Origin of the sequence: Bacillus sp. CH140a_4T (genome assembly GCF_008923725.1) — a bacterium.
Classification (GTDB): Bacteria; Bacillota; Bacilli; order Bacillales; family Bacillaceae_G; genus Bacillus_A.
The window spans coordinates 1-115343 of record NZ_WBPF01000006.1 but is presented as its reverse complement, the minus strand read 5'-3'; the positions used below and the strand labels follow the sequence as shown (position 1 = coordinate 115343).

The window sequence follows — 115343 nt, the reverse complement described above, 5'->3', positions numbered from 1 at the left end:
GCTGTTGAGCATTATATTATGAGTCGTTATCAAATGTATTGGCAAGTATATTTCCACCCGGTAACGCGCAGTGCCGAAGTTATTTTAACGAAGATTTTACACCGTGCAAAATCATTGCACGAGAAGTATTATACATTTAAAAATCATCCGGTTCATTTCTATTCTTTATTTGAAGAAGAAGTAACAGTAGAGGATTATTTAAAGTTAGACGAGAACGTTATGTATTATTACTTCCAAGTATGGCAAGACGAAGAAGATCCAATTTTAAGTGACTTATGCCGCCGTTTTATGAATCGAAACCTATTTAAATACGTAGAGTTTACAGATAAGCACGGTTTAGATAATTGGGTGGAATTAAGTAGCTTATTCAAAAAGATTGGACTTGATCCAGAATACTATTTAGTAGTTGATTCAACATCAGATTTACCGTACGACTTTTACCGTGCTGGCGAAGAAGAAGAGCGTCTGCCAATCTTACTTCTTATGCCAAATGGAGAGCTTAGAGAGCTTTCACGTGAATCGGATATTGTTGAGGCGATTACTGGTAAGAAGAGAAGGGATCAAAAATTATTCTATCCGCATGATTTAATCTATGAAGATGGAAGAAAAGGAAAATATAAAGAGAGAATCATCGAGTTACTAGAAGGAAAAAAATAAGAAGCAGCTAAGGGCTGCTTCTTATGAAAGAACTTGAAATTATTTGTCGCTTAAGCGTTTGCCGCCAACTGCATAATGGTTTTTAGACATTTCTTCGATGAAAACAACGATGTTTTCTTCAGGAGCACCAGTTGTTTCGCTTACTGCTGCTGTTACTTTCTCAGCAAGAGCTTTCTTTTGTTCCTCTGTGCGTCCCTCTAGCATTTTCACTGTTACGTATGGCATATATAATCGCTCCTTTTATGTAAGTTACACTCTTATTATAGCGGATTATGGGGAAGAACAATCGAAAAAACAAATATTTTCTTTTTTGGACATATTGAAGAGGAGTTGGAGTATGGATCAGTTATTTAGATATCCATTGCAAGAAATCCCATTGGTAGCAATGGCGATTATTATTGCATTATCAGTGCATGAATTTGCGCATGCATATGTTGCATATAAATTTGGAGACGATACAGCAAAGAGACAAGGTCGCTTAACTTTATCGCCGATGGCACACTTAGATCCTATCGGGATGATTGCTGTATTAATTCTTGGTTTCGGTTGGGCAAGACCAGTACCAGTTAACCCGTATAACTTTAAAAGACCTCGTCTTGCAGGGATATTAGTTTCAATTGCAGGCCCGATTAGTAACTTAATTTTAAGTGCAATTGGTTTAATTATTTTGTATAGCTTAGCAGTATTTGGGGTATTCGATGCGATTCCAGTTGCAGTAGCTCAAACATTAGGGAAGTTTTTCGAGCTCTTTATTATGTTAAATATTGTTTTACTTGTATTTAACTTATTACCAATCCCGCCCCTTGATGGATATCGAGTTGTGGAAGATTTAGCACCAGCAAATATTCGTGCGAAAATGACGCAGTATGAAAAATATGGAGCAATCGCTTTATTAATTCTTGTTATTACACCGCTTAGCAATTACACGATTCAACCTATTTTTCAGGTAGTTATTCCGCGTGTGTTTTTATTTTTAGACAGTATCATTGCACCTATTTTTAGGCTTATATAATTAGTTAGTAAGTGAGGAGGAAGTTACATATGACAGAGAAGAAGAAAAAAATCGGCTTTAATATCGTAAAAAATGATTCAACAGATGGACATGGTGGGTTTGGCGTTGGGGCATTAAGTCTAGAAAATATTTCACCTGTATTTGTCGATGTACTAGAGAAAACAGCATTCGTTGATATCGGTGCGATGCATGCGCGTAGTACAGTAGAAAAAGGTATTAAGTTTTTAACAAATAAAGATGAAGTTCCAAACGGAAAACCATTTTGGCTTGTGTGGGTAACCATTGAAAGAACTGCGACAGGTGCTTATTATGCAGGTGTAACAGCTTGTGAAATGACAGTTGACCGTGAAATTCGCCGCGGATATAAATCACTTCCAGAGCACGTAAACAAAATGGATAAATCAATGAAGCGTCACATTATGGTTGACCATATGGATGAATCATCTAAAAAGGTACTTGGTACGTTCTTGAAAGAACATAATGAAGCGATATGGAACGAATCTAGTGAAGAGTTGCGCCGTGCATTATTAAGTGAATAAAAAATAGCTGACGGATGCCCGTCAGCTATTTTTTTTACCAAGGAAGGTATTTTTTCCACCAACTTGTTTTTTTCTTTTCTTCAGTTGTCTTTTCAAATTCTTCTTTATCATCAACATGATCCATACAATATTCAGTTGGTTCTGTACCTTTTGCGAAATACATTTTAACTGAAATTGGACAGTTCTTTGTAGCGATTTTTCCGTTTTCAGGGTTAATATCGACGGCAACGACGTCACTTGGTTGTTTAAACCCTTTTTTAGGTTGTCCATCTAAGCCTTTTTCCATCGTATCGGTCCATATTCTTTTTGCATATCCTTGTTCTGCTACATTTGAAATCGATTTAGGTTGATCATATCCAACCCATACACCAGTTACGATTTGCGGGGTAAATCCAATCATCCAACTATCCGTTTCAGTAGAACCAGACTTTCCGGCATATGTTCTTGATAGCTTTGATAACATCGATTGACCAGTTACAGCAGCATAACTGCTTAGTTTTTTATTAAACATACCGGTCATCATTTCTTCCATCACAAACGCTTTGCTCTTATCAAGAATTTGCTTACTCTCCAAATGAGCATCGTATAACATATTTCCTTCATGGTCCATAATGCGGCGAATAAACATTGGTTTTACTTCTTTTCCGCCGTTTGCGAACATGCTATAAGCGTTAACCATTTCAATTGGTTTTACAGGTGATGTGCCGAGAGCAAGAGACGGAACATCTTTTAATGCGGTAGTAATACCGAATTGCTTCGCTGTTTTTGTAAGAATATCTTCGCCTAAAAATAAGTTGGTCTTCACGGCATATACGTTATCTGAGACCGCAAGAGCTTGCGCCATTGTTACAAAATCGTCTGCATAATAGTCTTTATAATTTTTCGGTTTATACTTTGAAACACCGTCACCTAAAGTGAACACAGTATATTCGCTTTTTAAGCGCGTAGCAGGGGTGAACCCGCGTTCTAATGCCGCATAATACAGGAATGGCTTAAACGTAGATCCAGGCTGGCGAGCGGCTTGTGTAGCCCTGTTAAATTGACTTGTATTATAATCAGTTCCACCAACAAGGGCAGCTACTTCACCTGTTTTTGGATTCATAGAGACGAGCGCAGTTTGTATGTTTGTTGTGTCAGGTATGTGATCTTTTACAGCTTGTTCTGCGACCGATTGTAATTTAGGGTCTAGCGTTGTATAAATACGCAAACCACCTTTTTGTAAGGCTTGTTCATCTAGTCCAATATCACGAAGAAGAGAAGCTTGTACAGCATCTTGGAAATAAGGCGCGACCTCTGCCACTTTTTTCGTATCTAATGAGGCGAAAGTTAGTAGCTCTTTTTTTGCTGAAGTTGCTTGTTTCTTCGTAATATAACCTTGTTCTACCATTTCATCTAATATGAGAGATTGTCGTCCTTTTGCACGATCCTCTTTTAAAAAGGGAGAGTAGACACTAGGTCCTTTCGGGATACCCGCAAGCATACTAGCTTCCGCTAATGTTAATTCTTTTGCTGTTTTATCAAAATATAGACGGGACGCAGATTCGATTCCGTAAGCACCGTGTCCGTAATAAATTGTATTTAAATATCCTTCTAAAATATGATTTTTATTATAATTCACTTCAAGGCGGATTGTGTACATTGCTTCTAATAGTTTACGTTTCCACGTTTTATCATGATCTAAGTATAGGTTACGAGCATACTGTTGTGTAATCGTACTAGCACCTTGAACTTTTGCCATCGCTTTTAAATCGGCAACGATAGCACCAGCAATACGTTTCATATCAAAGCCGTGATGTTTGTAGAATCGTTGATCTTCGATAGATAGTGTTGCCTCTTTTACATAAGGAGAAATTTCATTGAGAGATACATTGTAACGTTTTTGCATTTCATTACTTTGTCCGATAACAGTGTCATCATTAGCGTAAAAGACACTTGTTTGCGGTACAGCAACAGGAGGAGGTCCCATAATTTTTGCAACTATAATAATAACAAAAAAGGAAAAAACGAAAAAAAGAACAGAAGAAAACATTACGGTGAAGAAAAGACGTTTATATTTTTTAAGTTTCGGATTCATAGTTTGATCCATCTTTTTCAGCCCCTCATTCATACAAACATTATTGTATTAGTATTGAGGGTTTTCGGTTATTTTAAACAATGAAATTTTGAAAACAAAAAGCTCCTTCCGTTAAGAAAGGAGCTCAAAGGCACGTGCTGGCCAATCGGTAATAATGACATCTACGCCATAATCAATCATAGTTTGTAAATCTTTGTATTCGTTAATTGTATAAGGGCGGAAAACGTACCCTTGTTTTTGCGCTAGTTGAACAAATTCCTTTGTAAGTAGTTGAAAGTTTGGATGTAAACCAGTTGCTTCTCTAGTTTTTGCTTCGGCGATAGGATCAGCAAGTGGTGTGTCATATAAAATTGCTCTTGGGATTTCAGGAGCTATTTCTGCTAATAATGAAACAGAGTCGTGGTTAAATGATGAGAATACAATTTGATTCGATAGATGATATTCACGAACGAGAGCAACAGCCTTTTCTTCAATAGTTGGATAGTGGATAACATCTGTTTTTAACTCGATGTTGAGCTGCAAATTTGTTGTAGATAACCAAATGAATACTTCGCGTAACGTTGGAATTTTTGCTTCATGGAAAGAAGGGTCTTTATAGCTACCAGCATCTAAAGCTTGTAATTCTTCTACCGTTTTTTCAGAAACGAGACCTATGCCATTTGTTGTACGATCCACTGTTTCGTCATGGATTACGACAAGTTCACCGTCTTTTGATAGATGAACATCAAGTTCAATCCCATGAGCGCCAATGCGTTCAGCTTCTTGGAAGGCAATCATCGTATTTTCTGGATGTGTTCCTTTTACCCCGCGGTGGGCGAAAATGAGTGGTTTATTCATGCGAAAATCTCCTTATCATCTCTTTTCTTTCATTATGAAACTGCTTTTGGAAAAATACAATTGAATAGGAAAAACATTTACAAAAGTCTAACAGTTGCACAAAAGTTAACGTTAACGTAAGATGTAATAATCCGATGAAGGGAGGAATAAACATGTATAAAATTGATGAAGTTACAAAGCAAGTTGGTTTAACAAAACGTACACTTCGTTATTATGAGGAAATTGGTTTAATTCATCCCCCTGAACGTAGTGAGGGGAACATTCGTCTGTATACAGACGAGGATATCGCTAGAATTAAAAGGATTGTAGAGGCGAAAGAAGTGTTAGGGATTACGCTTCAAGAAATGCAACATTTCTTATCGTTAAAAGAAAGAATGGAGCAAAGAAGAAATAGCGAGAATCCTCGTGACCGCGAAGTGATTCAAGAAATTAAAGAGATGCTTGAAAAACAAGTGCAAACGCTAGACGAGAAAATGGAACAAATGCAGCGTGTAAAGGCAGAACTTGAAGATAGCTTACATCGTGCAGTGACATTTTTGGAGAGTACAAAAGGAGAATGATCAAAATGGAGAGCAAACAAAAATTAGGGAGATTGATTACGGTGGTGGCTACCTTCCTTGCCTTTTCAGGTATAGGGGTAGTCGACCCAATCTTGCCAAGCATTGCTGAACAAATCGGTGCATCGCATTGGCAAGTAGAGATGTTATTTACAGCATATATTTTAACGATGGCCATTATGATGTTACCAGCTGGAATATTCGCATCAAGATTTGGTGATAAACGAATGATGACAATCGGTCTTGCGATTGTGACTGTATTTGCGTTTATATGTGGTATATCGCAAACGATTGCCCAATTATCTCTTTTCCGCGCAGGGTGGGGATTAGGAAATGCAATGTTCTTCGCAACGGCGATGACACTTTTAATAGCATTAAGTAAAGAAGTTCATGAAGCAGTAGGATTGTATGAAGCGGCTATCGGTTTAGGGATGGCAGGCGGACCGTTATTAGGCGGGATATTAGGTGGACATTCTTGGCGATACCCATTTTTTGCGACGAGTATTTTAATTTTCTTAGCATTTATTTTAGTTTTCTTTTTTGTAAAAGAACCGGAGCGAAAAGTGAAGCGTAAAGCGGCAGGTGTAGGAGAATTACTTAACCTAGTGAAGTATAAACCGTTTATGCAAGGTGCAATTTCAGGAATGTTATACTACTACGGATTTTTTGTTGTGTTAGCATATTCACCACTTATTATGCATTTATCTGCTATTCAATTAGGATTTGTATTTTGTGGATGGGGATTAGCGTTAGCTTACGGTTCTGCAATTTTAGCTCATAAGCTAGAAGGGAAATATGAACCGAAAACATTGTTGAAAGGTAGTTTACTCGTATTTGCGCTGTTCTTAATCGCACTATTCTTTGTGAAAGTTATGTGGTTACAAATTGTATTAATTGTTCTATCAGGATTAGCATCAGGGTTAAATAATGCATTATTTACAAGTTATGTAATGGATATTTCACCTTATGAAAGATCTGTTACATCAGGTGTTTATAACTTCGTTCGTTGGTTAGGCGGCGCGATTGCCCCCATCTTATCAGGAATCATCGGCCACACTGTTTCACAGCAAAGTCCGTTTTTAGTCGGTGGAATTGTTGTGTTAGTCGGTTGCGTAATGATTTTAATTCCGATTCGAAAACCGGTAGAAGTAGAGAGAAAAGCCCTTTCTTAAGAAAGGGTTTTCTTTCCTATTACAGGGCAATCCCTTTTCTGATATATGTTAGAACCCTCTGACTAAAATATATTTTCGGTATTTTTGTACTTTTAACTATACTTTTTGGATGTTTTGTTTTATTTTTGTTAGGGGACATTAATGATGTCCCTATTATAAATTTGCATTGAAAGGCGTGATTGTACGATGGAACTATGGTTCACTGAAAAACAAACAAAACATTTTGGGATTACGGCGCGTATTAACCGCACATTACATACGGAGCAAACAGAATTCCAAAAACTTGATATGGTTGAAACGGAAGAGTTCGGAAACATGCTTATTTTAGATGGCATGGTTATGACAACAGAAAAAGATGAGTTCGTTTATCATGAAATGGTAGCGCACGTACCTTTATTTACACATCCAAACCCTGAAAACGTATTAGTTGTAGGTGGTGGCGATGGCGGTGTTATTCGTGAAGTGTTAAAACACCCAAGCGTAAAGAAAGCAACTCTTGTTGAAATCGATGGAAAAGTAATTGAGTACTCTAAACAATACTTACCATCAATTGCAGGCGCATTAGATAATGAGCGTGTAGAAGTAAAAGTAGGAGACGGTTTCCTACACATCGCAGAAAGCGAAAATGAATATGACGTAATTATGGTAGATTCTACTGAGCCAGTAGGACCAGCAGTAAACTTATTTACAAAAGGCTTCTACGCTGGAATCTCTAAAGCGTTAAAAGAAGACGGTATTTTCGTTGCACAAACGGACAACCCTTGGTTCACACCAGAACTAATTACAACTGTGTTTAAAGACGTAAAAGAAATCTTCCCAATTACTCGTTTATACACAGCGAACATTCCAACTTATCCAAGTGGTCTTTGGACGTTCACAATTGGATCTAAAAAACATGATCCATTAGAAGTAAGTGAAGAGCGTTTCCACGAAATCGAAACGAAATACTACACAAAAGAATTACACAATGCAGCATTCGCATTACCGAAATTTGTTGGCGATTTAATTAAGTAAGAGAATCGAATTGTAACAAATAAAGTGTAAATAGCTCATTTAAGGTGTTTGTCCAGAAGACTTGAACATGCTAGCTATTTACACTTCTGTAAAGAAAATCGTCTTCTTGTTATGAAACAGAAGACCCCGGTAAATCGAGAAAGAGGAGCCATTTGCTCCAAATTTGAGAAATATGAAAGGTTGGGATACCTTAAGTTCCACATAAGGAGGAAAAGAATATGCGTTTTGATGAAGCTTATTCAGGTAAAGTATTTATTAAAAGTCATCCAAGTTTTGAAGAGTCAAAGGTAGTTATTTATGGGATGCCTATGGATTGGACAGTAAGTTACCGTCCAGGATCTCGCTTTGGCCCTGCACGTATTCGTGAAGTATCAATCGGTCTTGAAGAATATAGCCCATATTTAGATCGTGAACTAGAAGAGGTAAAATATTTTGATGCGGGCGATATCCCATTACCATTTGGAAACGCACAACGCAGCTTAGACATGATTGAAGAGTATGTATCAAAACTTTTAGATGCCGATAAGTTTCCACTAGGGCTCGGCGGTGAGCACTTAGTGTCTTGGCCAATTTTTAAGGCAATGGCAAAAAAATATCCGGATTTAGCAATCATCCACATGGATGCTCATACTGATTTACGTGAATCGTATGAAGGGGAGCCTTTATCCCACTCTACACCTATTCGTAAAGTGTGTGATTTAATTGGTCCGGAAAACGTATATTCTTTCGGTATTCGTTCTGGAATGAAGGAAGAATTCGAATGGGCGAAAGAAGTAGGTATGAACTTATATAAATTTGACGTACTAGAACCGTTGAAAGAAGTATTACCGAAACTTGCAGGACGCCCAGTCTATGTCACAATTGACATTGACGTATTAGACCCAGCTCACGCTCCAGGAACAGGAACGTTAGAAGCTGGAGGTATCACATCTAAAGAATTATTAGATTCCATCGTAGCAATTGCAAATTCAAATATAAATGTAGTTGGAGCAGACCTAGTAGAAGTAGCTCCTGTCTACGACCATAGTGATCAAACACCAGTCGCAGCAAGCAAATTCGTGCGGGAAATGCTGCTCGGTTGGGTGAAGTAAAAGCGGAAGCGGCTCGTTTAGAATGTGAGGGGGATGGAGCTTTAGACGTAGAGGCGTTTTTTGCCTCGAAGGAAGAAGCGAAGCCACCGATCATTCTAGCCGTTGTAGCTAGATAAAATAAGAGCCTCCTATATGAATAGGGGCTCTTGTTTTGTCGATATGTGTCGGTAAGTCGATATATTTAAAAAAATCGCTGATATAATTCGAGTTACGGTCGATATATTTGAAAAATCACCGATATAATTCGAGTTGCGCTGATATATTCGAAAAATCGCCGATATTATTTCATTTAACGTCACGCAACATAAAAAAGAGCTATTCTCAAACGATGAGAATAGCTCTTTTTCTTATGCAACTTTCTCTTCTGAAGTAATGCCGCGAATTTCATCAGCAGAACGGATTGGATATTTGCGGAATATAATTGATCCGATATATCCAACAATCGTGGTAACGATTCCACATAATACAGCAGCAATTGTTACTTTTACAACGTCATTAAATCCGAATAAGACAAGAAGTCCTGGGATTGGTGATGCTGTTCCTGGTGCATTATTCACGAGTTGGAACAGAGATGTAATAATACCAGCAAGTGCACCGCCAACGAAGTTTGTCGCATAAATTGGAATTGGATTTGCTGAAACAACATCGGCTTGTGTTAAAGGCTCGATTGCTACAGCGATTGTGTCTTTCTTTGAGCAAATTTTTAGTCGCTTAAAGAAAATAAAGTTCATCGGGGCTGAGGCTGCTACGGCAAGACTACCAATTGCCATTGGTAAACCTGTTAATCCAAGCATTGCAGTTAGTGCCATAGAACTTAATGGAGAGGTAGAAATAACTGTTATTAATCCACCAAGCATAATACCCATAATGATAGGACTTTCTGTAGTTGCAACTGAAATCATAGAGCCGATTTTACCGAGTGTTGCGTTCACGAGCGGATCCATAAGCATTGCCATTCCACGTGAGATTGGTGCAGCAATAAATAAAATTGCTAAAAACTCTACACCAGCCGGTAATTTCTTTTCGAGAAATTTCACGACGAAAGCGCAAACGTATCCAGCGAAAAATCCTGGTAAAATACCGAATCCACTAGTAGCGATACCGATTAAAACAGCATATACGGGTGAAACGCCGATTGCTAGTGCGACTAAAATTGCCGCCGCGACACCGCTCATACTACCAGAAGCTTCTCCTACTGATTGTAAAAAGTCATTATGAAACATTTCTCCACCGATATAACGGTGAAATGCTTCAATAAGAAAACTTGCGATTGCTGCATTAGCTAAAGCACCCATTGCTTTCATGCCGTAAGGAGCACGGTAACTAAAAAGTGTAAATAGACAAAGTACAACAAGTAATAGTGCTAAACCTTGCAAGATAGCCATTTGAAAACTGTCTCCTTTGATTTTTGTAATAAAAATTCGTATCATTCAATAATAATATAAAAGTTTGTTAAACGGAAAATTTTTTTGATGGGAATGTGCTATAAAGGGAAAAACTCTTACAATAATGTAAGGAAAGTGTAAGGCGTTTCGATAGAGTATAGTATGTTGTTTTTCGTATAATACATGTATAGACATAAGGTTAGTGAAAAAGAAGTGCAAACAGGAGGCGCATTTATGAAATTGGTAATTAAAGTTTTAGCTGTGTTCGCCATTATTTTAGGAGGAACAGCATATTATTTAAATACGAAAACAGAAGGTGTACATGCTTTTGTAGACAACTTCTTTTCAAATAAAGAAATACAAGATTATTATGCGGTTATAGATAAAGGTGAGAAAAAAGACGGTGAATACTTGTATACATTTAAAGGGTATACAGAAGACGGAAATTTACAAGTTGTGAAAAGAATGATGAACCGTGAATTACATACGGGGGCATTTATAAAAATATATGCAAAAGGTATGCAAGGAAAAGGATGGGCTGAAATCTCAAAAGAATCAATTCCGCAAAAAGCTTTGGAAAAAATAGAAAAACCATAAAAGGAGCGACTCATTCGCTCCTTTTTTAGTGTGTTAAAATGGTGATGGATGTCTTTTCTTTGTTAGAAATGATTTTTACACGTCCACCAATCGGGAAAGTGAAAATAGGGGTTGTATGCCCGAAACTTGCGTTTGCAATGATAGGGATATGTGCAAGTTCAGGTTTTGAAGCGATCATTTCTTGAATGTCTTCTATTGTACATTCTGCACCTTTTTGCATTCTTCCGATAACAATGCCTTTTACATGTTCAAAGTCAGGTTGCTGCATAAGAGAATGCAAATAACGATCAAAAGTTTTAAGGGTAGCTTTTCCAGTTAAACTATCCTCCTCGAGAAATAATATTTTACCCTGTAAGTTTGGCATATATGGTGTACCTTGTAGTAAATTCAATGTGCTCATATTACCGCCGATAATCTCTCCAGTTGCTTCGCCCTCATGAATCGAAACATAACCTCCATTTTTAATAAATTCTCGATTTTCCTGATCGATATACCAAGAATCATCGCTCCACGTTTCAGATGGAAGGACTTCAATAGGCTCATTAGAAGTTAAGCATTTTAAAAAGTAATCAGTCGTATATTCGAGACCTTTCTCCATTCCAAATGAAGAGAAATGGGGTCCTGAATATGTAACAAGTCCTGTTTTTGTGTAAATTGCATTATTTAACGCGGTAATATCAGAATAGCCACAGAAAAATTTCGGGTTTTCTCGAATTAAATCGTAATCCAGATGTTTCAATAAACCATTAGAGTTGTATCCGCCAAGTGTTGTCAAAACGGCTTTTATATTCGGGTCTCTAAATGCCTCGTGGAGGTCTTGAACACGTGAAGAAATAGAAGAGGAAGCAAATCGATCTATCTCATCAGCATATGTTGAGAATGTAACTTGAAAGCCCATGTCGGTTAATCTTTTTATAGCAAGCTCTTGGTTCATATTTGAGATGATACTTAAACTACAAGATGGTGAAATAACTCTAATTTCATCACCTTTTTTCAATTTTGTTGGTAGCACATAACTCACCTCTTTAAATGAAAGAATATTTAGATTTAAAAAATATTTTATCATATGAAATAAAGTGAAAGTGAATTATTTTTTGAAATGGAGTTTTCCTGATTTTTCAGCAGACAGACAGAGGTTTTTTTTGATATGATAGGAAAAGTGATTTATTATAAGTAGTATTTAATATCTATAACATTTGAAAGGTGTGCAAGACGTGGAGAAACAACTTGCAGGCTTGCCGGTACACGTTCATTTCGTAACAGAAATCCGTGAAGGGGCGAGGAAGGAAACCGTTGCTTTTGAAGCAAATGGTCAATACTATGTAAAAGGTCAAGGTACATACGTAACATTCCAAGAGCCGAATGAACAGGGCGAAGTGAAAACAATTATTAAAATTCAAGGTGAACAAGTTCTCATTATGCGTTCAGGTGCTGTTTCAATGCGTCAAACGCATGTGAAAGGTGAATGGACAACTGGTACGTATACGAGTGAACTTGGTACGTTTGCATTGCAAACGAAAACTGATAACGTTCTTTTTAAATGGTCGGATGAAAAGAAAAAAGGACAACTCTTCTTAACGTACGCATTGCTTCTAAGTGAACAAGAAGCTGGCAGATATACAATTACACTTAATTTGAAGGAGGCAAAATAATGAATTCTTTAGAACAAGTAAAAGGATTAATTAAAGAAGAAATTCAAGCTGCTGTATTAAAGGCAGAATTAGCGACAGAAGAACAGATTCCAAACGTTGTATTAGAATCTCCAAAAGATAAAACAAACGGTGACTTCTCTACAAATATGGCAATGCAACTTGCACGCGTTGCGAAAAAAGCACCTCGTATGATTGCAGAAGAATTAGTTGCAAACTTTGATAAAGCAAAAGCTTCTATTGAAAAAATTGAAATCGCAGGTCCTGGTTTCATTAACTTCTATATGGATAATAGCTACTTAACAGACTTAATCCCAACAATCGTTAACGCTGGCGAAGCTTACGGTGAAACGAATACTGGTAAAGGTGAAAAAGTACAAATTGAGTTCGTATCTGCGAATCCAACAGGTGACCTTCACTTAGGACATGCACGTGGTGCGGCAGTGGGTGACACGTTATGTAACGTATTAGCAAAAGCAGGATACGATGTATCTCGTGAGTACTACATCAATGACGCTGGTAACCAAATTCATAACTTAGCTCTTTCTGTTGAAGCTCGTTACATGCAAGCTTTAGGTCTAGAGAAAGAAATGCCAGAAGACGGATACCATGGTGCGGACATCATTGGAATCGGTAAGCTTTTAGCTGAAGAATTTGGTGATCGTTATGCAAAAGCTGATGCAGAAGAAAGCTATGAGTTCTATCGTTCATACGGTTTAAAATATGAGCTAGCAAAACTTCAAAAAGACTTAGAAAGTTTCCGTGTTAAATTCGATGTATGGTTCTCAGAAACATCATTATACAAAAACGGAAAAATTGATGCTGCACTTGCAGTATTAAAAGAGCGTGATGAGATCTTTGAAGAAGGCGGCGCAACTTGGTTCCGTTCTATGACTTACGGTGACGACAAAAACCGTGTATTAATTAAAAACGACGGTTCTTACACATACTTAACGCCAGATATCGCTTACCACCGTGATAAATTAGAGCGTGGTTTCGATAAGTTAATCAACATTTGGGGTGCTGACCACCACGGCTACATTCCTCGTATGAAAGCTGCTATTCAAGCACTTGGTTACGATAAAGAAACACTTGAAGTAGAAATCATCCAAATGGTACAACTGTACCAAAATGGTGAAAAAATGAAGATGAGTAAGCGTACAGGTAAGGCAGTTACACTTCGTGAGCTTATGGAAGAAGTAGGCGTGGACGCAATGCGTTACTTCTTCGCAATGCGTAGCGGTGATTCTCATTTAGACTTTGATATGGACTTAGCTGTATCAAAATCTAACGAAAACCCAGTATACTATGCACAATATGCTCATGCTCGCGTATGCAGTATTCTTCGTCAAGGTGAAGAGTTAGGATTAGCTACAGGCGGAGAAGTGAACTACAAACTTGTTACTTCTGAGAAAGAAGTAGAATTACTGAAAAAACTTGGTGAATTCCCGGCAGTAGTTGCGGATGCAGCGCAAAAACGTCTGCCACACCGCATTACAAGTTATGCATTTGAATTAGCAGCAGCATTACACAGCTTCTACAATGCAGAAAAAGTATTAAATCAAGACAACTTAGAATTAAGTAAAGCTCGCTACGAGTTAATGAAAGCAGTACGCACTACACTTCAAAATGCATTAGCAATCGTAGGAGTATCTGCACCAGAAAAAATGTAATTAAGAAAAGTGGAGCCGATTTTTCGCTTTCAGTAAAAGGCAATCACACGATGTTGTGATTGCCTTTTTATATGGAGATAATAAAAAAATAAAATTTTATCAAACAAAAGGAGAATTTGCGTCGTCTTATATAAATGACAGGAGGTTTATGATGGAAGAAAAAGTAGAAGAATTAATTGATATATATAAGTAAATATATTCCTTATGCTATAAATTAGCGAAGACGAAAGAAGATGCAGAAGATATTTTTCAAGAGACTTGGATAAAAGAGTTAAAGGAAATTTGTGAATCGAAAAAAGGTACTTTCAAAGCTACATTGAACGCAAATAAAAAATATGTATTAAATATAAGTGGCTTAATGGTGAAAGATGGATTTGTGAAAGTGAATTGGGAAGCAAAATAAAGGGCCTTGAGAAAGGCCCTTTATTTTATTGGATTGTATACGTAACGGAAAAGCTAACAGGACTATAGTAAACGAAAGGTGCATGAAATTGAACGTACATATTTCCATCTGTTTTTGCAGTGAAAATCCTGCCGTATCCATCAGAATAACGTCCAATAAGTTTATGATCTGAGTCATAGACACTGTAACTAGGAGTTTTGCTATTAGGTTGAATTGTTAACTCTTGTCCCTTTTGAAGGAAAACAGGTTCCTGTTCAGAACTACTTCCAGTTTGCAAAGAATAAAATTTTGTAAAGCTTTGTTCTTGAGTGGCAGCAGCGACCTTTGTTTCAGGAATAAACGCGGTAGCACCAGTAATTCCTGCTAAAGTTAACGCACCGGCTAAAATCATTTTTTTCATAGTAGAAAAAGCCTCCTTATTAGTTGTAATCATTTTTGTTACAGTTAATATTGTATATGATAATGAGTAGGAGGAAATATGCTTTTATGCATATATGTATTTTCTCAATAAAAGACCACTGATAAAAATCAGTGATCTTTTAAATAATTAAGCAGCTTTCTGTTCAGTTTGAGTAACAGGTTTTTGAATTGTGTTATAAACACCAATTCCGATAACCTCTAATGCCATTTTCATACGTTCAGGTGAAATGTTCTCAAATACGTTATCTTGAGGTGTGTGATATACCTTCTCGATATGATAGATTAATGGATTCCAGCTATCTACTCCCATCCAAATAAATAGAGCTGCAGGAATACCAACTTCAGCAAATGGCACATGATCACTAGAGCCAAATTTACCTTGCAGTACGAGGTCATTATTTAATTGTTTACCTGCTTGTAAAGCCGCATCTGTTACAAGGTTTGGAGAACCGTTAGGCGTCATAGCATATAAATTTTTTGCTTTATCGTAATTTGTTGCAACCATGTCTGCGTTAAAGACACCTAGAATTCGATCGCGTTCTTTTTGGGGCAGACTATTAACGTAATAATCAGAGCCAAGTAAGCCAGTTTCCTCAGAACCAAAAGCAATAAAACGAATTTCTTTATCAGTTTCTACATTTTGAAAAGCACGAGCTAACTCTAATACTAATCCTGTACCAGAAGCATTATCGTTTGCTCCAGGTGCACCAACAACACTATCATAGTGCGAACTTACAACGACAGCTTTTTCATTACCTGTACTATTTTTTGGTTTCTTTTTAGCGATGACATTTAGTGATGTTAAATTAGATTCATGTCGCGCTTTTAGGGAAAGAAGAGTTGTCCCTTTTTTAGCGATTTCTTCTTTAAATGCATTTCCTTGCGCATAAGCAAGACCAAAGACAGGGATAGATTGCTTTTTCGTTAGGCGGGGATTGAACGTTTGTCCATAATTTCCACGTCCGCCAATTAAACTGTATAAAAGAACACCTTTTGCGCCTTTACTAACAGCATTTTCAACTTGTTTATTATAGTCTGCAACTGTTGTTCCTCTTTCAAATAGAACAATTTTTCCATTTACTTCATTTGGGATATCCTCTAATTTTGTCCCACCTTGAACAAAGATAAGAGGAGCTGTAACAGATTCTGTAGAAATTAGTGCGTTAGGGGCAGCACCAGCTTGCCAATTACGCTTTGTGGATAATGGTGATTCAATAAATCCAACGTATTGATCCGGCACTTGAAATGGTTGATATTCTACTTCATAGCCCATTGATTTCAGTTGCATACCAACGTAGCGAGAAGCCCATTCTTCTGATTTTGTCCCACCAGGGCGAGGCCCAATTGTTTCGGATAAGAAACGGATATGTTCGATGGCGCGGCTTGCATCAACTTGTTTTGTGATAGGTGAATTCTGTGTGATTTCTGACGTGGAATCAGCTTTGGCTTGTCCGATTGGAGCTAAGCTAACAGCGAGTGATACAGCAAGCAAAGAGCTTACTATTTTTTGTTTCAAAGATTTTTTCATTTTGTCCTCTCCTATTCTTCTATTCTCTCTGACTGACAAAAGAAGACGGATAACGACTTCATTTTACCTTTATTTTTATTAGTTTTCAATATTCTGACATTGAGAAATAAAAAAACGATATATGCATATTTGCATATTTTTGATGGAGATATGTATGCTATCATTTTAAATGAAGGTTCGCTTTCCGCTTGGAAAGCTCCTACATTGCATGAATCTAGTGTACCCAAACTTTAGATTATGTGGAGAGAAGGAACCGCTGTAGGGTTTCTTTTCTCATGTTTGAATCATGTGATGATAAATATGTTTCCGCATTTCATACTTATTATCAGTGATATATGTAAGGCATCCATATGAAAATACGAGGCTGTTCAAAGGTTTTCCGTACTTTTGGACAGCCTCACCCCGTTAAAAGGACGATACGCTAGGTATCGTTCTTTTTTGTATAAAAAAACACCCAATCAAATGATCACTTGATTGGGTGTGAAAAACTATTAATAATATTTTTTTCGTTTTGTAGCTAAAATACTTAACAATCCAGCTAGTATAAGTACGATACCTACTGTTTGTGTAGGATCATTTTTGTGACCTGTATTTGGAAGTTCTTTACCCGTATTTCGGCCATCTTGCTGTTTGTTTATCTGTGTTTCAGGGTTTCCTTTTTCTAGTTCTTCGGAAGTTCCGTTACCATGTGTTTCAGGATTCCCTTTTTCTAGTTCTTCAGAAGTTTCTTTCCCTGTTTCCTCTTCTTTATTAGGAGGAGTAATTGGTTTATCATCTCCACCTGATGAAGAATCGATTTTTTTATTTGAAACTGTAATTTGTAGTGGTGTAGCTTGAGCTTTTTCAATTGTAAAGTTTATTGGTGATGCATCTAATTGATAGCCTGTAGGAGCTTTTGTTTCCACTAATTGATAATTACCAGGTTTCAAATCATTTACGATTAATTTACCATGCCCGTCTGTTTGTAAACCTTCTCGTACTACTTTTCCGTCTTGATCTAAAATATTGAAAATGGCACCTTCAAGTGTTCCATGGTGATCCATATCAACTTTAGTTAACTCCATTGAACCTGTTGTTAAACTATTTAAAGCTGTAACAGAAGTAACTTGAGATTGTCCTTTCGTAATTGTGAAAGGAATTGGCTTAGCGCTTAAATCGTATCCAGTAGGAGCTTTCGTTTCAACGAACTGATAGTCTCCCGGACGTAAATCAGAAACAGAAATTTTTCCATCTTTATCAGTAGTTAAATCGGAACGAACATCATTGCCGTTCATATCAACAATTTTAAAGATAGCCCCTTCAAGAGTAGAACCGTCGACGTCATCGACTTTAGTTAATTCGACTGAACCTTTAGTTAAGCTATTCGTAGCAGTAACAGAAGCTGTAGCTGTTTGACTCTTTTCAACAGTAAAGTTGATAGGGTTTTGATTTAAGTCGTAATGAGTAGGAGCTTTCGTTTCAACGAATTGATAGTCTCCAGGACGTAAATCAGAAACAGTAATCTTTCCATCTTTATCAGTAGTTAAATCGGAACGAACATCATTGCCGTTCATATCAACAATTTTAAAGATAGCCCCTTCGAGAGTAGAGTTGTTAACATCATCAATCTTAATCAATTCAACAGCGCCCTTCGTTAAGCTATTTGTAGCGGTAACGGAAGCGATTTTTTCTTGCCCTTTTTTAACTGTGAACTTAATAGGTGTTTCGTTTAAGTCATAATGGTTAGGAGCTTTCGTTTCGATAAACTCATAGTCTCCTGGTGGTAATTCATCCACAACTAAACGGCCGTTTTTATCAGTAATTAAATCAGTACGGACGTCGTGTCCATCCTTATTAACAATTTTAAATACCGCACCCTCAAGTGTTGTGTTTTCTTCAACATCATCGACTTTAATTAACTCCACACTACCTTTCGTTAAGCTGTTCGTAGCTGTAACGAAGACATGTTTTGTTTGACTTCTTTCAATTGTGAACTTAATCGGATCTTCATTTAAGTCATAATGAGTAGGAGCTTTCGTTTCAATAAATTGATAGTCTCCAGGTTGTAAGTCTTTAGCGATGATTTTTCCATCTTTATTAGTAACTAAATTCGTACGAATGTCGTTACCGTTCATATCAGTAATTTTAAATACCGCGCCTTCCAGCGTTTCTTTCGCATCTAAAGAGTCAACTTTCGTTAATTCCACGCCACCTTTAGTTAAGCCATTTTTAGCAGTAACAGAAATGTGAGTTAGCTGGCTTTTCTCGATAGTGAAAGGAATCGGTTTTTTATTTAAATCATAATCTTTCGGAGCTTTCGTTTCAACGAATTGATAATCTCCTGGACGTAAATTAGAAGCAGAAACCTTCCCGTCTTTATCAGTAGTTAAATTCGTGCGAACAATTTTCCCTTTCGCATCAATGATGTTAAATACTGCATCAGAAAGTTTTGTATCTGGATTTATATCATCCACTTTAATTAATTCAACAGCGCCTTCAATTAAGCTGTTAGTAGCAGTGACTTGTAGTTTCTCTGCTTGGCTTTTCTTAATTGTAAATTTAAGCGGTGTACTGTCTAATTTGTAGTGTTCAGGAGCTTTCGTTTCAACAAACTGATAGTCTCCTGGACGTAAATCTGGAACAGAGATTTTTCCATCGGCATCTGTCGTAAGATTAATGTGGACATCTTTTCCATTACTTAAATCAATGATGTTAAATACTGCGCCTTTAAGGGCAGTTCCATCGACGTCATCCAATTTAGAAAGTTCGACCGCACCTTTTGTTAAACCATTTTTAGCAGTAACAGAAATCGGTTCGGCTTGTCCTTTTTCAATCGTGAAAGGAATTGGTTCTTTATTTAAATCGTAGTGTTTCGGAGCCTTTGTCTCGATGAATTGATAATCACCAGGACGTAAGTCAGAAACGCTAATTTTACCTTGTGAATTTGTATTAAGATTCTCGCGAATTACAGTACCCTTCATATCAACAATGTTAAATACTGCGCCTTCAAGTGTAGTACCATCGACGTCGTCTACTTTAATAAGTTCAACGCCGCCTTTTGTTAAACTATTTTTCATAGTAACAGTAGCAATGTTTTTCTGGCTTTTTTCAACTGTAACTACCATTGGCTTTTTGTCTAAATCATAATGTTTCGGAGCCGTTGTTTCGACAAATTGATACGTACCAGGACGTAAGTTTTCAACAATGATTTTTCCTTCACCGTTCGTTTTTAAATCCGTTTTAAGTACTTTACCGTTTTGATCTAGTAAATTAAACACGGCATCAGCAAGTTTTGTTTGATCATTTAAATCATCTACTTTAATTAATTCGATACTACCTTGTTTTAAACTATTTTTAGCGGTTAAAGAGATAGTCTCCTTCTGTCCTTTTTCAATAGTGAAATTGATTGGTGTTTCATCTAAAACGTAATGCTTAGGAGCTTCTGTTTCGATGAATTGGTAATCACCAGGACGTAGGTCGTTAACTTCAATTTTCCCTTTACTATTTGTAACAAGGTCTTTATGAATTACAGTACCCTTCATATCAACAATGTTAAATACTGCGCCTTCAAGTTTAGTACCATCGATGTCATCTACTTTAGAAAGTTCCACTGCACCTTTTGTTAGGGCGTTTTTGGCCGTAACATGAAGCGTTTCAGTTTGGCTTTTCTTAATTGTAAATTCGATCGGTTTTTTATTTAAATCGTAATGTTCAGGAGCTATTGTTTCAACGAATTGATACGTACCAGGACGTAGGTTTTCAACAACAATTTTTCCTTCATCATTTGTTTTTAATCCTTCTTTAACTACTTCTCCGTCTGCATCTAATAAATTAAATACAGCATGAGCGAGCTTCGTATCAGTATCAATATCGTCAATTTTTGTTAATTCCACGCTACCTTTTTTCAAAGTGTTTTTCCCTGTAACGGGAATCTTTGTCGTTTGGTTTCGTTCAATTTTAAATGGAATCGGTGTTTCGTCTAACACATAATGTTCAGGAGCAGCTGTTTCAACAAATTGATAGTCTCCAGGACGTAAGTCAGAAACCGAAATTTCGCCTTTGTCGTCTGTAACAAGGTTTGTGCGAACGTCTTTACCATCCATATCAACAATTTTAAATACTGCATCTTTCAGCATTGTACGATCGATGTCATCTATTTTTGTTAAAATGACGCCACCCTTCGTTAAGCTGTTGGTAGCAGTAACTGTAATATTTTCTTTTTGACTTTTTTCGATAGTGAACGGAATAGGATCTTTCCTTAAGTCATAGTCTTTTGGAGCTTTTACTTCAATAAATTGATAGTCACCCGGGCGTAAATCAGAAGCAGAAACTTTACCATGTTCATCAGTAGTTAACCCTTTACGAACTACCTTTTTAGTATCATGAGCATCAACAATGATAAATTCTGCGCCTTTAAGAGTAGCGCCATCAACGTCATCAACTTTTGTTAAAGTAACGCCACCTGTAAGTAAACTATTTTTTACAGTGACAGGGACTGGTAGATCATCCTTGCTACCTTTTTTAATCGTGAACTTAATAGGTGTTTGATCTAATTTATAATGTTCAGGAGCTGATGTTTCAATAAATTGGTAATCTCCTGGTGCTAAATCAGGAATAACTAGCACTCCGTAATCATCTGTTTTTAAATTTTTCGCAATTTCTTTGCCAGTTGCGTCTTGTAATGTGAACACCGCGCCGGCAAGAGCGATACTACTTTCCACATCATCTTCTTTAATAAGTTTAACTTTTCCTTTCGTTAAACTATTTTTAAATGTAAGTGGAAGAAGTTTTTGTTGTCCTTTTTCGATTGTAAATTCAATAGGTTCTACATTTGCATCGTAATAAGTTGGAGCCTTTGTTTCGATAAGTTTATAGTTACCAGGACGTAAGTCGTCAACAACTAGCATTCCTTTACTATTCGTAACAAGTTCCGTACGAGCATCTTCATTCGTATCTCTATTAACGATTTTAAATACTGCACCTTCAAGTGTTTCCTTTTCATCTGCAGCATTCACCTTTGTTAATTCAATACCGCCTTTTGTTAAGCTGTTTTTAGCAGTAACAGTAATTGGTGAAGTTCCTTGACTTTCTTTAATCGTGAATTCGATAGGCTTTGTATTTTTATCGTAATACTTCGGTGCTGTTACTTCGATAAATTTATAATCGCCAGGGCGTAAGCCAGTAGCGATAGCTTTACCATCTGCACCAGTTTTTACATTTTCGCGAATGACTTTCTTTTCATCATTAGCATCAACAATTTTAAATACAGCACCTGCAAGAACTGTACCGTCGATATCATCAACTTTCGTTAATTCAACATCTCCTGGTTTTAAAGCATTTTCAGCTTTCACAAGTAGAGTTTCTTTCTGACTTCTATCGATTGTAAATTCAATAGGTTCTGCTCGTAAAACGTAATGTTCAGGAGCAGCTGTTTCAATAAATTTATACGTACCAGGACGTAAATTACTAACTTTAAATTTCCCTTTTTTATCGGTAGTTAAGTTAGTGTGAGGGGGAACTTCATTATTATTGGCATCGACAAGTTTGAATACTGCACCTTCTAGCGGCTTTTTCTCGCCAAACTCGTCAACTTTTAATAGTTCCACTTCTCCTGTTTTTAAACTGTTTGTTGCTTTCACGGTAGCAAAAGACTGTTGGCTTTTATCGATTGTAAACTCGATAGGATTTGCATTTAACACATAATCCTTAGGAGCTTCCGTTTCAATAAATTTATACTTGCCAGGCTCTAGGTCTTTAACAGTTAAAATACCATCTGCGCCAGTTTTTACATTTTCGCGAATGACTTTCTTTTCATCATCTGCGTCAACAATTTTAAATACAGCTCCCGCAAGAGTTGTACCATCGATATCATCAGCTTTTGTTAAGGTGACGCCACCTTTGATGAGATGATTCGTCGCAGTAACAGTAACTGCTTTCTTTTGGCTTTTTACAATTGTAAACTCAATTGGTTTTTTATCTATGTCGTAATCTTTAGGTGCTTTTTCTTCGACAAATTGATAATCGCCAGGGCGTAAATCTTTTGCCTCGATTTGTCCTTGATCATTTGTCGTTAATTTTTCGTATCCGCGAATTACATTGTTATGTCGATCGCGTACACTGAACTCCGCACCTGCTAAAGTTTTTCCATCTTTATCGACTTTTGTTAAAATGGCCGATCCTGGAAGTAAACTATTTGTTGCAGTTCGGTTTATTACTCTTGTTTGATCTTCCGCGATTTTAACCTCAATCAGTCGATCATCTAATTTATAATGTTCAGGAGCTTTTGTTTCTTGTAAGTAGTACGTTCCTGGTTTTAAATTATCTACAGTAATTTGACCTTTATCATTTGTTGTTAATTTTTCGTGTTCTGAAATTATTTTTTTGTCTTTATCAAGCAGTGTGAAAACGGCACCTTGCAGTGTTACGTTTTTATTCAGGTCATCAGACTTTGTTAAAACTACTTTACCGACAAATTTCTTATTTGCAAGTGTATATGTTGTAGTCTCTTGTGAACCAAGTTCAACAATTTTTCCCTGTTTTAAATCCCAGCTAATTACATAGCCTTCAGGAGCTTTTGTTTCTTTTAATAAATATTTATCACGCTTTAAGTTATTAAACTTAGCAATACCATCTTTGTCTGTTGTTATTTCGCGGATAACGGTTTTTCCTGTACGATCATATAAAGTAAATTCTGCCCCGGACAATGGTACTTTCTTATTGTCGTTATCTACTTTTATAATTTCCAGGTTTCCGCGCCCTTTAGTAGCAGATCCTCCGCCTGAACCGGAAGACATTCTCACTTCAATCGTTTCAACAGTTTCTGTATTCTTAACTGTTAACTGATTGCCAGCGATTTTTGCTTTATTACTCACTTTTTCTTTATCGTCTGCATTAATAAGTGAGCGATATTCTAAAATATAAGCTCGATCAATTTTCTTCAAGAAAGCAATTTCGAAATGTTGTTTTCCAGTATTATTGTCTGTTGTGATCGTTAACTTATAGTCTGTTCCTTGTTTTAATTCATTTGCTGTATCTTTTGTTAAATTTCCATATGGATCAACAGTTGTAGGATATAAGTGGAATGAATCTGCCACAAGCACCTGATTGTCTGTTGGATCGTCTGTTACAACTGCGTCTGCAATGGTTGACTGGCTTTCGTTAATTGCAATACTCCAATTAATATAGTTGTCGTCTTGCACAGCTTTTTTAGTAACGAAGCTGCCACCTTTATTTACTTGAGCGTCACCTTTAAGAGTATTTACAATTTTAGAGCCATCTTTTAACTCTGCCTCGTTTTTGTAGGTGCCTTGGATAAGTTCACCATCGAGGCTTGTTTTAAAGATAATATAGTAAGGTGAATTAATTGATTGTTTGAAATGAACCTGTAGGGTGTTTTTATTTTTATCTGTAGGTTCTTCAAGTTCATACTGCTCAATTGGTACAGCATCACCAGGTCTTGCATTATCTGGGCTTCCATTTAAAATCATATGGCGCACTTCAATTGATCCTGGTACTAACTTTTGTTTATCTTGTATTACGTCTATAACATATGGATCTTTAATCTCAACATTATTATAATTAAAACCTATTACCCAAGTGATTTCTTTCGTTTGGGCGTTATAAGAACCGTATTTATATCCATTCGCCTTTGTGAAAGTATCAGGATCAAATTCCGCTTCAACTTTATTTGATTGTGGATTGGACCCTGCATCTATCCAAGATAGGTTACCTGTATTTTTAAATGAAGTTTTACCACTTTCTAATTTTGTATAGTCAAAGTCTGTCGTATATTTTACGACTAATGTCTTTGTCATATTAGACTGATATGTACCTATAAGGGTAATTGTGAAACCTTTATCTGTTACATCTAAAACATAATCAGTCCCAGCTTGAAGGGTATAATCTCCGTCTTTAATTTCTAGTTTTTTATCTTTTAATTGTAATCCACCATGGTCAAAGGTATCCGTAATAATCGCGTTGTTTAATGGATAGTTGTTATTATTTACCGTAATTGTCCAGGTTGTTGTTTTGTCTTTATAGTTTGTTTCAGCTTTATTATTAGATTTAATAATATTTTGCTGCTGGAAGCTAGCCTCATTTTCTTTACTTGAGTCATTATCAGCCGTAACTGTATTTTTTACTTTTCCATCTTTTATGACATTATCAGTTGGCTTTGTTTTATAGGTAATTACATAAGCACTATTAATATCCTCATTAAACTGTAAATCGAATCCATTTTTCTTGTTACTTACAGTGTAATTATTAACAGTGTCGCCCGTTACAAGTCTTCCTTTATCATCGTATGAAGCGTTCTTCACAACGATAGAATTTGCATCTAGTTCATGTGTATCGTCAAAAATATCTTTTAAAAGTGCATCTGTTTTTTTGATATTTTTTTGATCACCGTTGTAAGTAATTGTCCATTCAATTGTTTGCGTCTTTGGATCATATTTACTTGTTTTGTTTAAATGTGTACCACGAGAGACCGTTACAGTAGAGCTTGCGTTTTGTTGCTTTTGATTATCACTCGTTATCGTAACGTTATTTTGGAAGCTTTTTACGTTTTCATCAGTAATTTTTGTAGCATATTCAATTTGATACGCTTTATTGATAGAATCTTTAAAAGCAATCTCCAATTTTGAGCCATCTGATGAAATAATCTTGTAATCTGCTGGATCAGCTTCTTTACCACGTGTTGTGTTCCCGTTAACATCAACTTCTAAATAGTAAACTTTAATAGAATCCTTATTTAAACTTGTACCCTGTGGGATGTTATCTTTAAAAACAGCGTTTTTAAGAGTTTCTTTCGTTTTGTTCATCTCTACTGTCCAATTAATTTCATTTGTATTAATTGGTCTATCAGGTAACCCTTTTTTATTCGTAGTTGTTTGTACAGTAGGCTTAAAGTCAACTGTAATAGAAACATCTTTATCTTTAATTGGGAAAGGAATTTCTTGTGTTGTTGTACCTTTAATTTCAGCCTTATTAAATTCTGTCTTTAATTGTAGGTTACCAACAACATCTGGATGTTCTTCAACATAATCGTTGAATGTCATCGTGACTTTTCCATCTTTTGTAACAGTAAAATTACCAATTGGATTGTTTTCACTATCGTATAAAGGACTGTTAATTGTATTGTAAATTTTAAAGTGTTTAGGAAGATCAAAAATATAGTAATCTCCGCTTTTCACATTCATTGATTTTAAAAGTTCCCATGTAAACTCAATATTGGCAGGGGAATCTGTACTTGGACGGTTATCCTCTGTAAATGGTTTTCCGTCTTTGTCCGTTAACTTTACACCCGTTAAAATGTTTGTTGTTATTTGCTTTGGACCTGAATTTGTATTCTCAGCAGGATCGTTTGCTAGCTTTTGTTCTGGGTTGTCAGTAGCAGGTTTAGTTGCTGAATCTTGCTCTGGATTATCAGTAGCAGGTTTAGTTGCTGAATCTTGCTCTGGATTATCAGTAACAGGTTTAGTTGCTGGGTTTTGTTCTGGATTATCAGTAACAGGTTTAGTTGCTGGGTTTTGTTCTGGGTTGTCAGTAGCAGGTTTAGTTGCTGAATCTTGCTCCGGGTTATCAGTAACAGGTTTACCTACTCGATCTTGTACTTGTTTATTAGTATCTTGTTTGGTGCCATCTTCTTTAGAATTTTCTACTTGAATAGGAACTGTTATAGGCTGAACCAGTGTCCCTAAAGGAAAAGCAATTTGAACTGATTTTTCCTCAGTTTTTAAAGTTGGGTTAAACACAGCATCAACTTTAATTTTTCCTTTAGCATCTTTCGAATTTTCTACTTGATCATTAAATATTAGTTTTAATTTATTATCGTTAGCTGTTATAAAATATTGACCAATATTTTTTTGATCTGTTACTAAATCTCCTTGCAAATCTTTAGATACTTTTAATGCAAGTGGTATTTGAATTACTGCTGTATCGTTTGCATGTACAACTTGTTGATCCTTTATTGACCAAGCATATTCTACTTGAATGGTTGATCCTATCTTTATTAAGTTGTTAGGATTTTTTGCTTCATCAATAATGTGATCCGTTGCATCTTTCATCTCAACAGTGTCAAATAATGAAGTTTCCTTTAAAGTCTCAGCTTTTGCCTGATTGTACGGGAAACTAATAAACTGTGAAAATAGTACAAATACAATTAAACATATATTGAAAAGTTTTTTCATTTTGCCTCCTTTGAACATTCATTTGTTCACTGAGGAATATATTCCACATGAACAAATGGAATATAAAAAAAGTTAATTGTTATAAAGTATTTGTTGCTACTATCCCTCCGTTTCTATGTACGTTCTCTGACAGAATAGATGTTTAATCAAAGGCATATATAAAGTAACGTAAAAATCTGGAATATACATAATTCGACAAAATATGTCGAAAGTATGCTGATAAAAGGAACGATATCAGACCTTTATATACAAGAGCATTTTCTTGTGAATGTGTTATGAACTGGATAGTCATAAAGGTAAGTTTTACGATACATGCTAACCAAAGTAATGTATCCCAAGTTAAAAGTTTGTTTTTTGCTTTAAAATTGTGTGGAAAAAATCTGAATAGGGTTGATTTTGGTTAGGTTGAAGACAATATGCACTTTGAAAATATTCATTTATGTAATATGAAATTGAGATAATTGTATCTTAAGAATGTCACTTATTACATTTATGAAAATTAACTTTTTGCCTAGAGAGAGTTGTACAATTTGTGGACCGAAGTTAAGATGGTACAGTTCCTTTTCGGATTTAGTGGAATATAAGTTATTTATAATATTCGACTAAATCATTACTGCGGTCATTTTTGAAGCTGTTTTACATATGAAAAAAGAAGGTATCCCTTTTGATAATAGTGTTATCTTCTCTTGAAGATGATTATGAATAACCTTCGCTAAAGATTATATACTTAAATGATAAAGAGTTCAACAGCGGTTTAACAAATATTTTCCAAAAATTAAAAATGACCGTTTTAGTAGAAAAATTCTAAAAAACGGTCATTTTTAATTTTATATTTCTGTTAAGATTATCGGTTCGCCGCGTGTTACAACAACTGTATGTTCACATTGTGCAACAAGGCTTTTGTCAGGTGTAACGAATGTCCAACCATCGTCACCGCGCTCGATAATATGATCAGCTTTCATAGAAATGAATGGCTCTACAGCGATAACAAGACCATCTTTTAGAAGTGCACTATCCATTGGATCAAAGTAGCTTAAAATGTGATTTGGTGCTTCATGTAAGCTAAGACCAATGCCGTGACCAGTTAAATTTTGAATCACATTGTATCCATTTTTATGTGCAAAGTTTGAAACAGCACGACCAATTTGATTTTGCTTTGAACCAGCTTTCACCTTTTTCATTGCTGCCCAAAATGCATCAACAGCTGCTTGGCAAAGCTTTTCTTTTGCTTCATCTTCTCCAAGTACAAATGAAATACCTGTATCTGCATAATAGCCATCAAGTGCAGCAGATACGTCGACGTTTACTAAGTCGCCGTCTTTTAATACGCGATCTCCTGGAATACCATGAGCAACTTCTTCGTTCACACTAATGCAAGTTACACCAGGGAAATCATATTCTTTTTCAGGTGCAGAGATAGCACCGTGCTCATCTAATACTTTTTTACCGATCAAATCAAGCTCTTTCGTTGTCATACCTGGCTTCGCTTCTTTTTTCATTTCTTCACGTGCAAGCGCAACGATGCGGCCGATTTTTCGTAAGCCTTCTAAATCCTGTTCATTACGAATAATCATGAAAACCACTGTCCTTCCTCGAATATATATCTTATCCGATTGTATCATGTTTATTTTCGTCCTGCTACTCGCTTGCGGTATGTGGGTTGATTCCTCTCATAAGGAATACATGACAATTGTCATATTGATGTTATGACGCATCATACTGTTTCCTAAGTTTTCCAAAACGTACAATGTAAATATAAGAAACAGCGGGGGTGGAGAGATGGAAAAGATTATTGAAGTAAATGGTGTTTCTAAAACATTTAAACATAAAAGTGCAGTAAATAACGTTTCATTTCATGTAAATAAGGGAGAAATCGTAGCACTACTTGGACCAAATGGTGCAGGGAAAACGACGACGATGTCGATGATGCTTGGATTAAAGGATCCGACGGAAGGAAATGTTTCTATATTTGGAAAGAGTCCAAAGCATAGGGACGTTCGTAATAGTTTCGGTGCGATGTTACAAGAAGTAAGTGTCATTGATAGCATTACAGTAGAAGAGGCGATTGAGTTATTCCGTAGTTATTATACGAATCCGGTAGCGAAAGAAACGTTACTACAGTTATCAAATTTAGAATCAGAGCGAAAGCAAAGATGTGAGAAATTATCAGGTGGTCAAAAAAGAAGGTTAAATTTTGCACTCGCACTTGCAGGAAATCCAGATTTGCTATTTTTAGATGAGCCGACAGTTGGAATGGATATTACGTCTCGAAGAATGTTTTGGGAAACAATTCGAAAGTTAGCAAGTGAAGGGAAAACAATTATTTTAACGACGCACTATTTAGAAGAAGCAGATGCCTTGGCGAATCGTATTTTATTATTTGCAAATGGAAAGATTATCGCAGATGGTACACCAGATGAGATGAAGGCGACGATTTCTCGAAAAACAATCAAGTTTTATTCGAAGGAAAATATTCCTGCAAAATTACTAAAAGAGTTACCAAAAGTAACAGAAGTACAATCAAACGAAGGGCACTTCACTTTAACAACTGAAGATACAGATGCAACTTTAAAATCAATTTATCAAAAGAATTTACCTGTAACAGATATTTCAGTGGAACGTGGAAGTCTTGATGAAGCATTTGAACAGTTTGTCGCAAATCAGGAGGAGGGAATCGCATGAGAGCTTTATGGATGCAATGCAAAATAGAAATTTTACGTACGTTTCGTAATAAATTGTTTATCTTTTTCTCATTACTAATGCCGGTTATGTTTTACTATATTTTCACAAATGTTATTCAAGTGCCACAAAACGGAGATGCGTGGAAAGCACATTATTTAATCTCAATGGCGACGTTCAGTATTGTAGGGACGGCACTTTTTAGTTTTGGTGTAAGGATTTCTCAGGAAAAGGGGCACGGGTGGACACATTTGTTGAAAATTACACCGCTGCCAGAGGGGGCATATATAACAGCCAAAATCATCGCTCAAACAGTAGTGAATGCTTTTTCAATCTTAGTTATCTTTATCGCAGGGATATTAATTAATCATGTTGAGTTAACAGTAGGACAATGGATTGGTGCTGGATTATGGTTGTTGTTAGGTGTAACACCATTTTTAGCATTAGGAACAGTAATAGGTTCTATTAAGAAGGCGGATGCAGCAGCAGGTTTAGCAAATATTTTAAATATGAGTCTAGCTGTAATTGGTGGTCTATGGATGCCAATTGAAGTATTCCCGAAAATATTAAGATCTATCGGTGAATGGACACCAACGTACCACTTCGGAAGCGGTGCATGGGATATTGTAGCTGGAAAATCAGTTGGTTGGGAAAATATCGCGGTATTAGGAGGTTATTTCCTTATATTTGTTGTAATATCAATATATATAAGAAAAAGACAGGAAGCGGTATAAATGATAGAGAAGAAGAGGATTGAGATTTTTCCGAAACATATGGGTTTCTTCCCGTATATGTTTCTCGTATATTTATTATTTCCAATTTACCATTTATCGCAGGCGTCAGGGTGGAAGCTTGTAATCGGAAGCGGTATGTTGATAGTTTTCATCATCACATACCGTCAGCTTTATTTTGTGCAGAGGACGTTTGTTTTTTGGGCATGTATTCAAATGGTACTCATTTTTTTATTTGCTTTATTTTACAATCCTTTCATGATATTCTTTGGATTTTTCACGGCAAGTGCGATGGGATTTGCACCAAGTACGAAAGTATTTCGGGTACTACTATGTTTGTTAGTTGTAATGCTTGGAGCGTTTGTATTTGTAAATGTGAATCAACTAACAACTACAAGTTTAGTAAATATCGTTCCAATGTTTATTTTAATGATCCTTACACCATTCGGAATGCGTAATTTTAATCAAAAAAAGGTGTTAAAGAATCAATTAAACGAAGCAAACGAGCAAATTAAAGACTTAGTAAAACGTGAAGAGCGGCAGCGAATTGCAAGAGATCTTCATGATACGTTGGGGCATACACTATCTCTTATTACGTTAAAAAGTCAGCTCGTGGAGAAGTTAATTGTTAAAAATCCGGAGCGCGCAAGTGCGGAAGCAAAGGAAATTACGCAAACATCTCGCACGGCATTAAAGCAGCTAAGGGAATTAATTTCTGATATGCGTATGATTACAGTAGAAGAAGAGATCGAGCAAATAAAAGCGATCCTACAAGCTGCCAATATCGAATTAGAAGTGAAGCAGGAAGCAAGTTCGAGTTCGTTATCACCAATTGAGCAAAACATTGTTGGGATGTGTTTACGCGAGGCTGTTACGAATGTTGTAAAACATAGTAAGGCGACAAAGTGTACAGTTTCTGTATTAGAATCGCAAGGCGAGCTGATTTTGAAAGTAGAAGATAACGGAATCGGTTTAGCAAATCAAAACCAAGATGGAAATGGCATTCGTGGTATGAAGGAGCGCATCGCTCTTATTGATGGGTTTGTTGAACTGGGTACGATCAATCCAGGGACACTATTAATAGTAAAAGTACCAGTTGTTATTCGAACAGGAAAAGATGAGGTGAGGGCATGATTCGAATTATTATTGCAGAAGATCAGCGGATGCTTCGTGGTGCATTAGGGGCCCTACTTGATCTAGAAGATGATATTGAAGTAATTGGGCAAGCTGCGAACGGGGAAGAGGCGCTAAAACTAATTGAATCGCTACAACCTGATGTAAGTATTATGGATATTGAAATGCCAATTCAAAGCGGATTAGATGTTGCGGAAACGTTAAAGAAAGAAAAATCAGCATGTAAGGTAATGATTTTAACAACATTTGCGCGCCCTGGATATTTTGAGAGAGCAATGAAAGCTGGCGTGCACGGATATTTATTAAAAGATAGCCCAAGCGAAGATTTAGCTGCATCGATTCGTAATGTGGTGAAAGGAAAGCGAGAAATCTCTCAAGATTTAATGTTCGGTTTATGGCAGGAGCAAAATCCACTATCAGATCGTGAAAAAGAAGTATTGTTACTTGCGAAAGAAGGAAAGACGGCAAATGAAATTGCGAAGGCACTTTATCTTTCACCTGGTACAGTACGTAATTATATTTCTGAAGTATTAACGAAACTTGATGCGAAAAATAGAATTGAGGCAATTACAATTGCGGAAGAAAAGGGATGGATATGAAAAGAAGTTTACTTATAATTGGTGAACTTCTTTTTTCTTATGAACAATCATTTCAATAGAGAATTCCATCTCAGTTGAATCGCTCGGAATTTGAAGTATATCGTGTAATTTAGATTTTACTTCATTTTTCGACAAAAAATTTGTTATAGTTAGATTAGGTTGTCGGTCTGTATTTTGGACGAATTTTCCACTAACAGTTGTAATTACTCCATTTTTATCTACTTTTACAATGAAATCTTGATTATATACTTTATAGTTTTTGTAAGTTTGTGCAAGGTGAACTTCGGTTTGATTTTCTTTTGTTTCTTTATTTGTAGGTTGGGAATCTATATTCATTTCCGTTGTCACTCACTCTTGTTGAGCTTTCGCCTCTTTTATATCATCCTTTAAATACTTTTTTACCATATTTATTTGTATCATTTTGAGGTTGTGTTAATTTTCAAATCGTTAAACTAGGCTGAGAAATTTCAACTTTTATTTCATTTCTATCTAGTTATTGGTTGTGAATAACTTCTGTTGATAAAGGATAAAGGAGACCGAATGCAATGAAAGCACGGGCGAATTTTCTATAATTTATCCCGCTTTAATGGGCAGTAAGACCCCCACCTCAAAATTCAGCGAAAGCAAAGAAGTTAGGTGGGGGTCGGGCTGCCCATAAAAGTCCGATTGGTGAGGGCTGATAATCAGTGGGGATGAAGAAAACCCCTACTGATTAAAGTTTCACTTTATCTATAAAACTACTAATCTATTATTGTATGTGAGATGGATTGTATGAAAAATTTGCCGAATTTTATATATATTATGCATTATTTCATATCAAAAATTGTCGAATTCACATTATTGTAGTGGTATGACAACTTAACAAATTAGATTGTTATAATGGGATGGTGGGTAAGTATGCACGCAGAAAAATTAGGAAGTGAAATTAAGAAAATTAGGGTAATGAGGGGATTAACACAAAAACAGTTATCCGAGAACATATGTCATCAATCGGAAGTAAGCCGAATTGAATCGGGCGCGGTATACCCAAGTATGGACATATTGCAAGGTATCGCAGCGAAATTACAAGTTCCTATTATTCACTTTTATGAGGTACTTATTTATTCTGATATTGAAAGAAAAAAGTTATTTAAAGATAAAATTCAAATGTTGAGTAAGAAGAAACAATATGCTGAAATTTATAGCATTGTTTCAAATGAGTTAAAAAAAGAAAAGTTTCATCCAGAATTTAATCAGTTTCTTCTTTGGTACTATTACTTATCTGCATATGTTTTACAGAAAATTAATTTTGAATATTGCATTTTAGAGTTGAAAAAAATTGTACATCAATCATACGGAGGAATAGATGTATTTCAAAATTTATATATTGAAAATTCTATTGCAAGTATTTGTGCAGAAAATAATCAATTAGATAGGGCAATACATTCATTTCGAGCTATTTTAGAACAGTTAGAATCGCTACATAATAATGAGGCATTCACAGTTAAAGTTCGATACAATTATGCAAAAGCTTTATATTTGAGTGATCAGTTTGAAGAGGCATTGTATCAAGTAAATGAAGCGATTGAAGCTTCTCGGTATATGGGAAGTATGGAATTAATCGGTCAATTGTATTATCAAAAGGGCGAGTGCCTTGAGAAATTAGAGTATTCATCAGATGATATTAAAGAAGTGTATAAAAAAGCGTCTTTCTTCTTTGATTTATTAGATTTACATTCTTACAAAGAGACGTTATTAAAAAAAAAGAAGTATTTAAATTAAAATGATTTGGAATATGTATAGTGGTATATTTCGTAGGTTACATCAACAAAAAGTAATGAGATATCCAAAAAATGGGTATGCATAATTGCATAAGTTGTGGATAAATTTTCATGATATATTAAAAGAAAACGATGTGGGTGATGGAATATGAAAAAATTACTTATTGGTAGTCTATTAACGTTAGCAATGGCATGGGGTATTTCATTAACAGATACAGCTTTAGAGAAAAGTCAAGTAATTTCTCATAATGATCAAGAGGTACAATTAGCTTCAGATTTACCATTTGAACATTAAAAAAACAACCGTCTTACTTAGACGGTTGTTTTTTTGTGGAGTAACCTCCAAACGTCTTTACTAGAAACAGGCTTGCTAATAAAGAATCCTTGAATGTGGTCACAGTTTTGTTCATATAAAAACTTCCATTGTTCTTCCGTTTCTACACCTTCTGCAATAACTTCTAAATTTAGTTCTTTTGATAGTGTGATAATGGAAGAAATAATTGCTTCTTCTAAAGGACTATTTGTAATACCGCAAATGAACTCTCGAGCAATTTTTAATGTGTTAATTGGATATTGTGTTAAATAAGCTAAAGAACTATAACCAGTTCCGAAGTCATCAATTGAAATTTGAATACCGAGATTTTGAAGTTGTTCTAGTTTTGCAACGACGGATTGATTTTGATTAATGGCGATACTTTCTGTAATTTCGATATCTAGTGCTTCTGGCTTTAGTTCTGTTTCTTCTAACACTTTTGAAATAGTATGGATTAAATGTGTATGGTTAAATTGAACAACAGATAAATTCACACCAACTTTTAAGTGAGAAAAACCTTGATTATGCCACCTTTTTGCTTCTAAGCAAGCAGTATGTAAAATCCAATTTCCAAGTTCAATAATAAATCCAGTCTCCTCCGCTAGAGGAATGAATTGGGCAGGAGATACGATGCCGAGTTTTGGATGCTTCCAGCGAATTAATGCTTCAAAACCGATAATTTGTTTTGTTGTTGTATTTACTTGTGGCTGATATTCAAGGAAAAATTCATTTTGTTGTAATGCTTTTGCAAGTTCGCCTTCTAGGAAGTTACTCTCATTTTGAGCAATACTCATTTCTTTTGAGAAGAAAACAAATCTGTTTTTTCCATTTGCTTTCGCGCGATACATAGCCATATCGGCATTTTTCATTAATTCGGTTACATCAGTTCCATAATCAGGATACATTGCAATTCCGATACTTGGTGTAATAGAGAGTTCTTCATCTTTAATGAAGAATGGTTTGTTCAGAATGGTTAAAATCTGTTCAGCTATAAAGGTTGCACTTTTTTCTGAGTACATATCTGGTAATAGAATTGTAAACTCATCTCCGCCTTGGCGAGCAACGACATCCTTTGAACGCAAACAACTCCGTAATCTCTTTGCTACTTCAACTAATAATAAGTCTCCGACGTCATGCCCAAGTCTATCGTTAATTTTTTTGAATCGATCTAAATCAAGGAACATGACGGCAACATCATTTGCGTTAGTTTGAGCTGTATTTAAAATAGTTTTTAAATCTTTTTCAAACTTTCGGCGATTTGGCAAACCAGTAAGTGCATCATGAAAGGCTAAATGTTCTACTTGTTTTTGTTTTTCATATAAAGTTGTAATATCACGTGCTATGCCGAACATCCCAACAACTTCCTTGTTTATGAAAGTAGGGATGAGTGTAATATGAAGGTAATAGTAATAGCTTTCTTTTTCTTTTGTGCGAACTTCTAAAGTTTGTGGTCTACCTTCTTTTGTTATTTGTAAAGCTTTCTTTAATAGATCATGGTCTTTTGGGTCAATAAAGTGTAAAAGAGAATAGCTTTCTACTTCACAATAGTAGGCAGTAAATAAGCTTTCACAAGCTGTATTGGATTGTTGGAAAATACCCGCCATATTTAAAGAGAAAACGGCATCAGGATGATCTTCGAATAAAGATTTATAGCGTTGTTCACTTTTTGATAAAGCAGATGCACCTTCTTCTACTTCGCCCTCTAGTTGTGTAGTCAACTGTTCATAAGTATCGATTAGTGCTTGATTATCTTTCCACATATAAAGTTGTCGTAAGAATAATAAGATGAGTGATAATACGAGACCGATTAACATGAACTTGTCATCCCAAGGTTGAAAGATAATAAAAGAAAAAGTAATGATTATACTAAAATAAGGTAATATAAAGCGTACATAATCAAATCGATAATACTTTGTTTTTGTTTCATGCTGTATTGGTTTATCTAAAATGTATAGTATGGACGACAAACCAATTAATAAAATTGAAGCAGTATGTATTAAGTAAGAGACTTCAGAAGAAGTTTCCATCCCCATGTTTAATTGGAACAGATGTATATATCCGTACACAAGTATGATAGTAAAGCCGATAATTAATGAAATTCTGCTAGAAGAATACTCTTCTCTTCTATACAGGCTAATAACAGCGTAAATTACTAATGATTGTGCAATAAAATATCCAATTAAAATCCAGATATCTGTTGTTAACATACGAAAGCTTGAAAGATTCAAAATAAAAGTTAAGGTAAAATAAATATTCATAATAACAATAAAGATGCTATCAAATGAAAATTGAGCAAGGCCTCTAATAGAGTAATGTTTTATGAACTTTATAGCAAAGCCAGAGAAGAGCAAAATATATTGTACGATGAAAAAGGGCAATGCCTTATATGAGAATATAACTTGGTCATATATAGAAAGTGAATGAAGAAATAAAGTTATCTCCATAGTTAGTCCGCAAATGCAAGTGCATAGTACTAAAACCCAAAATAGTTTGTCGCCGCGCTTCATCTTCTTAATAGCTTTATATAGGCAATAGCAAGAAAAGATTGTAGCAAAACAAAATAAGAAAATAATTCCAATTTCTTTTATATTCAATTCTCTAGGGATAAGGAATATCCAAAGAGAAAATATACTTATATACATTATGATAAATTGTACATGCTTTTTTTGATTAATCATATTATGACTCCGTTTCAATAAAGTTGAATCGCAGGTGGAAAATGCTAATTCCAATCATAGCATATAAAATAGGGTGTTTTTTACTATGAAAATTACTTTTTTTGAAAAAAATAGCGCAACATTACAATTTACCATTGTAATGTTGCGCTATTTATTCTTTTGATTCCTCTTATAGAGGATAATTCGTGTATGAATTGCAGCATTGCTAAATCTTTCTGTTTACTTTCAATCATAATATCAAAATTCTGATTGATTCTTTTGGCAATGTGTAAGAAAGGCTTAATAAACTCCAAATCAATATATTCAGCGTGAGCCCTAAATTCTTTTTCTGATTTAGGAGAAGAAATGTGAACTTTAGGAGGGATATTTGTATGTGACCAAGTTTCAAAAATTGCAGGAAGTAACGCTTCTAGCGGTTCTTCGCAAAGGTTTGCTATGTGATGATGATAATCAAATACGAATGGGATTTTTTCTTTTTGACAAATAGATAAAGTTTCAGCTGTTGTATATGTTTTATCATCATTTTCAAGTGTCATTTGCTTTTTTATATGTATAGGAATTCTTTTTATATTTTCATGGAAACGTCCAACCGCTTTTTCTTTATTTCCATAGGCACCACCTACATGGATGTTAATATAAGAAGAATCTGCAATTCCTATTGCATCTAATACTTTATAATGATAGGTCATATCTGTAATAGCGTTAGTTGTAATGTGCGGTTTGTCGCTTGTAAATAGCGTAAATTGATTTGGATGAAAACTTACTCTTAAATTGTGTTCTTTAATTAATGCCCCAATTTTACGCCAAAGCGGTGTAAATACCCCGATATAATCAAATTCGACTTCCGGGTGCGTTGCAAGTGGGACGATGGAAGAAGACAAGCGATATAACGGAATTTCATGTGCTATATTGTAATGAAGAATACGTATTGTATGCTCAAGATTTTGCCTTGTAACATCGTACAATTTCTCTTCTCGTTCTTGTTTATTAAGCTTTTGAAAGCTTGTAAATGTCATCGTTTTGGCAGGAGAACAGTCCCAGAGTGCCATTGCATGTGAGACATATCCGAACCGCATAATCATAATGAATACATCTCCTTTAGTCATTATCTTTCCTATAGGAAAAAAGCGAGTATCGTTCCTATCCATTCTTTTCCTCTATCAATAAGAGAAATCGGGCTAACATCTTTAAAGGAAAGTAATGACGCGTTTTCTAGATCTTCATGGAATTTGTTTTTAACTGTTTGTATAAAATGTTTATCATATAAAAGGCAGTTGATTTCATGGTTAATATATAAACTTCTCATATCAAAGTTTGCAGTTCCGATATCACAAATGTCATCGTCCGCTATAATAACTTTAGCGTGAAAAAACCCTTGTTGAAATGCGTAAATATTACACCCGGCTTGTATTAACTTTCGGCAATATGGGAATTTCGCTTCGCGAACCAGGGCGTGATCCGCTTTTTCTGGAACGAGAATCGTGATTTGAACACCACGTTTTCGTGCTTCTAATAATGCGTTCATAATTTTTTTCCCAGGAATGAAATACGGTGTACCGATAAAGAGTTCTTTTTCCGCGCTTTCGATTAAATATAAAAATGTATTTTGCAAATAGGCACCATCAGTAGGAATAAAACGATGTAGAATGATTCCTGGTTGTTGCGTAGGAAAATAAAGAGATGAATCTAATAAATTTTGGTACGTATCGTCGAGCCAATCATGTAAAAATTGCTTTTGTAAATCTTGCACCCCTTCCCCTGTAAGACGTAAATGATAATCGCGCCATAGTCCTAATTTTTGATTATGCCCTAAATATTCTTCTCCAATATTAAATCCACCAATATAACCAATTTTCCCGTCAATAACTGTAATTTTTCTATGATTTCTTTGATTTGCAGAAAAGAAAGGGAAAGGAAACTTTACTTTATGACAAAATGAAAAAGAGACACCATGTTTTTGTAGGGAGCGAATTGCCTCGTTTGACAAATGGTGGCTTCCTAATTGATCGAGTAAAAGTCTTACTTCAATTCCTTCCTTTGCCCTATCTATAAGTAACTTTAAAAATTCACGACTGATTTTATCGTTTTTTACAATGAAGAACAAAACGTGCACATGATGTTTCGCCTGTTTTATATCAGTAAATAGGGCGTCATACAAATCTTTTCCGTATGTATAAAGGTGAAAATTACTTTGACGTAAAGGGAAAGAACGAGAGCGCACACGTTTTAAATGAACAATTCTCCCATAAGAAAGATCGATTACAATCCAGAGAGCGCTGCCTATTAACAAGAGAGATAAGAAGAACATGAGTAAATTCCCTCCTTCACGGTCTTTTCACCAACAGTTTTTTATAAATTAAACTTTCACTTTATAGTTTTACCGAAATAAACACCTTTATTAAAAAATATGTTGTTGTATAACAAAAAACTGTTGACTGAATGCTCACTCATTATATAATGAAGATAGGGGATAAAATTCAGAAAATTATATGTTTTTGAAGATTCTAAAAAAGAAAGAGGGCTTACAAAGAGAGGGGTAGCATAAAAATGAATAGCTTACTGATCATTAATTGGCTGGCTGCCATTGCTGTTATTGCTTATGCGGGATATTTGTTTGTGTATCTTATACGAACGAGAATGGCCTACATACAGTTAGGAAAAAAGATTGAATTTGACCGTCGTTTTAAAGAGCGTTGGGACCTCCTTAAGGTCAATGTTTTCGGTCAGAAAAAGCTGCTGAAAGATAAAAAGAGCGGCATTATTCACGTTATGTTCTTTTACGGATTTATTCTTGTCCAATTTGGAGCAATTGACTTCGTTTGGAAAGGACTCGCACCAGGATCACATCTTCCACTTGGACCACTATACCCTGCATTTACATTCTTCCAGGAAATTGTCACACTTGTTATTTTAATTGCAGTCTTTTGGGCTTTTCATAGACGTTATGTTGAGAAGCTAGTTCGTTTAAAACGTAATTTCAAATCAGGCCTTGTTCTTATCTTTATTGGTGGCTTAATGATTTCTGTGCTACTCGGTAATGGGATGGGAATTATATGGCACGGCGAAGAGCTTTCATGGAGTGAACCAATCGCTTCTGCAATCGCTTACGTTTTCTCGGGAATAAATGAAACCGTAGCCATTTCTGTGTTCTATTTCTCTTGGTGGGTACATCTACTAATTTTGTTAACGTTTTTAGTGTATGTTCCACAATCAAAACATGCGCATTTAATTGCGGGACCAGTTAACGTTTTCTTCGGTCGTCTTTCAAATCCAGGGAAACTTGAAAAGATTGACTTTGAAGATGAAACGCAAGAAACATTTGGTGTTGGTAAAATTGAAGACTTTAGACAAAATCAGCTTATTGATTTATACGCTTGCGTAGAGTGTGGTCGCTGTACAAATATGTGCCCGGCAACAGGAACAGGGAAAATGTTATCGCCGATGGATTTAATTTTAAAACTTCGCGATCATTTAACTGATAAAGGAGCAGCAGTGACATCAAAAGCACCGTGGGTTCCCGTAGTTGCTTTTAATAATACACAAGGAAATCAGTTAGCGATGATGGCAGTTGGGAAAGGGCAACAAGAATCAGCGGCTACAACGCTAGCTTACGATCCGAGTTTAATCGGAGATGTTATTACAGAGGAAGAGATTTGGGCTTGTACAACGTGCCGTAACTGTGAAGACCAGTGTCCGGTTATGAATGAGCATGTTGACAAAATTATTGATTTACGCCGCTATCTCGTTTTAACAGAAGGAAAGATGGACGCGGAAGCGCAGCGTGCGATGACAAACATCGAACGTCAAGGGAATCCGTGGGGACTGAACCGTAAAGAGCGTGAAACTTGGCGCCAAGGTGATGATGAAGTAACGGTTCCAACTGTAAAAGAAAAATCGAAAGCTGGCGAGGAGTTCGAATATTTATTCTGGGTTGGTTCAATGGGATCATATGATAATCGTAGTCAGAAGATTGCGATATCGTTTGCGAAGTTAATGAACGAAGCAGGCATCTCATTCGCGATACTTGGTAATAAAGAAAAGAATTCTGGAGATACACCGCGCCGTCTTGGAAATGAATTTGTCTTCCAAGAGATGGCGACAAAGAATATCGAGGAATTTGAAAAAGCAGGAGTGAAGAAAATCGTTACGATTGATCCTCACGCTTATAACACATTTAAAAATGAGTATCCAGACTTTGGCTTGCAAGCAGAAGTCTATCATCATACAGAATTGTTAGCTCAGTGGGTGAAAGAAGGACGCTTAAAACCTGTTCACGCTATTGAGGAAACAGTTACGTACCATGATTCCTGTTACTTAGGAAGATACAACGAAGTATACGAAGCGCCGCGCGACATTTTGAAAGCAATTCCTGGTGTGAATCTTGTAGAAATGGCACGTAACCGTGAAACGGGAATGTGCTGTGGCGCAGGTGGTGGCCTAATGTGGATGGAAGAGACAGCAGGTTCACGTATTAATGTTGCTCGTACAGAACAAGCGCTAGCTGTGCAACCATCCATTATTGGTACAGGTTGTCCATATTGCTTAACGATGATTAGTGATGGGACGAAAGCAAAAGAAGTAGAAGAGAAGGTTCAAACTCTTGATGTAACAGAGATTTTAGAACGCTCTGTTATCGGACAGAAGAAAGAAGCAATGTAATCTGCAAGCATGAATACAACTTTAGAGAGAGGTGCAATCATTGCACCTCTTCTCAACGTAACAATACCGAGCGAGCGCTCGGTGCTAAAAAAAGAGATGGGGGAAATAAATATGAGTAAAACAGTTATTTTAAGTGCTGCAAGAACACCGGTTGGGAAATTTGGAGGATCTTTAAAAGACGTGAAAGCAACAGAACTTGGGGGAATTGCAATTAAAGCAGCGCTTGAAAGAGCAAACGTTTCTGCTAATGATGTTGAAGAAGTTATATTCGGAACAGTTATTCAAGGTGGACAGGGACAAATTCCATCACGCCAAGCTGCGAGGGCTGCTGGAATCCCTTGGGAAGTACAGACGGAAACAGTGAATAAAGTTTGTGCATCAGGGCTTCGTGCGGTTACGTTAGCGGATCAAATTATTCGTACTGGCGATCAATCACTTATTGTAGCTGGCGGTATGGAGTCGATGAGTAACAGTCCTTACATTTTACGTGGAGCAAGATGGGGATACAGAATGGGCAACAACGAAGTGATTGATTTAAACGTTGCTGACGGTTTAACATGTGCATTTTCAGGTATACACATGGGTGTTTATGGCGGAGAAGTTGCGAAGGAAGATGGAATCTCTCGCGAAGCGCAAGATGAATGGGCATATCGTAGCCATCAACGTGCAGTTTCAGCGCATAAAGAAGGACGTTTTGAAGAGGAAATCGTGGCAGTAACGATTCCGCAAAGAAAAGGTGATCCTATTGTCGTTGCAAAGGATGAGGCGCCACGCGCGGATACAACGATTGAAAAATTAGCGAAATTAAAACCTGTATTTGATAAGACATCGGCAGTGACAGCTGGTAATGCTCCTGGACTAAATGATGGCGGTGCTGCGCTTGTATTAATGAGCGAAGACAGAGCAAAGCAAGAAGGAAGAAAACCATTAGCGACAATTTTGGCACATGCGGCAATTGCAGTGGAGTCTAAAGATTTCCCAAGAACGCCAGGTTATGCAATTAATGCATTGCTAGAAAAAACAGGAAAGACAATTGAAGATATCGATTTATTCGAGATTAATGAAGCGTTTGCAGCGGTAGCAATTGCAAGTACAGAAATCGCAGGAATTGACCCAGAAAAATTGAATGTAAATGGCGGAGCTGTAGCAATGGGGCATCCAATTGGAGCAAGTGGAGCACGTATTATCGTTACACTTATCCACGCACTGAAGCAGCGCGGCGGCGGAATTGGAATTGCTTCTATTTGTAGCGGTGGCGGTCAAGGTGACGCAATTATGATTGAAGTTCGCTAATTTACGTGTAGGTGATTTTTGATTTATTAACAATTTATATTAAGGGGGAAGAAAGAATGAGTGTACAAAAAATAGTTGTAATTGGTGCAGGACAAATGGGATCAGGAATCGCGCAAGTATGTGCAATGGCAGGATATGATGTGAAGGTACAAGATTTAAAACAAGAACAATTAGATAGAGGATTGGCTATTATTACGAAAAATTTAGCACGCCAAGTAGAAAAGGGACGCATGAAGGAAGAAGAGAAGGAAGCAACGTTAAATCGTCTTACAGTAACGCTTGATTTAGACTGTGTGAAGGAAGCGGATCTTATTATTGAAGCAGCTGTTGAAAAAATGGATATTAAAAAGAAAATCTTTGCGAATCTAGATGAAATTGCTCCAGACCACGCAATTTTAGCGACGAATACGTCATCTCTGCCAATTACAGAAATTGCAGCGGTAACGAAACGTCCGGAGAAAGTAATCGGTATGCACTTTATGAATCCGGTTCCGGTTATGAAGCTTGTTGAAATTATTCGTGGTTTGGCTACAGATGATGTGGTATATGAAACGATTGAGGATATTACGAAGAAAATTGGGAAAGTACCAGTTGAAGTAAATGATTTCCCAGGGTTTGTATCGAACCGTATTTTATTACCGATGATTAATGAGGCGATCTATACGTTATATGAAGGTGTAGCGACGAAAGAATCGATTGATGAAGTAATGAAACTCGGTATGAATCATCCGATGGGGCCTTTAACGCTCGCTGATTTTATCGGTTTAGATACATGTTTATACATTATGGAAGTGTTGCATGAAGGCTTAGGTGATAGTAAATATCGCCCATGTCCATTACTACGTAAGTATGTAAATGCAGGATGGTTAGGACGTAAAACAGGTCGTGGTTTCTACGTTTACGAATAAATTCCCCTTTGTTACAAAATAGTGGTCTTACCAAATTATTAAAAGGATATATAGCAAATGGAGGCGGAGTATATGAACTTTCTTTTTACTGAAGAGCAGCAAATGATGAGGAAAATGGTTCGAGATTTTGCACAGAAGGAAATAGCTCCCTTTGTTCCTAGTATGGAACAAGGGGTGTTCCCAAAAGAGATTTTGCAGAAGATGGGTGAACTTGGATTAATGGGAATTCCAGCGCCTGCAAAATATGGTGGGGCAGAAATGGATTTTATTTCTTACATTTTAGCAATTGAGGAAATTTCAAAGGTAAGTGCAACGGTTGGTGTAATTTTAGCTGTACATACGTCAGTTGGAATGAATCCGATTTTATACTTCGGAACAGAAGAACAGAAGCAGAAATATGTTTCTAAACTTGCGACTGGTGAATACTTAGGTGCATTTGCATTAACAGAACCAAATGCAGGATCAGATGCAGGTAGTTTGAAATCAAGAGCTGTAAAGAAAGACGATCACTACATTATTAATGGATCGAAAGTATTTATTACGAATGGGGGCGAAGCAAGTACATACATTGTATTCGCTTCTACAAATCCAGAGGCAGGAAAAAGCGGGATTTCTGCATTTATAGTAGAGAAAGATACACCAGGCTTAATTATCGGAAAAGATGAGCATAAAATGGGACTTCTCGGTTCTCGCACGGTACAACTTACGTTTGAAGATATGAAAGTGCCGGCCGAGAATTTACTTGGTGAAGAAGGACAAGGATTTAAGGTGGCAATGGCGAATTTAGATGTTGGAAGAATTGGAATCGGAGCGCAGGCATTAGGAATCGCGGAAGCGGCGCTTGCATGTGCGATTGATTATGCGAAGGAGCGTGAGCAATTCGGCAAGCCAATTGCGGCGCAGCAAGGAATTGGATTCAAACTTGCAGATATGGCGACTAGCGTAGAAGCAGCCCGATTACTCGTATATAGAGCGGCATCGTTAAGAGCACAAGGATTACCATGCGGTAAAGAAGCATCTATTGCGAAATTATTCGCTTCTAAGACGGCTGTTGAAGTTGCGATTGAAGCGGTGCAAGTATTTGGTGGTTACGGTTATACGAAAGACTATCCAGTAGAACGATTTTTCCGTGATGCGAAAATCACGCAAATATACGAAGGAACGAGTGAGATACAGAAACTTGTTATTAGTCGAGCTTTATAAAAGCACAAGGGGGAGACGGGAATGCATTTTAAACTATCAGAAGAACATGAAATGATAAGAAAAATGGTTCGGGATTTTGCTAAGAACGAAGTAGCACCGACGGCAGCTGAGCGTGATGAAGAAGAGAGATTTGATCGTGCACTATTTGATCAAATGGCAGAGCTTGGTTTAACAGGCATTCCGTGGCCTGAAGAGTACGGTGGAATTGGAAGCGATTACTTGGCTTATGTAATTGCTATCGAAGAACTATCTCGTGTTTGTGCTTCAACAGGTGTGACGCTGTCTGCACACACTTCACTTGCTGGGTGGCCGATTTTTAAATTCGGAACGGAAGAACAAAAGCAAAAGTTTTTACGACCGATGGCAGAAGGAACGAAAATTGGCGCATACGGTTTAACGGAGCCAAGTTCTGGTTCAGATGCTGGCGGAATGAGGACAACTGCGAAACGAGATGGAGACCATTACATTTTAAATGGATCGAAAATCTTTATTACAAATGGTGGTATTGCTGATATTTATGTTGTTTTTGCGTTAACTGATCCTGAATCGAAGCAGCGTGGTACGAGCGCGTTTATTGTGGAAAGTGATACACCAGGATTTTCAGTTGGGAAGAAGGAAAGCAAGTTAGGGATTCGCTCTTCACCAACAACTGAAATTATGTTCGAAGATTGCCGTATTCCTGTAGAGAACCTACTTGGGGAAGAGGGCCAAGGATTTAAAGTTGCGATGCAAACATTAGATGGCGGCCGTAATGGTATTGCTGCGCAAGCAGTCGGTATTGCGCAAGGGGCTTTAGATGCTTCTGTAGAATATGCAAGAGAGCGTCATCAGTTTGGGAAACCAATTGCGGCGCAGCAAGGGATTGGCTTTAAACTTGCAGATATGGCAACGGATGTGGAGGTGGCGCGTCTTCTAACATATCAAGCAGCTTGGCTTGAATCGGAAGGACTTCCGTATGGGAAAGAGTCGGCGATGTCAAAAGTATTTGCAGGTGATGCAGCGATGAAGGTGACGACTGAAGCGGTACAAGTATTTGGTGGTTACGGTTATACGAAAGATTATCCAGTAGAACGTTATATGCGAGATGCAAAGATTACACAGATATATGAAGGAACACAAGAGATTCAAAGGCTCGTAATTTCTCGTATGTTAACGAAGTAGGAGCAAAGGCGTAGGGATTTTCCTACGCTTTTTCCTTCCAAAAAATAATAGAGAGAGGTGAAGGGGATGGTTAAACATAATGTACATGCGTCCGTGAAAGATGAAAAATTAGTCGCGTTAAGGCGTGAACAAATGATTAAAGGTGCAGTGCAATTGTTTAAACAAAAAGGATTTCCGCGTACAACAACGAGAGAGATTGCGAAGGCAGCTGGATTTAGTATCGGAACGCTTTATGAATACATTCGCACAAAAGATGATGTTTTGTATTTAGTTTGTGATAGTATTTATGAACATGTAAAAGAAAGATTAGAGGAAGTAGTTTGTACAGAAAAGGGAAGTATAGAAAGTTTAAAGATAGCAATAACGAATTACTTTAAAGTGATGGACGAATTGCAGGAAGAAGTATTAATAATGTATCAAGAGGTACGCTTTTTACCGAAAGAATCACTCCCGTACGTATTAGAAAAGGAGTTTCAAATGGTAGGAATGTTCGAGAATATTTTAGAACAGTGTACAGAAAATGGGACATTTACATTAAATAAAAAAGAGATACAGCTTCTTGCACATAACATTTTCATACAAGGACAAATGTGGGGATTTAGACGTTGGGCCCTGCAAAAACTGTATACGCTTGAAGAATATACAGAAATGCAAATTAGGTATGTACTGCAAGGAGCGCATATGTTTCCGAAATAAGGAATAGACAAATTATAATTTTATTACCATATTAAAGTTTCCCGTTTTTTTTGTAGCATATTTGTGCGACTTTTGTTTATAATGAATAGTATGGATTTTTTTAAGCAGACCGTTATATATAAGGTTATATTTGAAGAAAGGAAGTGCCGCATAAGTGAATTTTAAGCAATATTCACCAGAAGAGCTAAAAGAATGTTCAATGATTGAAGTTGTACATAGCGTTTTAGGGGATAAAAGACAAGCAACGACATTCAACGAGTTGGTTCGAGAAATCGCTCAAGTGCTGGGACTATCTCAAGAGCAAGTTAATGCGAAACTCGCACAATTTTATACAGATTTAAACATCGATGGACGTTTCATTAATTTAGGAGAAAATCGTTGGGGGCTACGTAGCTGGTACCCATATGAGCAAATTGATGAAGAAATCTTACCTCAGCCAAAACCGAAAAAGAAACGTAAAGTTGAAGAGGACGGTTTTGACGACTACATCGAAGAAGATGAAGACTTCGACGATGCAGACGCAAATGAAGAAGAAGAGGTAGAAGATTTGGACAAGGTTCTTGAAGAAGAAGACGGAGATGACGATGATCTTGATGATTTAGATGAAGATGATGACGATGACTTCGCTGAAGAAGAACTTGAGTACGATGAAACTGAAGAAGAAGAAGAGGAAGAACTGTAGTTCTTGACTTTTCATTATCGTCCATGTAGAATCATTTTTGGGCTCTTTAAAAAAGGACGATAATACTTTTAAAGTGTAAATATAAAAGAAAATTGCTCCCTACTTATTACTTTATGTGATGAGGGGAGCAATTTTCTTTTTTGTTTTTTGTTTAGAAAATAAAAAGAGTCTAACAATAAGATGGATACAGTGTTATCTACATACGTTGCGCTTTGCAACGGTGATTATATAACAGCAAAATAGGAGGGAGCTTTTTCATGACTAAGTATATTTTTGTAACAGGCGGTGTAGTATCGTCTTTAGGAAAAGGTATTACAGCAGCATCTCTTGGAAGACTTTTAAAAAATCGTGGTTTAAACGTAACGATTCAAAAGTTTGATCCATACATTAACGTAGACCCAGGGACTATGAGCCCATACCAACACGGTGAGGTATTCGTAACAGATGATGGTGCAGAAACTGATTTAGACCTTGGTCACTATGAGCGTTTCATCGACATCAACTTAAACAAATACAGCAACGTAACAACAGGTAAAATTTACTCTTCAGTTCTTCAAAAAGAGCGTCGTGGTGAATACCTAGGAGGAACAGTTCAAGTTATTCCTCATATTACTAACGAAATTAAAGAGCGTGTATACCGTTCTGGTCGCGAAACAAACGCGGACGTTGTTATTACAGAAATTGGTGGAACTGTTGGTGACATCGAGTCTCTACCATTCTTAGAAGCAATCCGTCAAATTAAGAGCGACATCGGTCGTGACAATGTAATGTACATTCACTGTACGTTAATCCCGTACTTAAAAGCAGCGGGCGAAATGAAAACAAAACCAACACAACATAGCGTTAAAGAGCTTCGCAGCTTAGGTATTCAACCAAATATTATCGTTGTTCGTACAGAATTGCCTGTTTCTCAAGATATGAAAGACAAGCTTGCCTTATTCTGTGACATTGATACAAAAGCAGTTATCGAAGCACGCGATGCAGATACTTTATATGCGGTTCCATTATCTCTTCAAGAGCAAAATATGGACCAAATCGTTTGCGATCACTTAAAATTAGACAATCCAGCTGCAGATATGACAGAGTGGACTGCGCTAGTTAATAAAGTGCGTAACCTTTCTAAGAAAACAAAAATCGCTCTTGTTGGTAAATACGTAGAGCTTCAAGATGCATACATTTCTGTTGTAGAAGCACTTCGTCATGCGGGTTATTCATTCGACACAGATGTAGAAGTGAAATGGGTAAACGCTGAGCACGTAACAGCAGAGAACGTACAAGAATTAGTAGGAGACACAGATGGTATCCTTGTACCAGGTGGCTTCGGTGATCGTGGTGTAGAAGGTAAAATCGTTGCAATTCAATATGCTCGTGAAAACAAAGTTCCATTCTTAGGAATTTGCTTAGGTATGCAACTTGCATCAATCGAATTCGCACGTAACGTATTAGGATTAGAAGGAGCTAACTCTTCTGAAATTAATCCTGACACACCTTATGCAATCATCGACCTATTACCAGAACAAAAAGATGTAGAAGACTTAGGTGGTACACTTCGTCTTGGTCTATACCCATGTAAGCTTGCTGAAGAAACAAATGCATACAATGCTTACAATGAGCCGGTTGTATATGAGCGTCATCGTCATCGTTATGAGTTCAACAATCAATTCCGTCCGGATATGGAAAAAGAAGGATTTGTATTCTCTGGTACAAGCCCAGACGGCCGTCTAGTTGAAATCATTGAATTAAAAGATCATCCTTGGTTCGTGGCAGCACAGTTCCACCCAGAACTAGTTTCTCGTCCAAACCGTCCACAACCATTGTTCCATGACTTTGTAAGAGCTTCTATTACGAATAAAGAGAGCAAGTAATAAAAAAAGCGCCTGAAATAGGGCGCTTTTTTTAATATTCATTTAACATTTCATCGATTGTAAATTTGATTCCATGATATGCAAATAAAGCTATCATTAAACTTGGGAATCCGTAGCGATTGCCTTCATCGTCTGGAATAAGGCCTTTTAACAGCTTAGTATCAATATGTACATCTGTATATTGTTCTAGTGATTCAGTACCTTCTTGAATAGCAGAGATGCCGACAATAGAGTGTCCATCAGCTTGAAGTTTTTTTGCTAGTGCTACAACTTCTTCATCTGTTGAAAAACGGCTAATAAGAAGTACACGATCTGCAGAAGTTACTTCTACTTCTTTACCATTTTCAAATAATCGTTTTGCTTGCTTCATTGGTTCAGCGCCAAATAGTGCTTCAGCAACAACACCCTCCATTTCATTTGTACCATGTAAATAAATGAAACCTTCGCCAATTAATGCTTGAGCAAGTAGACGGGCGCTATCTTCTATATTCATTTCTTCTTTTTGAGAAACTCTGGAGAAATAACCACTTAATTGAGTTGAAAAAATTTTTAACATAATGTTACTCCCTTTCGTACGTGTTTATCGGCTTTCATTATAGTTTATTTTTTTAGAAAGGTGAAATCGAAGGTGGCATAACAAAATAGGAAACGGTAAAATAAGAAAGAATAGGAAGGAATTTGCCAAAGAATAGCGAAAATTAATCGTTAAGATATAAGAAGCTTTAAATCTTGTATTTACACAGAAAGGTTGGGAGTTATGGAAGGGAAAATTTTAATCGTTGATGATCAATATGGCATTCGTGTGTTATTACATGAAGTGTTCCAAAAAGAAGGTTATCAGACATTCCAAGCAGCGAATGGATTTCAAGCTTTAGATATCGTGAAAAAAGATAATCCAGATTTAGTAGTATTAGATATGAAAATTCCAGGTATGGATGGTATAGAGATTTTAAAACATGTAAAGGAAATTGATGAGAGTATTAAAGTAATTTTAATGACTGCTTATGGAGAACTTGATATGATCCAAGAAGCAAAAGATTTAGGGGCTTTAATGCACTTTGCTAAACCGTTTGATATTGATGAGATTCGTCAAGCGGTGAGAGATCAGCTTGCTGTAGAGGCGTAAAAAATGAATTTTTTATAAAAAATATGGAAAAAAGCGTTTACATGGACTATTGAGCAGGTGAATACGGTTGAGTTTTTGAGTACAAGTTGTTATCCTATTGAGTGTAGAAAAAAGTCCGGTATGTAAATATACATATTTTACCTTATTCTGGTCATACTACCAGCGATAAGAACTTATCGGATACAAAAAACGTTTTTTAGGAGGATTCACCATGCCTTTAGTTTCTATGAAAGAAATGCTAAACACAGCACTAGAAGGAAAATACGCAGTTGGTCAATTCAACATGAACAACTTAGAGTGGACTCAAGCTATCTTAGCTGCTGCGGAAGAAGAAAAATCTCCTGTAATCCTAGGTGTATCTGAGGGTGCAGCTCGTCATATGACTGGTTTCAAAACAGTTGTAGCTATGGTTAAAGCTTTAATCGAAGAAATGAACATCACTGTTCCTGTAGCGATTCACCTTGACCATGGTTCAAGCTTCGAAAAATGTAAAGAAGCAATCGATGCAGGTTTCACATCTGTAATGATCGACGCTTCTCACCACCCATTCGAAGAAAACGTTGAAACTACTAAAAAAGTAGTAGAATACGCACACGCTCGTAACGTATCTGTTGAAGCTGAGCTTGGAACAGTTGGCGGACAAGAAGACGACATCATCGCTGAAGGCGTAATTTACGCTGATCCAGCAGAGTGTAAGCACCTTGTTGAAGCAACAGGTATCGATTGCCTAGCTCCAGCTTTAGGTTCTGTACACGGTCCTTACAAAGGTGAGCCTAACTTAGGATTCGCTGAAATGGAACAAGTTCGTGACTTCACTGGCGTACCTTTAGTATTACACGGTGGTACTGGTATCCCAACTGCTGATATCGTAAAAGCTATTTCTTTAGGTACTTCAAAAATTAACGTAAACACTGAGAACCAAATTGAGTTTACAAAAGCTGTTCGTGAAGCATTAAGCAAAGACCAAGAAGTTTACGATCCTCGTAAATATATTGGACCTGGCCGCGACGCTATTAAAGCAACTGTTGCTGGTAAAATGCGTGAATTCGGTTCTAACGGTAAAGCGTAAGAATAAAATTCCGTTTTGGAAACCGTCTAGTCTTTTAGACGGTTTCCTTTCGTTGTATAATGAAAGCGTGAACAAGTCTAAAGATTTTTATCATTTTGTTTTTGAAATAGAAAATAATGTGCATAGTCCTATTAATAAATGTGATAATGTATCTAAATTGATAAAGTAAATTCGATGAATAGTTAATCTTTATCTAGTCGTACTACAGGAGAAATGAAGATAATGGTTTCCTATTTATTGAGTTTTAGGGTGGAAAGAGTGATTGAGATTCTTAAGGGGAGCTTTCTATAGAGATATAGAAAGTAAATACATTCACAAGAAGGGAGCTCAATATGGAAAAATTGCTAATTGAAGGCGGAAGAGCTTTAAATGGAACAATTCGAGTGAGTGGTGCAAAGAACAGCGCCGTTGCACTAATTCCAGCGACAATTTTAGCAGATACTCCAGTAACTATTGGTGGTGTCCCTAATATTTCGGACGTGAAAATGTTAGGAGACTTGCTAGAGGAAATTGGGGGAAGAGTAACTTATGGACAGGAGGAAGAGATGGTAGTCGATCCTTCTAACATGGTTGCAATGCCTTTACCGAATGGAAAAGTGAAAAAATTGCGTGCTTCTTATTATTTAATGGGTGCGATGCTTGGCCGTTTTAAAAAAGCTGTTATTGGGCTTCCAGGTGGATGTCATTTAGGACCGAGGCCGATTGATCAGCATATTAAAGGGTTTGAAGCGTTAGGTGCACATGTTACGAATGAACAAGGTGCGATTTATTTAAGAGCAGATGAATTGCGCGGGGCACGTATTTATTTAGATGTTGTTAGTGTAGGAGCTACGATTAATATTATGCTAGCAGCTGTGCGAGCGAAAGGTCGAACTGTTATTGAAAACGCAGCGAAAGAACCAGAGATTATTGATGTAGCCACGTTGTTAACAAGTATGGGTGCACGCATTAAAGGTGCTGGTACAGATGTAATCCGAATTGATGGTGTGGATTCACTGCACGGTTGTCACCATACGATCATTCCGGATCGTATTGAAGCGGGTACGTATATGATTTTAGGAGCTGCATCAGGAGGAGAAGTAACGGTTGATAATGTTATTCCTCAGCATTTAGAGTCAGTTACGGCGAAGTTAAGAGAAGCTGGTGTCCAAGTTGAAACGAACGATGACCAAATTACAGTGAACGGTAATAGAAGTTTAAAAGTAGTTGATATAAAAACACTTGTATATCCAGGCTTCCCAACAGATTTACAACAACCATTTACGACGCTTTTAACAAAGGCGCACGGAACGGGTGTTGTAACGGATACGATTTACGGCGCACGCTTTAAACACATTGATGAATTACGTCGTATGAATGCACAAATTAAAGTAGAAGGTCGTTCGGCAATTGTAACTGGTCCTGTTTTATTGCAAGGTGCAAAAGTGAAAGCGAGTGATTTGCGAGCTGGAGCGGCCCTTGTTATTGCCGGGTTAATGGCGGATGGAATTACAGAAGTAACCGGACTTGAGCATATTGATCGAGGTTATGAAAATATAGTAGACAAGCTTAAAGGTCTTGGCGCAAACATTTGGCGAGAACAAATGACAAGTCAAGAAATTGAAGAGATGAAAAACGCATAAGTGATACTTCCGCAAGGGGGAAGCGAAGCATCACTACTTGCGGAAGTATACTTTGTAGAGAAACACGGTTCACAAAATACGGCAGAAATATAAAGACTTAAAGGAGAGGGATTATCGTGGAAAGAAGTTTATCTATGGAGTTAGTACGTGTAACAGAGGCTGCAGCATTATCATCAGCGCGTTGGATGGGGCGCGGGAAAAAGGATGAGGCAGACGGTGCAGCAACATCAGCTATGCGTGATGTATTTGATACAATCCCGATGAAAGGTACAGTTGTAATTGGTGAAGGTGAGATGGACGAAGCACCAATGCTGTATATCGGAGAGAAATTAGGTACAGGGTATGGACCACGTGTAGACGTTGCAGTTGATCCTTTAGAAGGGACAAACATCGTAGCAGCTGGTGGATGGAATGCTCTTGCTGTTATTGCAATTGCAGATCATGGTAATTTGTTACATGCTCCTGACATGTACATGGATAAAATCGCGGTTGGCCCAGAAGCAGTTGGGGCGGTCGATATTGATGCGCCTATTATCGATAACTTACGTGCGGTTGCGAAAGCGAAAAATAAAGATATTGAAGATGTTGTAGCGACAGTTTTAAACCGTCCACGTCATCAAGCAATTATCGAAGAAATTCGTAAAGCTGGTGCTCGCATTAAATTGATTAACGATGGAGATGTGGCTGGAGCAATTAATACAGCATTTGATCGCACAGGTGTAGATATTTTATTCGGCTCTGGTGGAGCGCCTGAGGGTGTATTAGCAGCAGTTGCATTAAAATGTTTAGGTGGAGAAATCCACGGAAAGCTTCTGCCTCAAAATGAAGCTGAATTAGCTCGTTGTAAAAAAATGGGCATTGAAGATATAAATCGTATCCTGCGTATGGAAGACTTAGTAAAAGGTGACGATGCAATCTTTGCAGCAACAGGCGTAACAGACGGAGAACTATTACGCGGCGTTCAATTTAAAGGTAGCGTAGGAACAACACAATCCCTTGTTATGCGTGCAAAATCAGGCACAGTACGCTTCGTAGACGGACGTCACAGCTTGAATAAAAAACCGAACTTGGTTATTAAATAAAAAGTGCAAGCGGCTCGTTCAGAATCGCAGTGCATTGGAACTCTCGACCTTGAAGCGCTCTTTGCTTCGAGTGAGAGAGTGAAATGACCGGAGATTCTAGCCGCTGGAACTGGATTAAATAAAAAGCGTAAGCGGCTCGTTCAGAATCGCAGTGCATTGGAGCTTTTGACCATTCTAGCTACTGGAACCAGGTCAAATAAAAGCGAAGACAAATTTTCTTGTCTTCGCTTCTTGTATTTGTGTTTCAACGTATTGATTAAAACTAGATAAAAGGGTTACAATAGTGAATATTACCCTACTTGAACTTATTGCCTTTCATTATTAATTATTTGCCTTCCGTATTTTTTCCCTTTACCCATGTGAAAAGAGAATAACGTTAAAGTGTGGTGTCTGAATGAATTTGTCAATTGCAGCATTAGAAAACATGAAATTAAAAGAGTTATACGAGCTTGCGAAAGAATTTAAGATTTCGTATTATAGCAAATTAACGAAAAAAGAGTTAATCTTCGCTATCCTAAAAGCTCGAGCAGAAAAAGAAGGTTTCTTCTTCATGGAAGGCGTATTAGAAATTATTCAATCAGAAGGATTTGGATTCCTACGTCCTATCAACTATTCTCCAAGCTCAGAAGATATTTATATCTCAGCTTCGCAAATTCGTCGTTTCGATTTACGTAATGGAGACAAGGTTTCTGGTAAAGTACGACCTCCGAAAGAAAATGAACGCTATTTTGGATTATTACAAGTTGAAGCTGTAAACGGAGATGATCCAGAGTCAGCAAAAGAGCGTGTGCATTTCCCTGCATTAACACCATTATACCCAGATCGCCAAATGAAATTGGAAACGGAACCGAAAAAGTTACCGACACGCATCATGGATTTAATCGCACCAGTTGGATTTGGACAACGTGGTTTAATTGTCGCGCCTCCAAAGGCTGGTAAAACAAGTCTATTAAAAGAAATCGCACACAGTGTTACAACAAATCACCCGGAAGCTGAATTAATTGTACTGCTAATTGATGAGCGTCCAGAGGAAGTAACAGACATTGAACGTTCTGTTAAAGGAGATGTTGTCAGCTCTACTTTTGATGAAGTGCCAGAAAATCATATTAAAGTAGCGGAACTTGTGTTAGAACGTGCAATGCGTCTTGTAGAGCACAAAAAAGATGTTATCATTTTAATGGATAGTATTACCCGTTTAGCGCGAGCTTACAACCTTGTTATTCCACCAAGTGGTAGAACATTATCGGGTGGTATCGACCCAGCTGCCTTCCATAGACCGAAGCGCTTCTTTGGAGCGGCACGTAACATTGAAGAAGGCGGTAGCTTAACGATTTTAGCGACAGCGCTTGTTGATACAGGATCTCGTATGGACGATGTAATTTACGAAGAATTTAAAGGAACTGGAAATATGGAACTTCACTTAGATCGTTCATTAGCTGAGCGTCGTATCTTCCCGGCAATTGATATTCGCCGTTCTGGTACACGTAAAGAAGATCTATTAATTCCGAAAGAACATTTAGACAAGCTATGGGGTATTCGTAAAACAATGCGTGATACACCAGACTTTGTCGAAGGTTTCTTACGTAAACTTCGTCAAACAAAGACAAATGAAGAATTTTTACAAAACATTGTTGCAGACTCAAAAAGATATGTAACAACTAAGTAAAGGGAAAAAATTGAGACTCGCTTATTTTGTGGTAAGCGAGTTTTTTATGTTTTTTTAAGGAAATATTAGAGAGAGTAATATATGGGAAAATTTGTTTTTTGAGATGGAAATCATATTTGGGTCGAGAGCTTGAAGTGTCCTGCGATTCTGAACGAGCCGCTTGCGCTTTTAATTAATATCCATTTCCGGCGGCTAGCTCTTCGTGTCTAAGAACCTCCCGCACTAAAGGTAAAAAGCACCTTTTGTGCGAGAGAACCTTAGCCAGTCAGAGCTGAGCGAGCCACCTCCACTTTTAATTTTAAAAAGACAAAAACAGGTAGTTGCAAAATGGAGTTAGCCTTGTTATAATTTCATCATATGTGTTTCATCAATATAGTTGTGTAAGCAGCTGAAGATGAAAAACTCTGTTTCGAAAATGATTCAGGGCGGAAGGAGATGAAAAGAATGAAAGCAGGAATCCACCCAAATTACAATAAAGTTGTATTTATGGACACGAACACAGGCTTCAAATTCTTAAGCGGGTCTACTAAAGGCTCTAGCGAAACTGTTGAGTGGGAAGATGGTAACACTTATCCATTACTAAAAATTGAGATCAGTTCTGATTCTCACCCATTCTACACTGGACGTCAGAAGTTTGCTACTGCAGACGGACGTGTTGACCGCTTCAATAAGAAGTACGGTATCAAGTAATAAAGAACATAAAACAGGCAAGTGTATGTATTCGCTTGTCTGTTTTTTTTGCAAAAATATTAAACCTTTACCCTACTTTGGATTAGGAAAGTAGATGAAAGGAGAGCTCAATGTACTTAATGAATCAAAATGGTTGGATTGAAGTGATTTGCGGGAGTATGTTTTCTGGAAAATCAGAGGAGCTCATCCGCCGTATACGCCGTACGCAATTTGCGAAACAACATGCGATTGTATTTAAACCATGTATTGATAATCGTTATAGTGAAGAAGATGTTGTATCACATAATGGATTAAAGGTTAAAGCAGTTCCTGTTTCAGCTTCAAAAGATATATTTAACCATGTAACAGAAGAAATGGATGTTATTGCAATCGATGAGGTACAATTTTTTGATGGGGACATTGTGGAAGTGGTGCAAGTATTGGCAAATCGTGGCTATCGTGTCATTGTAGCTGGATTAGACCAAGATTTCCGTGGTCTACCATTTGGACAAGTTCCTCAGCTGATGGCGATTGCTGAACATGTAACTAAATTGCAGGCAGTGTGTTCTGCATGCGGATCTCCTGCAAGTCGTACGCAACGTTTAATCGATGGAGAACCAGCAGCATTTGATGATCCAATTATTTTAGTTGGGGCTTCAGAATCGTATGAACCACGTTGTCGTCATTGTCATGCAGTACCTACAAAACAAAGATAAATGAAACTCGCTATGTAGAGCGGGTTTTTTTCGAAAATAGATGAAGATTGGTGGCCAGCTCTTCGTAAAGCTAAGAACTTTAGCAGTCAGAGCTGAGCAAGCCGCTTGCGCTTTTAAATATTATCTAGCTCCAGCGGCTAGAATCTCCGGTCATTTCACTCTCTCGCTCGAAGCAAAGAGCGCTTCAAGGTCGAGAGTTCCAATGTCCTGCGATTCTGAGCAAGCCGCTTACGCTTTTAAATATAATTTGCGTTTTTTTGATTAAGTACCATATACTATTTGTATTAGATACTAGGATGTAGAGGTGAATGGTGTGTTAGATCGTTTGCAAGCTGTAGAAGATCGTTATGAGAAGTTAAATGAATTGTTAAGTGACCCAGAGGTTATTAGCGATACGAATAAGCTTCGTGAGTATTCAAAGGAACAATCTGATATGCAGGAAACGGTAGAGGTGTACCGTGAGTATAAAGATGTTCGTGAGCAATTAAGAGATGCAAAAGCAATGTTAGAAGATAAGTTAGACGCTGATATGCGTGACATGGTAAAAGAAGAGGTTTCTGAATTAGAAGGACAAGATAAAGAATTGTCAGAGCGTCTGAAAATTTTACTTGTTCCAAAAGACCCTAATGATGATAAAAACGTTATCGTTGAGGTTCGTGGCGCTGCTGGTGGTGATGAGGCGGCTTTATTTGCTGGTGATTTATATCGTATGTATAGCCGTTATGCTGAGGTACAAGGTTGGAAAACTGAAATTATCGAAGCGAGCTATACAGAGTTAGGTGGATATAAAGAGATTATCTTTATGATTAACGGTAAAGGTGCGTTCGCGAAGCTGAAATTCGAGAATGGTGCTCACCGTGTGCAACGTGTTCCTGAAACGGAATCTGGTGGACGTATTCATACATCTACAGCAACTGTAGCTGTATTACCAGAGGCAGAAGAAGTAGAAATTAGTATTCATGAAAAAGATGTTCGTGTTGATACGTTTGCTTCTAGTGGTCCTGGTGGACAAAGTGTTAATACAACGATGTCAGCGGTACGTTTAACGCATTTACCGACTGGTGTAGTTGTATCGTGTCAGGATGAGAAATCACAAATTAAGAATAAAGAAAAAGCGATGAAAGTATTACGCGCACGTGTTTATGATAAGTTTAGACAAGAGGCGCAAGCTGAGTATGATCAAAACCGTAAACAAGCTGTTGGTACGGGTGATCGTTCAGAGCGTATTCGTACGTATAATTTCCCGCAAAACCGTGTTACAGACCATCGAATCGGTTTAACGATTCAAAAGCTAGATCAAATCTTACAAGGTAAGTTAGATGATTTCATCAATGCCTTAGTGATGGAAGATCAGGCTCAAAAGATGGAGGCAGCTGAGTAATGCGTGTCTATGAAGCCCTGAAATGGGCTTCTTCTTTTTTACAGGAAAATGGACGAGATGAAAATGCGGGAGAAATTGTCCTTTGTCATGTATTAAAGACGAACAGAACCGGAATGCTCATGAATATGCGTGAAGAAATAACTGTGGAACAAGAAACAAGTTTTACGGATTTTATTCATAAGCATGTAGAAGGTATTCCTATTCAATATATGATCGGTTATGAAATGTTTTATGGACGATCTTTCTTTGTGAATGAAGAAGTATTAATACCAAGACCGGAAACAGAAGAGCTTATAGTGGGAGTGTTAGAAAGAATCGAGCGCCATTTTGGTGATGAGAAACTACATGTAGCAGATATCGGTACAGGTAGCGGAGCGATTTCGATTACGCTTGCTTTAGAAAATAAAAATCTTCATGTGTATACGGTAGATATTGCACAAGAGTCGATTGAAGTTGCAAAAGAAAATGCAAAAAATTTGGGCGCAGAAGTAACGTTCTATCATGGTGATTTATTGTCACCATTTTATCAAACAGGTCAAAAGTTAGATGTTGTTGTTTCAAACCCCCCATATATACCGGAAGTGGATTGGCGTGGCCTTTCTCCTGTGGTGAAAGAGCATGAGCCAAAGAGAGCACTTGTTGGCGGTGAAGACGGATTAGATTTCTATCGCCGTTTTATGGAAGAGTTGCCGAATGTATTGCAGGAGAAAGCAATTGTGGCATTTGAAATTGGAGTAGGGCAAGGTGAGGATGTAAAAGGGCTGTTACAACAAGCTTTTCCACATGCTCATGTTGAGATTGTTTTTGATATTAATGGAAAAGATCGTATGGTATTTGCAGAGATGGAGTAAGGTTCACACCTTACTCTATTTTTTTGTGGGAAAATTTATATAGATTTTGAATTTAATAGTTTAGAAAGATGAAAGTCTGTCCACACTGTTTGTAGAAGGGAAGGTGGAGGAAATGAAAAAACAAGTTATTGCTTATCTTCTTCTATTATTAATTGGTGCACAGTTGCTTGTGCAGTTTGGATATATGAAAGCTGATGCGAAAGGGCCTTCAGTTATTCCGAAAGAGGCCGTTCGATTACGGATTTTAGCAAATAGTGATTCAGATAAAGACCAGGCTTTAAAGCGAAAAGTGCGTGATGAAGTAAAAGCACAAATTGATGGATGGGTAGCGGATTTAACTTCATTTGAAGAGGCACGTAAAGTCATTCAAAGTCATATTCCAGAAATCGAAAAAACAGTGGCAAATACGTTGAAACAAGAAGGAAGTAAAGATTCATTTCAAGTGAAATTTAGTAAGAATGTAAAGTTTCCTACAAAGGTATATGGGAATTTTATTTATCCAGCAGGGGAATATGAGGCAGTATTGATTACAATTGGGGAAGGTGAAGGGGCAAACTGGTGGTGTGTATTATTTCCACCGATGTGTTTCTTAGATTTTTCAAGTGGTACAGCTGTAAGGAAAGAAGAGCATGTTGTGAAGGCTGAATCTCCTGAAGAGGGGGAAGTTAAGGAGCAAGATGAGGAAGTAGTGGAGGTACAAGAGAAGAAAGAGGATAAAGTGAAAGAAACGAAAGTTATAAAGCAGGAAGTCGCAAAAAAAGTAACAGCTTCTGAAAAGAAAGTAGAAGAACAACCTGTAAGTAAAGAAGAAACAAAAACTGTGGACAAAGTGGAGAAGCCTGTGGAACAAAAGCAAGAAAAACAAAATGAGTATGTAAAAGTAGAGGAAGAGGAAGAAAAGCCAGAAGTTAAGTTATTTATTGTAGAAGCTTTTACATCTTTATTCTCTAAATAGTACTATTAGTAGGTCCCTTCTCATATATAAAAAAGAGGAGGGATTTACTATGAAGAAAGTATATTTTGCGAAAAAAGCAGATGTGGAAAGATTGCATTCTTTTTTCGGACAAGCTAATAAAAAAGATGATAAAATAAATGAGTTGTACGCGCAATTTATGATTTTGGAAGAGGCGGAAGAAATAAGGGCTGTAATTGGTTATGAACAAAGTGGAGAAGATGTGCTTATCCGTTCTTGTTTATTCACACCTAATGTGGATAAACAGACTTTCTTATATTTTTTTGAAATGTTTTTGCAGTATATGAACGAAAAAAATATTCGACAATTGTACTTACTAACAAATCATCCACAATCTATAACAATCTTTCAGTTTTTTGACTTTGTTACTATAGAGAAAGAAAACGTACCAGAGGGAATTCGACAGTTAGAACACTTTTGTAAAAATATAAAAGAGCCAAATGCAATAATACTAAATTGTCAGCTATTCACAAAGTTATCCACGGATTAATTAGGTTTATCCACATTTTGTGGATAAACCTTGTTTGTCTTTTGGATAAATCTCATAGTAAACTAAAAATAGACAAGTATTTCAGGGTAGAAAAGGACGTGGGAAAAAATGCATACAAATATGTGGGTTGTGGATAATGTTGTGGAAAGAAAAAAATATTATCCACAGTTACAAGAAGCAGCAAAATTATTAAGGGAAAACGAGGCGATTGCCTTCCCTACAGAAACGGTATATGGACTAGGCGCAAATGCGATGAATGATGAAGCGATCGCGAAAATTTTTGAAGCGAAAGGAAGACCGAGTGATAATCCACTTATTGTCCACATCGGTACAAAATCACAGTTAGATGGGATTGTGAAAGAAATCCCGTCAGTTGCAGAGAAGTTAATGGAGCATTTTTGGCCAGGCCCGTTAACAATTATTTTACCTAGAAAAGAAGGGATTTCAGAGAAGGTGACGGCAGGACTTAATACAGTTGGAGTAAGAATGCCTGATCATCCAATAGCGCTTGCTCTTATTGAGGAGGCAAATGTACCTGTTGCAGCACCGAGTGCGAATCGTTCTGGTCGTCCAAGTCCGACGTTAGCATCTCACGTATATGAAGACTTAAATGAGAAAATTGCAGGTATTGTAGATGGTGGTGCAACAGGCGTAGGTGTTGAATCGACTGTAATTGATTGTACGAGCGCTGTGCCAACGATATTACGCCCAGGTGGGATTACGAAAGAACAATTGGAAGCGGTGATTGGCACGGTTTCTTTAGATCCGGCTTTAAAGGATGAGAAGGAAAAACCGAAATCACCTGGAATGAAATATACGCATTATGCACCGAAAGCGCCACTGAGTATTGTTGAAGGTTCACGTGAATTTATTCAACGCCTTGTGGATGAGAAGAAGGAAGAAGGATTCAAAGTAGGTGTATTAACGACAGAAGAGTATCAGCATGTATATGGCGCGGATGTTGTATTGTCTTGTGGTGTAAGAAGCAATTTAGCTAGCGTTGCGACTAAATTATATGATGTACTTAGAACATTTGATGCAAGTGAAGTAGATGTTATTTTTAGTGAATCATTCCCGAATGAAGGAATAGGGAATGCCATTATGAATCGCTTAACGAAGGCGGCAGGACATCAAATTATTACTGAATGATAAGGTACGATTAGCAAACAGAATATTTCTCCTCGGATAAGCATATTTTGAAGTAGCACGTCCGAGGAGGGACATGAATGACGTTTGAACAGCTAATACCTTTAATAATTATGGCATTCGCCTTAGGGATGGATGCGTTCTCGGTGAGTCTTGGTATGGGGATGATGACCTTAAAGGTAAGACAAATCATGTATATCGGTATGACGATAGGGATATTTCATATTATCATGCCTTTTATAGGGATGGTATTAGGGCGTTTTTTATCAGAGCAGTATGGAGATATTGCACATTTTGCAGGTGCTATTTTATTAATTGGACTAGGATTTTATATTGTATATTCCTCTATTTTGGAGAATGAAAAGACTAGAACGGCCCCTATTGGAATTAGTTTATTTGTATTTGCATTTGGCGTTAGTATAGATAGTTTTTCAGTAGGGCTTAGTCTTGGTATTTACGGAGCGCAGACGATTATTACAATATTACTTTTTGGATTTGTTAGTATGTTATTAGCGTGGACTGGTTTATTAATTGGTAGACATGCGAAAGATATGCTCGGTACATATGGTGAGATAGTAGGTGGTATCATTCTAGTTGGATTTGGATTACATCTCCTTTTTCCTATATAATTTTAAGGAGGAGGGAGTTATGAATAAATTATTGGAATGGTATATTCGATTTTTAACTTTTTTCCCTAGGTGGTTACGGTAGCTTGTTATTTGGGGTATTATTTTACAAATTTCGATTTTAGGTTGGATCAAATTAATTCGCGAATGGTAATATAGTTCCTTTCTGTGCATAGTTTTATTTATACTAATTTACGCCAAACAATTATAAATATAGAAAGGATGAGATGAATGACGAGATTGAAGCAAGTTTTTGGTATTATTATTAGTTTTTTTGTTTTTTGGTTTAGTATGCTCGGTGTACAAATGTTTGCTGAGTTTTTAGATATTGAGTCATTGAAGTTTGTTGCGGGAAAAACGGAGGGGGCGCGTGCCTTTTATTCTCCATACCCGTTTATAATCGTTTTTCTTATTACATTGCTTTCCCTATACTTCTTCGTAATTAAGCTTGGGAAACCGAAAAAAGAGAAAGTACCTACTTTAGAGGAGCAGAAAGAAGAGATATAAGGGGATACGATTTTAGCAAAGACTGTACCAAATTATTTTGGTACAGCCTTTTTATTTTACAGGTATTCTATTTTGAGTGAATTGCTTCCACTTTTAGATATATCCAGTTCCAGCGGCTAGAATCTCCGGTCATTTCGCTCTCTCGCATGAAGCAAAAAGCGCTTCACGGTCGAGAGCTTGAAGTGCCTTGCGATTCTGAACGAGCCGCCTCTGCCTTTAAATTGGCCTCACCAATTCAAATTGTTCTCCTAGTTTTGCGTAGTTGTGTCCTGCTAGGCGGCTTACTGGTTTTAGTCCTTCTGCGTGAATGCGACCTTTTTCGTATAGGTGTTCTGCGACGTGGAAACGAACGACGCGTCCGATTAGTAGGTCGCAAGCTGGTGAGTCTTCTGTTCCGCCAAGGGGGATTGCGCGTTCTAGTACGCATTCCATTCGAATATTTGCTTCTTTTACACCTGGAACAGAGATTACGTCACTTTCAATTGGTGTTAGTTTTGCTAGTTCAATTTCACTCTCATTTGGTGGGAGGTTAGCTGCTGTTTCGTTAATTGCTTCTACGTAAGATTCATCAGAAATATGTACGACAAACTCACCTTTTTCAATTGCGTTTCGAGAAGTATCTTTCGGTGTTCCTGCTTTTCGTTGTACAGAAACTGAGATAAGTGGTGGATTAGCAGCGACAATATTGAAATAACTATATGGTGCTCCGTTTAATACGCCGTCTTTTGTTACAGAAGTAACGAATGCGACGGGGCGTGGAATGATACTTCCCGTTAATAATTTGTAATTCTCTTTTTCCGTTTGTTCATTTGGATTAATGGATAACATGCTTAAAATCCCCTTTCTAAATATGACGACTTATTGTTTGTTTACAAGATGTTAGTGGGAAACTCCTGCTGAAAATAATATTTTTATTACATAAAAAGAACTTACTTCAATCGCAATGAAGTAAGTTCCGTCTAAATAATCTCGAATTCAAGATAAAAATTATAATAAAACGTATGCACCAGGTCCGATTAAAGCTACTCCAATAGCAACGGCGATTAACATTAAATTGTATTCATATCCGTTTTGTGTTACCCAGTAACCATTTTTTCCGTGAACAGTGAAAATAGCCATTAACATTGTTCCAACGATAAATAATGAACCAATTGCAGTGAAAATACCTGATGCGAATAAGAAACCACCTAATAATTCAGTTGCGCCAGCCATAAATGCCATGAATACACCAGGGCGTAAGCCGATTGACTCCATCCAGCCGCCAGTTCCTTTCAGGCCGTAGCCACCAAACCAACCAAATAATTTTTGAGCACCATGACCCATGAATGTAATACCTATAATAAGACGAATAATAAGAAGACCGATATCCATCATTTTAAAAAACCTCCTAAAAGTTATTAACTTATCTTATGTAAGTAATAATAAAATAGTTACTTACTTAAGTCAAGTGAGTTTCGAAAAAAGTTTGAAAATAATTTTACAAATTAGCGACAAAAAATAAAATGTAGTAAAGACCTCTAGACAAGTTAGGCAAAAAAAGAGAAAATATAAGTAGAAGTTAACTTCTTATTGTTATTCAGACAATCAGAATTGACTGGAATTTTATGAGGCGCTACAATAAGAGTCTAGCAGCAACGACGTAATTTATTTCGAAAGCGTTTTTACAGTATAATATTCGAAGTATGAGGTCTTACGTTTATTTCGATCTTTAATAGAGATTGCCCTATAAACTTTTAGGTAAATTATAAGGAGGACTATCCTATGTTTAAAAAATTATTCGGTTTAGGTTCAAAAACAAATGAAGAAACAATCGTAGCTCCATTAACTGGAGCAGTGAAAAATATTGAAGAAGTACCAGATCCAGTATTCGCTGGTCGTATGATGGGCGACGGTGTTGCAATCGATCCTACTGAAGGTGTAGTTGTATCTCCAGTTGATGGTGAAATCGTACAATTATTCCACACGAAACATGCGATTGGAATTAAAGCGAAAAACGGTACAGAAATTTTAATCCACGTTGGATTAGAAACTGTAAAAATGGAAGGCGAAGGTTTCGAAGCTCACGTTTCTGAAGGACAAGCTGTAAAAGCTGGAGATAAATTAATCTCATTCGACCTAGAATTAATCCGTGAAAAAGCGAAAAGTACAATTACTCCAATCGTTATCACAAATACAGATGCAGCTGAGTCTATTAAGACAACTGTAGGTGTAACTGCTACAAAAGGTTCAACAGAAGTAATGAAAGTTACAATGAAATAATTATTGCATGAAAGGAATCCGTTTCGTATGAAATGGATTCCTTATTTTGTTTTGTAGTCTGTTCCTTATGTATGGTAAAATACTTTGGGCACTTGGAAATAGGGTTTCACATATATGTGGATAAGGCGCATTTTTCTTAGAAAAAATATAAGAGAAATGCGCCTTTCGTATATTCACATTTCTTTTGTTCTATTCTTATGTACGTTATGATAAAAAGTAGGAAAAAGAAGAAAAGGGGTGGGTTTGGATGAAACGAGTGTTATTTATTTGCACTGGAAATACATGCCGTAGCCCGATGGCCGAGGCGTTGCTTCGTCATCATGGAGCAGGTAAGTTTGAAGTGCAATCTGCTGGTGTTTTCGCCTATCCTGGAAGTGATGCGTCGATATATGCAAAGGAAGCTTTAGCTGAAAAGGGAATTGCAATCGATCATGCTTCGCAGCAGGTAAATGAAGCTTTGATTGAATGGGCTGATATTGTAGTAACAATGACGGAAAACCATAAGCAAATTGTACTTGGGCATTATCCGAGTGTTGAAAAGAAAGTAGATACATTATATGGAGTAACTGAGGGGATAAGTAAGGATATTTCAGATCCATTTGGCGGGTCACTTTCTATTTATAAAGAAACGTTAGAAGAGATGGAAAAACTTGTACAAACTTTACTGAAAAAACATTCAGAAGGTTGATGTTTCGTGTATAATACGATATTGGAGATCACTTCGTTCCGTTAAGGTAGCGAGTGAGAAATGAAGATAATTGATTGAAACTTTGGAGGGGTAAAAATGAAAGTAGTAGTAGCATCTGATCACGGCGGTATGAATATCCGTAAAGAACTTATAAGTTTATTAGAAGAGTTAAATATTGAATATATTGATTTAGGTTGTGAATGTGAAGCTGGTTCTGTTGATTACCCTGATTTTGCGTTTCCTGCAGCGGAAATGGTAGCGAATGGCGAAGTAGATCGTGGTATTTTAGTTTGTGGGACAGGCATCGGTATGTCAATTGCAGCAAATAAAGTAAATGGTATTCGTTGTGCGTTAGTTCATGATACTTTCAGTGCGAAAGCAACGAGAGAGCATAATGATACGAACATGCTAGCAATGGGCGAGCGTGTAATTGGTGCAGGTCTAGCACGTGACATCGCAAAAATTTGGTTAACAACCGACTATGAAGGTGGTCGTCACGAAAACCGCGTAGGAAAAATTAAAACATACGAAACAAAGTAATAGATTCTAACTAGAAGTAGTATGAAATATAATTTGGTGAACCAACCTGTGAAAGGAAGAGGCGTAATGACAGAAATCGTAAAGGTAAGAGAACAGTTACAAAGTTCGCTTTCTGATTTCCAAGAACAAGCTTCATTACAAAGTAGTCAAATTTTTGTAGTGGGGTGTAGCACGAGCGAAGTGCTAGGAGAAAGAATTGGAACATCAGGAACGATGGAAGTAGCAGAGGCGATTTTTTCTGAGTTAAAACAATTTCAAGAGCAAACAGGTATTGAGTTGGCGTTTCAATGTTGTGAGCATTTAAACCGTGCTTTAGTAGTTGAGAGAGAGTTGGCGATGAAATATCAATTTGAAATTGTAACAGTTACGCCTGTTAGATCAGCAGGTGGTGCATTAGCAACATATGCGTATCACAATTTGAAAGACCCGGTAGTAATTGAGTTTATTAAAGCAGATGCAGGAATGGATATTGGTGATACATTTATCGGTATGCATTTAAAGCATGTAGCTGTTCCGGTTCGTACAGGTGTGAAGGAAATTGGAAGTGCGCATGTAACGATGGCAACAACACGTGGAAAACTAATTGGTGGAGTACGTGCTGTTTATGCGGCGAAGGAAGAGACTATCACTTGCCGTTAGACATGAAAAATTATAAAGTCGCATAATAGCTTTATATCGAAAGATAAAAGGTATGTAGTCTGACTTTATAATAGAAGAAAGAAAAGACCGATTTTCGGTCTTTTTTTTCTTTTATGATATAGAAAGTCATGTTAGAATGTAGTTGAAAACATGAAGGTTCGAAAGAATTACAACCTGAATTTTCGTTTTTTCTGAATAAATGAGAAAAAACTATTGGGAATCGATGTAATTCGTTCAGAAAAGGGGGATTTTGGTGGATCATTTAAAACGTCAAGATGAAAAGGTATTTGCTGCAATTGAGGCAGAACTAGGAAGACAGCGTTCGAAGATTGAGTTAATTGCTTCGGAAAACTTCGTAAGTGAAGCAGTAATGGAGGCGCAAGGTTCTGTTTTAACGAATAAGTATGCTGAGGGATATCCTGGAAAACGTTACTATGGTGGCTGTGAGCACGTAGACGTAGTGGAAGATATCGCACGTGATCGCGCGAAAGAAATTTTTGGCGCAGAGCATGTAAATGTTCAACCGCATTCTGGTGCACAGGCGAACATGGCAGTATACTTCACAATTTTAGAGCAAGGCGATACAGTACTTGGTATGAATTTATCTCATGGTGGTCACTTAACACACGGAAGCCCTGTTAACTTCAGTGGAGTACAATATAATTTCGTAGAATATGGCGTGGATGCTGAATCTCACCGTATTAATTACGATGATGTATTAGCAAAAGCGAAAGAACATAAACCAAAATTAATCGTTGCAGGTGCAAGTGCATATCCTCGTGTTATCGATTTCAAACGATTCCGTGAGATTGCGGATGAAGTGGGTGCATACTTTATGGTTGATATGGCACATATCGCTGGTTTAGTAGCTGCTGGTTTACATCCAAACCCAGTACCACATGCACATTTCGTTACAACGACAACACATAAAACATTACGTGGTCCACGTGGTGGTATGATTTTATGTGAAGAGCAATTTGCAAAACAAATTGATAAATCAATCTTCCCTGGTATTCAAGGTGGTCCACTTATGCACGTAATCGCTGCAAAAGCTGTTGCATTTGGTGAGACGCTACAAGATGAGTTTAAAACATATGCACAAAATATCATTAATAATGCGAACCGCTTAGCTGAAGGTCTTCAAAAAGAAGGGCTTACACTTGTTTCTGGTGGAACAGACAATCATTTAATCTTGATCGATGTTCGTAACTTAGAAATCACAGGTAAAGTAGCAGAGCACGTATTAGATGAAGTTGGTATTACAGTGAACAAAAATACAATTCCATTTGAAACAGCAAGCCCATTTGTAACAAGTGGTGTACGTATCGGTACGGCAGCTGTAACATCTCGCGGTTTCGGTTTAGAAGACATGGATGAAATTGCGTCACTTATTGCTTATACATTAAAAAATCATGAAAATGAAGCTGCATTAGAAGAAGCAAGTAAGCGTGTAGAAGCGTTAACGAGCAAATTCCCAATGTACACAGACCTATAATAGATGAAAGAAGACTGCTGAGACGTAATTGTTTTGGCAGTTTTTTTTGGACATATATTGTTCTTTAAGTATGTATACAAATGATGAATAAATTTTGGCGATATAATGAAGGATACAGCTCCCATAATTGGTAAAGATACTAGATAGATTCATCGTAAAATCATGATTTTGCCAAATTTGCCCTTGAATATTAGTAGCGTTTTCTTTACAATCGTAAATAGTGTAAAAAAGCGTGCAAACGCATGAATATCATCTAAAGGAGAGATTCACATGGGAAAACTGTATGTATTTGATCACCCGTTAATTCAACATAAGATTACATATATTCGCGATAAGAATACAGGTACGAAAGATTTTCGTGAATTAGTGGACGAAGTAGCAAGCCTAATGGCTTTTGAAATTACTCGCGATCTTCCACTTAAAGACATTGAAATTGAAACGCCTGTAAGCAAAGCAACAACAAAAGTGATCGCTGGTAAAAAACTTGGTTTAATTCCGATTTTACGTGCAGGTTTAGGAATGGTTGATGGAATTCTGAAATTAATTCCAGCAGCAAAAGTAGGACACGTTGGTTTATACCGCGATCCTAAAACATTGCAACCGGTAGAATACTATGTGAAACTTCCAACGGATGTAGAAGAGCGTGACTTTATCGTACTAGATCCGATGCTAGCAACAGGTGGTTCTGCAGCTGAAGCAATTAACTCTCTGAAAAAGCGCGGTGCAAAACAAATTAAATTAATGTGTATCGTTGCAGCTCCAGAAGGAGTAAAAGTAGTACAAGAAGAACATCCTGATGTTGATATTTATGTAGCAGCATTAGATGAGAAATTAAATGAACACGGATATGTAGTGCCAGGTCTTGGTGATGCTGGTGACCGTTTATTCGGAACGAAGTAAGACAACTGACGAGAGGGGGTTCCCCTCTCGTTTTTTTGTATCTTGATGAGGTAGGGGAGGGGGATAAATATACATAGTATATACAACATAAGTTGCATACACATCACATATAATATAGAAGTCTTACGTCTAAAGAGCACTATATTATGGAAGGAAAGCGTTATATCTTAAAAATATAATAGTGACAAACTTGTGAACATTTCCTTCTATTATAAAGAGAAAACTGTTAGAAATTGCATATCTCTAACCAGTATTTAGAAGGGGAACGTTTTCATTTTTGGGAGGAAATGACTAATACTCAAATTTTTTGATTTTTTACGATTTCTCGTTGACACTGTTAATACCCTATTGTATGCTAACAACGGGGATAGATGGTAGGGCTTTCAGTGACAAAAATACATCTATTCCGTGACGAAAATGTAAACTTTTTATTTTGTATAGGATTTATGCAAAAAAATGAGTTATTATTAACACATCGTGAATGAGGGTTACATATTGGAGGGATGAATCCTTGCAAAAAAACGATCGCAGCCATATAAAAGCTTATGCTTTAATGTCAGGTATTCTTGCTCAGTTAGTCGGTTCTATTCTTATTGGGATCTTTGGTGGGCAGTGGATTGATAATAAGGTTGGAACGTTTCCATTGTTTCTTATTATAGGGTTATTACTCGGATTAGGAACTGGGATATACGCAATGATTCGACTCATTCGACATTACTATTCGGGAGAGCAATGATGATAGACGTACATGGACTTGTCCAAAGACAAAAGAAATATATGTACTACTTGCTTGCGCTTCTAGTGCTAGGATGGGGATTCACCTCTTACAAGGATGTATTTCTTGGACTGATTATCGGAACGATTTTCAGTTTTCTTAGTTTGCGCATCATTGCACGTAGAACAGACAAGCTGTTGGATCGCGTAACAAATGGAGAAAACGTGAAGTTTAAGGCGACAGCGGTAAGTACATATTCAAGATTCGCCACGATTGGGTTATTAATTTTATTTGCAGCCAAATATCAAGAGTTAATTGCGATGTGGGGCTTAGGTGTAGGATTGCTGACAGGATACCTTGTCATGATCATAGATTTTCTTTATTTAGAGTATAAGAGCAGGGAAGAGAGGTGAATTACTAGTGGAACACGGTAGATTAGTTGAATTTCTAGGTTTAACGTTCGATTTGTCATCAGTTATGATGGTTACTGTAGCAGCAGTTATTGTTTTCTTAATCGCTGTTATCGGAACTCGCAGCTTAGCTCTTCGCCCAACAGGAATGCAAAATTTCATGGAATGGGTGTTTGACTTCGTGAAAGGGATTATCAATAGTACGATGGACTGGAAAACAGGTGGACGTTTCTTAACGCTTGGCGTTACGCTTATCATGTTTATCATCGTATCGAACTTCCTTGGTTTACCATTCATGTATTCAACAGTTGAGGCTGGCGAACATATTGCATGGTGGAGATCACCAACGTCTGATCCAGCAGTTACATTAACATTAGCCGTGATGGTAGTTACCCTCACCCATTATTATGGAATTAAGATGAAGGGTACGAAAGAATACGTTAAAGGTTATTTCCAACCGATGAAATTCTTATTCCCATTAAAGGTTATTGAGGAGTTTGCTAACACATTAACGTTAGGTCTTCGTTTATTCGGTAACATTTATGCAGGTGAGATCTTATTAGGATTACTTGCTAAGTTAGGCGGGGCATCATTCCTTGGAGCATTAGGTGCGCTTGTACCAATGTTAGCATGGATGGGATTCAGTGTATTCGTTGGATCAATCCAGTCATTTATTTTCGTTATGTTAACGATGGTTTATATGGCTCATAAAGTAAGCCATGACCATTAATATAATTTAAGTAAGAAAAAATTTATTTTTTTATAATACAAAGGAGGACAAATTAAATGAGTTTAGGTGTAATCGCAGCTGCAATTGCAATTGGTTTATCAGCATTAGGTGCAGGTATTGGTAACGGTCTTATCGTATCACGTACAATCGAAGGTGTTGCTCGTCAACCAGAATTAAAAGGCGCACTTCAAACAATTATGTTCATCGGGGTTGCTTTAGTTGAGGCACTTCCAATCATCGGTGTAGTTATTGCATTCATCGTAATGAACAAATAAGGGAGACTCCCCTTACATAGATGGCGAAGAGTGTTTTTCCGAACTTTCTTCGCCATTGCTTTATGGATGAAACGTATGTCTTTTTTTTTCATATGATCAATTTAGATATTTTGAAGGGAGTGAATCCTTGTGCCAACTTTATTATTAGGGGCTGCCATTCCATTTGGAACGATTGCTTATACATTGTTCATTTTCTTACTTCTATTAGTAATGCTACGCAAATTTGCGTGGGGTCCTTTAATGGGAATTATGAAAGAACGTGAAGAGCATGTTACTAATGAAATCGACGCTGCAGAAAGAAGTAACGCTGAAGCGAAGAAATTAGTAGAAGAACAACGTGAAATGTTAAAACAATCGCGTGTTGAAGCACAAGAGTTAATCGAAAGAGCGAAAAAACAAGCTGTAGATCAAAAAGATGTTATTGTTGCTGCTGCGAAAGAAGAAGCAGAATCAATTAAAGCATCTGCTGTACAAGAAATTCAACGCGAAAAAGAGCAAGCGATTGCTGCTTTACAAGAACAAGTGGCTTCTTTATCTGTTCAAATTGCTTCTAAAGTAATTGAAAAAGAGTTAAAAGAAGAAGATCAAGTTAAGTTAATTCGCGATTATATTAAAGAAGTAGGAGAAGCGCGATGAGCAATGGGATTGTAGCAAAACGTTATGCTGTCGCTCTTTTTAAAATTGCAAAAGAAAAACACGTATTAGAAATGTTTGAAGAGGAATTACGCCTTGTACAAAACGTTTATGTAAAGAACGGAGAACTACATAGCTTTTTAACGCAACCGAACATTTCAAAAGAGCAGAAGAAAACGTTTCTTGCAAACGTATTCGGATCTGTTTCTGAATCTATTTTAAATACGTTATATATTTTAATTGATAACAAACGCATTGATATCTTACCTGAAATTGCAGATGAATATGTTGTTCTTGCTAATGAAGAACGTAACGTAGCCGACGCAACTGTATATTCTACTCGTCTTCTATCAGAAGAAGAGAAACTTAACATTGCAGAAGCATTTGCAAAGAGAACGGGAAAAGATGCAATTCGCGTGAAAAATGTTGTAGATGAAGATTTACTAGGCGGCATTAAAGTACGTATTGGAAATCGCATTTACGACGGAAGCTTACAAGGAAAATTAGCACGTATTCAGCGTGAATTAATGAAGAATAGATAGGGGTGAAGCACATGAGCATCAGAGCTGAAGAAATTAGCGCACTGATAAAGCAACAAATCGAGAACTATCAGTCTGAAATCGAAGTTAGTGATGTTGGTACAGTTATCCAAGTTGGTGACGGTATTGCGCGTGCTCATGGTCTTGATAACGTTATGGCTGGTGAACTTGTAGAGTTCTCTAACGGCGTTATGGGACTAGCACAAAACTTAGAGGAAAACAACGTAGGTATTATCATTTTAGGACCTTACACAGAAATCCGTGAAGGTGACGAAGTTCGTCGTACTGGTCGCATCATGCAAGTACCAGTAGGAAAAGAACTAATCGGTCGTGTTGTAAACCCATTAGGTCAACCAGTTGATGGTTTAGGCCCAATCAATACAACAAACACTCGTCCAATCGAAAGTCCAGCACCAGGTGTAATGGATCGTAAATCTGTTCATGAACCACTTCAAACAGGTATTAAAGCGATCGATGCTCTTGTACCAATTGGCCGTGGTCAACGTGAGTTAATCATTGGTGACCGTCAAACAGGTAAAACAGCAGTTGCACTTGATACAATCATTAACCAAAAAGATGAAGATATGATTTGTATCTATGTAGCTATCGGACAAAAAGAATCAACTGTACGTAACGTAGTAGAAACACTACGTAAGCACGGTGCATTAGATTACACAATCGTTGTAACTGCATCAGCTTCTCAACCAGCTCCATTATTATACTTAGCTGCTTATGCTGGTGTAACAATGGGTGAAGAGTTCATGTACAATGGTAAACACGTATTAGTAGTATATGATGACTTATCAAAACAAGCAGCGGCTTACCGTGAGCTTTCATTACTATTACGTCGTCCTCCAGGTCGTGAAGCATATCCAGGGGATGTATTCTACTTACATTCTCGCTTATTAGAGCGTGCAGCAAAATTAAGTGATGCAAGAGGCGGCGGTTCTTTAACTGCACTACCTTTCATCGAAACACAAGCAGGGGACGTATCAGCTTACATCCCAACAAACGTAATTTCTATTACGGATGGACAAATCTTCTTACAATCTGACCTATTCTTCTCTGGCGTACGTCCAGCGATTGATGCGGGTACTTCTGTATCTCGTGTTGGTGGATCTGCTCAGATTAAAGCAATGAGTAAAGTATCAGGTACACTTCGTCTTGACCTTGCATCTTACCGTGAGTTAGAAGCGTTCGCTCAGTTCGGTTCTGACCTTGATAAAGCAACTCAAGCGAAACTAAACCGTGGTGCTCGTACTGTTGAGGTATTAAAACAAGGATTACACAAACCATTACGTGTAGAGAAACAAGTTATCATTCTTTACGCTTTAACACGTGGATTCCTAGATGATATCCCAGTAGTAGATATCACTCGTTTCGAAGAAGAATTACATGCTTGGTTAGATTCTAATGCGACTGACTTATTAGAAGAAATCCGCACAACTAAGAAACTTGCGGATGACGACAAATTTGCAGCAGCTATTAATGGATTTAAAAAAGTATTCGTAGCTTCTGAATAATAAAAGCGGAAGCGGCTCGTCCTGAATGTGAGGGGGATGGAGCTTCTGACGAAGAGGCGGTCTTTGCCTCGTAGGAAGAAGTGAAGCCACCGAACATTCAAGCCGCTGGAGCTAGATAATAATATATAAAAGGCATCTCAAGTTTTGAGATTGCTGACGGTTATGTAAAGGAAAAGAGTAGGTGCACCTATTCTTTTCCTTCAATCATGAGCAAGAATATCTTGCAACGTAGATTAGGAAGAGAATTCTTACTAATCGTGCCAACTTCCGGAAAAAAGGTGGTGAAAACCTGTGGCATCTTTACGCGATATAAAAGCGAAGATTAACTCGACAAAGAAAACGAGTCAAATTACGAAAGCGATGGAGATGGTATCTGCATCTAAGTTAAACCGTGCAGAGCAAAATGCTAAATCTTTCGTTCCGTATATGGAAAAGATTCAAGAAGTAGTAGCGAGCATTGCGCAAGGAAGTAAAGGAATTAATCATCCGATGCTAAATGCGCGTCCTGTAAAGCGTACAGGGTACATCGTTATTACATCTGATCGCGGACTAGCAGGTGGTTATAACAGTAACGTATTACGTACAGTGAGTAACGTAATTCGTGAACGTCATAATATGGACTCAAACCAATATTCAATTATTGTGCTTGGCCGACTAGGACGTGATTATTTAAAACGTCGCGGCTTTAACATCATTGATGAAGTAGTTGGATTATCTGACCACCCATCATTTACTGATATTAAAGACCTTGCTTCTCGAGCAATTGCGATGTTCGCAGATGGTGCTTATGATGAGCTGTATATTTACTACAACCATTACGTAAGTAAAATTTCACAAGAAGTAACGGAAAATAAAATTTTACCGCTTACTGATGTGGCGTCTGATAAACCGACGACAGCTTATGAATTCGAACCTTCTGAAGAAGAAATTTTAAAAGTACTATTGCCACAATACGCAGAAAGCTTAGTGTACGGTGCATTACTAGACGGTAAAGCAAGTGAACACGCAGCGCGTATGACAGCAATGAAGAGTGCTACAGACAACGCAATGGAAGTTATCGATTCACTTACACTTTCATTCAACCGTGCGCGTCAGGCAGCGATTACGCAAGAAATTACGGAAATCGTTGGTGGAGCAGCAGCGTTAGAGTAGTAATATAAAGCGTAGGCGGTTCGTTCAGAATGAGAGGGGGATGGAGCTTTTGACGTAGAGGTGATTTGTGCCTCGCAGGAAAAAGCGAAGCCACCGAACATTCTAACTGCCGGAGCTAGATTCAATAAAAAGCGTAGGCGGCTCTTTCAAAAGAGTCGCGTAAGCTATAAACCAATAAAAAATGGAAAGCTAACTGCTCGTAGCAAGTTAGCTAATTAAAAGAAAGCTAGGAGGGAACCCGATGAATAAAGGGCGCGTTACGCAAATCATGGGTCCGGTTGTAGACGTTAAGTTTGATGGCGGAAAGCTACCAGAAATCTACAACGCCCTTACGGTAAAACAAAGCAACGAAAACGGAACAAGCATTAACTTAACATTTGAAGTTGCACTTCATTTAGGTGATGATACAGTTCGTACAGTTGCAATGTCTTCCACAGACGGACTTGTTCGTGGTACAGAAGTAGAAGATACTGGTAAAGCAATCTCTGTACCAGTTGGTGATGCAACACTTGGTCGCGTATTTAACGTATTAGGTGATGCAATTGACTTAGATGGTGAGGTTCCTGCCGATGTACGTCGTGATCCAATTCACCGTCAAGCACCCGCATTCGAAGAATTATCTACTAAAGTAGAAATTCTTGAAACTGGTATTAAAGTAGTAGACTTACTTGCTCCTTACATTAAGGGTGGTAAGATCGGTCTATTCGGTGGTGCCGGTGTAGGTAAAACGGTATTAATTCAGGAATTAATTAATAACATCGCACAAGAACACGGTGGTATCTCTGTATTCGCTGGTGTAGGTGAGCGTACTCGTGAGGGTAACGATTTATACCACGAAATGAGCGATTCTGGCGTAATTAAGAAAACTGCGATGGTATTCGGACAAATGAACGAGCCACCTGGAGCACGTCAACGTGTTGCATTAACAGGTTTAACAATGGCTGAACATTTCCGTGATGAGCAAGGACAAGACGTACTTCTGTTCATCGATAATATCTTCCGTTTCACGCAAGCAGGTTCTGAAGTATCTGCCCTTCTTGGTCGTATGCCATCTGCGGTAGGTTACCAACCGACACTTGCAACAGAAATGGGTCAATTACAAGAGCGTATTACATCTACAAATAAAGGATCTATCACGTCTATCCAAGCGGTGTATGTACCAGCCGATGACTATACGGATCCAGCACCAGCTACAACGTTCGCTCACTTAGATGCAACAACAAACTTAGAGCGTCGTTTAACACAAATGGGTATTTACCCAGCCGTAGATCCATTAGCATCTACATCTCGTGCACTTTCTCCAGAAATCGTAGGAGAAGAGCATTATGAAGTAGCTCGTCAAGTACAGCAAACTTTACAGCGTTATAAAGAGCTTCAAGATATCATCGCTATCTTAGGTATGGATGAGTTATCTGAAGAAGATAAGTTAGTTGTACATCGTGCTCGTCGTATTCAATTCTTCTTATCTCAAAACTTCCACGTAGCTGAGCAGTTTACAGGTCAAAAAGGTTCTTACGTACCTGTAAAAAATACAGTTAGCGGATTTAAAGAAATTCTAGAAGGAAAATATGATGACCTTCCAGAAGATGCATTCCGTCTTGTAGGTGGCATTGAAGAAGTTATTGAAAACGCGAAGAAAATGATGGCGTAAGGCCTTAGGAGGGACGAATTATGAAGACATTTCCAGTCAGTATTGTAACTCCTGATGGACCGGTTTACGAAAAAGAAGTAGAAATGGTAAGCGTAAAAGCAGAGAGTGGGGAAATGGGGATCTTACCGGGTCACATTCCAACTGTTGCACCATTAAAAATTAGTGCAGTTCGTCTGAAACATGGTGGACACACTGATTATGTAGCAGTAAGCGGTGGCTTTATCGAAGTTCGTCCAGATAAAGTAACTGTATTATCATCATCTGCTGAAGAAGCAAGCCATATCGATATCCATCGTGCAAATGAATCGAAGCGTCGCGCTGAGCAACGTATGCAAGATAAACAAGCACATGTTGACTTTAGACGTGCAGAAATGGCATTACAACGTGCTGTGAACCGTTTAAACGTTTCCGATATGAAATAAAAAATCCGTAAAGGCTTTGCCTTTACGGATTTTTTTATGTAGATCATGGATAATTTTACAAAAATGGTATAATTATATTGATGCTTGTATAAGTAGAGAATGTATAACAATTTATAAAGGAGATGAATAAATGATCGGTGAAATGAAACGAGAAGCGTTGCACTCTTTAAAAGGAAATTGGGGACTAGGTGTTGGATCAACGATTTTATATTTTATTTTAAGTTATGTTGTTGCAATGGCTGCAATGCTTATACTTTTAATTCCAGGAGTTATTATATTTTTACTATTTGCTGGTTTCACAGGTTCACTTGAAGAGGACACAATATCAATTGGAGCAGGTATTACATTTGGGATTTTTTATTGCATTATGATAATTTTAAGTAACGCATCGTATGGAATTACCTCATACGGTTATACAAATGTATTTTTACAGATGAGTAAACGAGAAGGTGCTAAAGTAGATTACTTATTCGAAGGATTTCGTGGCTTTAAAAGAATGATGAAAACGATGTGGGCAATGCTTGCGATTTTGTTATATACAGGTACATGGATTCCGATGTTGCTAGTAGCCTTATTTGCATTTTTTGGTGAAGAAGGAAATACGTCGTTTGCTATTGCTTTCTTTGTACTATTAGCTATTTCAATCGTTGGTATGCTTGTGATGTACTTTTCTTATGCGATGACGTACTATGTTATGGTTGAAAATCCAGAGTATAGTGTGTCACAGGCAATGAAAGAAAGTAAGCGTCTTATGCAGGGGCACAAATTAGATTTGTTTCTGTTGTGGCTAAGTTTTATAGGTTGGGCAATTTTAGCGATTCTTACACTTGGAATAGGTTTTCTATGGCTTAGCCCGTATATGAGTACAACGACAGCGCATTTTTATCGCTTTCTTTCAAAAGATGAATTGTAGTAGGAACATGCTATACTAATAGAGTTATTACGTATAGGAGGAACATTATGATTGGTGATTTAAAAGGAGAAGCGCTAGATTCATTAGAAGGGAAATGGGGATTAGCTGTCGGGGCAACGTTACTTATTTCGGTTCTTATTACAGCTTTTAGTTTTAGTATTGATTTCATTTTCTCTCAGGTTTGGGATTGGAAAGAAGTAAACAGTTCACTTTCATTAGACATTATTTCAATATTGATGGTGGGTCCATTAACACTAGGTGGTTATTATTTAGCGCTGCATATCATTCGTGAAAAAGAAGCGGGTATCGGGCATATATTCAGATGGTTTACAGAAGGAAGTAAGTTTATAAAGTCATTTTTATTATATATAGTAGTGAACATTTATATTTTCTTATGGTTTTTATTATTTATTATTCCAGGCATCATTAAATCATTTTCTTATGCGATGACGTATTTTATAATAAATGACCATCCGGAGTATTCTATAAATCAAGCTATTACAGAAAGTCGTCGTATGATGGATGGACATAAGATGGAGTATTTCATTTTATGTTTAAGCTTTATTGGTTGGTTTATATTAAGTTGTATTACACTCGGGATTGGATTCTTATGGCTAATTCCATATTTTTATACGACGTCAGCAGCGTTTTATGAAGAAATTGCAGAGGAATATTACGAGGGGAAAATTCCGACACTTTAAAGAAGCTGTAATCAGTGGGGCACCTCACGTTGGTTACTAGTTTTACTGTCCGCAAATAGCATGATAAAAACACTCAGTATGAGCTATTGGTTCATACTGGGTGTTTTTTGTAGAAATTTTATTAATTGATGACTCGTAAGTGGTTTACTGAAATAGTAGCCTTGCATATATTTACAGTTGTTCTTTTGTAGAAACTTAAGTTGTTTTTCTGTTTCAATTCCTTCCGCAACGACAGAGAGGTTTAAAGTATTTGCAAGGGAAAGGATAGTGGAAACGATGGCTCTTTCCTCAGGTCGATGATCGGCTAATTGTGTAAATTCTCTCGGTACTTTTAATGTATCAATAGGAAAAATGGATAAATAAGCGAGAGAAGAATAGCCGGTACCGAAGTCATCAATGGACGTTTGAATACCATATTCCTTTAACTGCTTTAGTCTGGATAATGTTTCTTTTTCATCGATCATCGCAATTCGTTCTGTTAACTCCAGTGTTACATACTTTGGATCGACTTTAACGTCTGTTAGTATTTGTGAAATGTTCTCGATTAAATTCTCTTGCTGGAATTCTTTTGCTGATAAGTTCACACTTATTTTTAAATCTTTGTAGCCAAAAGTATGCCATATTCTTAACTGGCGACAAGATTCTTTTAATACCCAATGACCGAGTGGAACGACTTGTGGCGTCTCCTCTACAATTGGAATGAACTCACATGGCGAAATGTCACCTAGGAGCGGATGTTTCCAGCGTATTAATGCTTCAGCACCAATAATTTTTTTCGTTGTAATATCAATTTGTGGTTGATAGACGAGATAAAATTCTTCGTTTACTAAAGCGAGTGGTAGATCTTTTTCAATTCGAGCTTTTCGTTCCATTTTTTTATACAATTCTTTCGTGTACAGAGAACTACCATTTTTCCCCCTATTTTTTGCCTCGTACATGGCCATATCAGCATGCTGTAAAATTGATAATGGGTCTTCACCTGCTTCAGGGTATATTGCAATCCCGATGCTCGGTGAGATTTGTAAATGCTGATTTTCGATTTCAAATGGTTCGTTCATGAACGCGACAATCGTATCAGCTATTTTTTGTACATCTGGCCTTTTTTTATAATTTTCGATAAGGATTGTGAACTCATCCCCAGCTAACCGGGCAAGCTTCATATTTTGTGTCGCTATTTCTTCAAGTCTTTTTGCTACTGCAATTAATAGAAGGTCTCCTACCCTATGACCGAGGGTATCATTAATAACCTTAAAGCGGTCTAGGTCAAGAAACATAACAGCAAAAGGCCTTTTTGATATTTCGGATCGAGCAATTGCTTGCTCTACATATTGATGAAATGCACGGCGATTTGCAAGCTCTGTTAACGTATCCCGATAGGCTAGGAAATTAATTTGTTCTTGTTGTTGTTTGCTTTCCGTAATATCTTTAATCATTAAATAAACACCAGAAATATGATTTTTTAAAAAGATAGGAACAGCTGTAACGTGTAAGTAGTAAATATCTTTATTTTTATGATATGCCCGTATTTCTAAAGAAATAGATTTCCCTTTTTTTACGCGATGAAAGGCATTAACGATTTCTTCCAAATCTTCTTCATACATAAGTGAATAGTAAGGCTGATTTAATAATTCATTCGTTTGATAACCGAGTAAAGTAGTACCGGCGTTATTCACTTTGAGAAAATTACCGTACAAATCTAAGGTGAATATTGGATCTGGATGATGCTCGTATAAAGATTTAAACATTTGTTGGTTATGGTATAGTTCATTTTTTTGTTCTACTAAATCTTCTGTACGTAGTTCAATTTGTTTTTCCAGTTCTAAGTTGAATTGCATTTGGGCTAGTAATAATATCTTATTTTGTCTTCGAACTAAAGTGTGGCGTATGAGAACGAAAGAGAAAGTTATCATAAGTCCGATTACTACAATAGGTGAAAAAACGTATTCAACTAATATAAAAACAATGAGCATGACTACGGAAATGTAAGGTAATGATAACCTGATTGATTCCCCAAGTTTAGGTGTTAATAGTACTTGCTCTTGTTTTTCAGGTTCTTTTGTATGAAGAATACAGGCGATAGCTACTAGTACTAAAGTTACTTGATAGAGAGGAGTAACTGTAAACATAGAATATTCTGGTGTGAAGTATTTAATATAAGCATAAATCGCATCTGTAGTAGCATATAAAATTAAAGCACTGCCAAGAAGCGCACCAACTTTTTTTGATAACAAGGACAATGGCTTGAATAAAAGATTAATTCCAATGAGAAAAAAGAGCAAGTCAGCCATTGGATAGGTAAGTTGAACAAATATGTCGATATAGGCTGTTGTAGAAACGTGAATGGTTCGTTCAATAAGTAAGTAGTAACTTAAAGTGAATTGTGCTGTAACGATGATACAAATATCGCATATCATAAAAAGCTTTTCTAATAAATCTCTGTTATAAATGATTTCATATAGAAAGGCGAACGCAAAGCTCATTACAAAAAGTAGGTAAAAAAAGTCGGACGGATCAACGAATGTATAGTAGTCCTTTAAAATTAAACGTTGATAGGCAACGACGGTATCACCAATGAAATAAGAGAGGGTTCCAACAGATAATATGGTCCAAAATAAACGAGGTAACCCTTCTTTCATGTTTGAAAAATAAAGTATATAACTACAAGCGATAATATCGATTAATAGGGTACTCATTCCAATTAATATTTGAAAGGGAAATGAGTATTCATATAGAAAAGGCATTGCCACGTAATGAATGGCTATAGACAACGATATAATGCTTATAAGAATACTTACATGTGTTTGTTTTTTCATTTATCTCACCCACGGTATATACATATAAATTCCTCTTCTTATTTTTTATAGTTTTTATACTTATTTTGCACAGGTATAGAGAATTATAAAAATAGATTTTAATAATTCTCGTTTCTGTCCCCAACATATCGACATAGGAATTTGAAGTTTGTTATAATGATTAAAATAGTTGCATTATTTAGAAAAATTTAAAAATAATAATTACTGCAACTAGGACATATTGTTTACTAAGTGAACTTGTTCTTAATTCAGGGGGGAGGGTTTCACAATGGCAAGTGTATATGAAAATAGTTATATGATCGTTTTGATTTTCTTGCTATTAGGCATATTGCTGCCGGTAGTGGCTCTTACATTAGGAAGGATGCTGCGCCCAAACAAACCAAGTGCAGCGAAAGCGACGACGTATGAGAGTGGGATTGAGCCTTTTCATGATGCAAATATTCGGTTTCATGCTCGTTATTATATTTTTGCTTTATTGTTTGTCATCTTTGATGTAGAAACTTTATTTTTATATCCATGGGCTGTCGCATATGACAAGCTCGGTTTATTTGCACTCATTGAAATGCTCATCTTTGTTGTAATGTTGCTAGTTGGATTAGCGTATGCTTGGAAAAAGAAGGTGTTACAATGGTTATAAATTTTGAGGAATTACATCCAAATGAGCGAGCGGAATTAGAAAGAAATATCTTTTTTTCTACATTGGAACAGTTGAAAGGATGGGCAAGGAGCAATTCTTTATGGCCGATGACATTCGGACTAGCATGCTGTGCAATTGAAATGATGGGAGTAGGCTCATCACATTACGATTTAGATCGATTTGGGTCATTTTTTCGGACTTCACCAAGGCAATCGGACGTTATGATTGTGTCAGGAACGGTAACGAAGAAGATGGCTCCTATTGTTCGGCGCTTATACGATCAAATGCCTGAACCAAAATGGGTTATTGCAATGGGATCTTGTGCGACAGCAGGTGGTCCATATGTAAATTCATACGCTGTTGTGAAAGGTGTAGATCAAATTGTACCAGTTGATGTGTATATTCCTGGCTGCCCACCAAATCCTGCTGCTTTAATTTATGGAATTAATAAATTGAAAGAAAAAATTCGTTACGAGGCAAAGACAGGAAAGCAGGTGACGAATAAATGAGTGATCCAAATAAAGACTTAGAGGATTTGAAAAGAGAAGCGGCTAGGCATGCGAAAGAAGAGGCGAGAAAGCGGCTCGTTGCAAAACATGGTGCAGAAATAAGTAAACTTGAGGAAGAAAATCAGGAAAAAGAGAAAGCGCTACCAAAAAATAATAGTAGGACTGTAGAAGAAGAAAAACGACGTGCAGCGGCCGCGGCGAAAGCAAAAGCGGCAGCGTTAGCGAAGCAAAAAAGAGAAGGAACAGGAGAAGTAACGGAAGAAGACAAGGCCAAAGCGAAAGCGAAGGCAGCCGCGGCGGCAAAAGCAAAAGCGGCAGCGTTAGCGAAACAAAAAAGAGAAGGAACAGAGGAAGTAACGGAAGAGGAAAAGGCCAAGTCGAAAGTGAAGGCAGCCGCGGCGGCAAAGGCAAAAGCAGCGGCATTAGCGAAGCAAAAAAGAGAAGGAACAGAGGAAGTAACGGAAGAAGACAAGGCAAAAGTGAAGGCGAAGGCCGTGGCAGCCGCGAAAGCAAAAGCGGCAGCGTTAGCGAAGCAAAAAAGAGAAGGAACAGAGGAAGTAACGGAAGAAGACAAGGCGAAAGTGAAGGCGAAGGCCGTGGCAGCCGCGAAAGCAAAAGCGGCAGCGTTAGCGAAGCAAAAAAGAGAAGGAACAGAGGAAGTAACGGAAGAAGACAAGGCAAAAGCAGCGGCGCTAGCGAAGCAGAAGGCCTCGCAAGGTGATGGGAATTCGGGAGATGAAAAGGCAAAGGCGATTGCAGCAGCGAAGGCAAAAGCGGCTGCGGCTGCAAGGGCGAAGACAAAGGGCGCTGAAGGTAAGAAGGAAGAGGAGCCGAAGCAGGAAGAGCCATCGGTGAATGAACCGTATTTAAATCAGTATGTTGAAGTTATTAAGGGAAAAGTAGGAGAGGATACATTAGTAGATTCCTACATTAATAAACTTTCAAAAGATGTACCAACTCTTGTGGTAGAGCCCTCCAAATATTATGAAGTAATGGAGTTACTGCGATTTCATGAGGGACTTGCCTTTGATTATATGTCAGAGCTACATGCGACGGATTTTGTGACACATATGGAAGTGTATGTTCATTTATTTTCATATGGAAAGAAACAGTCAGTAGCGGTGAAGGTGAAGCTGGATAGGGAAACGCCGCAAGTAGAATCGGTGACAGCGCTTTGGAAAGGAGCGGACTGGCCAGAGCGGGAAGCGTATGATTTGCTTGGCATTGTATTTAAGGGGCATCCGAATTTATCACGTATTTTAATGCCTGATGATTGGATAGGTCACCCGCTTAGAAAAGATTATGAACCGTATGATGTGGAGGTGTAGCTAAATGATCCGTACGGAAGAAATGCTTTTGAATGTAGGTCCTCAACATCCGAGTACGCACGGTGTGTTCAGGCTTGTTATTAAGATTGACGGGGAAATTATTAAAGAAGCTACACCGGTTATTGGATATTTGCATCGCGGGACCGAAAAGATTGCAGAGAGCTTACAGTATACGCAAATTATCCCGTATACAGATCGAATGGACTATTTATCGGCCATGACGAATAATTACGTCATTTGCCACGCTGTAGAGACGATGATGGGGCTTGAAATCCCGGAGCGTGCCGAATACTTGCGAGTGCTTGCAATGGAGCTTGGAAGGATTGCGAGCCACCTCGTTTGGTGGGGGACAAATCTTCTTGATATAGGAGCGGTCAGCCCGTTTTTGTACGCGTTTCGTGAGCGAGAGATGATTATAAATTTATTAAATGAATTATGCGGTGCACGGCTTACTTTTAACTATATGAGAGTCGGAGGTGTAAAGTGGGATGCGCCGGACGGTTGGATTGAAAAAGTGGAAGAGTTTGTTCCGTATATGAGAGAGCAATTGGCAGGTTATCATGATCTTGTTAGTGGTAATGAGATTTTCTTAAATCGCGTAAAAGGCGTTGGTATATATAGCGCGGAAGAAGCGATTTCGTATTCTTTAAGCGGAGCAAATTTACGATGTACTGGGGTAAACTGGGATCTTCGTAAGGATGAACCGTACTCCATTTATGATCGTTTTGATTTCGATATTCCTGTTGGAAGTGTGGGAGATGCTTGGGATCGCTACGTTTGCCGCATGCAAGAGATTGAGGAGTCATTAAAAATTGTTGAGCAAGCAGTCGAGCAGTTCCCGAAAGACGGAGCCGTACTGGCGAAAGTACCGAAAATTATTAAGGCGCCTAAAGGGGAAGCGTTCGTCCGTATAGAATCACCGCGAGGAGAGATTGGTTGCTATATTGCTAGTGATGGAAAGAAAGAGCCGTACCGATTGAAGTTTCGCAGGCCGTCTTTTTACAATTTGCAAATTTTACCGAAGTTATTGAAAGGTGAAAACATCGCCAATTTAATTACGATTTTAGGTGGAGTTGATATTGTACTTGGGGAGGTTGATGGCTGATGATTGAAACGCTCTTACAATCACCTTCAAGCTGGACGAATTTCTTCATTTTTTTCGGATTAGCGGTGCTCCTATTATTTGCAGTCCTTGGCTTCGTTACATATGGTATTTTGGCAGAACGGAAAGTGATGGGCTTTATGCAAGGGCGGATTGGACCAAACCAAGTTGGAGGCCGGTTCGGTTTACTGCAAACGGTAGCCGATGTTTTGAAACTACTATTGAAGGAAGATAGTATTCCAAAAGCGGCAGATAAACCGTTGTTTATATTAGCACCTGTTATTGCATTCGCACCGGCATTTATGGTGCTTGCAGTCATCCCATTTACTGATAAATTTCAGTTCGCGGATATTGGCATAGGCTTACTGTATTACATTGCTGTTTCTGGCATTACGACGATTGGTGTTGTAACCGGAGGATGGGCATCAAATAATAAATATTCCCTTTTAGGAGGGATGCGTGCGGCGGCGCAAATGATTTCTTATGAAATTCCGCTCGTAATGAGTGTAATTGGCGTCGTTTTGTTAGCTGGTAGCCTAAATTTAAATGAAATCGTAGCAGCGCAGGAGAATGTTTGGTACATTTTCGTACAGCCAATCGGTTTCGTCGTGTTCTTAATCGCAGCGGTAGCAGAGTTAAATAGGACGCCGTTTGATTTACCAGAAGCCGAGTCGGAACTTGTTTCTGGATATCATACGGAATACTCAGGATTTCGCTGGGCGTTTTTCATGCTTTCAGAGTACGTATATTTCTTCGGAATGGCATCTTTAATTACAGTGCTCTTTTTAGGCGGATGGAATCCAGTCATGTTCCTTGGATTTATCCCAGGAGCTGTATGGTTTGCTTTGAAATTTAGCAGTGTAGTCTTTCTATTAATTTGGTTCCGCGTTACGTTTCCACGTATTAGAGGTGACCAGTTAATGGAGTTTGGCTGGAAAGTATTATTGCCAATTGCACTTGCAAATATTTTCTTAACGGCATTGATTAAGGAGTTATTCTTCTAATCTATGAGGGGGGTGCCAGTAAGAGATGAAAGGACTATTTAAAGGATTAAAATATACATTAAGCAATTTGAGTAAGAAGAAGGTGACTTATGATTATCCGAATCAACCGTTGCCGCTGCCGGACCGTTTTAGAGGCATTCAAAAATTTTATCCGGAAAAATGTATTGTTTGTAACCAGTGTTCCAACATTTGTCCGACAGATTGTATTCAGTTAACAGGAAAAAAACATCCGGATCCTACGAAAAAAGGAAAAATTATCGACACGTACGATATTAATTTTGAAATTTGTATTCTTTGTGATTTATGTACAGAAGTTTGTCCGACAGAGGCAATTGTTATGACAAATAACTTTGAGCTCGCGGAATATTCACGTGATGATTTATTTAAAAATTTGCAGTGGCTTGACGAAAACGACGAAAACGTCAGGAAGGAGAATAAAGCATGAATGGCGAGTTTGTAGCATTCTTCATACTATCCTTGTCTGCAATTATCGGCGGTGTTCTTATGTTGAACTTAACGAAAGTTATGCATATGATGCTAGCTCTCGTTCTGACATTCCTCAGCATTGCAGGTTTGTACTTTCTTTTATCGGCCGAATTTATCGGAGTTGCACAAATTTTGCTTTACTCGGGTGCGATCACAATTATTATGATTTTTGGCATTATGTTAACGCAACATAACGCGGAAAATGAGTCGCGTCTTACTCTTCGAAAATGGATTATCTTCTTTGCGGTTGTAGCATTTGGGGCAGTTATGTATTTCGCTGTTAACAATATTGATTTTGCAAATGAAAGCACACAAGGAAGTTTACCTCTCCATGAAAACAACACACTTCAAATCGGTACACTTCTCTATTCAGAATATATTATTCCATTTGAGTTAACATCAGTTATTTTACTTGTAGCACTTGTTGGCGCGATTATTCTTGCGAAGAAGGATGAGAAAGAGGAGGATTCCAATGAGTAGCGTTCCAGCTTCTGCATATTTAACGCTTGCGATTATTTTGTTTTGCATCGGTTTGTTTGGCGCTTTAACGAAGCGAAATACAGTGATTGTATTAGTTTGTATTGAGTTAATGCTTAACGCGGCCAATTTAAATCTAGTAGCGTTTAGTAAATTAGGTTTGTTCCCAAATTTAACAGGTCAAATTTTCTCTCTGTTTACGATGGCTGTAGCGGCTGCAGAGGCGGCGGTAGGACTCGCCATTTTAATTGCTTTGTATCGTAATCGTACGACGGTTCATGTAGATGAAATGGATACGCTCAAAGGATAACATTGTGACCGAAAAGGGGGAAGGAAACAATGATCGATTATGCATGGCTCATACCGCTTTTCCCGCTTGTTTCGTTTTTTTTATTACTTATATTCGGGAAGAAAGTTAGAGAAGGAAGCAGCGTACTTAGTATTTTCCTCGTCTTTCTCTCCTTTATATTTGCGGTACTTGTATTAATAGAACGATTTTTAGAAGCAAGCGTGAAGCATAAGTGGGTATGGCTTAGAACGGGAGATATTGATATATCATTTGGCTTTGAAGTGACTGCATTAGGGGCTTTAATGCTGTTTATCGTTACACTTGTGAGTTTACTTGTACATGTGTATTCGAAAGGTTATATGAAAGGTGAGGAAAGATTACCAACCTTTTATGCTTATTTAGGGCTCTTCACATTTGCGATGCTCGGGCTCGTTATATCACCGAATTTATTACAGCTTTATATATTTTGGGAGTTAGTGGGCCTTGGTTCATTTTTACTCATTGGTTTTTATTTCTTTAAAGAAGAAGCGAAGGCTGCTGCGAAAAAGGCTTTTATTATGACTCGTATTGGAGATGTCGGTTTATTTATTGGGATGATCTTAATTTTCTGGCATGCAGGTAGTTTTGAATATGACGCAATATTTAGGGCGATTCATACGGGGGATCTTACCCCTACGATGATTACAATAACAGCGATATTAATTTTTATCGGTGCAATGGGGAAATCAGGTCAGTTCCCGCTTCATACGTGGTTACCAGATGCGATGGAAGGGCCGACGCCCGTTTCGGCACTTATTCATGCGGCGACAATGGTCGCGGCTGGCGTGTATTTAGTGGCGACGATGTTTCCTCTATTTTCAGCAAGTGCGGTGGCGATGCAGACGGTGGCAATCGTTGGAGCCTTTACTGCAATATTTGCGGCTTCCATCGGTCTTGTACAAACGGATATAAAGAGAGTGCTCGCTTATTCTACAGTTAGCCAGCTTGGGTATATGATGCTTGCATTAGGATCTGCTGGTTATGTAGCTGGTGTTTTCCATTTAACGACACATGCCTTTTTTAAAGCGCTACTATTTTTGGCGGCAGGAAGTGTCATTCATGCAGTGCATACGCAAAACATTAATAAAATGGGCGGTTTACAGAAGAAGATGAAAGTAACGGGTGCACTATTTTTAATCGGTACACTTGCAATTAGCGGGGTTCCGCTCCTTTCTGGTTTCTTTAGTAAAGATGAAATTTTAGCGGCGACTTGGATGAAGGGCAATTACGTTTTATTCATATTAGCAGTAATTGCAGCATTCTTAACAGCGTTCTATATGTTCCGGCTATACTTCCTTGTCTTTACTGGGGAAGCGAAGACGAAGGAAGACGTGCATGAATCGCCCCGCGTTATGACGTATCCGATGATTGTCCTTGGCGTCCTCGCGGTAGTGGCGGGTTATATGAATACACCATGGTTTGGGACATTCCTTGGGGATTGGCTTACGAAAGATGTAGCATTTCAGGTAGAAGAGGCACACGGACCAGTTTGGATTATGATTGTTGCAACGCTCGTTTCATTTGCAGGAATCGCTCTCGCATATTTCATATATGGTAAGAAATCTATTTCTAGAGATTGGGCTGGTGGCGATAGAACACCTCTTTATAACCTTTTGAAAGAAAAATATTATGTGGATGAACTATACAATATGACGGTGCTCCCTATTACGAAGGGAATCGCTTATGTGCTTCGCTTATTTGAGGTGTATGTAGTCGAAGGAATTGCCGTTTTAATAGGGAGTCTAGTTAAAGGGATAAGTGGACTCGGTTCTAGACTTCAAAATGGAAATGTACAAGTGTACGGCACTGTAACAGCTGTCTCGCTTGCAGTACTTGTCATTATTTTGCTCTATACGGGAGGGGATTTACGATGAATGATTTGTTATTAACGTTCTTCATTTTTTCCCCGCTTTTAGGAATTCTCTTACTTGCATTAACACCGAGAAAAGAATCGCGTACAGTGCGAGCGCTTGGTTTATTTGGGACGGCGCTTCCATTTGGAATCGCTATCGTCCTCGCTTGTACATATGCTTCTGGAAAGAGTTTGTCGCTATTTGATGAAAAAGTGAAATGGATTAAATTTGGGGATTTTGCAGCGGTAGATAAAAGATGGTTTTCCATTTATTACGAGCTTGGCATTGATGGTTTATCGCTCGTTATGATGGTGCTGACGGCCCTTCTAGCGATGCTTGCAGCAATTGCGGCATTTACTATTAAAAGAAACTTGAAAGCCTTTTATATGCTGTTACTCATGTTAGAAATAGGGATGCTTGGCGTCTTCGCTGCTCAAAATTTAATGTTGTTCTTTATCTTCTTTGAAATTACATTGCCGCCAATGTTTTTATTAATTGGGAAGTGGGGGAAATTGTCGAGTGAAAAGGCTGCTTATAGCTATTTAATATATAACGGTATTGGCTCCGCTATTTTGCTCATCGTTTTCTCGGTTTTATTTGCGAAAACAGGTACAACGAATATTACAGAGCTTAAAGAAATATTAACGAGTATAGGTGCTGGGGGAGGAATGGCTGTCTCAAGTAGCTTACAGTTCGGTTTGTTTCTTAGCATAATGATTGCCTTTGCGATTAAACTACCCGTTTTCCCGTTACATCGCTGGATGGTCAATGTGCATGTTGAAGCGCATCCGGCTGTAGTTATGCTTCATGCGGGCGTTTTACTGAAGATTGGGGCATACGGTATGATTCGTTTCGGAAAGGGGCTATTCCCGGAACACTTTCGCGAGTTTGCAACGCTCATTGCGATTTTAGGAGTCATCAATTTATTGTACGGTGCCTTCTTAGCGCTCATCCAAACGGACTTTCGGAAGGTGCTTGCTTACTCTAGTATTTCGCATATGGGCATTGTATTAATGGGCCTTGCGGCGTTAAATGCACCAGGTACACAAGGGGCACTATTCCAAGTTGTCTCTCACGGTTTAATTGCAGCTTTACTCTTCTTCTTACTTGGCGTTATAGAACAGCGCTTTGGAACGTCGGATATTACAGCGCTTGGCGGACTCGCAAAAAGTGTCCCGGTACTTAGCGGATTTTTCTTAGCAGGAGGAATGGCATCGCTTGGATTGCCAGGAATGTCTGGATTTGTTAGCGAGTTTCTTGCCTTTCTCGGTTTATTCCAAGGGGAGCCAATCATTGCTGCAGTCGGTGTGCTCGGCATCATTTTAACCGCTGTATACGTATTAAGAGCAACGCTTCAAGTAACATTTGGCAAGAAAGAGTGGGAAGCGAAAGCTGATATACACGGATGGGAGTATGTCCCTATATTGCTACTTATCTTCTGCATTATTGCAATTGGAGTAATGCCAGAAATACTAGGGGATCCGCTTCAAAATACATTGAAAACATTGGGGGTGAAGTAGGATGGATATGAATACGTTACTTAGCTTATCATGGCATCTTATGGTGCCAGAATTCATTATTCTCGGAGCTGCCATCCTTCTTTCCATATGTGATTTGTTTTTTAAGCTGAACCATAGATATGTAGCGCTTAGTGCAATCGCAGCCGTCATATTAGCAATCGTGTCGTTAATCACGCTATATGGCGAACCGGCAGGAGATATTTTAAACGGATCGTTTGTGTTAGATGGGTTTTCAAAAGGGTTTAAAACGTTGTTATTAGGCGGAGCAGCCCTCATCTTATGCACCGCAATGAGCGATGATAAGAAGAATCCAATTGAAGATAAGGGAGAATATTATTACTTATTTTTAATGGCACTTCTTGGGGCGATGTTTATGGCTTCTAGCGTCGACTTCATTACACTTTTCGTCGGTTTAGAATTGCTTTCACTTTCTTCATATATTCTAGTAGGAATACGAAAAAAGAACCGTGCATCAAACGAGGCAGCCATGAAATATGTCATTAATGGAGGAATTGGAACGGCAATTACGCTCTTTGGAATGAGTTATTTGTATGGTATTACAGGGTCAACCAATATCGTGGATATGCAAAAAGTATTCGCAGGGGAGCTTGCTGGTGGTATTCAGTTATTGTTAGCTCTCGCATTTCTACTATTGCTCGTTGGACTCTCGTTTAAAATTGCGACAGTGCCGTTTCATATGTGGGCACCAGATGTGTATGAGGGAGCGGCTACGCCTGTTACTGCTTTTCTCGGGACGATTTCTAAAATTGCAGGGTTCCTACTCATTATTCGTCTATTCCTCATGGTTTTTGCAAGTGTATCAGTGCAAGGAGACATGCAATCTTTATACGGACGTATGAGCATATACATTGCTGTACTGGCGAGTATTACGATGATTATTGGAAACGTAGTCGCATTAAAGCAATATAACGTAAAACGCCTATTTGCCTATTCGGGAATCGCACATGCGGGGTATTTACTCGTTCCCCTTGTAGCATTATCACCATTTACGATGGATAGCATGTGGTTTTACATGCTTGCATATATGCTGATGAATATAGGAGCATTTGCAATTATCCACGGCTTAATCTTACAAAGCGACAAAGAAAACATTACCATTTTCACCGGATTATATAAAAGGTCGCCATTTACAGCGATAGTGATGACGATTTTTATTTTATCGTTGGCCGGGATACCAGGAACAGCTGGTTTCATTGGGAAAATTAACATCTTTTTAGGTGCACTGCATGTAGAGCCAGCTCATTACGTACTAGCTTCTATTATGATGGGGACGACAGTCATCTCATTCGTATATTATTTCCGTATTTTACAGCAAATGTTTTTCCGGGCGGGAGAAGTGGAAGAGAAAATTCGTTTGCCACTCAATATAAAGGTTGTTATGAGCCTTTGTGCAATCTCGATTGTAATACTAGGGATTATGCCGATGATTGGATACAATTTCTTTTATGAATATTTTCCATTAATGAAGGATTTCTTCTTCTTAGGGAACGTGGTACAATAGTGAAAATAAAAGGTGTGGAGTTGTTACTCTGCGCTTTTTATTTTGTGTGAATTACAATTGAAAATGCATGTAGGTATATGTTTTTTGAGAGCAAATTACGATGTGAAATGTAAGATGCTTATTTGTATTTGAAAAAGTGTGGCTCCTACTTATTATGGTATCGTTTTTATAGTATTTCGTAAGTAGTAGCTGGGTAAAAAGGGGTCGATTTTTTGGCACATCTTTTAGGGCAACAAGCACTGATTGCCATTGTTTCGCATTTATTGTTTATTACCATTACGTGGTGGGCCTTACAAGGTGTTCACATTGAGCGTTTAATGAAGTCTGGAAAGGTGATGCAGACGCGAGTGTTACTCATCCTAATTACAATTGCAATTGGGACATCTGTAAGTAACTTTTTCCTTGATTATTTAGGCTATTCAAAGAGTTTAACGTATTTAGTAAAGTAAGTGTATAGAACCTCATATCTCCGTTAACAATGGGGATAGGAGGGGATGAAATTGAAGCTTAAAGCCATTCTTATTGTTGTGATAAGTGTTGTTTTATTTTTGGTTGGATATAGAGAGATGAAACCGATCAGCGATGAACAGAAAATGGAGAGCATGATTGCAACTTTAGAGAAAAATGATGCTAAAGTAGAGAAGTGGTCATGGTTAGCGCGAGAAACAAAAACAATTTCTAATATACATACGTTTCAAAAGTTGTTAAACGATGTGAAGGACAAGGCGAATATTCAAAAGTGGGAATTAGAGCAATCTCCAGATGGATATAAAGCTACATCCTATAAAAAATTTTCTTCTCATGAAGAACGAGTAGTAGTAACTTGGAGTAAGGAAAATACTAAAGAAAACACTTTCATTATTTTTGAAGTAAGTGGGGCGAAATGGGACCCGAAGTACATTCAGAAAACAAATAAAATTTTTAGTGAAAAACCTATAATTTACACTTGTGTTCAAGGTGTACTGAATGATAAGATTGAAGGTGTTTTGCAAAATAAAACCAATCAGGTTTTGAAAGATCTTTCAGCAAGAGCAATCGAACAGATAGAAGAAAGAGCATTTGTGTCAGTCTCCGCATACAATAAAAAGTGGGATGACGCTCTTTCAACAAATAGAGAGAAAATAAATGTGCAAATAGCAATACGTTCTACAGACAACAAAGATACAATTGTGGTTGGCACACCGATCATAACTTCTGAGTATTGAGTGAATAGATACTGAAAAAAGGACACGGAGGGGAATAATTTGGAAAAGATCATCGTCCGTGGCGGAAAGCGGTTAAACGGCACAGTGCGTGTTGAGGGCGCAAAAAATGCTGTATTACCTATAATCGCTGCAGCCCTATTAGCGAGTGATGGAAAGAATGTACTATCTGAAGTACCAGTTTTGTCTGATGTATACACAATTAATGAGGTATTACGTCATTTAAATGCTGAAGTCGTATTTGAAAATAACCAAGTAACAATCGATGCTTCTAAAGAACTAAACATTGAAGCACCATTTGAATATGTACGTAAAATGCGTGCATCTGTTCAAGTAATGGGACCATTACTTGCACGTAACGGTCGTGCTCGTATTGCACTTCCTGGTGGATGTGCAATTGGTTCACGTCCAATTGACCAACATTTAAAAGGCTTCGAAGCAATGGGAGCAAAAGTACAGGTTGGTAATGGTTTTGTTGAGGCATACGTTGAGGGAGAACTAAAAGGAGCTAAAATTTATTTAGACTTCCCAAGCGTGGGCGCGACAGAAAACATTATGTCTGCAGCTACATTAGCAAAAGGGACAACAATCCTTGAAAACGCAGCGAAAGAACCAGAAATCGTTGACTTAGCTAACTTCTTAAATGCGATGGGAGCAAAAGTACGCGGAGCTGGAACTGGAACGATTCGTATCGAAGGCGTTGATAAATTATATGGTGGAAACCACTCTATTATTCCTGACCGTATTGAAGCGGGAACATTCATGGTTGCAGCGGCAATTACTGGTGGAGACATCTTAATTGAAAATGCTGTGCCTGAACATTTACGCTCAATTACAGCGAAAATGGAAGAAATGGGTGTTAAAGTTATTGAAGAAAATGAAGGTGTACGTGTTATCGGCCCAGATAAGTTAAAAGCGGTTGATATTAAAACTATGCCTCACCCAGGTTTCCCAACAGACATGCAATCACAAATGATGGCATTATTACTACAAGCTGATGGAACAAGTATGATTACAGAAACGGTATTCGAAAACCGCTTTATGCACGTTGAAGAATTCCGTCGTATGAATGCTGATATTAAAATCGAAGGTCGTTCTGTTATTATGAACGGTCCAAACAGCTTACAAGGTGCTGAAGTAGGCGCAACTGACTTACGTGCTGCAGCTGCATTAATCTTAGCTGGTTTAGTATCTGAAGGTTACACTCGTGTAACTGAGTTAAAGCATCTTGACCGTGGTTATGTAGATTTCCATAAGAAATTAGCTGCATTAGGTGCAACTATTGAACGTGTAAACGAAAAAGTAGAAGAAGTGAAAGAACAAGAAGTTTCTGATCTTCACGCTTAATTGAAATAGTCTTTACGTCTTTTGACGTAGGGGCTATTTTTTTTGGGGTTATTACTGTTATAGTCAAGAAATTCTATACTTATGCACGTACCAGTAAAAATATTTAGAAAATTTTCGTTTTAGCTGGTTCCCTTAAGTATGTTCTAAAAGAAAGAGTTGTTCCATAAGAATGAATGGAGTAAAGCTTTTGGATATTGGGGGAAATAAGATGAAATTTTCAAAGCCACTTTTCATCACAGTAGCGCTTCTCATAGCGCTCGTTATCATTGTACCTGCTGCTCTTGTTATTCCGTTTGCGAAAGCAAAAGTAGGGGAAGAAGCAGCTTCCAAAACTCCTCCAGCGATAGAAAGTATACCAGCTCCAGGGAAAGTGGATACAGCGGTTCAAGTTGCTGTATATCGTGAGAAACAGAAAAAGATAGAGTCATTACCTATGGAGGAGTATGTGACCGGTGTAGTAGCTTCTGAGATGAATGCCAGTTTTGAAATAGAGGCGCTAAAGGCGCAGGCATTAGCAGCGAGAACATTTGTGGTACAGCGTATGCTAAGCGGAGGTAAGAAAAACAATGCGGACGTGACAGATACGGTGAAAGATCAAGTGTACAAAAGTAAAGAAGAATTGAAGAAACAATGGGGCAATAACTACGAAAATAATTTGAAGAAAATCGAGGAAGCAGTTTCCAAAACCGCAGGACAAGTTTTAACGTATGAGGGAAAACCAATCTCAGCATCCTTCTTCTCAACGAGTAATGGCCGGACAGAAAATGCGGCTGATTATTGGGGAAATGATTATCCGTACTTAAAGAGCGTAGATAGCCCGTGGGATGAAGCATCTCCAAAATTTACGAGTGAGCAAACATTCACCGTAGCGGACTTTCAAAAACGTCTTGGGGTGAAGGTGCTAGCAGACGGAAAAGTTGGAAACATTAAGGACCTTACGGAAGGAAAGCGCGTAAAGGATGTAGCATTTCAAGGGAAAACATTAACAGGAAAGCAAGTTCGCGAAAAGTTAGATTTACGTTCTTCTGATTTCACGTGGAAACAACAAGGGGATAAAATCGTCGTTACAACGAAAGGCTTCGGCCACGGCGTCGGCATGAGCCAATACGGAGCGAACGGCATGGCAGCGGAAGGTAAGAAATATACAGATATCGTTGCTCATTATTATAAGGGTGTCGAAATAAAGTCGATGAACGATTATGAAGGAAAGTTAATGGTGAAGAAGTAGGATGCAGAATAAACCGTCCCAAGAGGTATGTTGGGACGGTTTTTCTTTTGTTAGTGGATAGGTTATCCTTGTTAAATCGTTGATATATTAAAAAAATCGTCAATGCTCAGCGATGATAGAACTCTGTTTAAGGGGTCCGTGGATCGCTGGAAGCTATTATAAGGATGAACGTACAGAAAGACATCAATGAAAGACGGATGGCTTCATACAGGAGATATTGTCACGGTTGACTAGGAAGGGTTTATTAAGATTGCTGATCGAGAAGTGGAGGCGAATGGATTTCCTCCGTAGATTGAGAAAATGCCTTAATGTCGCATGATAAAGTGTTAAAAGGATCTGTTGTGGCGGTGCTGCATGAAAAATGGAAAAAACGTCCCATTGCTTGCGTCTTTTTATAATACTTCATAAAATATCAAAATCTTCCATTAATTGTTTGGTATAATAAGATAAAAACATTTGGAGGAGACAGAATGGCGTTACTCGAGCTGAGACAATTAGGGAAGACGAACCAGTTACCGGCAGTTGAGCTAGAGGTTGAGCAAGGACAATGTGTTGTTTTGCAATGTAATAACCATACAGCTAAAGTGTTGCACCGTATTATTATTGGTGAGCAAGAAGCTTCAACTGGAAATGTGCTATTTGAGGGAAAAGCAATTGGAAAGAAAAATTATTCTCGCATCGGTTTTTGTTTTTTGAAAGATGAGGCATACGACCGTTTGAAGGTGAAGGAATACTTCAAGTTCTTAATAGGTCTTTATGAATCGAATATGAGTACGGAAGAAGTCGTGCAATATGTCGGCCTCTTAGATAAGCTAAACGTTAAAATAGAAAAACTATCATTTTCAGAGAAACGTCGCCTTCATATTGGGCGTGTTATGATTCATAATCCAGACTTAGTTATTTTGGAAGAGCCGGAGCAAAATGTAGATACAGAGAGCACGATTATTATTCGAAAATCAATTATGAAAATGAAAGAGCAAGGAAAAGCGATTTTTATTACGTCATCCTTTCTATCGGACGCCCTGTCGTTAACAGAGGATGTATACATTTTAAATAACGATGGTGTGAGGAAGATAGAAATTGAACAAGAAGAAGTGGAAGAGGTTGATGGAGAAAAAGTTGTTCAAATGATTCCACAAATGAAACTTGAAAGAATTCCAGCAAAAGTGAACGATAAAATCATTTTACTTGATCCGATGGAAATTCATTTCATTGAAACGCAAAACGGAGTGACACATATTCATGTACGCGAAGGTGATTTCGTATGTGCATTAACATTAAGTGAACTAGAAGCGAGATTAACAGGATTCGGTTTCTTTAGATGTCATCGCTCGTACCTTGTGAATTTACAAAGAGTACGAGAAGTGATTACGTGGACGCGTAATAGTTTTAGTTTAATTTTGGATGACGAAAGAAAAAGTTCGATTCCGCTTTCAAAAGGACGAATGGATGAACTAAAAGGTGTGATTGGGCTATAAAAAGTGCTCCAATAAGCTCAAAATACGATTCATTCACCGGTAAAAATACTCCTTTTACCGGTATTTTACTGCGTAACCTCTTTGTTTTTCATATGATTGAGTCAAGAAAAGCGAAACAAACAAACGAAAAGCGCTAAAGCGACTTTCATCTATAAAAGAAAAAAACAAAGGGGATGACGAGATGACATTAGCAATTGAAATGAAAGATGTAATGAAAAGTTTTAACGAAAAAACGGCACTTCGAAATGTAAATATTGAAGTGAAGCAAGGAGAAATTTTTGGATTCCTTGGACCGAGTGGATCTGGGAAAACGACAACAGTAAAGATTTTAACTTCTCAATTACTTCATAGTGTTGGAACAGTGAGGGTACTAGGCAGAGATATTACAGGACCAAGCAGCATCGATTACAAACGAATTGGTATTTTAACAGACAATAGCGGTTTATATGAGAGACTTAGCATTTACGATAACTTGCTATTATTTTGTGACTTATACGGTTGTAAAAAAGAAAGAATCGATGAAGTACTAGCGCAAGTGAATCTATTAGATGATAAAAAGACACCAGTAAAGAAACTATCAAAAGGAATGAAGCAGCGCGTCACACTAGCAAGAGCAATTCTTCATAAACCAGATATCCTCTTCTTAGACGAACCAACATCTGCACTCGATCCAGTAAACGTACAAAACATTCATAAAATCTTAACAGACTTAAATAAAGAAGGAACGACGATTTTCTTAACGACGCACAACATGGACGAAGCAGAAACGCTTTGTAACCGCATCGCCTTTCTATGTGGCGGAGAAATTGTAGCGCTTGATACACCAGAAAACCTTCGCCTACAATACGCGAAAGATCAAATACAAGTCGTATTAAAAGATAAGCAAAAAGAAATCGTACAAAAAGACGAATTAGGTGCAAAACGTATTTCAGAATGGATGAAAAAAGGCGAATTACTATCGATTCATTCACACGAACCAACGCTAGGCGATATCTTTATTGAAGTTACTGGGAGGGGATTATAATGACATTTTCAATGAGACGATTTTCAGCTATTTTTCGGAAAGAGGTACAGGATTTTAAAACGAATTCACAAACTTTAATTATGATGGCAATGCCAGTTTTCTTTGCAATACTATTTAGTCGCGCAGATAACTTTAGGGAAGTTGGGGCAGGTACATTAACTGCGATGGCGTTAGTTATGGTCGGAGGTTTTGTACAGGCAATGCTCATCGCTGAAGAAAAGGAAAAAAATACGCTTCGTGTTCTTATGCTATCACCAGCATCATCTATTGAAGTGTTAATTGGCAAAAGTTCATTAACAGGTCTGATTACAGTTGCAATTTGTTTTATTAATCTACTTATTTTAGGTAAATTAGAAGGTAATTTTGCATTATTATTACTCATCTTTGTTCTTGGAATGCTAATATTTAATCTCATTGGCACTTGTATCGGATTATTAGCTCAAAATGTGCCACAAACCTCAACAATTGGATTGCCAATATTAATGACATTTCTTTTGGGTGACTTAATTGGAATGTTTGTGAAGAATGAAGTAGTTACAAAGATAATTGATTATTTACCAACTCGTCATATCGGTCTTGCAGTTAGTAGTGTTATAAAAGGTGAAGGTTTTAGTGCAATTGCTAGTAATTTATTGAATATAACTATTTGGTTAGTCGCAGTACTTGTTATTACACTCTTCATTTATAGAAAGAAACAAATGGACTAAAAACTGAGCTAAAACGCTCAGTTTTTTCTTTTTTCTATCATTTCCTCGGAAATTTTGTAATTCCTATACATATTTTTACAGGTTTTGTCGAAAAGTAATTAGTTATACGTTGTATAGGATACGTGAATATTGTTCAAAATGATTGCTGAGGTGATGATGGAATGCGAGGAAGAAATAATAAAAAGTCGCAAAAGGTAGTACATTTATTTCAAAAAAGATGGGTGTTTCCGGCACTGTACATTGCTTGTGCAGCGGTAATCTTAATGGTTGCGCTATGGTTCCAAGGAGCTAATCCGAAGAAGACTCCGAACCAAGATCAAGCAACACCGTATACACAATCGGAAGATCCAGCAGTACCAGTAACGAAATCTTCAGAAGTAGTGAAAATGCCAGCTGCCGCTAATGCGGAAGTAGTCGTACAAAAGAAGTTCTATGAAGATGCAGCAACTGAGGCGGAACAAGAAAAAGCACTTGTTTTTTATAACAACACATATTCCCCAAACAAAGGAATTGACATTGCTGCGAAGAATGGAAAAGAATTCAATGTTACAGCTGCTTTAAGTGGTACAGTAACGAAAGCTGAAAAAGATTCACTTCTTGGTTATGTTGTAACAGTTGATAGTGGAAATGGTGTAGCAGCTTCTTATCAAAGCTTAGGCAGTGTAAAAGTAGAAAAAGGTGCACGAGTTGTACAAGGTGAAGTATTAGGAAAATCCGGTCTAAGTGCAATGAATAAAGAAGCAGGTTCTCACGTTCACTTTGAAGTACGTAAAGACAATGTGGCTGTGAACCCTGAACGTTACTTAAATAAATCAGTAGCAGAAATTAAAGCTGATGCAGGTGCTGCAAAGGCAACGAACGCTTCTGGTAAAAAAGCTGATGACAAATCTCAAAAAGAAGAAAAGTCAACGAGCACGAAACCAGAAAGTAAAACAGAAGATAAGTCTCAAAAAGAAGAGAAATCAACTAGCGGTTCGACTAGTGACAAAAAAGAAGAACCGAAGAAAGAAGAAAAATCAACAAATGGTTCTACCGAATCATCTAACAGTTCTTCTTCACAAGAATAAAACAGTAAAAAATCAGTTCTCTAAGAGAGCTGATTTTTTTACTTTCACCCCGCATTAACGGGCAGTAAGACCCCCTACTTCAAAATTCAGTAAAAGCTAAGAAGTTAGGTTGGGGTCAACTGCCCGTAAAAGCCCGATTGGTTCAACTAATAATCAGTGGGAAATGGCGCCCACTGATTAAAGTTTCACTTTATATAAAAATACTCAATTTCGAGAAAAAAGTTGCAATAACAAGGAAAAATGACGAGATTCTCGAATATATATTACAAAAGGGAGGGGATACTGTGTCATTTTTGTTTGTTCTGTCGACTGCTATTATTTTATTGTTTGTTTTATTCACTTTATATTATTATATTGCCGGTAAGAAAGAGGTTCCCCACCATCAGTTATTAGAAGAAGAGTTGGAACGAGAAGAATGACACTCTAAGAAAGAGTGTCTTTTTCTTTTTGTACACCTATTGGAATTTTTAAAGCTAGACCGTATAATACTAATTGTGATTTTTTACATAAGAAAACGATATTTGAATGCAGTAGGTCTCTAAAATACTGTGTTTTTTTGTTGTGATTGAGGGGGAAGTTTTAAATTGAAAGCTAGAGGAAGCGAAAGTTCGAAAAAATTATTTATTTTAATAGCGGTTGTAGTAGCGCTAATTGCTGGGATTGGATTTTTTATTTTTAATAAAATGAATGCTGAAAGTAACCAGAAGAAGGTACCTGTTTTACAGTATTACTATTTAGCTAAAGATAAAGATAAGAAGGATAATCCAGAATTTAAGGATAAGAAAAATATTTTATCTGTAAGTGAATTTGAAAAACAAATTAAATATTTAGCAGACAATAAGTATCATGCGTTAACGCTAAAGGAATTTGAGGGTTTTATAAAAGATAAGAAGTCACTTCCTGAAAAAAGTGTACTAATTACATTTGATAATTCTTCAAAATCAAATTATGTCTATGCATACCCAATTCTAAAAAAATATAAAATGCATGCCGTTTCATTTGCAGTATCATCTAAACTAACTGAGCAAGTTCAAAAATTTGATCCTAAGAATATTCAAAGATTAAGTAAAGTTGAGCTAGAAAAGATGAAGGGTGTATTTGAAATAGGAAGTCATACACACGATCTTCATAAAGAAATTGATAATGAGCCAGCTTTAATTAAAACAGCTAAAGACGATGTGAAAAAAGATATTTTGCAAAGTAATAAATTATTGCAAACAAAATATTTCTCTTATCCATTTGGGAAATATAATAAAGCTTCAGTAGAAGCGATAAACGAGTTGAAAGTAGAATTAGCTTTTAATAGTTCACCAGGGTATGCTACAGAGAACAGTGAACCACTCGAGATCAAACGTTGGTTTATCTCGTCAGGGACTACAATTGATCAGTTCTCAAAAATTGTTGCTGGTAAATATGAAATTGTTAAAAAATAATAAAAAGCCATTAGAATTTGTTGAAATTCTAATGGCTTTTTTTATTAAGTATATCAAATGCTTTTCCTGTTTCCGTTGAAAAAATATTTTTTCTTCACTTAGTCCGCAAAAATAGTGAACATGTAGCATATATCAGTAGTGCGGGCAATACAATGGTATAAACCAAAGCAAAGAGAGTGTTTGAGGTGAGAAATCGTGAATCATTTCATTATAAATCCAAGAATGTTTAACGCTTACAAACAGCACTCACACTTACTTCTTAGTCGTATGCAGCGAGGCTCATTTCACACTTCTCACATCCAATTTAGGGAGGCGAGTGGTGTGCACGATTACATCAAAGAGAGAACTATCAAGATTGGTAAGTATATCGTGGAGACAAGAAAGACAGTGCGTGTCATTGCAAAGGAATTTGGGGTATCAAAGAGTACAGTCCATAAAGATTTAACAGAACGTCTACCAGAAATTAATCCAGAGCTCGCAAATGAAGTGAAAGAAATTCTTGATTATCATAAGTCTATTCGTCATTTAAGAGGCGGAGAAGCAACAAAACAAAAGTATAGAAAAGAAGATGTAGAAAAGCCGGTACGTCAATAAATATGCGATCGCAAACATTCCGTTTCAATTCGGTAATATTTTTCAGAAGAATTCTTTTTGCGAATATTACGTTTCTGTTAAATTTATGATAAAATCAGAAATTAGGTGTAAAAGAATTCAGGTGTAACCTGATTTTGAATATCGAGGAGGAAAAAACGGGAATGTTTGCGCGAGATATCGGAATTGACCTAGGTACGGCTAACGTATTAATCCATGTTAAAGGTAAGGGTATTGTATTAAATGAACCGTCTGTTGTTGCAATTGATCGTAACACAGGTAAAGTATTAGCAGTAGGTGAAGAAGCAAGAAGTATGGTGGGACGTACGCCTGGTAATATTGTAGCCATTCGTCCACTAAAAGATGGTGTAATCGCAGATTTCGAAATTACAGAAGCGATGTTAAAGTATTTCATTAACAAATTGGACGTAAAGAGCTTCTTTTCAAAACCTCGCATTTTAATTTGTTGTCCAACAAATATCACATCAGTAGAACAAAAAGCAATTCGTGAGGCTGCTGAACGTTCAGGTGGTAAAACAGTATTTTTAGAAGAAGAACCAAAAGTAGCCGCAGTTGGTGCTGGTATGGAAATCTTCCAACCAAGCGGTAACATGGTTGTTGATATTGGTGGAGGTACAACAGATATCGCTGTACTATCTATGGGTGATATTGTTACCTCTTCCTCTATCAAAATGGCTGGCGATAAGTTTGATATGGAGATCTTAAACTATGTTAAACGTAAGTATAAGCTATTAATTGGAGAACGTACTTCAGAAAATATTAAAATTAAAGTTGGTACAGTATTCCCAGGTGCACGTAGCGAAGAGCTTGAAATTCGCGGACGTGACATGGTAACTGGTTTACCACGTACAATTACAGTATGCTCTGAAGAAATTACAGAAGCACTAAAAGAAGACGCAGCTGTCATTGTACAAGCTGCAAAAGGTGTACTAGAGCGCACACCACCAGAATTATCTGCGGACATCATCGACCGTGGTGTTATTCTAACAGGCGGTGGAGCTTTACTACACGGTATCGACATGCTTCTAGCAGAAGAACTAAAAGTACCAGTATTAATTGCTGAAAACCCAATGCACTGCGTTGCGGTTGGTACAGGTATTATGTTAGAGAATATTGATAAATTACCACGTCGTGCTTTGAGATAAGGCTGTATTTATATGAGAAGTTAGGAAGATTTTTATTAAATTGTAGAACGAATAATGGATACTTTGTAAAAAGTCCGTTATTCGTTTTTTTTATGTTTCTGTACTTAATTTCTAGGCACGGCTAGAGAAAAAATAAAATTAATGTAATTCAAAAACAGTTAAATGAAAATAAAATCATCAACAAAGTATTGGAATAATAACTATTTATCAGATTGCCTTCAAGATGAAATATATATTTTTGGTTATGTGAGGTAATAATTTACCCGTAAATATTGGGAAAATAAGAATTTATAAATAGAAGAAGCATAGTTGAATTGAAGTTTAATAATTCACAGTTATGTCAATGCGTATAAGTAATATCGATTAAGGTTTATGGCCGTTATCAGAAAAATGTTTAATTATTATTTCGAAAAAAATTTTGAAGGCTATCAGTTTAATGATAAAATCACTTTTATTTTAACAGAGATTGACTTTACAGATTTTAAACTTATCCAGCAATAGTAAAAATATCTCAAATTAAAAAGGATTTAATAAAAGATAAATAAAACAATTATTGTTTGTCGAAATATGATATAATCGTTTTTGTGAAAAGTAATGTAAATTAATTGTAAATTAGGTGTGAACTTATTGTGAACTCTATGTGAAAAGCAAATGAATTCACATGAGTTTTATTTTTGATTAGAAATGGGACGTTTGTTAATTACAATGGGTAATATAGAGTTGTGTTAGCTTAATAAATCATTGTGAGAGTTTAGGGAGGACGACATTGATGAAAAAAGTTATTACATATGGAACATTTGACTTATTGCATTGGGGACATATTAATTTATTGAAAAGAGCAAAAAGTCTAGGTGACCATTTAACTGTAGCAGTATCTTCAGATGAATTTAATGCTATGAAAAATAAAAAAGCATACCACAGTTTTGAACATCGTAAAATGATTATTGAGGCTATCCGTTACGTAGATGAAGTAATTCCAGAATGTAGTTGGGATCAAAAGAAAAAGGACGTTGTAAACAAAGATATAGATATTTTTGTTATGGGAGACGATTGGAATGGGGAATTTGATTATTTAAAGGATCATTGCAAAGTCGTCTATTTACCACGTACGGTAGGGATTTCAACTACTAAGATTAAAAAGGAATTGGTTTTAGTAGCTAGATAGTTTTGATGATGAGAGAAATTATTATTACAGTATATTTGACCATAGTTAAACTTCTATCTAGTATCTGCGTATTATTTCCACTTCAAAATAAAGTAACATTCGTTATGTCCTATGGGGAAAATCATTTTTTTATTTATGAAGAAATGAAAAAACAAAATATTGATTGTAAAGTTGTTTTTTTGTATAAACCAACCTGTAAATATAAATTAGAGAAAAATCTAAAAGTAAAAAGTTATAAATTTGAAAGCTTAAATATAATTCATACGATAAAGGCTATCTATCATATTTCAACATCGAAATATGTAATTATCGATAATTATTTTGGGACATTAGCAGCAATCAGTTTCCAAAAAAAGGGGAATTGTATTCAAATTTGGCATGCGGCGGGGGCAATTAAAAAATTTGGATTATTAAGTAGTTCTTTTAAACAGAGAAGCTTGAGGGTACAACAACGTTTTTTAAAGGTTTATAATACATTTCATAAAGTTGTTGTAGGGTCAGAAAGCTTAGCGGCAATCTATATGAAAGCATTTGGTATATCTAGGGACTGCATACTTACGACAGGAGTCCCACGTACAGATTTATTTTTTGATGAGAAAAAAAAGGCAAGGATTAAGAAAGAAATTATATCTGATAATTTAAATTTAAAAGAGAAAAAGGTAATTTTATATGCCCCAACTTTTCGTAATGAAGAGTTGGATGAGTATAATTTTTACTTAGATATAGAGAGTATGTATAGTGGCCTTAAGGATGAATATGTTCTTCTCATCCGGCTGCATCCGGCAATTAGGAAAAAGATGGAGTATGATGGAAAATACAAAGGTTTTCTGTATGATTACTCATTTTATCCAAATGTAAATGAATTATTTTTGATAACTGATATTTTAATAACTGATTATTCTTCCATTCCTTTTGAATTCTGTCTATTACATAAACCAATGATTTTCTTTGCACCTGATTTAAATGAATATGTACAAAAAAGTGGGGTAATTGATGAATATATTTCTAGCGTCCCAGGTCCGGTTATATACAATACAGATGAGGTAGTCAATGAAATTAAAAAAGGTATTTTAGAATCAGATAAAATTGAGGGATTTACAAATAAATGGAATCAGTATTCTTTTGGAAATGCTAGTGAAAACTTTATAAATGTCATATTTAAGGACGATAATTTTGGGAGTGTAAAGGATGAAAACGGTTAGTGTTATTGTACCCGTATACAATAAGGAAGACTATCTTAAGAGATGTATAAACTCTATACTGAATCAAACATATACGAATTTGGAAATTATTTTAATAAATGATGGTTCTACTGATAATAGTAAGGGGATTTTGAAAGAATTTGCTAGGGGATATGAACAAATCAGATATTATGAATTTCAGAGAAACCATGGGGTAGCTAAAGCTAGAAACTATGGTCTTAGTAAAGCAACAGGAGAATATGTATATTTTTTAGATGCAGATGATTATTTAATGGTACAAGCAGTTGAAGTTCTTGTGGATAATATTAGGGATTATAGTGCTATAGCAGGGCCCTTTTTAAAAAAAACAGTAAAATACTCTAGTATAGAAGATGTAAATGTTCAATTATATACACAAGAAAACAAAATTAAAATGTTACGTGGGAAGACAGTTCTAAACGTTTTGTTTAGTAATAAGCATATTAGGCGCTATAAATTAAACTTTGATGAAGAGGTATCATTCTTTTCAGATTTAACATTTTTAATACCATTGTTAGCGAAAGAAGATACATTTCCGATGATAAATCTCCCACTTTATATTAAGGGTGAATGCTATGAACCAATTGATAATCCTACACTATCAATTATAGCTACTAAATATAAAATACACGATTTTTTTTCTGTATACAAGAGTTTAAAAGTCAATTGCTATAAAAATATCCACATATACAATTATTTAGATGAATTATTACTGAGTTTCTATTTTAAGAATATAACAACTAGCATTCGGAAGACCCCTAGTCTCCTAGAAAAGCATTTTAATGATTTAAAAACAAATGTAGATTTAATTAGTTTAGATATTATAAAAAAGAGAAATTTTTTAGAACGTTTAGAATTGCAGTGGATTAAAAAGGGAAATAAAAAGTCTACCTTTATATGCATGAAAATTAGAACTTTATATAAAAGATGGAAAAGGGCTTTTAAAGGTAAAAAAAGTCTTTATCAAGAGATATATAGGACGATTTTAGTAAAATTACCGATGAATGAAAAAACAATTGTTTTTGAAAGTTTTGCGGGGAAAAGTTATTCATGTAATCCACGATATATATACGAGTACTTAGTAAATACTAATAAGGATTTTAATTTTGTTTGGATATTTAATGAATTAGATAAGGACATATTTGGGGATGCAAAAAAAGTAAAGAGATTCAGTTGGAAATACTACTACTATTTAGCGACATCTAAATATTGGGTTACTAACACTAGAATGCCGAATAATCTATCTAAAAGGAAAGAAACGATTTATTTACAAACATGGCATGGAACACCATTAAAAAGGTTAGCGGCAGATATGAAAGAAGTTTATATGCCTGGTACAACGACTGAGAAATATAAAAAGAATTTTTATAATGAATCACGTAATTGGGATTATCTCGTTTCCCCTAATCAGTATTCTACTGAAATTTTTAAAAGAGCCTTTAAATATGATCAGGAGATTCTAGAATTTGGATATCCAAGAAACGATATCCTATGTGAAAATGATAGGGGAAGGAAAGAGAACGCGAACAGGATTAAAGACAGAATTGGTATTCCGAAAGATAAGAAGGTAATTTTATATGCACCTACATGGCGTGATGATGAATTCTATGAAAAAGGCAAGTATAGATTTGAGCTGAAATTAAACTTGAAAGAAATGCAAGAAAAATTTGGAGATCAATATGTAATTGCGCTTAGAATGCATTATCTAGTTGCTGATCATGTCAATATAGAAGGTATGGAGAAATTTGTATATGAGCTATCTAAATATGATGACATTGCAGAACTATATTTGATTTCAGACATTTTAATTACAGACTATTCTTCTGTATTTTTCGATTATGCTAATTTACGTAGACCAATATTGTTTTTTACTTATGATATTTCAAAATATCGTAGTATACTCCGTGGTTTTTATATGGATTTTGAAAAAGAAGCGCCAGGTCCATTGCTAGAGACATCGGATCAAGTAATTAATGCTATTTCGAATATTGAAAGTATCGAAATAGAATATAAAGAGGCATTTAATCGTTTTTACAATAAGTTTTGTCATCTTGATAATGGAATGGCTGCTAAAAGAATTTCTGAAAAAGTATTTAAATAATGGTTTAGTTTACCTGATAAAACTTTATAGAATAAGAGATGAAAGGTGTAGCCTTTGCATGGATGTATTGAGAAAGATAAAACAGGGATTTATAGTTTCAAGAATGTGTAAGTTAGTATTTTTATTATTGAGTTGCTTACCAGCCAAGAAACAATTAATTGTGTTTGAAAGCTATTCAGGAAAGCAATATAGTTGCAACCCAAGGGCTTTGTATGAATACCTAAGTAAACATCACCCAGATTTAGAATTAATTTGGAGCGTGAATAAAAATTTTAAAAAGGAATTTGATACAAAAAAAATCCCATATGTAACTAAGTTTTCACTACAATGGTTTATAGTAATGGTGCGTGCGAAATATTGGATCGTGAATAGTAGGATGCCAGCATGGATTGTAAAACCCAAGCATACGATTTATATACAAACATGGCATGGGACCCCACTAAAAAAACTGGCAATGGATATGAAGGAAGTTTATATGCCAGGTACCACAACAGAAAAATATAAAGAAAATTTTCGGAAAGAAGTACAGAATTGGGACTATCTTTTGTCTCCAAATAAATATTCAACCCAAATTTTTAAAAGGGCATTTCAATTTAATAAAACAGTGATAGAAGCAGGGTATCCTCGGAATGATTTTTTATATACTGGTAATAACTTCAAAAAAATACGTGCATTAAAAAGGAAAAATAAACTACCTTTGGATAAAAAGATTATTTTATACGCACCAACATGGCGAGATAATCACTTTTATGGTAAAGGAAAGTATAAGTTTGATTTAAGGCTAGACTTAAGGAATTTACAACAGCAACTGGGAAAAGACTATATTATATTACTTAGAATGCACTATCTAGTTGCAGAACAGTTTGATTTAAGTGGTTATGACGGTTTTGTATATGATTTTTCCGGTTATTTAGATATTAATGAAATATATCTTATGGCGGATTTGCTTATTACGGATTATTCCTCTGTATTCTTTGATTATGCTAATTTAAAACGACCAATTATTTTTTACACATATGATATTGAATCTTACCGCGATCGATTAAGAGGCTTCTATTTTAATTTAGAAAATGAGGCACCGGGTCCAGTTGTGAAAACAAACGAAGAGTTAGTAAGTGCTATTTTAAATTATGAGATGAAGGGATTAGGGGAATTTAAGAAAAAGTACAATGAGTTTTACAATCAATATTGTCACCTAGAAAATGGTGATTCCTCTGAAAAGGTAGTTAAGAAAATATTCTTTGGAGAGATATAAAAATGAATTCAGTAGCAATTGTATTAAAGGAACAGATAAAGAGTCTTCATTTAATTAAAAGATTGTCTATTTATCAAATAAAAAGCACAAATAGCAATAATTATTTAGGAATTATTTGGGAATTTCTAAATCCGTTAATCCAAATGAGTGTTTACTGGTTTGTTTTTGGATTAGGTATTCGTGGTGGTCAAGGAGTTAATGGTATACCTTTTATATATTGGTTAACAGCGGGTTTATTAGTATGGTTCTTTATTAATCCAGCAATTATTCAGGGGTCTAAGTCTATATATACTCGAATAAATATTATTTCCAAAATGAATTTTCCAATGAGTGTTATTCCGAGTTATGTAATTATGGCTAATTTCTATCAACATTTAATACTTTTTGGGATTGTAACATTAATATTTTTAGTTATAGGGCCAGGTATTTCAATTAACTATATACAAATTGTTTATTATATGTTTGCTACAATCATATTTTTATTTTCTTTTACTCTAATTACTTCTACTTTAGCAACGGTGGTTCGTGATATACAAATGATTGTACAAGCAGTAATGAGAATGATGTTATATTTAACACCTATTTTATGGACACCTGAAAAATTACCATCTGTAATTCAAAAAATAATGCAACTAAATCCATTAGGTTATATTGTTGAAGGGTATCGTCAATCTTTATTAGGAACAGGATGGTTTTACCAAGATATAAAACAAACGCTTTATTTTTGGGGGATTGTTTTGTTTATGCTATTTTTAGGATCAATTTTACACATTAAATTTAGGAAACATTTTATAGATTATCTATGATGGGATTTGTGATTAATGAGTTATTCAGTGAGATTTAATAATGTATCCAAAAAATATAAAATGCATAGTAAAAGCACGGATAAACTAAAGGATATTTTATATCCGAATGGATTCGGTGAAGAGTTTTATGCATTAAAAAATGCAAGTTTTGAGGCTGATAGGGGAGATATTATAGGGATCCTTGGTATAAATGGATCAGGTAAATCTACGATATCAAGTTTAATAGCTGGTGTGACACCAGCTACATCTGGAGATTTAGAAGTCAAGGGAAAAGTTTCGCTTATCGCAATTGCAGCTGGATTAAATAAACAGTTAACTGGTAGAGAAAATATAGAGCTTAAATGTTTAATGATGGGATTGAATAAAGAGGAGATTCAAAATTTAACGCCAGAAATCATAGATTTTGCTGATATTGGACAGTTCATTGATATGCCTGTAAAAAAATATTCGAGTGGAATGAAATCTCGTTTAGGTTTTGCAATCTCAGTTAGTATTAATCCGGATGTGCTTATTATTGATGAAGCACTATCAGTGGGTGATCAAACATTTGCTGATAAATGTTTGAAACGTATGAATGAATTTAAAGAGCAAGGAAAAACAATGTTTTTTGTTAGTCATTCTTTAGGACAAATAAAAAAATTTTGCACAAAAGCTTTATGGCTTGAACATGGGCAAGTTAGAGAATACGGGGTTATTCAAGATGTTCTACCTAATTATGAGCAGTTTTTAAAAGAGTATAAGGCCATGAGTAAGGAAGAACAATGTAAATTCAAAGAGGAAGGTATGAAAAAAAGATTATATCCCAATAAAGTAGTAGAACAAAAAGAAGAAGTATATAAAAAGGAAGAATATTGGATTGCTTTGGGGGCGGGAATTGGCCCAAGAAATAAGCGTAAACACAAAAAATATATCGTAGGTACTAGTATTTTATTGTTAAGTACTATAATTGGTTGTGGTTTATATTTGGGTAAGGATTATTTATTCCAAAAGTCAGAGGCAAAAGAGAAATTTATTGAAGAAGTAAAAAATCAGGAACAAATAAAGAACGTGAATCCTTTAGAAGCCTTAGATATCCGGTATACAAATGTTGCAAAGGCTACGATTCGTAGTAACCCAGATTTGAATAGTAAATCACTTGGAATTATGCCGTTTGGGCAATCTTTTGTTGTTAAAGGAAAACAACAAAATGAGCAATCAGGTATGAATTGGCTAAAGCTCAATTATTTAGATGGAACAGAAGGTTGGATTAGTGAAGCAATAGTAACAACTATTCCATTTAACACAATTATTAAATACGAGGATATTTCTCCAAAAATTGTTAGTCTAATAGGTTCTTCTAAAAATATGGATCAAATATTATCTATCTTAGATAAAAGAAGAGAAGAAGTAGGTAGTACTTTAGGAAATATAAAAGATGAGAGTGATCTTTTAGAAGGGAAACTTGTAAAATATAGTGATATAGATGTTGTATATAATAGTCAATCTAGAGTAACAAAGGTAATCTTGAACAAGGTATCCTTTACAAAGGATGCACTAACAGCACAATTAGGAGAACCTAATTTAAAAGATGAGTATTCAGCTATATTCGTGTATAGATCAGATAAGTTTGACCTTTTATGCTATTTAAATGGTAATTCAGTTAATAAGTTAGAGATAAATTCAACTGTAGGATTAAATATAGATAAAAAATAAAAATAGGGGTGCACTGGCAATATGTATAAGCTTTATAAAAATATAATAGAAGTAATTGATGTGAATTTTTTACACATACATCTTTATGTTAAGAGCTTAAGTAAAGGAATAAAATTAAAAATGGAGGATCTCAAATTAGATTTACCAAAATTTCTTTTTGAATATGAGATTAGAGATCAAATCCTTTTTGAATATAAACTATCTGAGGAATATATTGTATATATATACGCTTTGAATAATAATATATACATATTAAGAGAAGACAAGGGGAAAAATGATAATTCCCCGCGTGAAGATATATATAGCTTTGATGTGAAAAACTTCAAAAAAAATCTTTTAGTAAGACAAAAAGGATTAACAAGACTGGAAATTATAGATAGAAGCCAAAATGAAATCATGACTATAGATAATTTTTTAACAGCTGAAGTAATAAATTTTAATGTAGGATATGAGATAGGAATTGGTAATGAAAACAAACGCTTTATTTTAATTTCAAAAGTTAGTTATGATATTTATAATATTGTTGTAACTTACGATAGTTTGAAAAAAGAGTTTAACGTATTTAAAATTCTTTTTAATGTATTAGTAGAACATCCTAGTATGAAAATTGAAATCCGAAATCGGAATGAAATATTCGTTGGAAATAAGTTAACTGGTACTCGAAAGGTGTTAAATTTTAAAAGATTATCTTTAAAGAAACCTAAAAAGCTTTTTGGTAAAGAAAGTGTTAAAAATTTTAAAGAAGAAAATATTTTATCGATTTGTGTAATTAATGGAGCAAGGTATTATATTTATATGAAACAAAATGGGATTTTTGCATTAAGGAGTAATCCACTAGCAGTAACGCAACATAAGGCAAATCTAAAAGTATTTTCAACAAATAAATTTTGCTATATTTATGGAAGATTTACGCATCATGCTTATAATTCGTTTAAAAAATATGATTATTTATATTTAAGAAATTCAGATTTTCAAGTTGCTAAATTTATCAGACCTTTTAGTCATATCAAATTTCTAAAGCGATTTGGTTTCTTTAGAGTGCCACTTTCGAACCTTGATATTGATGAGAGGATACATAATAATCTATTTGTTGGTAATGAAGATAGGTTGATTCATAATTTATGCTTTAAAAAAAATGATGAAAAGGTAAAAACTTATATTTTTAAAAAACACAAGGATCAACTTCAAGTTATTCGAACGAATTTACAAGGGAATATTACCTCTACTAGGATTCCTTATGCACCTGAATATTCGTTAACCAGCCGTCTAAAAATAAAAGTAGCTAAATTTGTTTCGAAATTCTTTAAAAATAAAAAGAAAAATTTGAACTTATATTTTGAAAAGAAAAGCAATAAAGCAGATGAATCAGCATATAGGGTGTTTGAATATATTATGAATTTGGATACACCGAAATCTATAAATTATTTCATTCTAAATAAGGAATCTAATCATTATAAATACATGAAGCAACAGCATGGATCTAATATTATAAAGAAATATAGCTTTAAACATTATCTTTCAATATATAATGCAGATTACTTTATTTCAAGTGAGTTATCTAATCATCTCCTAAATGATAGATTATATATAGATAGTTTGAGGAATAAAATTATGGAAGTTCCTTTAGTATTTTTACAACATGGTATTATGTTCGCAAAACCAGTTGATAATCCTATGGCGTTTGGCTTCCATAAGGATAAGAATCTATATAATATGTATAAGTCAGTAATTAGTTCTGAGCTAGAAGCAAAGGAATTTTATAAAATGCAATATAATAGAAATGATTTAATTTTAACAGGATTAGCTACTTTTGATTTTGCAAAGTTAGCACCTGATGCTGATAAAATTGCATATATGCCAACGTATAGATATTGGGAAGAGGGGCTCATTTATTGTGATAGTATAGAGGAAACCTCTTATTACAAGGCAATTATGAAGGTTATAAAGGGGTTTGAAGCCGCAGGCTTAATCGATAGATTGTTAATTGTGCCACATAATAAGTTTTCAGAGTTTATTTATAGAAATATGCCGGAATATAACCACATTATTTCTGATAATCCATCGGAAGCATTAAAGGTTTCAAAAGTATTTATTACAGATTATTCATCAGCTATTTATGATGCACAGTACCGTGGAGCATATCCTATTTTCTATTGGGAGGAAAAAGATTATTTAATCCAACAATATAAGGCTATTCCGCCTGTTAATGAGAGTAATAGTCCAGGTCCTGTTGTGTATAATATTGATGAATTAATACGTGTAGTAAATGATGCGATAAAAAACGATTATAAAATTGATAGACGGTATAAGAAAAGATATTCTCGAATTAACAAATTCAAAGATGGTAAAAATACAAATAGAATTGTAAGATTCTTAAAAGAAGATAATATTATATAATTGTAAATTGGAGAAAAATGATTTCAACTTTTTGTTGAAATCATTTTTTGTTAAAATAAAAATTTTTACAATTTTTGAGTGAAATTATATGTTTTGGGTAAAGACTCAGAGCCGATTGTTTGACACCAAAAACACATAGAGTGATACAAGGTCTTGTGCCTGAAATTTTAGTTTTTGCTGAATCATACCCGTTTGATACGCAAGTTTTTGTAAGTGATGGATAAAAAATTTATTTAAAAATTCGTCACCGAGTATGCGAAATTCATCAACTAATGGGTTATTGTTTGTAGATATAAATTAGGGTACCCTTTCATATGATACTGAATGAAAGGATACCCTAATTTTATTCATTTTCTTACGTTGATGGCTATGCCTATACTTTGAGGGGATTATTAGCCATTGTATAAATAGTTTCAAAATCATCTATAACATATTTGGACTCAATATAGCTATAATTTATCTTTGGAAGTGTTTTAAAATTGCTTCTACAATACGCTCTGATGCAAGGCCATCACCGTAAGGATTAGATGCTTTTGACATCTCATCATGAGCTTCTTTATTCGATAACAATTCATCAGCAAGGCTAAAGATTGTCTCTTCATCTGTTCCTGCTAATTTTAATGTACCCGCTTCAATACCTT

General features: G+C 36.7%; 106 protein-coding genes and 3 pseudogenes (1 of these 109 running past the window's edge). 91 read left to right on the top strand and 18 right to left on the bottom strand.

Annotation, left to right across the window (positions count from 1 at the left end):
• Positions 1 to 657: the 3' portion of an HD domain-containing protein gene (locus F8162_RS07000; RefSeq protein WP_151630148.1), read on the top strand. It extends 648 nt beyond the left edge of the window; only the last 657 of its 1305 coding nucleotides appear in the window; the start codon falls outside the window, past its left edge; its stop codon occupies positions 655 to 657.
• A 39-nt stretch (positions 658 to 696) separates the two neighbouring features.
• Here F8162_RS07000 and F8162_RS06995 read toward each other — a convergent pair whose 3' ends face one another.
• Complete coding sequence (locus F8162_RS06995) at positions 697 to 882, bottom strand: 2-hydroxymuconate tautomerase (RefSeq protein WP_001147171.1); 186 nt, start codon at positions 880 to 882, stop codon at positions 697 to 699.
• A 112-nt stretch (positions 883 to 994) separates the two neighbouring features.
• Here F8162_RS06995 and F8162_RS06990 point away from each other — a divergent pair, with 112 nt between their 5' ends.
• Together F8162_RS06990 and F8162_RS06985 are read left to right on the top strand one after the other, a co-directional pair.
• Complete coding sequence (locus F8162_RS06990; protein ID WP_151630149.1) at positions 995 to 1669, top strand: site-2 protease family protein; 675 nt, start codon at positions 995 to 997, stop codon at positions 1667 to 1669.
• A gap of 29 nt (positions 1670 to 1698) precedes the next feature.
• Positions 1699 to 2208 carry a YwhD family protein gene (locus F8162_RS06985; RefSeq protein WP_000136683.1) on the top strand — a complete coding sequence of 170 codons (510 nt, stop codon included), beginning with the start codon at positions 1699 to 1701 and terminating at the stop codon, positions 2206 to 2208.
• 34 nt (positions 2209 to 2242) lie between these two features.
• Here F8162_RS06985 and F8162_RS06980 read toward each other — a convergent pair whose 3' ends face one another.
• Together F8162_RS06980 and F8162_RS06975 are read right to left on the bottom strand one after the other, a co-directional pair.
• Positions 2243 to 4294 carry a transglycosylase domain-containing protein gene (locus tag F8162_RS06980; RefSeq protein WP_151630150.1) on the bottom strand — a complete coding sequence of 684 codons (2052 nt, stop codon included), beginning with the start codon at positions 4292 to 4294 and terminating at the stop codon, positions 2243 to 2245.
• Positions 4295 to 4393: 99 nt separating this feature from the next.
• Positions 4394 to 5119 (bottom strand): glycerophosphodiester phosphodiesterase, encoded by a 726-nt coding sequence (locus F8162_RS06975; RefSeq protein WP_151630151.1) that lies wholly within the window; start codon positions 5117 to 5119, stop codon positions 4394 to 4396.
• Between the two features lie 152 nt (positions 5120 to 5271).
• On the opposite strand from F8162_RS06975, the gene F8162_RS06970 reads away from it, so the two are divergent.
• From F8162_RS06970 to F8162_RS29225, 5 genes are all read left to right on the top strand, one after another.
• A complete protein-coding gene (locus F8162_RS06970; protein ID WP_000276567.1) occupies positions 5272 to 5679 on the top strand; it encodes a MerR family transcriptional regulator in 408 nt (135 codons plus the stop codon).
• Positions 5680 to 5684: 5 nt separating this feature from the next.
• Positions 5685 to 6848 carry an MFS transporter gene (locus tag F8162_RS06965; RefSeq protein WP_151630152.1) on the top strand — a complete coding sequence of 388 codons (1164 nt, stop codon included), beginning with the start codon at positions 5685 to 5687 and terminating at the stop codon, positions 6846 to 6848.
• A gap of 186 nt (positions 6849 to 7034) precedes the next feature.
• Positions 7035 to 7862, top strand: coding sequence for a polyamine aminopropyltransferase (gene speE / locus F8162_RS06960; RefSeq protein WP_000424696.1), 828 nt, complete (start codon positions 7035 to 7037; stop codon positions 7860 to 7862).
• A 218-nt stretch (positions 7863 to 8080) separates the two neighbouring features.
• Positions 8081 to 8953, top strand: a complete 873-nt coding sequence (gene speB / locus F8162_RS06955; RefSeq protein ID WP_001209831.1) for an agmatinase — start codon at positions 8081 to 8083, stop codon at positions 8951 to 8953.
• Positions 8941 to 9069, top strand: coding sequence for a hypothetical protein (locus F8162_RS29225; protein ID WP_264158319.1), 129 nt, complete (start codon positions 8941 to 8943; stop codon positions 9067 to 9069). The genes speB and F8162_RS29225 overlap by 13 nt, the downstream gene beginning before the upstream one ends.
• A gap of 231 nt (positions 9070 to 9300) precedes the next feature.
• Here the strand turns inward: F8162_RS29225 and F8162_RS06950 are convergent, their stop codons facing one another.
• Positions 9301 to 10338 (bottom strand): PTS sugar transporter subunit IIC, encoded by a 1038-nt coding sequence (locus F8162_RS06950; RefSeq protein WP_097817108.1) that lies wholly within the window; start codon positions 10336 to 10338, stop codon positions 9301 to 9303.
• A 234-nt stretch (positions 10339 to 10572) separates the two neighbouring features.
• Between F8162_RS06950 and F8162_RS06945 the strand changes: the two genes are divergently transcribed.
• Entirely contained in the window at positions 10573 to 10935 is a 363-nt protein-coding gene (locus tag F8162_RS06945) for a YxeA family protein (RefSeq protein WP_151630153.1), read from the top strand.
• A 25-nt stretch (positions 10936 to 10960) separates the two neighbouring features.
• Here the strand turns inward: F8162_RS06945 and F8162_RS06940 are convergent, their stop codons facing one another.
• Positions 10961 to 11947 carry a S66 peptidase family protein gene (locus F8162_RS06940; protein ID WP_151630154.1) on the bottom strand — a complete coding sequence of 329 codons (987 nt, stop codon included), beginning with the start codon at positions 11945 to 11947 and terminating at the stop codon, positions 10961 to 10963.
• A gap of 202 nt (positions 11948 to 12149) precedes the next feature.
• On the opposite strand from F8162_RS06940, the gene F8162_RS06935 reads away from it, so the two are divergent.
• The 4 genes and pseudogenes from F8162_RS06935 to F8162_RS06925 form a co-directional block, all read left to right on the top strand.
• A complete protein-coding gene (locus F8162_RS06935; RefSeq protein WP_000414871.1) occupies positions 12150 to 12587 on the top strand; it encodes a DUF1934 domain-containing protein in 438 nt (145 codons plus the stop codon).
• Positions 12587 to 14257, top strand: coding sequence for an arginine--tRNA ligase (argS, locus tag F8162_RS06930; RefSeq protein WP_151630155.1), 1671 nt, complete (start codon positions 12587 to 12589; stop codon positions 14255 to 14257). Before F8162_RS06935 ends, argS begins: the two co-directional genes overlap by 1 nt.
• A gap of 55 nt (positions 14258 to 14312) precedes the next feature.
• Positions 14313 to 14525, top strand: a pseudogene (locus F8162_RS29315) (RNA polymerase subunit sigma-24); the annotation flags it as partial.
• Positions 14520 to 14660: pseudogene (locus F8162_RS06925) on the top strand (anti-sigma factor); the annotation flags it as partial. The pseudogenes F8162_RS29315 and F8162_RS06925, both read left to right, overlap by 6 nt.
• A 25-nt stretch (positions 14661 to 14685) precedes the next feature.
• On the opposite strand, the gene F8162_RS06920 reads toward F8162_RS06925, so the two are convergent.
• From F8162_RS06920 to map, 4 genes are all read right to left on the bottom strand, one after another.
• Complete coding sequence (locus F8162_RS06920) at positions 14686 to 15060, bottom strand: hypothetical protein (RefSeq protein ID WP_151630156.1); 375 nt, start codon at positions 15058 to 15060, stop codon at positions 14686 to 14688.
• A 147-nt stretch (positions 15061 to 15207) separates the two neighbouring features.
• Positions 15208 to 16608: a M28 family metallopeptidase gene (locus F8162_RS06915; protein WP_151630157.1), complete on the bottom strand. Its 1401-nt coding sequence runs from the start codon at positions 16606 to 16608 to the stop codon at positions 15208 to 15210.
• A 491-nt stretch (positions 16609 to 17099) separates the two neighbouring features.
• Positions 17100 to 26774 carry a SpaA isopeptide-forming pilin-related protein gene (locus F8162_RS06910; RefSeq protein ID WP_151869326.1) on the bottom strand — a complete coding sequence of 3225 codons (9675 nt, stop codon included), beginning with the start codon at positions 26772 to 26774 and terminating at the stop codon, positions 17100 to 17102.
• An 827-nt stretch (positions 26775 to 27601) separates the two neighbouring features.
• Positions 27602 to 28396: a type I methionyl aminopeptidase gene (gene map / locus F8162_RS06905; RefSeq protein WP_151630159.1), complete on the bottom strand. Its 795-nt coding sequence runs from the start codon at positions 28394 to 28396 to the stop codon at positions 27602 to 27604.
• 157 nt (positions 28397 to 28553) lie between these two features.
• Here map and F8162_RS06900 point away from each other — a divergent pair, with 157 nt between their 5' ends.
• From F8162_RS06900 to F8162_RS06885, 4 genes are read left to right on the top strand one after another with little or no spacing between them, the layout of a single operon-like run.
• On the top strand, positions 28554 to 29456 hold the full coding sequence (locus F8162_RS06900) for an ABC transporter ATP-binding protein (RefSeq protein ID WP_151630160.1): 903 nt from the start codon (positions 28554 to 28556) through the stop codon (positions 29454 to 29456).
• Positions 29453 to 30187: an ABC transporter permease gene (locus tag F8162_RS06895; protein ID WP_151630161.1), complete on the top strand. Its 735-nt coding sequence runs from the start codon at positions 29453 to 29455 to the stop codon at positions 30185 to 30187. The genes F8162_RS06900 and F8162_RS06895 overlap by 4 nt, the downstream gene beginning before the upstream one ends.
• Positions 30188 to 31318 carry a sensor histidine kinase gene (locus F8162_RS06890; RefSeq protein WP_151630162.1) on the top strand — a complete coding sequence of 377 codons (1131 nt, stop codon included), beginning with the start codon at positions 30188 to 30190 and terminating at the stop codon, positions 31316 to 31318.
• Positions 31315 to 31917, top strand: coding sequence for a response regulator transcription factor (locus F8162_RS06885; protein WP_151630163.1), 603 nt, complete (start codon positions 31315 to 31317; stop codon positions 31915 to 31917). The genes F8162_RS06890 and F8162_RS06885 overlap by 4 nt, the downstream gene beginning before the upstream one ends.
• 12 nt (positions 31918 to 31929) lie before the next feature.
• Here F8162_RS06885 and F8162_RS06880 read toward each other — a convergent pair whose 3' ends face one another.
• On the bottom strand, positions 31930 to 32265 hold the full coding sequence (locus F8162_RS06880) for a bacillolysin (protein ID WP_151630164.1): 336 nt from the start codon (positions 32263 to 32265) through the stop codon (positions 31930 to 31932).
• A gap of 549 nt (positions 32266 to 32814) precedes the next feature.
• On the opposite strand from F8162_RS06880, the gene F8162_RS06875 reads away from it, so the two are divergent.
• Positions 32815 to 33678, top strand: coding sequence for a helix-turn-helix domain-containing protein (locus tag F8162_RS06875; RefSeq protein WP_151630165.1), 864 nt, complete (start codon positions 32815 to 32817; stop codon positions 33676 to 33678).
• Between the two features lie 147 nt (positions 33679 to 33825).
• Positions 33826 to 33972, top strand: coding sequence for a quorum-sensing peptide PapR (gene papR, locus F8162_RS06870; RefSeq protein WP_000734740.1), 147 nt, complete (start codon positions 33826 to 33828; stop codon positions 33970 to 33972).
• A gap of 17 nt (positions 33973 to 33989) precedes the next feature.
• On the opposite strand, the gene F8162_RS06865 is transcribed toward papR, so the two are convergent.
• The 3 genes from F8162_RS06865 to cls form a co-directional block, all read right to left on the bottom strand.
• Complete coding sequence (locus F8162_RS06865) at positions 33990 to 36668, bottom strand: DUF4084 domain-containing protein (RefSeq protein WP_151630166.1); 2679 nt, start codon at positions 36666 to 36668, stop codon at positions 33990 to 33992.
• Positions 36669 to 36796: 128 nt separating this feature from the next.
• The gene (uvsE, locus tag F8162_RS06860) at positions 36797 to 37750 is read right to left on the bottom strand and encodes a UV DNA damage repair endonuclease UvsE (RefSeq protein WP_151630167.1); all 954 of its coding nucleotides are present in this window, start codon (positions 37748 to 37750) and stop codon (positions 36797 to 36799) included.
• Positions 37751 to 37782: 32 nt separating this feature from the next.
• Positions 37783 to 38976, bottom strand: a complete 1194-nt coding sequence (gene cls / locus F8162_RS06855; RefSeq protein WP_151630168.1) for a cardiolipin synthase — start codon at positions 38974 to 38976, stop codon at positions 37783 to 37785.
• Positions 38977 to 39215: 239 nt separating this feature from the next.
• On the opposite strand from cls, the gene F8162_RS06850 reads away from it, so the two are divergent.
• From F8162_RS06850 to pyrG, 8 genes are all read left to right on the top strand, one after another.
• Positions 39216 to 41327, top strand: a complete 2112-nt coding sequence (locus F8162_RS06850; RefSeq protein ID WP_151630169.1) for a heterodisulfide reductase-related iron-sulfur binding cluster — start codon at positions 39216 to 39218, stop codon at positions 41325 to 41327.
• 9 nt (positions 41328 to 41336) lie between these two features.
• Positions 41337 to 42620, top strand: coding sequence for an acetyl-CoA C-acetyltransferase (locus F8162_RS06845; protein ID WP_151630170.1), 1284 nt, complete (start codon positions 41337 to 41339; stop codon positions 42618 to 42620).
• A gap of 56 nt (positions 42621 to 42676) precedes the next feature.
• The gene (locus F8162_RS06840; RefSeq protein WP_151630171.1) at positions 42677 to 43528 is read left to right on the top strand and encodes a 3-hydroxybutyryl-CoA dehydrogenase; all 852 of its coding nucleotides are present in this window, start codon (positions 42677 to 42679) and stop codon (positions 43526 to 43528) included.
• A 72-nt stretch (positions 43529 to 43600) separates the two neighbouring features.
• Entirely contained in the window at positions 43601 to 44731 is a 1131-nt protein-coding gene (locus tag F8162_RS06835; protein ID WP_151630172.1) for an acyl-CoA dehydrogenase, read from the top strand.
• 21 nt (positions 44732 to 44752) lie between these two features.
• Positions 44753 to 45892 carry an acyl-CoA dehydrogenase AcdA gene (gene acdA, locus F8162_RS06830; RefSeq protein ID WP_151630173.1) on the top strand — a complete coding sequence of 380 codons (1140 nt, stop codon included), beginning with the start codon at positions 44753 to 44755 and terminating at the stop codon, positions 45890 to 45892.
• A gap of 66 nt (positions 45893 to 45958) precedes the next feature.
• Complete coding sequence (locus F8162_RS06825) at positions 45959 to 46588, top strand: TetR/AcrR family transcriptional regulator (RefSeq protein ID WP_000238598.1); 630 nt, start codon at positions 45959 to 45961, stop codon at positions 46586 to 46588.
• Between the two features lie 154 nt (positions 46589 to 46742).
• Complete coding sequence (gene rpoE, locus F8162_RS06820) at positions 46743 to 47270, top strand: DNA-directed RNA polymerase subunit delta (RefSeq protein ID WP_151630174.1); 528 nt, start codon at positions 46743 to 46745, stop codon at positions 47268 to 47270.
• 257 nt (positions 47271 to 47527) lie between these two features.
• A complete protein-coding gene (gene pyrG, locus F8162_RS06815) occupies positions 47528 to 49135 on the top strand; it encodes a CTP synthase (RefSeq protein ID WP_016079639.1) in 1608 nt (535 codons plus the stop codon).
• Positions 49136 to 49166: 31 nt separating this feature from the next.
• Here pyrG and F8162_RS06810 read toward each other — a convergent pair whose 3' ends face one another.
• Positions 49167 to 49691: a DUF2529 domain-containing protein gene (locus F8162_RS06810; RefSeq protein WP_151630175.1), complete on the bottom strand. Its 525-nt coding sequence runs from the start codon at positions 49689 to 49691 to the stop codon at positions 49167 to 49169.
• A 201-nt stretch (positions 49692 to 49892) separates the two neighbouring features.
• Here F8162_RS06810 and spo0F point away from each other — a divergent pair, with 201 nt between their 5' ends.
• The 14 genes from spo0F to F8162_RS06740 all read left to right on the top strand — a co-directional run bounded on the left by spo0F (position 49893) and on the right by F8162_RS06740 (position 63059).
• Positions 49893 to 50261: a sporulation initiation phosphotransferase Spo0F gene (gene spo0F, locus F8162_RS06805; RefSeq protein ID WP_000398592.1), complete on the top strand. Its 369-nt coding sequence runs from the start codon at positions 49893 to 49895 to the stop codon at positions 50259 to 50261.
• Between the two features lie 211 nt (positions 50262 to 50472).
• On the top strand, positions 50473 to 51330 hold the full coding sequence (locus F8162_RS06800) for a class II fructose-bisphosphate aldolase (protein ID WP_001131858.1): 858 nt from the start codon (positions 50473 to 50475) through the stop codon (positions 51328 to 51330).
• 332 nt (positions 51331 to 51662) lie between these two features.
• Positions 51663 to 52952 carry a UDP-N-acetylglucosamine 1-carboxyvinyltransferase gene (gene murA / locus F8162_RS06795; protein ID WP_151630176.1) on the top strand — a complete coding sequence of 430 codons (1290 nt, stop codon included), beginning with the start codon at positions 51663 to 51665 and terminating at the stop codon, positions 52950 to 52952.
• A 116-nt stretch (positions 52953 to 53068) separates the two neighbouring features.
• Complete coding sequence (gene glpX, locus F8162_RS06790) at positions 53069 to 54034, top strand: class II fructose-bisphosphatase (protein WP_000442336.1); 966 nt, start codon at positions 53069 to 53071, stop codon at positions 54032 to 54034.
• Positions 54035 to 54428: 394 nt separating this feature from the next.
• Positions 54429 to 55700: a transcription termination factor Rho gene (rho, locus tag F8162_RS06785; protein WP_001053898.1), complete on the top strand. Its 1272-nt coding sequence runs from the start codon at positions 54429 to 54431 to the stop codon at positions 55698 to 55700.
• 444 nt (positions 55701 to 56144) lie between these two features.
• Positions 56145 to 56390: a type B 50S ribosomal protein L31 gene (locus F8162_RS06780; protein WP_000643447.1), complete on the top strand. Its 246-nt coding sequence runs from the start codon at positions 56145 to 56147 to the stop codon at positions 56388 to 56390.
• Positions 56391 to 56500: 110 nt separating this feature from the next.
• Positions 56501 to 57085: a thymidine kinase gene (locus F8162_RS06775; protein WP_000281086.1), complete on the top strand. Its 585-nt coding sequence runs from the start codon at positions 56501 to 56503 to the stop codon at positions 57083 to 57085.
• A gap of 313 nt (positions 57086 to 57398) precedes the next feature.
• Positions 57399 to 58466, top strand: a complete 1068-nt coding sequence (prfA, locus tag F8162_RS06770) for a peptide chain release factor 1 (RefSeq protein WP_002096180.1) — start codon at positions 57399 to 57401, stop codon at positions 58464 to 58466.
• Positions 58466 to 59317: a peptide chain release factor N(5)-glutamine methyltransferase gene (prmC, locus tag F8162_RS06765; protein ID WP_151630177.1), complete on the top strand. Its 852-nt coding sequence runs from the start codon at positions 58466 to 58468 to the stop codon at positions 59315 to 59317. The genes prfA and prmC overlap by 1 nt, the downstream gene beginning before the upstream one ends.
• A gap of 112 nt (positions 59318 to 59429) precedes the next feature.
• Complete coding sequence (gene spoIIR / locus F8162_RS06760; protein WP_151630178.1) at positions 59430 to 60272, top strand: stage II sporulation protein R; 843 nt, start codon at positions 59430 to 59432, stop codon at positions 60270 to 60272.
• A 49-nt stretch (positions 60273 to 60321) separates the two neighbouring features.
• Positions 60322 to 60780 carry a mechanosensitive ion channel protein gene (locus F8162_RS06755; protein ID WP_151630179.1) on the top strand — a complete coding sequence of 153 codons (459 nt, stop codon included), beginning with the start codon at positions 60322 to 60324 and terminating at the stop codon, positions 60778 to 60780.
• 108 nt (positions 60781 to 60888) lie between these two features.
• A complete protein-coding gene (locus tag F8162_RS06750; RefSeq protein WP_151630180.1) occupies positions 60889 to 61929 on the top strand; it encodes an L-threonylcarbamoyladenylate synthase in 1041 nt (346 codons plus the stop codon).
• A 77-nt stretch (positions 61930 to 62006) separates the two neighbouring features.
• On the top strand, positions 62007 to 62555 hold the full coding sequence (locus F8162_RS06745) for a manganese efflux pump MntP family protein (protein WP_151630181.1): 549 nt from the start codon (positions 62007 to 62009) through the stop codon (positions 62553 to 62555).
• 228 nt (positions 62556 to 62783) lie between these two features.
• Positions 62784 to 63059 (top strand): DUF3935 domain-containing protein, encoded by a 276-nt coding sequence (locus tag F8162_RS06740; RefSeq protein ID WP_151630182.1) that lies wholly within the window; start codon positions 62784 to 62786, stop codon positions 63057 to 63059.
• Between the two features lie 216 nt (positions 63060 to 63275).
• On the opposite strand, the gene F8162_RS06735 is transcribed toward F8162_RS06740, so the two are convergent.
• Positions 63276 to 63887 carry a flavin reductase family protein gene (locus F8162_RS06735; protein ID WP_151630183.1) on the bottom strand — a complete coding sequence of 204 codons (612 nt, stop codon included), beginning with the start codon at positions 63885 to 63887 and terminating at the stop codon, positions 63276 to 63278.
• Positions 63888 to 64046: 159 nt separating this feature from the next.
• Positions 64047 to 64433, bottom strand: coding sequence for a DoxX family protein (locus tag F8162_RS06730; RefSeq protein WP_000968694.1), 387 nt, complete (start codon positions 64431 to 64433; stop codon positions 64047 to 64049).
• Positions 64434 to 64820: 387 nt separating this feature from the next.
• Here F8162_RS06730 and F8162_RS06725 point away from each other — a divergent pair, with 387 nt between their 5' ends.
• The 19 genes from F8162_RS06725 (at position 64821) to F8162_RS06635 (ending at position 79244) form a co-directional block, all read left to right on the top strand.
• Positions 64821 to 65318, top strand: a complete 498-nt coding sequence (locus F8162_RS06725; protein ID WP_000473666.1) for a PTS glucose transporter subunit IIA — start codon at positions 64821 to 64823, stop codon at positions 65316 to 65318.
• Positions 65319 to 65565: 247 nt separating this feature from the next.
• On the top strand, positions 65566 to 66006 hold the full coding sequence (locus tag F8162_RS06720) for a low molecular weight protein arginine phosphatase (protein WP_151630184.1): 441 nt from the start codon (positions 65566 to 65568) through the stop codon (positions 66004 to 66006).
• Between the two features lie 96 nt (positions 66007 to 66102).
• Entirely contained in the window at positions 66103 to 66546 is a 444-nt protein-coding gene (gene rpiB, locus F8162_RS06715; RefSeq protein WP_002113049.1) for a ribose 5-phosphate isomerase B, read from the top strand.
• A gap of 21 nt (positions 66547 to 66567) precedes the next feature.
• Entirely contained in the window at positions 66568 to 67185 is a 618-nt protein-coding gene (locus tag F8162_RS06710) for a TIGR01440 family protein (protein ID WP_151630185.1), read from the top strand.
• 253 nt (positions 67186 to 67438) lie between these two features.
• The gene (gene glyA / locus F8162_RS06705) at positions 67439 to 68680 is read left to right on the top strand and encodes a serine hydroxymethyltransferase (protein WP_141525222.1); all 1242 of its coding nucleotides are present in this window, start codon (positions 67439 to 67441) and stop codon (positions 68678 to 68680) included.
• Positions 68681 to 68950: 270 nt separating this feature from the next.
• Positions 68951 to 69580, top strand: a complete 630-nt coding sequence (gene upp / locus F8162_RS06700) for a uracil phosphoribosyltransferase (protein ID WP_098431731.1) — start codon at positions 68951 to 68953, stop codon at positions 69578 to 69580.
• 371 nt (positions 69581 to 69951) lie between these two features.
• The gene (locus F8162_RS06695) at positions 69952 to 70065 is read left to right on the top strand and encodes a DUF4024 domain-containing protein (protein ID WP_000232961.1); all 114 of its coding nucleotides are present in this window, start codon (positions 69952 to 69954) and stop codon (positions 70063 to 70065) included.
• A 26-nt stretch (positions 70066 to 70091) separates the two neighbouring features.
• Positions 70092 to 70316: an AtpZ/AtpI family protein gene (locus tag F8162_RS06690; protein ID WP_001171218.1), complete on the top strand. Its 225-nt coding sequence runs from the start codon at positions 70092 to 70094 to the stop codon at positions 70314 to 70316.
• Positions 70316 to 70708: an ATP synthase subunit I gene (locus F8162_RS06685; protein ID WP_000567600.1), complete on the top strand. Its 393-nt coding sequence runs from the start codon at positions 70316 to 70318 to the stop codon at positions 70706 to 70708. Before F8162_RS06690 ends, F8162_RS06685 begins: the two co-directional genes overlap by 1 nt.
• Positions 70709 to 70715: 7 nt before the next feature.
• The gene (gene atpB / locus F8162_RS06680; protein WP_016085476.1) at positions 70716 to 71435 is read left to right on the top strand and encodes a F0F1 ATP synthase subunit A; all 720 of its coding nucleotides are present in this window, start codon (positions 70716 to 70718) and stop codon (positions 71433 to 71435) included.
• Between the two features lie 56 nt (positions 71436 to 71491).
• Positions 71492 to 71710 (top strand): F0F1 ATP synthase subunit C, encoded by a 219-nt coding sequence (gene atpE, locus F8162_RS06675; RefSeq protein ID WP_000052064.1) that lies wholly within the window; start codon positions 71492 to 71494, stop codon positions 71708 to 71710.
• A gap of 129 nt (positions 71711 to 71839) precedes the next feature.
• Positions 71840 to 72346, top strand: a complete 507-nt coding sequence (gene atpF / locus F8162_RS06670; RefSeq protein WP_001142618.1) for a F0F1 ATP synthase subunit B — start codon at positions 71840 to 71842, stop codon at positions 72344 to 72346.
• On the top strand, positions 72343 to 72885 hold the full coding sequence (gene atpH, locus F8162_RS06665; RefSeq protein ID WP_000064683.1) for a F0F1 ATP synthase subunit delta: 543 nt from the start codon (positions 72343 to 72345) through the stop codon (positions 72883 to 72885). The genes atpF and atpH overlap by 4 nt, the downstream gene beginning before the upstream one ends.
• An 11-nt stretch (positions 72886 to 72896) precedes the next feature.
• A complete protein-coding gene (atpA, locus tag F8162_RS06660) occupies positions 72897 to 74405 on the top strand; it encodes a F0F1 ATP synthase subunit alpha (protein ID WP_073517191.1) in 1509 nt (502 codons plus the stop codon).
• Between the two features lie 291 nt (positions 74406 to 74696).
• The gene (gene atpG / locus F8162_RS06655; protein ID WP_000157696.1) at positions 74697 to 75557 is read left to right on the top strand and encodes a F0F1 ATP synthase subunit gamma; all 861 of its coding nucleotides are present in this window, start codon (positions 74697 to 74699) and stop codon (positions 75555 to 75557) included.
• 241 nt (positions 75558 to 75798) lie between these two features.
• On the top strand, positions 75799 to 77208 hold the full coding sequence (atpD, locus tag F8162_RS06650) for a F0F1 ATP synthase subunit beta (RefSeq protein WP_001032603.1): 1410 nt from the start codon (positions 75799 to 75801) through the stop codon (positions 77206 to 77208).
• A 20-nt stretch (positions 77209 to 77228) separates the two neighbouring features.
• Positions 77229 to 77630, top strand: a complete 402-nt coding sequence (gene atpC / locus F8162_RS06645) for a F0F1 ATP synthase subunit epsilon (RefSeq protein WP_151630186.1) — start codon at positions 77229 to 77231, stop codon at positions 77628 to 77630.
• A gap of 130 nt (positions 77631 to 77760) precedes the next feature.
• Positions 77761 to 78543 (top strand): DUF975 family protein, encoded by a 783-nt coding sequence (locus F8162_RS06640; protein WP_151630187.1) that lies wholly within the window; start codon positions 77761 to 77763, stop codon positions 78541 to 78543.
• Positions 78544 to 78590: 47 nt separating this feature from the next.
• Positions 78591 to 79244: a DUF975 family protein gene (locus tag F8162_RS06635; RefSeq protein ID WP_151630188.1), complete on the top strand. Its 654-nt coding sequence runs from the start codon at positions 78591 to 78593 to the stop codon at positions 79242 to 79244.
• Between the two features lie 83 nt (positions 79245 to 79327).
• On the opposite strand, the gene F8162_RS06630 is transcribed toward F8162_RS06635, so the two are convergent.
• Positions 79328 to 82057, bottom strand: coding sequence for a putative bifunctional diguanylate cyclase/phosphodiesterase (locus F8162_RS06630; RefSeq protein WP_151630189.1), 2730 nt, complete (start codon positions 82055 to 82057; stop codon positions 79328 to 79330).
• A 268-nt stretch (positions 82058 to 82325) separates the two neighbouring features.
• Here F8162_RS06630 and nuoA point away from each other — a divergent pair, with 268 nt between their 5' ends.
• From nuoA to F8162_RS06475, 31 genes and pseudogenes are all read left to right on the top strand, one after another.
• Positions 82326 to 82694: an NADH-quinone oxidoreductase subunit NuoA gene (gene nuoA / locus F8162_RS06625; protein WP_000179273.1), complete on the top strand. Its 369-nt coding sequence runs from the start codon at positions 82326 to 82328 to the stop codon at positions 82692 to 82694.
• On the top strand, positions 82685 to 83203 hold the full coding sequence (gene nuoB / locus F8162_RS06620; protein ID WP_000236331.1) for an NADH-quinone oxidoreductase subunit NuoB: 519 nt from the start codon (positions 82685 to 82687) through the stop codon (positions 83201 to 83203). Before nuoA ends, nuoB begins: the two co-directional genes overlap by 10 nt.
• Positions 83200 to 84531, top strand: a complete 1332-nt coding sequence (locus tag F8162_RS06615) for an NADH-quinone oxidoreductase subunit C (RefSeq protein WP_151630190.1) — start codon at positions 83200 to 83202, stop codon at positions 84529 to 84531. Before nuoB ends, F8162_RS06615 begins: the two co-directional genes overlap by 4 nt.
• A gap of 4 nt (positions 84532 to 84535) precedes the next feature.
• Positions 84536 to 85636, top strand: coding sequence for an NADH-quinone oxidoreductase subunit NuoD (nuoD, locus tag F8162_RS06610; RefSeq protein ID WP_151630191.1), 1101 nt, complete (start codon positions 84536 to 84538; stop codon positions 85634 to 85636).
• Entirely contained in the window at positions 85636 to 86637 is a 1002-nt protein-coding gene (gene nuoH, locus F8162_RS06605; RefSeq protein ID WP_151630192.1) for an NADH-quinone oxidoreductase subunit NuoH, read from the top strand. Before nuoD ends, nuoH begins: the two co-directional genes overlap by 1 nt.
• Positions 86638 to 86662: 25 nt before the next feature.
• Positions 86663 to 87082, top strand: coding sequence for an NADH-quinone oxidoreductase subunit NuoI (nuoI, locus tag F8162_RS06600; RefSeq protein WP_000677191.1), 420 nt, complete (start codon positions 86663 to 86665; stop codon positions 87080 to 87082).
• Entirely contained in the window at positions 87079 to 87603 is a 525-nt protein-coding gene (locus F8162_RS06595) for an NADH-quinone oxidoreductase subunit J (protein WP_151630193.1), read from the top strand. Before nuoI ends, F8162_RS06595 begins: the two co-directional genes overlap by 4 nt.
• Complete coding sequence (gene nuoK, locus F8162_RS06590) at positions 87596 to 87910, top strand: NADH-quinone oxidoreductase subunit NuoK (RefSeq protein ID WP_000100078.1); 315 nt, start codon at positions 87596 to 87598, stop codon at positions 87908 to 87910. The genes F8162_RS06595 and nuoK overlap by 8 nt, the downstream gene beginning before the upstream one ends.
• A gap of 29 nt (positions 87911 to 87939) precedes the next feature.
• On the top strand, positions 87940 to 89802 hold the full coding sequence (gene nuoL / locus F8162_RS06585; protein WP_151630194.1) for an NADH-quinone oxidoreductase subunit L: 1863 nt from the start codon (positions 87940 to 87942) through the stop codon (positions 89800 to 89802).
• On the top strand, positions 89799 to 91301 hold the full coding sequence (locus tag F8162_RS06580; RefSeq protein ID WP_151630195.1) for an NADH-quinone oxidoreductase subunit M: 1503 nt from the start codon (positions 89799 to 89801) through the stop codon (positions 91299 to 91301). The genes nuoL and F8162_RS06580 overlap by 4 nt, the downstream gene beginning before the upstream one ends.
• A 7-nt stretch (positions 91302 to 91308) precedes the next feature.
• Positions 91309 to 92823: an NADH-quinone oxidoreductase subunit NuoN gene (nuoN, locus tag F8162_RS06575; protein WP_413226528.1), complete on the top strand. Its 1515-nt coding sequence runs from the start codon at positions 91309 to 91311 to the stop codon at positions 92821 to 92823.
• Between the two features lie 212 nt (positions 92824 to 93035).
• Complete coding sequence (locus F8162_RS06570) at positions 93036 to 93272, top strand: DUF1146 family protein (RefSeq protein WP_000940744.1); 237 nt, start codon at positions 93036 to 93038, stop codon at positions 93270 to 93272.
• 51 nt (positions 93273 to 93323) lie between these two features.
• Positions 93324 to 94028: a YwmB family TATA-box binding protein gene (locus F8162_RS06565; RefSeq protein WP_413226526.1), complete on the top strand. Its 705-nt coding sequence runs from the start codon at positions 93324 to 93326 to the stop codon at positions 94026 to 94028.
• Between the two features lie 39 nt (positions 94029 to 94067).
• On the top strand, positions 94068 to 95372 hold the full coding sequence (gene murA / locus F8162_RS06560) for a UDP-N-acetylglucosamine 1-carboxyvinyltransferase (RefSeq protein ID WP_000411269.1): 1305 nt from the start codon (positions 94068 to 94070) through the stop codon (positions 95370 to 95372).
• A 208-nt stretch (positions 95373 to 95580) separates the two neighbouring features.
• Positions 95581 to 96600 (top strand): stage II sporulation protein D, encoded by a 1020-nt coding sequence (gene spoIID / locus F8162_RS06555; RefSeq protein WP_151630198.1) that lies wholly within the window; start codon positions 95581 to 95583, stop codon positions 96598 to 96600.
• Between the two features lie 112 nt (positions 96601 to 96712).
• Positions 96713 to 96995, top strand: a pseudogene (locus F8162_RS29040) (fatty-acid--CoA ligase); the annotation flags it as partial.
• Between the two features lie 75 nt (positions 96996 to 97070).
• Positions 97071 to 98078, top strand: a complete 1008-nt coding sequence (locus tag F8162_RS06545) for a LytTR family transcriptional regulator DNA-binding domain-containing protein (protein WP_151630199.1) — start codon at positions 97071 to 97073, stop codon at positions 98076 to 98078.
• Positions 98079 to 98259: 181 nt separating this feature from the next.
• Entirely contained in the window at positions 98260 to 99102 is an 843-nt protein-coding gene (locus F8162_RS06540) for an ATP-binding cassette domain-containing protein (protein ID WP_151630200.1), read from the top strand.
• A complete protein-coding gene (locus tag F8162_RS06535; RefSeq protein ID WP_151630201.1) occupies positions 99102 to 99809 on the top strand; it encodes an ABC transporter permease in 708 nt (235 codons plus the stop codon). Before F8162_RS06540 ends, F8162_RS06535 begins: the two co-directional genes overlap by 1 nt.
• 161 nt (positions 99810 to 99970) lie before the next feature.
• Entirely contained in the window at positions 99971 to 100876 is a 906-nt protein-coding gene (locus F8162_RS06530) for a M23 family metallopeptidase (RefSeq protein ID WP_151630202.1), read from the top strand.
• A gap of 284 nt (positions 100877 to 101160) precedes the next feature.
• Complete coding sequence (locus F8162_RS06525) at positions 101161 to 101295, top strand: hypothetical protein (protein WP_000008903.1); 135 nt, start codon at positions 101161 to 101163, stop codon at positions 101293 to 101295.
• Between the two features lie 165 nt (positions 101296 to 101460).
• Positions 101461 to 102309, top strand: coding sequence for a polysaccharide deacetylase family protein (locus tag F8162_RS06520; RefSeq protein WP_151630203.1), 849 nt, complete (start codon positions 101461 to 101463; stop codon positions 102307 to 102309).
• 321 nt (positions 102310 to 102630) lie between these two features.
• Entirely contained in the window at positions 102631 to 102903 is a 273-nt protein-coding gene (spoIIID, locus tag F8162_RS06515) for a sporulation transcriptional regulator SpoIIID (protein WP_000544012.1), read from the top strand.
• Between the two features lie 161 nt (positions 102904 to 103064).
• A complete protein-coding gene (locus F8162_RS06510) occupies positions 103065 to 104066 on the top strand; it encodes a rod shape-determining protein (RefSeq protein ID WP_016085501.1) in 1002 nt (333 codons plus the stop codon).
• A gap of 769 nt (positions 104067 to 104835) precedes the next feature.
• Entirely contained in the window at positions 104836 to 105231 is a 396-nt protein-coding gene (gene tagD / locus F8162_RS06505; RefSeq protein ID WP_151630204.1) for a glycerol-3-phosphate cytidylyltransferase, read from the top strand.
• A 5-nt stretch (positions 105232 to 105236) separates the two neighbouring features.
• A complete protein-coding gene (locus tag F8162_RS06500) occupies positions 105237 to 106433 on the top strand; it encodes a CDP-glycerol glycerophosphotransferase family protein (RefSeq protein ID WP_151630205.1) in 1197 nt (398 codons plus the stop codon).
• Complete coding sequence (locus F8162_RS06495; RefSeq protein ID WP_151630206.1) at positions 106420 to 108552, top strand: CDP-glycerol:glycerophosphate glycerophosphotransferase; 2133 nt, start codon at positions 106420 to 106422, stop codon at positions 108550 to 108552. Before F8162_RS06500 ends, F8162_RS06495 begins: the two co-directional genes overlap by 14 nt.
• A gap of 58 nt (positions 108553 to 108610) precedes the next feature.
• Positions 108611 to 109807 (top strand): CDP-glycerol glycerophosphotransferase family protein, encoded by a 1197-nt coding sequence (locus F8162_RS06490; RefSeq protein WP_151630207.1) that lies wholly within the window; start codon positions 108611 to 108613, stop codon positions 109805 to 109807.
• Between the two features lie 2 nt (positions 109808 to 109809).
• Complete coding sequence (locus F8162_RS06485; protein ID WP_151630208.1) at positions 109810 to 110613, top strand: ABC transporter permease; 804 nt, start codon at positions 109810 to 109812, stop codon at positions 110611 to 110613.
• Between the two features lie 15 nt (positions 110614 to 110628).
• On the top strand, positions 110629 to 112305 hold the full coding sequence (gene tagH / locus F8162_RS06480) for a teichoic acids export ABC transporter ATP-binding subunit TagH (protein ID WP_151630209.1): 1677 nt from the start codon (positions 110629 to 110631) through the stop codon (positions 112303 to 112305).
• Positions 112306 to 112326: 21 nt separating this feature from the next.
• On the top strand, positions 112327 to 114702 hold the full coding sequence (locus F8162_RS06475; protein WP_151630210.1) for a CDP-glycerol glycerophosphotransferase family protein: 2376 nt from the start codon (positions 112327 to 112329) through the stop codon (positions 114700 to 114702).
• A 456-nt stretch (positions 114703 to 115158) separates the two neighbouring features.
• Here F8162_RS06475 and F8162_RS06465 read toward each other — a convergent pair.
• Positions 115159 to 115343: UDP-N-acetylglucosamine 2-epimerase (locus F8162_RS06465; RefSeq protein ID WP_192797610.1), on the bottom strand; the 185-nt coding region annotated here is incomplete at its 5' end.

Coding starts and splice junctions, on each gene's coding strand:
- F8162_RS06995 (WP_001147171.1), bottom strand. CDS start 882: ATGCCATACGTAACAGTGAAAATGCTAGAGGGACGCACAGAGGAACAA.
- F8162_RS06990 (WP_151630149.1), top strand. CDS start 995: ATGGATCAGTTATTTAGATATCCATTGCAAGAAATCCCATTGGTAGCA.
- F8162_RS06985 (WP_000136683.1), top strand. CDS start 1,699: ATGACAGAGAAGAAGAAAAAAATCGGCTTTAATATCGTAAAAAATGAT.
- F8162_RS06980 (WP_151630150.1), bottom strand. CDS start 4,294: ATGGATCAAACTATGAATCCGAAACTTAAAAAATATAAACGTCTTTTC.
- F8162_RS06975 (WP_151630151.1), bottom strand. CDS start 5,119: ATGAATAAACCACTCATTTTCGCCCACCGCGGGGTAAAAGGAACACAT.
- F8162_RS06970 (WP_000276567.1), top strand. CDS start 5,272: ATGTATAAAATTGATGAAGTTACAAAGCAAGTTGGTTTAACAAAACGT.
- F8162_RS06965 (WP_151630152.1), top strand. CDS start 5,685: ATGGAGAGCAAACAAAAATTAGGGAGATTGATTACGGTGGTGGCTACC.
- speE (WP_000424696.1), top strand. CDS start 7,035: ATGGAACTATGGTTCACTGAAAAACAAACAAAACATTTTGGGATTACG.
- speB (WP_001209831.1), top strand. CDS start 8,081: ATGCGTTTTGATGAAGCTTATTCAGGTAAAGTATTTATTAAAAGTCAT.
- F8162_RS06950 (WP_097817108.1), bottom strand. CDS start 10,338: ATGGCTATCTTGCAAGGTTTAGCACTATTACTTGTTGTACTTTGTCTA.
- F8162_RS06945 (WP_151630153.1), top strand. CDS start 10,573: ATGAAATTGGTAATTAAAGTTTTAGCTGTGTTCGCCATTATTTTAGGA.
- argS (WP_151630155.1), top strand. CDS start 12,587: ATGAATTCTTTAGAACAAGTAAAAGGATTAATTAAAGAAGAAATTCAA.
- F8162_RS06920 (WP_151630156.1), bottom strand. CDS start 15,060: ATGAAAAAAATGATTTTAGCCGGTGCGTTAACTTTAGCAGGAATTACT.
- F8162_RS06915 (WP_151630157.1), bottom strand. CDS start 16,608: ATGAAAAAATCTTTGAAACAAAAAATAGTAAGCTCTTTGCTTGCTGTA.
- F8162_RS06910 (WP_151869326.1), bottom strand. CDS start 26,774: ATGAAAAAACTTTTCAATATATGTTTAATTGTATTTGTACTATTTTCA.
- map (WP_151630159.1), bottom strand. CDS start 28,396: ATGATACAATCGGATAAGATATATATTCGAGGAAGGACAGTGGTTTTC.
- F8162_RS06900 (WP_151630160.1), top strand. CDS start 28,554: ATGGAAAAGATTATTGAAGTAAATGGTGTTTCTAAAACATTTAAACAT.
- F8162_RS06895 (WP_151630161.1), top strand. CDS start 29,453: ATGAGAGCTTTATGGATGCAATGCAAAATAGAAATTTTACGTACGTTT.
- F8162_RS06890 (WP_151630162.1), top strand. CDS start 30,188: ATGATAGAGAAGAAGAGGATTGAGATTTTTCCGAAACATATGGGTTTC.
- F8162_RS06885 (WP_151630163.1), top strand. CDS start 31,315: ATGATTCGAATTATTATTGCAGAAGATCAGCGGATGCTTCGTGGTGCA.
- F8162_RS06875 (WP_151630165.1), top strand. CDS start 32,815: ATGCACGCAGAAAAATTAGGAAGTGAAATTAAGAAAATTAGGGTAATG.
- papR (WP_000734740.1), top strand. CDS start 33,826: ATGAAAAAATTACTTATTGGTAGTCTATTAACGTTAGCAATGGCATGG.
- F8162_RS06865 (WP_151630166.1), bottom strand. CDS start 36,668: ATGATTAATCAAAAAAAGCATGTACAATTTATCATAATGTATATAAGT.
- uvsE (WP_151630167.1), bottom strand. CDS start 37,750: ATGATTATGCGGTTCGGATATGTCTCACATGCAATGGCACTCTGGGAC.
- cls (WP_151630168.1), bottom strand. CDS start 38,976: ATGTTCTTCTTATCTCTCTTGTTAATAGGCAGCGCTCTCTGGATTGTA.
- F8162_RS06850 (WP_151630169.1), top strand. CDS start 39,216: ATGAATAGCTTACTGATCATTAATTGGCTGGCTGCCATTGCTGTTATT.
- F8162_RS06845 (WP_151630170.1), top strand. CDS start 41,337: ATGAATACAACTTTAGAGAGAGGTGCAATCATTGCACCTCTTCTCAAC.
- F8162_RS06840 (WP_151630171.1), top strand. CDS start 42,677: ATGAGTGTACAAAAAATAGTTGTAATTGGTGCAGGACAAATGGGATCA.
- F8162_RS06835 (WP_151630172.1), top strand. CDS start 43,601: ATGAACTTTCTTTTTACTGAAGAGCAGCAAATGATGAGGAAAATGGTT.
- acdA (WP_151630173.1), top strand. CDS start 44,753: ATGCATTTTAAACTATCAGAAGAACATGAAATGATAAGAAAAATGGTT.
- F8162_RS06825 (WP_000238598.1), top strand. CDS start 45,959: ATGGTTAAACATAATGTACATGCGTCCGTGAAAGATGAAAAATTAGTC.
- pyrG (WP_016079639.1), top strand. CDS start 47,528: ATGACTAAGTATATTTTTGTAACAGGCGGTGTAGTATCGTCTTTAGGA.
- F8162_RS06810 (WP_151630175.1), bottom strand. CDS start 49,691: ATGTTAAAAATTTTTTCAACTCAATTAAGTGGTTATTTCTCCAGAGTT.
- spo0F (WP_000398592.1), top strand. CDS start 49,893: ATGGAAGGGAAAATTTTAATCGTTGATGATCAATATGGCATTCGTGTG.
- F8162_RS06800 (WP_001131858.1), top strand. CDS start 50,473: ATGCCTTTAGTTTCTATGAAAGAAATGCTAAACACAGCACTAGAAGGA.
- murA (WP_151630176.1), top strand. CDS start 51,663: ATGGAAAAATTGCTAATTGAAGGCGGAAGAGCTTTAAATGGAACAATT.
- rho (WP_001053898.1), top strand. CDS start 54,429: ATGAATTTGTCAATTGCAGCATTAGAAAACATGAAATTAAAAGAGTTA.
- F8162_RS06780 (WP_000643447.1), top strand. CDS start 56,145: ATGAAAGCAGGAATCCACCCAAATTACAATAAAGTTGTATTTATGGAC.
- F8162_RS06775 (WP_000281086.1), top strand. CDS start 56,501: ATGTACTTAATGAATCAAAATGGTTGGATTGAAGTGATTTGCGGGAGT.
- prmC (WP_151630177.1), top strand. CDS start 58,466: ATGCGTGTCTATGAAGCCCTGAAATGGGCTTCTTCTTTTTTACAGGAA.
- spoIIR (WP_151630178.1), top strand. CDS start 59,430: ATGAAAAAACAAGTTATTGCTTATCTTCTTCTATTATTAATTGGTGCA.
- F8162_RS06755 (WP_151630179.1), top strand. CDS start 60,322: ATGAAGAAAGTATATTTTGCGAAAAAAGCAGATGTGGAAAGATTGCAT.
- F8162_RS06750 (WP_151630180.1), top strand. CDS start 60,889: ATGCATACAAATATGTGGGTTGTGGATAATGTTGTGGAAAGAAAAAAA.
- F8162_RS06745 (WP_151630181.1), top strand. CDS start 62,007: ATGACGTTTGAACAGCTAATACCTTTAATAATTATGGCATTCGCCTTA.
- F8162_RS06740 (WP_151630182.1), top strand. CDS start 62,784: ATGACGAGATTGAAGCAAGTTTTTGGTATTATTATTAGTTTTTTTGTT.
- F8162_RS06735 (WP_151630183.1), bottom strand. CDS start 63,887: ATGTTATCCATTAATCCAAATGAACAAACGGAAAAAGAGAATTACAAA.
- F8162_RS06730 (WP_000968694.1), bottom strand. CDS start 64,433: ATGATGGATATCGGTCTTCTTATTATTCGTCTTATTATAGGTATTACA.
- F8162_RS06725 (WP_000473666.1), top strand. CDS start 64,821: ATGTTTAAAAAATTATTCGGTTTAGGTTCAAAAACAAATGAAGAAACA.
- F8162_RS06720 (WP_151630184.1), top strand. CDS start 65,566: ATGAAACGAGTGTTATTTATTTGCACTGGAAATACATGCCGTAGCCCG.
- rpiB (WP_002113049.1), top strand. CDS start 66,103: ATGAAAGTAGTAGTAGCATCTGATCACGGCGGTATGAATATCCGTAAA.
- F8162_RS06710 (WP_151630185.1), top strand. CDS start 66,568: ATGAAATATAATTTGGTGAACCAACCTGTGAAAGGAAGAGGCGTAATG.
- upp (WP_098431731.1), top strand. CDS start 68,951: ATGGGAAAACTGTATGTATTTGATCACCCGTTAATTCAACATAAGATT.
- F8162_RS06695 (WP_000232961.1), top strand. CDS start 69,952: ATGGTAGGGCTTTCAGTGACAAAAATACATCTATTCCGTGACGAAAAT.
- F8162_RS06685 (WP_000567600.1), top strand. CDS start 70,316: ATGATAGACGTACATGGACTTGTCCAAAGACAAAAGAAATATATGTAC.
- atpE (WP_000052064.1), top strand. CDS start 71,492: ATGAGTTTAGGTGTAATCGCAGCTGCAATTGCAATTGGTTTATCAGCA.
- atpH (WP_000064683.1), top strand. CDS start 72,343: ATGAGCAATGGGATTGTAGCAAAACGTTATGCTGTCGCTCTTTTTAAA.
- atpA (WP_073517191.1), top strand. CDS start 72,897: ATGAGCATCAGAGCTGAAGAAATTAGCGCACTGATAAAGCAACAAATC.
- atpD (WP_001032603.1), top strand. CDS start 75,799: ATGAATAAAGGGCGCGTTACGCAAATCATGGGTCCGGTTGTAGACGTT.
- atpC (WP_151630186.1), top strand. CDS start 77,229: ATGAAGACATTTCCAGTCAGTATTGTAACTCCTGATGGACCGGTTTAC.
- F8162_RS06640 (WP_151630187.1), top strand. CDS start 77,761: ATGATCGGTGAAATGAAACGAGAAGCGTTGCACTCTTTAAAAGGAAAT.
- F8162_RS06635 (WP_151630188.1), top strand. CDS start 78,591: ATGATTGGTGATTTAAAAGGAGAAGCGCTAGATTCATTAGAAGGGAAA.
- F8162_RS06630 (WP_151630189.1), bottom strand. CDS start 82,057: ATGAAAAAACAAACACATGTAAGTATTCTTATAAGCATTATATCGTTG.
- nuoA (WP_000179273.1), top strand. CDS start 82,326: ATGGCAAGTGTATATGAAAATAGTTATATGATCGTTTTGATTTTCTTG.
- nuoB (WP_000236331.1), top strand. CDS start 82,685: ATGGTTATAAATTTTGAGGAATTACATCCAAATGAGCGAGCGGAATTA.
- F8162_RS06615 (WP_151630190.1), top strand. CDS start 83,200: ATGAGTGATCCAAATAAAGACTTAGAGGATTTGAAAAGAGAAGCGGCT.
- nuoD (WP_151630191.1), top strand. CDS start 84,536: ATGATCCGTACGGAAGAAATGCTTTTGAATGTAGGTCCTCAACATCCG.
- nuoH (WP_151630192.1), top strand. CDS start 85,636: ATGATTGAAACGCTCTTACAATCACCTTCAAGCTGGACGAATTTCTTC.
- nuoI (WP_000677191.1), top strand. CDS start 86,663: ATGAAAGGACTATTTAAAGGATTAAAATATACATTAAGCAATTTGAGT.
- F8162_RS06595 (WP_151630193.1), top strand. CDS start 87,079: ATGAATGGCGAGTTTGTAGCATTCTTCATACTATCCTTGTCTGCAATT.
- nuoK (WP_000100078.1), top strand. CDS start 87,596: ATGAGTAGCGTTCCAGCTTCTGCATATTTAACGCTTGCGATTATTTTG.
- nuoL (WP_151630194.1), top strand. CDS start 87,940: ATGATCGATTATGCATGGCTCATACCGCTTTTCCCGCTTGTTTCGTTT.
- F8162_RS06580 (WP_151630195.1), top strand. CDS start 89,799: ATGAATGATTTGTTATTAACGTTCTTCATTTTTTCCCCGCTTTTAGGA.
- nuoN (WP_413226528.1), top strand. CDS start 91,309: ATGAATACGTTACTTAGCTTATCATGGCATCTTATGGTGCCAGAATTC.
- spoIID (WP_151630198.1), top strand. CDS start 95,581: ATGAAATTTTCAAAGCCACTTTTCATCACAGTAGCGCTTCTCATAGCG.
- F8162_RS06545 (WP_151630199.1), top strand. CDS start 97,071: ATGGCGTTACTCGAGCTGAGACAATTAGGGAAGACGAACCAGTTACCG.
- F8162_RS06540 (WP_151630200.1), top strand. CDS start 98,260: ATGACATTAGCAATTGAAATGAAAGATGTAATGAAAAGTTTTAACGAA.
- F8162_RS06535 (WP_151630201.1), top strand. CDS start 99,102: ATGACATTTTCAATGAGACGATTTTCAGCTATTTTTCGGAAAGAGGTA.
- F8162_RS06530 (WP_151630202.1), top strand. CDS start 99,971: ATGCGAGGAAGAAATAATAAAAAGTCGCAAAAGGTAGTACATTTATTT.
- F8162_RS06510 (WP_016085501.1), top strand. CDS start 103,065: ATGTTTGCGCGAGATATCGGAATTGACCTAGGTACGGCTAACGTATTA.
- tagD (WP_151630204.1), top strand. CDS start 104,836: ATGAAAAAAGTTATTACATATGGAACATTTGACTTATTGCATTGGGGA.
- F8162_RS06500 (WP_151630205.1), top strand. CDS start 105,237: ATGATGAGAGAAATTATTATTACAGTATATTTGACCATAGTTAAACTT.
- F8162_RS06495 (WP_151630206.1), top strand. CDS start 106,420: ATGAAAACGGTTAGTGTTATTGTACCCGTATACAATAAGGAAGACTAT.
- F8162_RS06490 (WP_151630207.1), top strand. CDS start 108,611: ATGGATGTATTGAGAAAGATAAAACAGGGATTTATAGTTTCAAGAATG.
- F8162_RS06485 (WP_151630208.1), top strand. CDS start 109,810: ATGAATTCAGTAGCAATTGTATTAAAGGAACAGATAAAGAGTCTTCAT.
- tagH (WP_151630209.1), top strand. CDS start 110,629: ATGAGTTATTCAGTGAGATTTAATAATGTATCCAAAAAATATAAAATG.
- F8162_RS06475 (WP_151630210.1), top strand. CDS start 112,327: ATGTATAAGCTTTATAAAAATATAATAGAAGTAATTGATGTGAATTTT.